Below are 113,668 nucleotides of genomic sequence, written 5' to 3'. Positions count from 1 at the left end.
CGGGAGAGCCTGCTGCTGAGCTGCGCGGTGATCCGGGACATGAGCTGCGCCGTACTGTCGAAGTGGTCCGGTCCTGGCGCGCCGTGCGGCGCGGGCTGCTCGGCCGTCATGGACCGAGTGTCGCGAGCCGGGGTTGCCGGCCCGTTGCACCCGCGTCACGACTGGTTTCCGCCGCTTCACACGTCGCGCGCACCGGTGTGAGGGCGTACCGGGGTCAGCGGTGCTTCCAGTCGCCGCCGGCGATGGGGCGGCCCTTGTCGCGCAGTTCCCGCTCGTGGTCGGCGGCCGCCAGGTACACCCAGGCGGGCAGCGTCTGCCCGGCGTAGGTGCGCACGTCGCGGACGACCCGCTCGTACAGGTTCCCTGGCGCCCCCGGGCTGTACTCCTCCAGGCGGTCGAGGTCCGAGAGCACCTCCTGGTACAGGTCCTCCGCCGGATGGATCACGTCTCCGTGGACGCGGCCGCGCTCGTCGGCCACGGCGTACGGGTAGCCCGGGCCGTCGAAGAGCAGCGCGCCGTGCAGCACCGCGGGCGTCTCGGACGTCGTCCGGCCCCGCAGCAGCCAGGAGTGGTTGATCTCGCCGGGCCGCAGGGTCCCGTACACGAAGAACGGGAGGCGGGAATGGTCGTCACGCATCAACTTCATGGAACCGCACGGACGTGCGGGACGTCGACTCGGACGTGGAACGAAGCCTGAACCGGAAGACCCCGGGATCGCGGGTGGCGGCCGTCGTGCGGCGGGTGCGGCGGCTGCCGCGGCTGCCGAGGTCCAGGCGGGGACGTCGGCACCTGCTGTGGGCCGCCGTTGCGCTGGGCGTGCTGGCGCTGCTGCCGGCGACGTGGCTCCAGGTCACGGCGGACGACCGGGTCCGCACGGTCGCGGACGCCCCCGCGGAGCCCGTCGCCGTCGTCTTCGGCGCGGGTTTGTGGAACGGCGAGCCCTCCCCCTACCTGGCCCACCGCCTCGACGCGGCCGCCGAACTGTGGGCGGCGGGCAAGGTGCGGGCGGTCCTCGTCACGGGCGACAACAGCCGCACCGACTACGACGAGCCCACCGCGATGCGCGACTACCTGGCCGCGCACGGGGTGCCCCGGGACAAGGTCGTCCTCGACTACGCCGGCTTCGACACGTGGGACTCCTGTGCCCGGGCCCGGCGCGTCTTCGGCGTCGACCGGGCGCTGCTGGTGAGCCAGGGCTTCCACATACGGCGGGCGCTGGCGTTGTGCGGGGCCGCCGGGATCGAGGCGTACGGGGTTGGGGTCGACGAGCCGCACGATGCCACCTGGTACTACGGCGGCACCCGCGAGGTCGCGGGAGCGGTGAAGGCGGTGTTCGACGCGGTGTTCACCCCGGATCCGCGGTTCCTGGGGCCGCGGGAGGGCGGGATCGGGCGCGCCCTGGGCTGACCGCGTTCAGCCCGCCGCGACGACCAGGCCGACACCCTGCACCAGGGTGCGCGCCGCGGACCCGGAGTCGCCGAGGTAGCCCGCGACCATCGCTCCGTCACGTAGGGCGACCACCGTGTCGGCGGACTGCCGGGGGTCCGCGACGCCCATGGTCGCGAGGGTGTCCTCCAGCGCCTGGTGGAACCACTCCCGGTGCCTCAGTACGGCCTGGTGGATCGGACACTCCCGATCCGGGTACTCCGCGGCCGCGTTGATGAAGGGGCAGCCCCGGAATCCCGGACCGCAGATCTCCTCGCCGATGCTGTGCGCGATGACATCGAGCAGCGCCGCCCCTCCCCCCGTCTTCTCGGCCGCCACGGCCACCCGGGCCCGGATGTCCTGATCGGTGGCGTCCAGGTAGCCGCGCACCAGGTCGTCCTTGCCCTCGAAGTGCCGGTAGAACGTGCCGCGCGCGACGTCGGCCTCCGCCATCACCCGGTCCACGCCGACAGCGCGAATCCCTTCGGTGTAGAAGAGCCTGCTCGCCGTGGTCAGCAGCCGCTCCCGTGCCTCCGACCTGCGGCTGGTCGTGGCAGGCCCGCTCTTCGTCTCGGTCATGGAGACATCATATAGAACGTTCCTTCCACAATATGGGGCCGGACGGCGGCCGACGCCCCGGCCCCGGCGCCGCTGGGGCGACACGACGGGGCCCGATCGATGCCCCCGGGTGCCGTCCGGCATTCCCGCCGGGCAGGGCAGGAGGATGCGATGACCGGTACGGAGAAGTCGTGAGGCCAATTCGCGGGCCGACCGCACCGGCTATTCCCCGACAGCGGGGCGCGGGAAATTGGCTGGCCCACGGCGAACGGCTCCGGCGAGCCAGGCCGAACGCGGAGGCCAGAACACAGCTGACGCTTGCCCACGACGCCTTCGCCGAGCTCCGCGCCCCCCTGGACGGAACGTGCGGCCAAGCCCATCTCTCCGTGCGGGACCACCTGGACGTCGTCTTCCTGGAGCGTCTGAGCGCGCCGGGCGCCCCGCAGGCGGACAGCCGGGTGGGAGGCCGCTTCGGTGCGTTCGCCACGGGAGCGGGACTCGTTCTGCTCGCCCACGCGCCCGACGAGGTTCGTGAGGAGTATCTGAGCGCCCCGCCGCGTCGCTACACGAGCAACACGGTCACCTCTCCCGCCCGGCTCCGCTCCCTGCTGGCCGACGTACGCAGGGAGGGGTACGCCAGCAGCGACAGAATGGTGGGGCCGGACGTCGCTTGCGTCGGAGCGCCGATCCACGGTGCGGGCGGCTCGGTCGTGGCGGCACTGTCGATCGCCTTCCGGGCGGGCAGCCAATCCCCCCAGACACTCGCTCCCGCCGTCCGCGCGGCGGCCCGGAGAGTCTCCCGCGCCCTGCGCGAGTGAACCCCGACGGCACCTTGAGGCCGGACCGGCGTCCGCACCCGGCGATCTTCGCTCGAGCGCCGGCGGTCGCACCGCCTCACACCCGGCACCGCCCCGCGGGGAGCGCACCGTGCGCCCGCCGTAACCCCCACGCGCGCGACGCGAAACACCGGCGCCGCATCGTGGACGGCATGAGCGCGAGCGCAGGCGGAACCGTCGACACCCACTGTCCCTACTGCGCCCTGCAGTGCGGAATGGGCCTCCGCCCCGCCGCCGGGGAGGGGGGCGTCCCGGACGTCGTGGAGCGCGACTTCCCCGTGAACAAGGGCGCCCTGTGCGGCAAGGGCCGTACCGCGCCCGCTGTGCTCTCCCCTCAGGCGCGCCTGACCGGGCCCCTGGTCAGGAACCGCGCCTCCGGGCTGCTGGAGCCGGCCCCCTGGGAAGACGCCCTGGACCGGGTCGCGGAAGGCCTGCTCCGGGTGCGGGCCGCCCACGGCCCCGACGCCGTCGGCGTCTTCGGCGGCGGGGGGCTGACGAACGAGAAGGCGTACGCCCTGGGCAAGTTCGCCCGCGTCGTACTGCGGACTTCCCAGATCGACTACAACGGCCGCTTCTGCATGTCCTCCGCCGCGGCCGCGCACTCCAGGGCCTTCGGACTGGACCGGGGCCTGCCGTTCCCGCTGGCGGACATCCCGCGGACCGGCTGCGTGATCCTGGTCGGCTCGAACCCCGCCGAGACGATGCCGCCCGCGCTGCGCTACTTCACGCAGCTGAAGGAGAACGGCGGCCGCCTGATCGTCGTGGACCCGCGACGTACGCGCACCGCCGAGCACGCCGACCTGCACCTGCAGCCGCGCCCCGGCACCGACCTCGCCCTCGCGCTGGGCCTGCTGCACCTGGTGGTCGCGGAGGGCCGCGTGGACGAGGAGTTCGTCGCGGAGCGGACGACCGGCTGGCCGGAGGCGCGCGCCGCGGCGATGACGCTCTGGCCCGAGCTGGTCGAGCGGATCACGGGGGTTCCGGTGCCGATGCTCCGAGAGGCGGTGGAGATGTTCTGCGGCGTGCCGGAGGCGATGGTGCTGACCGCGCGGGGCCCGGAGCAGCAGTCGAAGGGCACGGACACGGTGAGCGCGTGGATCAACCTGTGCCTGGCGACGGGCCGCGCGGGGCGGTCGCTGTCGGGGTACGGCTGCCTCACGGGGCAGGGCAACGGCCAGGGCGGCCGGGAGCACGGCCAGAAGGCCGACCAGCTGCCGGGCTACCGCAGGCTCGACGACCCGGCGGCCCGCGCCCACGTGGCCGGGGTGTGGGGGATCGACCCGGACGACCTGCCGGGACCGGGGCGCAGCGCGTACGAGCTGCTGGACGCGCTGGGCCGGGATGTGCGGGGCCTGCTGCTGATGGGCTCCAACCCGGTGGTCTCCGCGCCGCGGGCGGCGCACGTCACGGAGCGCATCGCGGCGCTGGACTTCCTCGCCGTGTGCGACGTGGTGCTGTCGGAGACGGCGGCGATGGCCGACGTGGTGCTGCCGGTGACGCAGTGGGCCGAGGAGACGGGCACCACGACGAACCTGGAGGGCAGGGTGCTGCTGCGGCGCAGGGCCGTGGACCCGCCGGAGGGCGTGCGCAGCGACCTGTACGTGCTGAACGGGCTGGCCTCGCGGCTGGGCCGGGAGAAGGGCTTCCCGGCAGACCCGGAGGAGGTCTTCGACGAGCTGCGCCGCGCGTCGGCGGGCGGGCCCGCGGACTACTCGGGGATCACCTACCGCCGGATCGAGGAGGAGGCCGGCGTGTTCTGGCCGTGCCCGGAGCCGGCGGCCGGGGAGGGCGCCGCGCACCCGGGCACACCCCGGCTGTTCCTCGACCGGTTCGCGACGCCGGACGGCCGGGCCAGGTTCGTGCCGGTGCTGCACCGGCCCGCGGCCGAGGAGCCGGACGGGGAGTTCCCGCTGTACCTGACGACCGGCCGCGTGCTGGCGCAGTACCAGTCGGGCGCCCAGACGCGGCGGGTGGCGGAGCTGAACGCCGCCGCGCCCGGTCCCTTCGTGCAGCTCCACCCGCGTCTGGCCGAGCGCATCGGTGTCGCCGACGGCGACCCGGTCGCCGTCACGTCCCGCCGGGGCCGCGCGGTGGCGCCGGCCCGGGTGGACCGCGCCATCCGCCCGGACACGGTCTTCATGCCGTTCCACTGGGCGGGCGAGGGCCGGGCGAACACCCTCACCAATCCGGCGCTCGACCCGGCGTCTCGCATGCCGGAGTTCAAGGTGTGCGCGGTCCGCGTCGAACGGGCGGATCCGCGGGCCGTCGACGTCCGATATCACCGTTGATATACAGGTATCCCACCTGATATCAGCGGGGAGGCCGTCATGGCACGCACGGTCATCGATCTGGACGACGCGATGCTCGCCTTCGCCCAGCGGCAGCTCGGCACCAGGACGAAGCGCGAGACGATCAACCTGGCCCTGTCGATAGCGGCCGGGACGAGCGCCGACGACCATGCCCGCGGTCTCGCATGGCTCCAGGAGCACGCCGAGGACGTCCTGGACTTCGACTACCTGGCGGAGCAGGAGCGCGGCGGCAGATGAGCTACCTCGCCGACACCTCCGCGGTGTGGCGCCTGTTGCGGCGGCAGATCCCCGAGCCGTGGCCCACGCAGGTGGCCCGGGGGCTGGTCGCCATGTGCTCACCGGTGAAGCCGAGTTGATGACCGGTGTGCGCGCCGATCGGGAATACGAGCCCTTTCTGTCCGTACTGCGCCGGACCTTCCGCTCGTGCCCGGCGCTCGACGATCCCTGGCGCCGGATCCACGCCGTGCAGCGCGATCTGATCGCCATCGGGCACCACAGGGGACCGTCGCCCATGGACATCCTCATCGCGCTGACCGCCGAGGCCCACGGTCTGACCCTGATCCACGCCGACCAGGACTTCGCGTCGATGGCCGAGGTCCGGCCCGGTATCCCCATGATCAGGGTCGACCGGCCGTGACCTGCGGCCGCTGCGGGCTCACAGCGGAGCCGGTCCGGCGCTGAGGGCACTGTTCCCCGGGGGAAACGGCGGGGATCCGGCCGGGTAACAGCGGCACCGCAGGCTCGTGCCATGAGAATCGTGGTGGTCGGCGGCGGAATGGCGGGGGCGCGCCTCGCGCAGCGTCTGGCGCCCTCCGGGGCGGACGTCACGGTGGTCGGCGAGGAGCGGCACGCCCCGTACAACCGGGTACTGCTCGCGGAGGTGCTGGCGGGCCGGTACGCGCCGGAGGCGGTCGCCCTGCCGGGCGTGCCCGGCGCGGTGGTGCGCGGGGGTGTCCGGGTGGTGCGGATCGACCGCGGCGAGCGGGCCGTGGTCTGTGACGACGGCGGCGTGCTGCGGTACGACCGGCTGGTGCTGGCGACCGGCTCCAATCCGGTGCTGCCGCCGCTGCGCGGGCTGTTCACGGAGGACGGCGGCTCCTTCCCGGAGGGGGTGCACGCCTTCCGGACGATGGACGACTGCCTGGCGCTCTCGGCGGCGGTGCGCCCCGGGGCCCGCGCGGTGGTCGTCGGCGGGGGGCTGCTCGGGGTGTCGGCGGCCCGGGCGCTGGCGGCACGCGGGGCGCAGGTGGTGGTCGCCACCCAGGGCGAGCACCTGATGGAACGCCATCTCGACGCTTCCGCGGCCGAGTTGCTGCGTGCGCATCTGGAGGGGCTGGGTGTCGAGGTGCACACCCAGTGCCGGGTGCGCGGTCTGCTGACCGGCGACGCGGACGGCGGCGCGGAGCCCTCGTGGCAGTTGCGCCTGGCCCTGGCGGCGCGCTCGGGAGGCACCCGCGCCGGACCACGTCCGCTGACCCTGCCCCGCGGGGCGGGCGGCGAACGCCGGACGGCGCGTCCCGTGGTCACCGCGGTCGAACTCGCCGACGGCTACCGCCTCGGCACCGACCTGGTCGTGCTGGCCTGCGGCGTCCGGCCGCGCGTCGGACTCGCCCGGGCGGCGGGGCTGGCGGTCGCCGAGGGGGTGGTCGTGGACGACGCGCTGCGCACCTCGGACCCGTCGGTCCACGCCATCGGCGACTGCGCCCAGCACGCCGGCGTCGTCTACGGTCTCGCGGGCCCGGCCACCGAGCAGGCGGACGCGCTGGCGGACGTCCTGACGGCCGGCCCGGCGCCGCGGTACGGCGGCACCCGTTCGCTGACCCGGCTCACCCTCAACGGCCCGGCGGCCCTGGACATCGCCTCCTTCGGCGAGACCACCCCCGCCCCCGGCGACGACGTGCTCCGGCTCGCCGACGCCACGCGCGGCGCGTACCGGAAGGTCGTGCTGCGCGGTGACCGCCTCGTCGGCGGCATCCTCCTCGGCGACCTCGCCACCGTGGGCACCCTCGCCCGCACCTGGGAGGGCGACGAGCCGCTGCCCTCTCCCCCGCTCCACCTGCTCACCGACAACGGAGGGTCCTGACATGACCACGCCCACCATTGTGCTCGTCGGCCACGGGATGGTCGGACAGCGGTTCCTGGAGGCGCTGGCCGACCGGGGCCTGACCTCCCGCGCGCGGGTGGTGGTGCTCTGCGAGGAGCCCCGCCCGGCGTACGACCGCGTCCAGCTCAGCTCGTACTTCGCCGGCACCGGCCCCGAGGCGCTCTCCCTGGTGGAGACCGGCTTCATGGCGGAGCACGGCATCGAACTGCACCTGGGCGACCCGGCGGTGACGATCGACCGGGAGGCCCGGACCGTCACCGCCCGCTCGGGCCTCACCGTCGGCTACGACACCCTGGTGCTGGCCACCGGCTCGTACCCCTTCGTACCGCCGGTCCCCGGCAGGGACGCGGGCGGCTGCTTCGTCTACCGCACCATCGAGGACCTGCTGGCGATCGAGGAGTACGCGATGACCTCCCGCACCGGCGCGGTCGTCGGCGGCGGGCTCCTCGGGCTGGAGGCGGCCGGCGCCCTCAAGGGGCTCGGACTGGACACGCACGTCGTGGAGTTCGCTCCCCGGCTGATGCCGGTGCAGGTCGACGAGGGCGGCGGCGAGGCGCTCCGGCGCACCGTCGAGGACATGGGCGTGGCCGTCCACACGGGGGTGGGCACGCAGGAGATCCTCACGGCCGGCGACGGCTCGGTCCGGGCCATGGCGCTGTCGGACGGCTCGTCGCTCGACATCGACCTGGTGGTCTTCTCCGCGGGCGTACGGCCGCGCGACCAGTTGGCCCGGGAGTGCGGGCTGCCGGTCGGCGAGCGCGGCGGCATCGTCGTCGACGCGGCCTGCCGCACCGGTGACCCGCACGTCTACGCGATCGGCGAGTGCGCCCTGGCCTCCGACGGCCGGGTGTACGGCCTGGTGGCGCCGGGCTACGAGATGGCGGAGACCGCGGCGAAGGCCATCGCCGGCGAGGAGGGCTCCTTCACCGGCGCCGACACCTCCACCAAGCTGAAGCTGCTCGGCGTGGACGTGGCCTCCTTCGGCGACGCGCACGGCGCGACCGCGGGCTGCCTCGACGTGGTCTACTCCGACTCCCGCTCGGGGGTCTACAGGAAGCTGGTCGTCTCGCGGGACGGCGTGCTGCTGGGCGGCATCCTCGTCGGCGACGCGGAGCAGTACGGCATGCTGCGCCCGCTCACCGGCTCGGTGCCGCCGGTCCCGGCGGAGCAGCTGGTGCTGCCGGCGGGCGCGGGTGCCCCGGTGGCGCTGGGCCCGTCCGCGCTGCCGGACGAGGCGGTGATCTGCTCCTGCCACAACGTCACCAAGGGCACGATCCGCGGCGCCGTCACCGAGCACGGCTGCGCGACCGTCCCGGAGGTGAAGAAGTGCACCAGGGCCGGGACCGGCTGCGGCAGTTGCGTGAAGGTACTGGGCCAGCTGGTCACCGCCGAACTGGAGGCCTCCGGCGTCGAGGTCGACAAGGGCCTGTGCGGCTGCTTCGCCCACACCCGCCAGGAGCTCTTCGAGATCGTGCGGGCGCTGCGCATCACCGGTTTCCGCGAGCTGCTCGACCGTCACGGCCGCGAGGGCGCCCGCGGGGGCGACGGCTGCGAGGTCTGCAAGCCGGCCGTCGGCTCGATCATCGCCTCGCTCGCCCCGGCGATCGGCGCCTCCGGTTACGTCCTGGACGGCGAGCAGGCGGCGCTGCAGGACACCAACGACCACTTCCTGGCCAACCTGCAGCGGAACGGCTCGTACTCGATCGTGCCCCGCATCCCCGGCGGCGAGATCACCCCGGAGAAGCTGATCGTGATCGGCGAGGTCGCACGCGACTTCGGCCTCTACACCAAGATCACCGGCGGCCAGCGGATCGACCTGTTCGGCGCCCGGGTCGACCAGCTCCCGCTGATCTGGGCCCGGCTGGTGGACGCCGGCTTCGAGTCCGGGCACGCGTACGGCAAGGCGCTGCGCACCGTGAAGTCCTGCGTCGGGCAGACCTGGTGCCGCTACGGCGTGCAGGACAGCGTCCGCATGGCCATCGACCTGGAGCTGCGCTACCGGGGCCTGCGCTCCCCGCACAAGCTCAAGTCCGCCGTCTCCGGCTGCCAGCGCGAGTGCGCGGAGGCCCGGAGCAAGGACTTCGGCGTCATCGCCACCGTGGGCGGCTGGAACCTCTACGTCGGCGGCAACGGGGGCGCCACCCCGCGCCACGCGGACCTGCTCGCCCAGGACCTGAGCGACGCCGAACTGGTCCGGCTGATCGACCGCTTCCTGATGTTCTACATCCGCACCGCCGACCGCCTGGAGCGCACCTCCGCCTGGCTGGAGCGGATCGAGGGCGGGCTCGGCCACGTACGGGACGTCGTCGTCCACGACTCGCTCGGCATCTGCGAGGAACTGGAGCGGCAGATGGCCGGCCATGTCGCCAACTACCGCGACGAGTGGGCGCAGACGCTGGACGACCCGGAGCGGCTGCGGCGCTTCGTCTCCTTCGTCAACGCGCCCGGCGTGCCCGACCCCTCCGTCCGCTTCGTCCCCGAGCGGGACCAGGTCAAGCCCGACCTCGGCCTGCTCGCCGGCCCCGTGCTCGCCGTCCGCACCCTCGAAGGGACCACCACCGCATGAACGTCGAAGTCCTCCTCCCGGGCACCGCCGACTGGATCGCCGTGTGCGACCACGACACCCTCACCCCCGGCCGCGGCGTCGCCGCCCTCCTCCCCGACGGCCGGCAGGCGGCCCTGTTCACCGACCGCCACGGGCGTCCCTACGCCATCGACAACCGCGACCCCTTCACCGGCGCCTACGTCCTGTCCCGCGGCCTGATCGGCTCCACCGCCGAGGGCCGGGCCTTCGTCGCCTCCCCGCTGCTCAAGCAGCGCTTCGACCTGGAGAACGGCCGCTGCCTCGACGACGAGGCGGTCTCCGTCCCGGCCTTCCCGGTGCGGATGCGGTGACGGGCGCGGCACCTGCTTGAATCGGTCCATGGCCGAAGTCGAGGTGCTGCGGGTGTTCGTCGGTCCCGACGGGCGGGGCGGGAACCTGCTCGGGGTGGTGCGGGACGGCACGTCCGTGCCCGGGGCGCAGGCGCGGCGGCGGCTGGCCGCGGAGCTCGGCTTCAGCGAGACCGTCTTCGTCGACGACACCCGACGCGGCGTCGTCGACATCTGGACGCCGAGCGTGCGGCTGCCCTTCGCGGGCCATCCGGCGGTGGGGACGGCGTGGCTGCTCGGGGCCGAGGTGCTGCGGCCGCCGGCCGGCGAGGTGAAGGCCTGGGCGGAGGGCGGGCTCACCTGGGTGCGCGGGCGCGCCGAGTGGGCGTCGGGACGCCGCACCCAGCGGTTCGGCTCACCCGAGGAGGTGGACGCGCTTCCCGCGCCGCCGCCCGGCGAGGGCTGGCTCTACGCGTGGGCCTGGGCCGACGAGGCGGCCGGGCGCGTGCGCGCGCGGGCCTTCCCGCGCCGCGGCGACGGGATCGTCGAGGACGAGGCGACCGGTGCCGCCGCCCTGGTGCTCACCGCCGAACTGGGGCGTCCGCTGGACGTCCGCCAGGGCGTGGCCTCGCAGATCCTGACCCGCCCCCACCCCGACGGCACCGTCGACATCGGCGGCCGGGTCTCCCCCGCCCCCTGACCCTCCGTCGGCCCTCGCCCGCGACGGCAGGTCGCACCCCCTTCCCCGTGCCGATCGCCGACAGGTCGTGCCGGGTGACGGCACGAACCGGCGGCGGCCGGACCCGGCGGGGCGTGTACGAGCGGAACGCCGCCGCGCGGGGCGCCCCGGGATTCGCGTACACCGTCCGGTGGGCGGCCGCCACGCGGACGGTCCCCTGCGAGCACGGCTCGCACGGGCCTCTGACCTGCGGATTCGGGACACCGCGGGCTCCGGATGCGGATCTTCGTCGGGGCGGTGATGCTGAGAGAAGTGCCACTGACGGCGAGGAGGACAGCGATGTCCATGTTCGACAAGATCAAGGCCAAGCTGAAGGGCCACGAGAGCCAGGCCCAGAAGGGCATCGGCAAGGGCGGCGACATGCTGGACGACAAGACCGGCGGGAAGTACCAGCGCCAGGTCGACACCGCTCAGGACAAGATGGGCGACGAGTTCGGCACCGGCGGCACCGGCGAGGACCGTCCCCCGCACTCCTGACGCCGAAGGGCCGTCGCGCACCCGTGTGAAAGGCGGCGCGGCGGCCCTACGCTGGCCCGCATGGTGTGGACCGCGAAGGACATCCCCGACCAGAGCGGCCGCACGGCCGTCGTCACCGGAGCGAACAGCGGCATCGGCTACTGCGCCGCCCGCGAACTCGCCCGCAGAGGCGCGAGGGTGCTGCTCGCCTGCCGCAGCGAGACGCGCGGCAAGGAGGCCGTCGACCGTCTGAAGGCCGAAGTGCGGGGCGCCCGCGCCGGATACCGCCACCTCGACCTGGGGGACCTGTCCTCGGTGCGCGCCTTCGCCGCCGGGTACGACGGCACCACCCTCGACCTGCTGGTCAACAACGCCGGTGTGATGGCGCTGCCGTACGGCACCACCGCCGACGGCTTCGAGACCCAGATGGGCGTGAACCACCTCGGCCACTTCGCCCTCACCGGGCTGCTGCTGCCGCGCCTGCTGGCCACCCCGGGCGCCCGGATCGTCTCCGTCTCCAGCGGCATGCACGCGGTCGCCAACGTCGACCCGGGCGATCTCAACAGCGAGCGCCGCTACCGCCGTTGGATCGCCTACGCCCGGTCCAAGAGCGCCAACCTGCTCTTCGTCCACGAGTTGTCCCGGCGGCTGGCGGCCGCGGGCGCCGGGACCGTCGCCGCGGCGGCGCACCCCGGCTACGCGAGCACCGCGCTGCAGACCCGCGCCGCGCGCATGGAGAAACGCCGGACCGTCGAGCGCGTGGTGAACCTCGGGAACCGGGTGATCGCCCAGTCCGCGGACGCCGGCGCGCTCCCGCTGCTGTACGCCGCCACGGCGCCCGGTGTGCTCCCCGACTCCTTCACCGGCCCCCGCTTCCAGGGGTGGCGCGGGTCCCCCGTTCCCTCCTGGCGGGCCCCGTGGACCCGCGACGACCGGTCGGGTGAGCTGCTGTGGGCGGCTTCCGAGCAGCTGACGGGCGTCCGCTACGAGCTGCCCGCGGCGGGGTGAGCCGCGCCGTCTGCCAGGACGGTGAATGCGGCAGAACGTGGCGGAGGGGTCACGCCGCGTTGGTGCCCACGTCAGGCGGCGCGCCCTAGCCTTCCGGTGCGCGACCCGCCCGCGGCGTCGGGTCCGGGCGGGCCACCCGTCGTCCCTGGAGTGATCGTGGAACGTCGAACCTTCTTGCGCGGAGCGGTGGTCGGCAGCTCGGCGGCCGCCTTCGGCGGCACCCTGATGCGGGGGGCGGTCTACGCCGCGCCCGCCCAGCCCGGTACCGGCCCCTACGGCGCGCTGCTGGCGCCCGACGCCAACGGCATCGCCCTGCCCGGTGGTTTCACCAGCCGTGTGATCGCACGCTCCGGCCGGACCGTCGCGGGCACCTCGTACACCTGGCACAGCGCGCCCGACGGCGGCGCGTGCTTCGCCGACGGCACCGGCTGGATCTACGTCTCCAACTCGGAGGTCGACCCGGGCGGCGGCGCGAGCGCGGTGCGGTTCGACTCCTCGGGCAACGTCACGGGTGCCTACCGGATCCTCTCCGGCACCCGGCAGAACTGCGCCGGCGGCAGGACGCCCTGGAACAGCTGGCTGTCCTGCGAGGAGGTCAGCCTCGGCCACGTCTACGAGACCGACCCCCGCGGCGTGGCGGCGGCCGTCCGCCGCGCCGCCATGGGCCGGTTCAAGCACGAGGCGGCCGCGGCCGACCCCGTGCGCAAGGTGGTCTACCTGACCGAGGACGAGACCAACGGCTGCTTCTACCGGTTCGTCCCGGCCACCTGGGGCGACCTGTCCGGCGGGACCCTGCAGGTGCTGGTCGCCGGCACCGCCGCCTCGGGCTCCTTCACCTGGGCGAACGTGCCCGACCCCGACGGCTCCCCCACCGCCACCCGCAGCCAGGTCTCCGGCGCGAAGAGGTTCAACGGCGGCGAGGGCTGCCACTACGCCGACGACACCGTCTGGTTCACCACCAAGGGCGACAACCGCGTCTGGCGCCTCGACCTGGCCGCCGGCACCTACGCGCTGGCCTACGACGACTCCCTCGTCTCCGGCAGCGCCCCGCTGACGGGCGTGGACAACATCACCGGAAGCTCCTCGGGCGACCTCTACGTCGCCGAGGACGGCGGCAACATGGAGATCTGCCTGATCACCCCGGCCGACGTCGTCTCGCCGTTCCTGCGCGTCAGCGGCCAGTCCGGCTCCGAGATCACCGGTCCCGCCTTCTCCCCCGACGGCACCCGGCTGTACTTCTCCTCCCAGCGCGGTACGAGCGGCAGTTCGTCCGGCGGCATCACCTACGAGGTGCGCGGCCCGTTCCGCTCGTAACCGGGCGGAACGGAAGCGGGGGCGGCACCTTCGCACAAAGGTGCCGCCCCCGGTGAGGGTTGGAGATGGTCTTCCGGGCCGGGGTTACCGGCTGTCGCCGCCCCTGTCCGACGCCGCGGCCCGGCCCGCCTCGAGGCGCGCGACGGGGATGCGGAACGGGGAGCAGGAGACGTAGTCCAGTCCCACCTCGTGGAAGAAGTGGACGGACTCGGGGTCGCCGCCGTGCTCGCCGCACACACCGAGCTTGAGGTCGGGCCGGGTGGCGCGGCCCGCCTCGGCGGCGGCGCGGACGAGGGAGCCGACGCCGTCCTTGTCGATGGTCTCGAACGGGGAGACGCCGAAGATGCCCTTCTCCAGGTAGGCGGTGAAGAAGCTCGCCTCGACGTCGTCGCGGCTGAAGCCCCAGACCGTCTGGGTCAGGTCGTTGGTGCCGAAGGAGAAGAACTGGGCGGCCTCGGCGATCTGGGCGGCGGTCAGGGCGGCGCGGGGCAGCTCGATCATCGTGCCGAGGGTGAGGCTGAGCTCGGTGCCCGTGGCGGCCTCGACCTCGGCGATGACGGCCTCGGCCTCGTCGCGGACGATCTCCAGCTCCTGGACGGTACCCACCAGCGGGATCATGATCTCCGCCCGCGGGTCGCCCTTGGCGTTCCGGCGCTCGGCCGCGGCCTCGGCGATGGCCCGCACCTGCATGGCGAACAGGCCGGGGATGACGAGCCCCAGGCGCACACCGCGCAGGCCCAGCATCGGGTTCTGCTCATGGAGCTTGTGGACGGCCTGCAGCAGCCGCAGGTCGTTCTCGTTGGAGTCCTTGCGCGCCTCGGCGAGCGCGACGCGCACCGACAGCTCGGTGATGTCGGGCAGGAACTCGTGCAGCGGCGGGTCGAGCAGGCGCACGGTCACCGGCAGCCCGTCCATCGCCTCGAGCAGCTCGACGAAGTCGGACCTCTGCAGCGGCAGCAGCGCGGAGAGCGCCTTGTCGCGCTCGGAGTCGGTGTCGGCGAGGATCAGCCGCTCCACCAGCGCGCGGCGCTCGCCGAGGAACATGTGCTCGGTGCGGCACAGGCCGATGCCCTGGGCGCCGAATCGGCGGGCGCGGGAGGCGTCCTCGGCGTTGTCGGCGTTGGCGCGCACCCGCAGCCGGCGGACCCGGTCCGCGTACGCCATGATCCGGTGCACCGCCCGCACCAGCTCGTCGGCGTCGTCGGCGCCGGCGTGCATGCGGCCCTCGAAGTACTCCACGACCGGGGAGGGCACGACCGGCACCTTGCCGAGGTAGACCTTGCCGGAGGAGCCGTCGATGGAGAGGACGTCGCCCTCCTCGACCACGACCCCGCCGGGGGCCGTCATCCGGCGGCGCTTGGTGTCGACCTCGAGCTCCTCGGCGCCGCACACGCAGGTCTTGCCCATACCGCGGGCGACGACGGCGGCGTGCGAGGTCTTGCCGCCGCGCGAGGTGAGGATGCCCTCGGCGGCGATCATGCCGTTGAGGTCGTCGGGGTTGGTCTCGCGGCGGATGAGGATGACCTTCTCGCCGGAGCGCGACCACTTCACGGCGGTGTACGAGTCGAAGACGGCCTTGCCGACCGCGGCGCCCGGCGAGGCGGCGATGCCCCAGCCGATCCGCTCGGCCTTGGCCTTCTCGTCGAAGCGGGGGAACATCAGCTGCGCCAGCTGCGCCCCGTTGACCCGCTGCAGCGCCTCGGCCTCGTCGATCAGGCCCTGGTCGACCAGCTGGGTCGCGATGCGGAAGGCGGCGGCCGCGGTGCGCTTGCCGACGCGGGTCTGCAGCATCCACAGCTTGCCGCGCTCGATGGTGAACTCGATGTCGCACAGGTCCTTGTAGTGCGTCTCGAGGGTCTCCATGATCTGCATCAGCTGGTCGTAGGAGGTCTTGTCCAGCTGCTCCAGCTCGGCGAGCGGCACGGTGTTGCGGATGCCCGCCACGACGTCCTCGCCCTGCGCGTTGCTCAGGTAGTCGCCGTAGACGCCCTGGTGGCCGGTGGCCGGGTCGCGGGTGAAGGCGACGCCGGTTCCGGAGTCGGAGCCGAGGTTGCCGAAGACCATCGAGCAGATGTTGACGGCCGTGCCCAGGTCGCCGGGGATGCGCTCCTGGCGGCGGTAGAGCTTGGCCCGCTCGCCGTTCCACGAGTCGAAGACGGCGCGCACGGCCAGGTCCATCTGCTCGCGCGGATCCTGCGGGAAGTCCCGTCCGGTCTCCTTGGCGACGACGGCCTTGAACTGCTCCACCAGGCGCTGCAGGTCACCCGCGTCCAGGTCGAGGTCGTCGTGGGTGCCCTTGGCGCGCTTGGCGTCCTCCAGCGCGTCCTCGAAGAGCTCGCCGTCGACGCCCAACACGGTCTTGCCGAACATCTGGATCAGGCGCCGGTAGGAGTCCCAGGCGAAGCGCTCGTTGCCGGCCTGGGCGGCCAGGCCCACGACCGAGGCGTCGGAGAGGCCGATGTTGAGGACCGTGTCCATCATGCCCGGCATGCTGAACTTCGCCCCGGAGCGGACGGAGACCAGCAGCGGGTCGTCCGCCTGCCCGAGCTTCTTGCCCATCTTCCGCTCGAGCGCCTCGAGGTGCGCACTCACCTCGTCGCGCAGCGCCGCGGGTTCGGCGCCCGACTCCAGGTAGACCTTGCAGGCCTCGGTGGTGATCGTGAAGCCCGGGGGGACGGGCAGACCGAGGTTGGTCATCTCGGCGAGGTTCGCGCCCTTGCCGCCGAGCAGGTCCTTGAGTTCCTTGTTGCCCTCAGTGAAGTCGTAGACGAACTTCTGGATTACTTGTTCTTCCGACACGGGACTCGCTCCTCGCGGCCGGGATGCCCTGACGGCGGGGAGCGTACCCATCCCGAAGGCGCCGCAGTACGTCAATCACCAGGTCACACGGTCGTAACCACCCATCCGCCGAGAGATCGAAAGTCGTGGCACCCCTACGGGTGAACGCGGCATGCGTTCAATCGTCGAACACATGCTCTCGCCACGTGATCGGCACACCTGGAGTCGGTCACTCCATGCGACGGATGACTTGAGCATGTGTCCACGACAACGATGGCACCCAGTGCCACTCATTGGAGAGATGTGGTGACACTCGGGCCGCTCATCTGAGCAATACCCCTATCAGGCGTGGCGAGAATCACTCGCCCCCGCGCCCTTCGTCTTACGGTCCGGGCGTCGCCGGGGTCCCCGAAACGTCCTCAGCCGCCCGAAGTGTCCAGCTCGGCCTCGGCGCCGACGACCACCGAGCAGTCGTACGGGTCCTCCAGCCAGCCGTCCGGCAGCACCACGCGCTTGCTCCCGGCCGTCCGGCCGCGCGGCCCCTCGGCGCCATCCGGCCATTCCTGGTCGAGGTCGAGGTCGGCGAGGTGGGCGTCGAGCTCGGCGAGGGAGGAGGTCATGGCCAGCTTGCGGCGCATCTCCGAGCCGACGGAGAAGCCCTTGGTGTACCAGGCGACGTGCTTGCGGAAGTCGATGACACCGCGCTCCTCGTCGCCCAGCCACTCCCCCAGCAGCCCGGCGTGGCGCCGCATGACCCCGGCGACCTCGCGCAGCGTCGGGGCGGCCGGTGCGCCGCCGCCCTCGAAGGCGGCCACGAGGTCGCCGAAGAGCCAGGGGCGGCCGAGGCAGCCGCGGCCCACGACGACGCCGTCGCAGCCGGTCTCCCGCATCATCCGGACCGCGTCCGCGGCGCTCCAGATGTCGCCGTTGCCCAGCACCGGGATCTCGGGGACGTGCTCCTTGAGGCGGGCGATCGCCTCCCAGTCGGCCGTGCCCCCGTAGTGCTCGGCGGCCGTCCTGCCGTGCAGCGCGACGGCGGTGACACCCTCCTCGACGGCGATCCGGCCGGCGTCCAGATAGGTGGTGTGGTCGTCGTCGATGCCCTTGCGCATCTTGATCGTGACGGGCAGGTCGCCCGCGTTGCCGACCGCCTCGCGCAGGATCGAGCGGAGCAGGTTGCGCTTGTAGGGCAGGGCCGAGCCGCCGCCCTTGCGGGTCACCTTGGGGACGGGGCAGCCGAAGTTCAGGTCGATGTGGTCGGCGAGGTCCTCGTCGACGATCATCCGGACCGCCTTGCCGACGGTGACCGGGTCGACCCCGTACAGCTGGATCGAGCGCGGCTTCTCGCTGCCGTCGAAGTGGATCAGCTGCATGGTCTTGTCGTTGCGCTCGACGAGGGCCCGGGTGGTGATCATCTCCGAGACGAAGAGCCCCTTGCCGCCGGAGAACTCGCGGCACAGCGTGCGGAACGGCGCGTTGGTGATCCCGGCCATCGGCGCCAGCACGACCGGGGGCCACACGGTGTGCGGGCCGATACGGAGTGCGGGAGCGGTGGCGTCAGCAGTCATGCGGACCATTCTCCCGTATCACCGGGGCGAGGTTGGGTGTAGCGTGAAATGGTTACACACGTACAATCAATCCAGATCAAGGAGACCGAACAGCCGATGCCCGAGCTGAGCCGGGGCAGGCGCCTTCTGGTGCTGGCCATCTGCTGCATGAGCCTGTTGATCGTCAGCCTCGACAACACGATCCTCAACGTCGCGCTGCCCGCCATGCGCCGGGACCTGCACACCTCCATCTCCGGACTGCAGTGGACCATCGACGCCTACACGCTCGTGCTGGCCTCGCTGCTCATGCTCTCCGGCTCGACCGCCGACCGGATCGGGCGGCGCCGGATCTTCCGCACCGGTCTGGTGATCTTCACGGGGGCGTCCGCCCTGTGCAGCATCGCCCCCAGCCTGGAGTGGCTGGTGGTCTTCCGCATGCTGCAGGCGATCGGCGGTTCGATGCTCAACCCCGTCGCGATGTCGATCATCACCAATGTCTTCACCGACCCGCGCGAGCGCGCGCGGGCGATCGGGGCGTGGGGCGGCGTCGTCGGCATCAGCATGGCCGCCGGGCCGATCATCGGCGGCGCGCTCGTGGAGACCGTCGGCTGGCGCTCGGTGTTCTGGATCAACCTGCCGATCGGGCTGCTCGCCCTGGTGCTCACCGCGCTGTACGTGCCCGAGTCCCGTGCCCCCCGGCCGCGCCGGATCGACCCGGTCGGCCAGCTGCTGGTCGTCGCGCTGCTCGGCTCGCTGACCTACGCCATCATCGAGGCTCCCGCGGCGGGCTGGGGCTCCCCCGTCATCGTCGGCTGCCTCGCGCTCGCCCTGTTCTCCGCGGCGTCCCTGGTCCCCTACGAACGGCGGCGCAGGGAACCGCTGATCGACCCGCGCTTCTTCCGCAGCGCGCCCTTCAGCGGGGCGACGGTGATAGCGGTGAGCGCCTTCGCCGCCCTCGCCGGCTTCCTCTTCCTCAACACCCTGTATCTGCAGGACGTGCGCGGCATGTCGGCCCTGGACGCCGGACTGCACCTGCTGCCGATGGCGGCCATGGCCCTGGTCTGCGCCCCGCTGTCCGGCCGCATGGTCGGCAGCCGCGGCCCGCGGCTGCCGCTGCTTCTGGCGGGTGTGGCCACCACGGCGAGCGGCGTGATGTTCGCCGCGCTGGACGCGACGGCCTCGGACCCTAAGCTGTTCACCGCGTACGTCCTGTTCGGCATCGGCTTCGGCTTCGTCAACGCGCCGATCACCAACACCGCCGTCTCCGGCATGCCGCGGACCCAGGCGGGTGTCGCCGCGGCGGTGGCATCGACCAGCCGGCAGGTCGGACAGTCCCTGGGCGTGGCCGTCATGGGCGCCGCGCTCGCCGCCGGCCTCGACCTCACGGCGTGGTGGATCATCACCGGCTGCGGTGTGGCCATCCTGACGCTGGGGTGGCTGACCTCGGGCCGGTGGGCGGCGGCCACCGCCGAACGCGCCGCCGAGCGTCTCAGCGCCGACGCCGCCCGCGAGCCGGTGGGCGCCCGGTGAACGAGGCCACGGCCGCCCGGGTGTGGCGCGACCTGCGCACACTCGTCCTCGAGCGCAACGAGCGCCGCCGCGAGGTCGCCGACGCCCTCGGCATGAGCTTCTTCCGGGTCAAGGCGCTGCGCCGGATCGCGGCCGACCCCGTCACCCCGGGCGACCTCGCCGCGGACCTCATGACGGACCGCCCGTACGTCACGCTCGTCGTCGACGACCTCGCCCGGCGGGGGCTGGTGGAGCGCACGCCGCACCCGCGGGACCGGCGCCGCAAGCTCCTGAGCGTCACGCCGGCCGGCGCCTCCGCCGCGGAGGAGGCCGACCGCATCCTCGGCACTCCCCCGCCGGGCCTGGTGGCCCTGGACCCGGAGGAACTCGCGGCGCTGGACCGGGTGGTGACCAAGCTGCTGGAGCCCGCGTCGGGGTGAGCGGGGAAAACCGGGGGCCGTTGTCGGTGCCCGGCGGTACCGTCACGAGCATGACGACGCAGATCACCGAGCCCCGCGACGCCCGTTCCCGGGCCGCACTGACGGAGCTGACCGCGCGCGGCGTCCGGCCGAAGTACCTGTTCTTCTGGGGGCACCGGCCGCAGAGCGACGGCAGCGTGGGCGCGGGCTGCCTGAGCCAGTGGTGGCCGTCGGAGTTCACCGTCGACGGCATCGGCTACGCCACGGCGGAGCACTGGATGATGGCCGGCAAGGCCCGGCTCTTCGGCGACGACCGGGCCCTCGCCGCCATCCTCGCGGCCCCGCACCCGCACGCCGCGAAGAATCTGGGCCGCCAGGTGCGCGGCTTCGACAACGCGACCTGGGAGCGGCACCGGGAGGAACTGGTCGTCGAGGGCAACGTCGCCAAGTTCGGTCAGGACCCGGCCCTGCGCGACTACCTGCTGGGCACCGGCTCGCGCGTTCTGGTGGAGGCCAGCCCGTTGGACCGCATATGGGGCATCGGCCTCGCGGCCGACGACGACGGGGCCGCCGACCCCGCACGGTGGCGCGGCCTGAACCTGCTGGGCTTCGCCCTCATGGAGACGCGGCAGCGGCTGCTCACACCGGCACCGGCATGACGCTCGGCGCGGACGCGGCGATCTCGTACAGCCGGTCCAGCCGTTCACGGGTGGCGGCATCCGCCGGGGAGTAGGTCACCAGCCGCGGGCCCTGGCTGGGGCCGAGCCACAGGTGCGTGAAGTGGAAGGTCAGCAGACCGACCCGGGGGTTGAGGAAGCGCTTGGTGCGATTCTCCGGTTCCTGCACCTCATGCCGCTCCCACAGCTCGCAGAACTCCGGGGAGGCCTGCTCCAGCCGCTTGACCAGGGACTTCCACGCGGGCTCCGCGAGGTGCTCGGCCATCGCCGCACGGTACTTGGCGACCAGCTGCCGGCTGGTCTCGTGCCAGTCGGGCAGGCCCTCGCGCCAGGCGGGGTCGGTGAAGGTCAGCCACATGATGTTGCGGTCCTCGAACGGCAGCCTGTCGAGGTCGTCGACCAGCCGCGCGTAGGTGCGGTTGTGGGCGATGACGTCGGTACGACTGTTGAGCACCGCGGCCGGCAGCGGCTCCAGCTTGGCCAGCATCTCCCGGATCTGGTCGGACATCCCCGGGCACTGGGCGCGCGGGTTGGGGTCCGGAACCCCGGCGAGCAGGAAGAGGTGGGTGCGCTCGTTCGGGTCCAGCATCAGGGCCCGGGCGATCGAGTCGGCCACCTGCGCGGAGATCTGGATCTCCCTGGCCTGCTCGAGCCACGTGTACCAGGTCACGCCGACCGCGGCCAGCTGCGCCACCTCCTCACGACGCAGCCCGGGGGTGCGGCGTCGGCGCCCGGGCGGGAGTCCGACCTGCTCGGGGGAGATCCGTTCACGGCGGCTGCGGAGGAAGGAAGCGAGTTCGCTCCGCGCGGCGGCGCTGGGAGACGTCATACCTCCAGGGTGCCTGACGCCCCAGACCATTGCCAGGTGGTCGCGATACCTGGATAAACGCTCTCTGGTACCCCCCTCGGAACAAGGTCATCGTGGCATACGTGACCGATCACAACGAATCCTCCGCCTCCGCTGCCCTCCGTTCCCGGACCCAGGTGCGGCCCCGCGTCATCCGGGTGGGCGCCACCGGACCGGCGCCGGCCGCGAGAACCTCGCCACCGGCCGCCGAGGCGCCGCCCGGCACCGCGGCACCGCTGCTGAGCCCGCTGGGCCTGTTCACCGTGCTGCTGGGCGCGGCACTGCCGCTGATCGACTTCTTCATCGTCAACGTCGCCCTGCCCGCCATCGAGACGGACCTGCACGCCGGGGCGGCCCTGCTGGAGCTGGTCGTGGCCGGCTACGGCGTGGCGTACGCCGTGCTGCTGGTGCTCGGCGGCCGGCTCGGCGACTCCTTCGGCCGCCGCCGGCTCTTCCTCGCCGGCATGGCGGCCTTCGGCCTCACCTCGCTCGCCTGCGGTCTGGCGCCCGACGCGTGGGTGCTGGTGGGCGCCCGCGTCGCACAGGGTGCCGCGGCCGCGCTGATGCTGCCCCAGGTGCTGGCCACCATCCACTCCACGACCGCCGGGCACCGCAGGGCCAAGGCGCTGAGCCTGTACGGCGCGACCGCGGGCCTGTCCATGGTCGCGGGCCAGATCCTGGGCGGCGTCCTGGTCGCCGCGGACATCGCGGGCACCGGCTGGCGCGCGGTGTTCCTGGTCAACGTGCCGGTCGCGGCGGCCGGTCTGCTGCTCGGGGTGCGCTCGGTGCCGGAGACCCGTTCCGACCGGCCCGCGCCGGTCGACCGGCCGGGCACCCTGCTGCTGGCGGTGTCGCTGGTGACCCTGCTGGCGCCGCTCACGGAGGGCCGTGCGGCCGGCTGGCCGGTGTGGACGTGGGTGTCGCTGGCCGTCTTCCCGTTCGCGGCCGTGGCCTTCTTCGTGGTCGAGCGGCGGGCCGACCGGGCCGGGCGGATCCCGCTCGTGCCGCCGAGCCTGTTCGCCCTCACCGGGATGCGGCGGGCGCTGCCCCTGCTGGTGCCGTTCTCCATCGGCTTCGGCGGCTTCATGTTCGTGATCGCGGTCGCCCTGCAGCAGGGCCTGCGGTACGGGCCCGTGGAGGCGGGCACCTCGCTCGTGCCGATGGCCGTGGCGTTCTTCCTGGCCTCGCTGGCCGGGCCGCACCTGGTGGGCCGGTACGGCGGGCGTGTGGTCACCGCGGGCGGTGTCCTGCAGGGCGCCGGCATCGCGGTGCTGGCGCTGACCGTGGCCCGCAGCTGGGAGACCGGGATGACGGCGTGGGCGCTGCTGCCGGGTGTGGCCCTGGCCGGACTCGGCCAGGGGCTGCAACTGCCGGTGCTGTTCCGGCTGGTGCTCGCGGACGTACCGGGCGAGCGGGCCGGGGTGGGCAGCGGGGTCATGGTGACCACCCAGCAGTCGGCGCTGGCCCTGGGCGTGGCCACCCTCGGCACCCTCTTCCTCGCCCTGGTCCCCTCGCACGGGACCCGCGAGGCGCTGGTCACGGTGCTGATCGTGCAGTTGGCGGCGGTGGTCGTGACGGTGCTGGCCAGTCTGCGGCTGCCGCGCCAGGTGGCCTGAGGACCCGCCGGGCCGGGTCCGGGACCCTGGTCCGGCCCCTGGGGACGGAGCCGGGAGTGACACATGCACTGACAGATATTGAAATCTGTCAGTGCATGTGTCACTGTTGTCAGCATCCCCGCCCGACCTCCTGATCCGACCAAGGAGTCCCCCTTGCAGAACCGCACCCTCGGTTCCTCCGGCCCCACCGTCTCCGCCCTCGGCCTCGGCGCCATGGGCATGTCCGCCCTCTACGGCGACGCAGATCGCGGCGAGTCGATCGCCACGGTCCACGCCGCCCTCGACGCCGGCGTCACGCTGATCGACACCGGCGACTTCTACGGCATGGGCCACAACGAGCTGCTCGTCGGCGAGGCCCTGCGCACGGCCTCCCCGGCCGACCGCGAAAAGGCGCTGGTCAGCGTCAAGTTCGGCGCCCTTCGCGGGCCCGGCGGCGACTGGCTGGGCCTCGACGGCCGCCCGGCCGCCGTGAAGAACTTCGCCGCGTACTCCCTGCAGCGCCTGGGCACCGACCACATCGACGTCTACCGCATCGCCCGGGTCGACCCGGACGTCCCGATCGAGGAGACCGTCGGCGCCATCGCCGAGCTCGTCGAGGCCGGCTTCGTACGGCACATCGGCCTGTCCGAGGTCGGCGCCGCCACCCTGCGCCGGGCCGCCGCCGTGGCCCCGATCAGCGACCTGCAGATCGAGTACTCGCTGATCTCCCGCGGCATCGAGGACGAGATCCTGCCCACCGCCCGCGAACTGGGCGTCGGCGTCACGGCGTACGGTGTGCTGTCCCGCGGTCTGATCAGCGGCCACTTCACCCGCGACCGGCAGCTGGCGGGCAACGACTTCCGCGCCATGAGCCCCCGCTTCCAGGGCGAGAACCTGGAGCACAACCTCGGGCTGGTCGAGGCGCTGCGCAAGATCGCGGAGCAGAAGGGCGTCACGGTCGCCCAGACCGCCATCGCCTGGGTGCTGTCCCGGGGCGAGGACATCGTCCCGCTGGTGGGCGCCCGCACCCGCGAGCGGCTGGCCGAGGCGCTGGGCGCGCTGGACGTGACCCTGGACGCGGACGACCTGGCGGCGATCGAGGCCGCCGTCCCGCCCGGCGCGGCCGCAGGCGAGCGCTACCCGCAGTCGCAGATGGCCCACCTGGACAGTGAGCACGGGCACTGACGGGCACCCGCCCGGCCCTGGGAGAATGGCGACCATGCCACCCGAGACGCTGACCGCCGAACGCATCCTCGAGACCACGGAAGAGGTGCTGCGCCGTTACGGCCCGGCCAAGGCCACCGTGGTCGACGTGGCCCGTGCCCTCGGCGTCAGCCACGGCAGCGTCTACCGGCACTTCCGCACCAAGGCCGCGCTGCGCGAGGCGGTCACCCAGCGGTGGCTCGACCAGGCCCACGCGGAGCTGTCGGCGATAGCGGAGGACGGCGGGCGGCCGGCCCAGGCGCGGCTGCGCACCTGGCTGGAGGCCCTGTTCGCGGCCAAGCGGCGCAAGGCGGGCGGCGACCCCGAGCTGTTCGCCACCTACATGGCGCTGACCGAGGAGCACAGCTCCGTGGTCGCCGGCCACGTCGCGGTCATGGTCGGGCTCCTCACCCGGATCATCCGGGACGGCGTGGCCGGCGGGGAGTTCGCCGCCGGCGACCCCGGGGCCGCCGCGCAGGCGGTGTGGGACGCCACCGTCCGCTTCCACGACCCGGCGTACGCCGCCGAGTGGTTCAGCCCGGGCGTCGACGCCGCGTACTCCGCGGTCAACGACCTGATCCTGCGCGGCCTGCGGGCCTGAGCCCCGGCCGCCCGGGCCCCAGGGCCGGCGTGCGCGAAAGGCGCCCGTCCACTCCCTCTCGGGAGCGGCCGGGCGCCTTTCGCGTACGTCCGGGTCCGGACCAAGGCCGAGACGGCCTAGCAGCCGAGCAGCCGGCCGCCGAGGTAGGCCTCGACCTGGTCCAGCGAGACGCGCTCCTGCTTCATGGTGTCGCGCTCGCGCACGGTGACCGCGTTGTCCTCGAGGGTGTCGAAGTCGACGGTCACGCAGAACGGGGTGCCGATCTCGTCCTGGCGGCGGTAGCGGCGGCCGATGGCACCCGCGTCGTCGAACTCGATGTTCCAGTGGCGCCGCAGGTCGGCCGCGAGGCCCTTGGCCTTCGGCGAGAGCTCAGGGTTGCGCGACAGGGGCAGGACGGCGACCTTGACCGGCGCCAGGCGCGGGTCGAGGCGCATGACGGTGCGCTTCTCCATCACGCCCTTGGCGTTCGGGGCCTCGTCCTCGTTGTACGCGTCGAGCATGAAGGCGAGCATGGCGCGGTTGAGACCCGCCGCGGGCTCGATGACGAACGGGAAGTAGCGCTCACCGGCCTCCTGGTCGAAGTACGACAGGTCCTGGCCGCTGGCCTGGCTGTGGGCCTTGAGGTCGTAGTCGGTGCGGTTGGCGATGCCCTCCAGCTCCGAGTACTCCGTGCCGCCGAAGTTGAAGCGGTACTCGATGTCGACGGTGCGCTTCGAGTAGTGGGACAGCTTCTCCTTGGCGTGCTCGTACCAGCGCATGTTCTCCTCGCGCATGCCGAGGCCCCGGTACCAGTCCCAGCGCTGCTGCATCCAGTACTCGTGCCAGGTCTCGTCCTCGCCCGGCTTGACGAAGAACTCCATCTCCATCTGCTCGAACTCGCGGGTCCGGAAGATGAAGTTGCCGGGGGTGATCTCGTTGCGGAAGGACTTGCCGGTCTGGGCGATGCCGAATGGCGGCTTGCGGCGCGAGGTCTGCTGCACCAGGCCGAAGTTGGTGAAGATGCCCTGCGCGGTCTCCGGGCGCAGGTACGCGACCGCGCCGGAGTCCTGGGTCGGGCCCAGGTGCGTGGACAGGAGGCCGGAGAACTGCTTGGGCTCGGTGAAGGTGCCCTTGTTGCCGCAGTTCGGGCAGTTGAGGTCGGAGAGGCCGTTGGCCGGCAGGTGGCCGTGCTTGGCCTCGTACGCCTCCTCCAGGTGGTCCGCGCGGTAACGCTTGTGACAGGAGGTGCACTCGGTGAGCGGGTCGGTGAACGTGGCGACGTGGCCCGAGGCCTCCCAGACCTCGCGGGCCAGGATCACCGAGGAGTCGAGGCCGACCACGTCCTCCCGGGAGGTGACCATCGCACGCCACCACTGGCGCTTGATGTTCTCCTTCAGTTCGACGCCCAGCGGTCCGTAGTCCCAGGCGGCGCGCTGACCGCCGTAGATCTCGCTGCAGGGGAAAACAAAGCCACGGCGCTTGCTCAGGCTGACGATGGTGTCGATCTTGTCGGCGGCCACGGTGCTCTCTTCAGACGACGAAGCGGTCGGTGGAGTCCGCCGGGTCGCGTGCGGTCCGGCGAATACCTCAGATTACCGGCGGGTGCGGGGGCTGTATCAAATCGGTTCCGCACTCCGGGAGCTCCTTGGTCCGACCAGAGGGCCAATTGACAATCGTTTCCAATTTTGTTGAAAATGGGTGTCATGAACATAGGTCGCGCTCTGGTCCCCCTCGCCGCCCTCGCCGGGCTGGCCGCCCTCTCCGCCTGCTCCACCGCGGGCGCGGGCGGCGAGGACGGCAGGCTGAAGGTCACCGCTTCCTTCTACCCGATGCAGTTCCTGGCCGAGCAGATCGGCGGCGGGCACGTCGACGTGACGGAACTGACCAAGCCCGGGACCGAACCGCACGACCTGGAGCTCACCCCCCGGCAGACCGGCGAGCTGGGCGAGTCCGACGTCATCGTCTACCTCAAGGGCCTGCAGCCCGCCGTCGACGACGCGATAGCCCAGTCCGGCGTGGAGAACACCGTCGACGCCGCCGCGCTGACCCCGCTGGAGGACCACGGCACCGAGGTCGACGGCCACGACCACGGCCCCGACGACGACCACACCGGGCACGAGGACGGCGAGGACGCCGGCGCCGACCCGCACATCTGGCTCGACCCGGTCCGCTACTCCGAGGTCGCCGAGGGCGTGGGCAAGGCCCTCGCCAAGGCAGACCCGGGCCACGAGGCGGCCTACGAGAAGAACACCGCGGCGCTGGTGAAGAAGCTGGGCGCGCTGAACACCGACTTCCAGGACGGGCTGAAGAACCGTTCCTCGGACACCTTCATCACCACCCACGCCGCCTTCGGCTACCTCGCCGAGCGCTACGGGCTGGTCGAGCAGGCGATCAGCGGCATCGACCCGGAGTCCGAGCCCAGCGCCGCCCGGATGAGGACGCTGCACACCCTCGCCGAGGACAAGGGCGTCAGCACCGTATTCTTCGAGACGCTGGCCAGCGACAGGACCGCCAGGACCCTCGCCGGCGATCTCGGCCTGAAGACCGCGGTGCTGGACCCGATCGAGGGCATCACCGACAAGTCCGCGGGCCGCGACTACTTCGAGGTCCAGCACAGCAACCTTCAGGCCCTGCGCGCGGCGCTCGGCGCGAAGTGAGGCGATGATGACGGAGCCCGGTACGGAGGCTGGAATGGACACGGTCATATCGATGCGGGGTGCGACCGCCACGCTCGGCTCACGGCCGGTACTGCGCGGCGTCGACCTGGCCGTGCGGCGCGGCGAGGTCGTCGCGCTGCTCGGCGCCAACGGCTCGGGCAAGTCCACCGCGATCCGCGCCGTGGTCGGCCAGGTGCCGCTCACCTCGGGCGGGCTGGAGCTGTTCGGCACCCCACTGAACCGCTTCCGCGACTGGGCCCGGATCGGCTACGTGCCGCAGCGCACCACGGCGGCCTCCGGCGTCCCCGCCACCGTCCGCGAGGTCGTCTCCGCCGGGCGGCTGGCCCGTACGAAGCTGGGCCTGCCCCGCAAGGCGGACCGCCGGGCCGTGGAGCACGCCCTGGAGCTGGTCGGGATGGCCGACCGGGCCGCCGACCCGGTCGAGGCGCTCTCCGGCGGCCAGCACCAGCGGGTGCTGATCGCCCGCGCGCTGTCCGTCGAACCCGAACTGCTGATCATGGACGAGCCGATGGCGGGCGTCGACCTCGCCAGCCAGGAAGTGCTCGCCGGGACGCTGCGCGAACAGGTCTCGCTGGGCACCACCGTCCTGCTGGTGCTGCACGAACTCGGGCCGCTCGAGCCGCTGATCGACCGCGCGGTGGTGCTGCGCGACGGCTGCGTCGTCCACGACGGGCCCCCGCCCAAGGCCCAGGGACAGCACGCGCTGCCCGGCCACGACCATGTCCACCCGCACGCCGGTCACGCGGCCGAACCGATCCGGACGGGGCTGTTCTGATGGAGCTGTTCTCCTACGCCTTCATGCAGCGGGCGCTGGTCGCCGCCGTCCTCGTCGGCATCACCGCCCCCGCGATCGGCATCTACCTCGTCCAGCGCCGCCAGTCCCTCATGGGCGACGGCATCGGCCACGTCGCCCTCACCGGTGTCGGCCTCGGCTTCCTGCTCAGCGCCAACCCGGTGTGGATGGCGACGGCCGTGGCGGTCGCGGGCGCCGTCGTCATGGAACTCATCCGCTGGTACGGCAGGACGCGCGGCGACATCGCGCTCGCGATGCTCTTCTACGGCGGCATGGCGGCCGGTGTGCTGTTCACCTCGCTCGCGCCGAACGGCTCCAACGCCAACCTGCTCACCTATCTGTTCGGCTCCATCACCACCGTCTCCCCGCAGGACATCACCGCGATCTGCCTGCTGGCCGGTTTGGTGGTGCTGGTCACCGTGGGCCTGCGGCGGCAGCTGTTCGCGGTCTCCCAGGACGAGGAGTTCGCCCAGGTGACCGGACTGCCGGTGCGGCTGCTCAACCTGCTGGTCGCCGTCACCGCGGCGGTCACGGTCACGGTCGCCATGCGGGTCGTCGGGCTGCTGCTGGTCAGTGCACTGATGGTGATCCCGGTCGCCGCCTCGCAGCAGGTCGCCCGGAGCTTCGCCACGGCGTTCGCACTGTCGGTCGTGATCGGCGTGGTGGTCGCCTTCTCCGGAACGGTGACCTCGTACTACGCCGACGTGCCCTCCGGGGCGACCATCGTGCTGCTGGCCATCGGCGTCTTCGTCACGCTGACGCTGCTGGCGGCGCCGCTGGCGAAAAAGCGTGCACGCCGTGCCGCAGGGGACGGGACACGGTGCACCCTGGAGGTACCCGCGGCGCGTCCCACCGAGGACGACGTCCGGGTATGAGCTCCAGGCCTGGCAGAATGACCGACCAACCGACCGAGTAGGAGGCCACCGGTGACGACCGCCAAGCCCCCCGTCCGCGGCCGATCGACACGGCAGCGTGCCGCCGTCGCCGCGGCCCTCGCCGAGGCCGACGAGTTCCGCAGCGCCCAGGAGCTGCACGACCTCCTCAAGCACCGGGGCGACTCGGTCGGCCTCACCACGGTCTACCGCACGCTGCAGTCCCTCGCCGACGCCGGCGAGATCGACGTGCTCCGCACCGGCGACGGCGAGTCCGTCTACCGGCGCTGCAGCAGCGGTCACCACCACCACCTGGTCTGCCGGGTCTGCGGCAAGGCCGTCGAGGTCGAGGGTCCGGCGGTCGAGAAGTGGGCCGACACCATCGCCGGGGAGCACGGCTTCGTCGACGTCGCCCACACCGTGGAGATCTTCGGCACCTGCGCCGACTGCGCCGGCTGCGGCGGCGGCCCCGCGCAGGCCTGAGCCCGCGCCGGTCAGCGGTCGTAGCAGAGGTACGAACCGTCGTCGGCCCGGCCGACGCTGTTGTGGGACCAGCAGTGCAGGGCGGGGGCGACGGTGCACATGCGCCACGCGAGGAGCGCGGCCAGGCACAGGGCCGCGCCGCGCGCCGCCCTTGAACGCCGGACCGCCACCGCGACCCCGCCCGCGGCGAGCAGGGCCGCGAGCGCGCACAGGTAGACGACCAGGGGAGCGGTGTTGTCGCGCAGGCCCGGACCCGACTCCATGTCCATCGTGGCGAGGAAGCCGAGCATCACCAGGCAGGCGCCGGCCGCGAAGACCACCGCCGCGGTGCAGCCGCGCGCGGCGGTGTCCCCCCACACCGCGTCGCCGTCGCGCGCGCCCTGCGTACCGGCAGCGCTGTCGACGCCTTCCATGCCCCTCCCCCCGTGACCGCGGTCGCCCGGTGGGCGACCGCGGGGTGACTACTCGCCGTCCGCGTCGCTCTGCGCGCCCGGCGGCTGCTCGTTGGGGATCGCGCCGCCGAAGCGACGGTCGCGGGAGGCGTACTCCAGGCACGCGCGCCACAGGTCGCGGCGGTCGAAGTCCGGCCAGAGGACGTCCTGGAAGACCATCTCGGCGTAGGCGGACTGCCAGATCAGGAAGTTGGAGGTCCGCTGCTCCCCGGAGGGCCGGACGAACAGGTCCACGTCCGGCATGTCCGGGTGGTACATGTACTTGGCGAGGGTCTTCTCGTCGACCTTGGAGGGATCGAGGCGACCCGCCTTTATGTCCTCGCCCAGGCGCGCCGCCGCGTCGGCGATCTCGGCGCGGCCGCCGTAGTTGACGCACATGTACAGCGTCATCGCGTCGTTGTCGCGGGTCATCTCCTCCGCGACCTGGAGCTCCTTGACGACCGACTTCCACAGCCGGGGCATGCGCCCGGCCCAGCGGATGCGGATGCCCATCTCGTGCATCTCGTCGCGGCGGCGGTGGATGACGTCCCGGTTGAAGTTCATCAGGAAGCGGACCTCGTCGGGGGAGCGCTTCCAGTTCTCGGTCGAGAAGGCGTACAGGGAGAGGTTCTTGACCCCCAGCTCCAGGCAGCCCTTGAGGACGTCCAGCACGACCGACTCGCCGATCTTGTGCCCCTCGGTGCGGGGCAGGCCGCGCTCCTTGGCCCAGCGGCCGTTGCCGTCCATCACGATGGCCACGTGCTGGGGGACCAGTTCCCCCGGGATCTTGGGGGGCTGCGCGCCGGACGGATGCGGGTCGGGAGCCCGGTACTCGCGCCGGGGACGGCTCAGAATCCCGCGTACTGCCATGACCTTGCTCTCCACTTCCTGTGCCTCACGACTTGGTGCTGCCGGGCCCGCCGGGTACCGCTACTTCTCGATGAAGCGCAGACTGCGCAAGCCGCGCTCCAGGTGCCACTGCAGATACGCGGCGACCAGTCCGCTGCCCTCCCGGCAGTGGCGCGGTTCGCACGCGTCGGCGGTCTCCCAGTCCCCTCCGAGCAACGCGCCGAGGAGTTCCAGTGACTCCAGTGAGGGTACGACGCTTCCGGCCGGGCGGCACTCGCCGCATACGACTCCTCCCGCGGCGACCGAAAAGAACCGATTGGGGCCGGGCATCCCGCACTTCGCGCAGTCCCCGAAGCTGGGGGCGTAGCCGTTGACCGCCAGTGAGCGCAGCAGGAAGGCGTCGAGCACCAGGCGCGGGTCGTGCTCACCGTCGGCGAGCGTGCGCAGGCCGCCGACCAGCAGCAGGTACTGCTGCACGGCCGGTTCGCCCTCGTGGTCGGTGAAGCGCTCGGCGGTCTCCAGCATCGCCGTGCCCGCGGTGTAGCGGGCGTAGTCGGTGACGATGCGGCTGCCGTAGGGGGCGATCGTCTCGCCCTGGGTGCACAGCGGCAGACCGCGGCCGACCAGTTCTCCCCCGCGCGCGAAGAACTGCACGTCCACGTGGGAGAAGGGCTCCAGCCGGGCCCCGAACTTGGACTTCGTCCGCCGCACGCCGCGGGCCACCGCCCGCACCCGGCCGTGTCGGCGGGTGAGCAGGGTGATGATCCGGTCCGCCTCGCCCAGCTTCTGGGTGCGCAGCACGATGCCGTCGTCGCGGAACAGACTCATGCGCCCATTCTCCCGTACGCAGCGAGCGGTCCGGCCCGGGTCGTACGCTACGGCCCATGTCGATCACTGCGACCGTCGCCGTACTGCTCATAGCGGCCCTCCACGTCTACATCCTGGTCCTGGAGATGTTCCTGTGGACCACCCCCCGCGCCCGGGCGGCCTTCGGCACCACCGAGGAGTTCGCCCAGGAGAGCAAGGCGCTCGCCGCCAACCAGGGGCTCTACAACGGTTTCCTGGCCGCCGGCCTGGTGTGGGGCGCGGTGGCGTCCGACCCGGTGGGCTTCCAGGCGAAGGTGTTCTTCCTGGTCTGCGTGGCGGTCGCCGGGCTGTACGGGGCCGCGACCGCGAGCCGCCGGATCCTCTTCGTGCAGACCGTGCCGGCGCTCGTCGCCCTGGCGCTGGTGCTGGCGGCCCGCTGATGGACTCCGTCACCCACCACATCACGGCCGCCGGCCCCGACGGCACCGAACTGGAGGTGCTGTACGGCTACGCGGACCGGCAGCGGCGGATGCTGGAGTGCCGGCACTGCGCATGGCGCGAGCAGATCACCTGGGGCGGCGCCAGGGACAAGGCGCTGGCCCATCTGTCGCAGGCCCACGGCGCCACGAGGGCGCCGGCGATGGCCGCGGACGGACGGACACTGGGCACGACGGTGTGGACCGTGCTCGCCTGCTTCGCCGTCGCCGCCGCGATCCTCCTCTGGGCGGTCAGCCGCTGAGCCCCGCCGTTCCGCCGGGGGCGACCAGCCCCGACTCGTAGGCCGCGATCACCAGCTGGGCGCGGTCGCGGGCGCCGAGTTTGCCCATGATCCGGCTGACGTGCGTCTTGGCGGTGAGCGGGCTCAGGCCCAGCGCCTCGGCGATCTCGGTGTTGTTCAGGCCCCGCGCGACGAGGGTGAGCACCTGCCGCTCCCGTTCGGAGAGCGCGGCCAGGCGTTCCGGCACCGGGCCGCCCTGCGGCGGCCCCTCGGGCAGGCGCAGCACCCGGGCGATGAGCCGTGCCGTCGGCCCGGGCGAGAGCAGCGCCTCGCCCGCGGCGACCGTACGGATGGCGTCGAGCAGGTCGGCGGGGCGGGTGTCCTTGACCAGGAAGCCGCTGGCGCCGGCGCGCAGCGCGGGCAGGACGTGGTCGTCGCTGTCGTACGTGGTGAGCACCAGCACCCGGACACCGGCCAGGTCCTCGTCGGCGGCGATGAGCCGCGTGGCCTCGATGCCGTCGAGGTCCGGCATGCGGATGTCCATGATCACCACGTCGGCACGGCCGGCGCGGGCCGCCGCCACGGCCTCCCGTCCGGTGGCCGCGTGCCCGACGACCCGCATGTCGGGCGCGGACTCGACGAGCATCGCGAAGGCCTCGCGGACCAGGTTCTGGTCGTCGGCGAGCAGGACCCGGATCACGCGGGGCCTCCCGCGAGCGCGCCGCCCCCGCCGAGCGGGAGGACGGCCGCGACGGCGAAGCCGCCCTCCGCGGAGGGGCCGGCCGTCAGGGTGCCGCCGACGCTGCGGGCCCGCTCGCGCATGCCGACGAGGCCGTAGCCGGCCGGGGCGGGCTCCTCCTGCGGCGGTCCGGACGGCGCCATGGCCCGCCAGGGACGCCATCTGCCGTCCTGTTGCGGCGGGGCCGGCGCCTCCGCCTCCGCGCAGCGGGGGCCGTCGTCGGTGACGGCGATGCGCAGGGCCGCCACCTCGGCGTCCAGGGACACGCCCACCCGGACCCGGGTGCCGCCGCCCGCGTGGCGTACCGCGTTGGTCAGTGCCTCCTGCACGATCCGGTACGCCGCCGCGCCGATGGCCGGGGGGACCCCGTCGGCACCGGGCGCCACCGCCAGTTCGACCCGGGCCCCGGCGGCCTCCGCGGACCGGGCGAGGTCGGTGACCCCGGCCAGGCCCGGCAGCGGACCGCGTTCGTCGTCACCGCGCAGCACCTGCAGGGTGGCCCGCAGTTCCGTGCGGGCGTCGCGGCAGGTCTCAGCGATGTTGTCCAGGGCCCCGGCGACGGCCGTACGGTCCAGCCGGTCCGGGTCGGCGAGCAGCACATGGGCGGCGACCGAGGTCTGCACGCCGATGACGGTGATGCTGTGGGCCAGCAGGTCGTGCAGGTCCCGGGCGATCCGCAGGCGCTCCTCGGCGACCCGGCGGGCCGCCTCCTCCTCGCGGGTGCGCATCGCCCGCTCGGCGCGCTCCACGACAGCTGCCACGTACTTGCGCTGGATCCGCACCGCCTCGCCGACCAGGGCCATCGCCAGCACCCAGCCGCCGCTGCGGAGCATGTCGCCGACGGCGTGCCGGTCCGGGGTCGCGGCCATCACCGACGCCATGATCCCGACGACCGCCGTCACCGTCGGGAAGGTCCGCAGCGGCGGTCCGGCCACGGCCAGCGAGTACACCGCCACCATGCTCGCCGGCACGACGGCCACGTGGAGGTTGTCCAGGGCGTGGTAGGGCCCGACCGTCAGGACCGTCGCGATCATCACGGCCATCGGCACCCGCCGCCGCGCCGTCAGCAGCAGCGCGCTGACGACGAGCAGCGTCCAGCCCACCGCGTCCGGCCGGTGCCCGTTCCGGTCGGGGAAGAACAGGGCGAGCGCGCACTGCGCCGCGAGCACGGCGACGGCGAGCAGGGCGTCGCCGTGGGAGGCGAGGACGATGCGTGGCTGCTTGGGCACGGCTCCATCTTCCGCTACGGGGTCGGGGAGTTCCCAGGGTGCGGTGCCGGCCTGCCGAGCCGGCCCGGCCACCACACCCGGCGTCCCAGCAGCAGACTCGCCGACGTGACGAGGCAGGTCCGCACCAGGAAGGTGTCCAGCAGCACTCCGACGGCGATGACGAAGCCGAGCTCGACCAGCGACACCAGGGGCATGGCGAGCAGCACCGAGAAGGTCGCCGCCAGCACCAGCCCGGCGGAGGCGATGACCCCACCCGTGGTGCGGAGCGCGGTGAGGGCCGCGGCGGCGGGCGCGGCACCGGCGAGCGACTCCTCCCGCATCCGGTGCATCAGGAAGATGCCGTAGTCGACGCCGAGCGCGACCAGGAAGACGAAGGAGAGCAACGGCAGCCCCGGGTCGGTCCCGCCGAAGCCGAAGAGCGGGCCGAACACCAGGCCGCCGATGCCCAGCGAGGCTCCCCACACGGCGATCACCGCCGCGACGAGCAGCAGCGGCGCGACGATGCTGCGCAGCAGCGCGACGAGGACCAGCAGCACCGACAGCAGGACGAGCGGCACCACCAGCAGGCGGTCCCGCGCGCTGGTGTCCGCGAGGTCCAGTTGCTGGGCGCCGGGCCCGCCGACGTACGTCCCGTAGCGGCCGTCCAGTTCGGCGCGCAGCGCCTCGACGGTGGCGGCCTCGCCCGCCGAGTCCGGCACCGCCCGGGCGGTGACGGACAGTTCGGTCCAGCCGCCGCCGCTGCGGCCGCGTTCCACGGCGGTGACGCCCTCGGTCGTCCGGGCGGCCGCCGCGACCTCCGCGGCCCGGCCGGCGGGCGCCATGACGGTGATCGGCTGGGCGCCGCCGTCGCTGTCCGCGCGGGCGAGGGTGCGCATGGCCGCGACCGACTCGGGGGCGCTGGTGAAGGCGTCGTCGTTCCTCAGGCTGCCGGGCAGGCCGACCGCGCCGACGGCCAGCGCTCCCAGCAGCACCGCCCCGCCCGCGAGCACCGCGAGCGGCCGGCGGGCGACCAGGCCGCCCATCGAGGTGAACAGTCCCCGCCGCACGGGCGGTTCCCCGCCGTGCACCGGGACCAGCGGCCAGAAGACCCGGCGGCCGAGCAGCACCAGCAGCGCGGGCAGCAGGGTCGTCATGGCGGCCAGCGCGCAGAGCACCCCGACCGCGGCGATCGGCCCCATGCCGCGGCTGCTGTTGAGGTCGGCGGCGAGCAGGCAGAGCAGGCCCGCGGCCACCGTCGCGGAGGAGGCCAGCACCGCGGGCCCGCAGCCGCGCAGCGCGGCGCGCATGGCGTCGTACGGGCGCGGCACCCGCCGGAGTTCCTCGCGGTAGCGGGAGACGAGCAGCAGGGCGTAGTCCGTCCCGGCGCCGAAGACCAGGATGGTCATCACGCCCTGGCTCTGGCCGGTGACGGTGATGTCGAAGGCGCGGTGGAGGCCGTGGACCGCGGCCATGGCCGTGGCGTCGGCGACACCGGCGACCAGGAGCGGCAGCAGCCAGAGCAGCGGACTGCGGTAGATGAGGACCAGCAGGACGGCGACGACGGCCACCGTGGTGTACAGCAGCGGCCCGTCGAGCGAGGAGTACACCTCCTTCATGTCCGTGCCGACCGCCCCGGGGCCCCCGACCTGGACGGTCAGCCCGTCGCCGCCGGCCGCCACGGCGCGCACGTCCTCGACGAAGGCCTCCACGGCCGCGTCGTCCTGGCCGGGCTCGGTGCTCGCGACCGGGTACATCAGCGTGCTGCCGTCCTGCGACGGGACGCCGCGCGGCTGTCCGGCACCGGTGAGCCGGTGCGCCTTCGCGACGTCGGCCATCTGCCCGGCGGCCCTGGCCCGGTCGGCGGCGGTCAGCCCGCCGTCGCGGTGGTAGACGACCAGCAGTTCGGTCGCCTCACCGCCCGGGAGCGCGTCCTGCAGCACGGCAGCGCGTGTCGAACCGGCGCTTGCCGGGAGGTAGTCGACGGCGCGGTTCTGCTGGTCGCCGGCGAGGCCGCCCGCCATCGGGCCGGCGAGCGCGAGCACCGCGAGCCACAGGAGGAGCACCCCCCAGGGCACCAGGCGCGCCGCGCGCCGTCCGTCCCTTGCGCGCCGCGGCGGCGCCTGCGCCGGCGCGCCCGCCGTGCTCTTCGTGCTGGTGGCCCCCATCGCGGGCCTCCCTCCGGGCCGGTGGTCTGGTCGCTTCCAGACTCCCGGCCGCGGAGCGCCGTTTCGTCGGGCCCGAGGGCGAACCGCGCGTTACTCCCCGGGGTGCGGGACGGGTCCCGTTACTCCCCGGGGAGTACGCCCGCTGGCGGTGGCAACGGCGGTGGAGGGGATCGCGGACGGCGGGGCGGCCGTCAGGACGGCGTGCGGGCCGCGGCCTCCAGGATGCGCTCGGTGTCCGCGCCGACGAGGCCGAGGCAGCGGCCGACGGCGCCGAGGACCTCCCGCTCGGCGGGCAGGTAGGGGCCGTCGGCGAGGGCGATGAGGGCGCCCTGGAGCAGGACGTACTCGCGGCCCTGGGGGGCCAGGTGCCGGGAGAGGGGCTCCAGGGCCTCGTGGAGCTCGATGGACAGCCAACTGCCGCAGCCGTCGAGGGCGTCGGCGAGCCCGTCGGCGTCCAGCGCGTCGGAGGCGCCGGGGAACCGGCCCTCGTCGGCGACGATCGCGGCGAGCAGGCCGAGCAGTTGGTCCTCGGTGCAGTCGGTGAACCCGGCCGAGCGGACCGCGCCGACGGCGGCCTCGCGGGCGCCGCGCCCCATCGCGCCGCCCGCGGTGAGCACGGCGAGGGCGACGGTGTGGACGGCGTCGCGGAGCATGGCGGAGAAGACGGTGGTGGTGGGCTGCTCCAGGACCTCCGGGCCGTGGTGCGCGCGGCACACCACGCACTCCACGACCGTGCCGGCCGAGCCGCGCGGCAGCAGGGGCAGGCCCAGCAGGGTCAGCCGGCGGGTGCCGGTGCGCCGCCGGTAGCCTCGGTCGCCGCCGCAGCCGGAGCAGAAGAACTCCCCGTCACCTTCGGTGTGCCAGACCGTCCGCACGCCCAAGATGCACAAGCCCTTGATCTGGAGCACTTCGCACCCTCCGGCCGCCATCCCGATTACACCGGTTCGTCCCATTACGCGCCGTACGCGTGGGTAACGCTCCGGCAACGGCGCCGTCATGACGTGATGTTAGCCACATGAGCAACGCGCAGTCAGTACCACGAGAGGGGCGAATACAAGAATCGGCCACGGCGCCCGGGCGGGCGCCGTGGCCGGTTCACCGTCCGCGGTGACTACCGGGCCGCGCGGTTGACGGCGGAGACGACCGCCTTCAGCGAGGCGCGGGTGGTGTTGGCGTCGATCCCGATGCCCCACAGGACCTTGCCGTCGATGGCGCACTCGATGTAGGAGGCGGCCTGGGCGCTGGCGCCCTCGCTCATGGTGTGCTCGGTGTAGTCCAGCAGGCGGGCGTCGACCCCGACCGAGGCCAGCGCGTCGAAGAACGCGGAGATCGGGCCGTTGCCGGTGCCGGTCAGGACCGTCGCGGCCCCGTCCACGGCCGCCTCGACGGTCAGGGTGTCGGCGCCGTCGCTGCTGGTCGAGGTCTGCGCCGAGCGCAGGGCGATGCGGCCCCAGGCGTTCTCCGGGGTGGGCAGGTACTCGTCCGCGAAGATCGCCCAGATGTCCTTGGGGGTGACCTCGCCGCCCTCGGCGTCGGTCTTCGCCTGGATGATCTTCGAGAACTCGATCTGCATCCGGCGCGGCAGGTCCAGCTTGTGGTCGTTCTTCAGGACGTACGCCACACCGCCCTTGCCGGACTGCGAGTTGACGCGGATCACGGCCTCGTAGGAGCGGCCGACGTCCTTGGGGTCGATCGGCAGGTACGGGACCGCCCACTCGATCTCGTCGACCGTCTTCCCCCGGGCGGCCGCGTCGGCCTCCATGGCGTCGAAGCCCTTCTTGATGGCGTCCTGGTGGGAGCCGGAGAAGGACGTGTAGACCAGGTCGCCCACGTACGGGTGGCGCGGGTGGACCTCCATCTGGTTGCAGTACTCGGCGGTGCGGCGGATCTCGTCGATCTGCGAGAAGTCGATCATCGGGTCCACGCCCTGGCTGAACAGGTTCATGCCCAGGGTGACCAGGTCGACGTTGCCGGTGCGCTCGCCCTGGCCGAACAGGCAGCCCTCGATCCGGTCCGCCCCCGCCATCAGCGCCAGTTCCGCGGCGGCGACGGCCGTGCCGCGGTCGTTGTGGGGGTGGACCGACAGGCACACGTACTCGCGCCGCGACAGGTTGCGCGACATCCACTCGAAGCGGTCCGCGTGCGTGGAGGGCGTGGAGCGCTCCACGGTGGCCGGCAGGTTCAGGATGATCTCGCGGCCCTCCTCGGGCTGCCAGACGTCCATGACCGACTCGCAGACCTCCAGCGCGAAGTCCAGCTCGGTGTCGGTGAAGATCTCCGGGCTGTACTGGTAGCCGAAGACGGTCTCGTCGCCCAGGATCTTGTCCGCGTACTCCATGACCAGCCGTGTGCCGTCCACGGCGATCTGCCGGATCTGCTCCTTGGAGCCGCGGAAGACCACCCGGCGGAAGGTCGGGGCGGTCGCGTTGTACAGGTGCACCGTCGCGCGCGCCGCGCCGCGCAGCGACTCCACGGTCCGCTCGATCAGCTCCTCGCGGGCCTGGGTCAGTACGGAGATCGTGACGTCATCGGGGATCGCGCCCTCCTCGATGATGGAGCGCACGAAGGCGAAGTCGGTCTCGCCCGAGGCCGGGAAGCCGACCTCGATCTCCTTGTAGCCCATCTTCACCAGCAGGTCGAACATCGCGCGCTTGCGGGCCGGCGACATGGGGTCGATCAGCGCCTGGTTGCCGTCCCTCAGGTCGGTCGACAGCCAGCGCGGGGCCTTGGTGACCCGCCGGTCGGGCCAGGTGCGGTCCGGGATCTCCACGGACTCGTACGGCGTGTACTTGTGGACCGGCATCGCCGTCGGGCGCTGGCGCACGGTCGCGGCGGTGATGGGCGTGGGGCGGCCGACGGCGTTCGGGGTGGACATCTGCGGGGGTGCTCCTCGGTTGCGGCTGTGGAGGCGGCCGACCGGCGCTGGTGCAACGCCAAACCCCGCGGGGAGGGAGTCGACCTGGACTACAGGCCCTCGCCGCGGCAGCTAAGAAGAAGCAGCCCGAAACGCATGATGCTGTCGACCATAGCCGAGCCCCCGGGGACCCTGCAGCCGCTGCGGCATTCTTCTCAGTATGCAAGACCGCCCGTGATGACATGAAAAACGCATATCTTCCCCCCTTTCCGTGGATCATGGTGACAGCTAGTGACAGACAGTGAGCACCGTGCCACATTGCCCTGCATGGAGCAGACACCCGTTTTTTGCACGATCGTGCCGCCGCATGTCCTCGACAAGGTCGCCCGGAACGAGGACCGCGCACTCGCCGAACCCGCCCGCCGCACCCTGGAACGCGACGCCGCGGAGCGCACCCGCCGCCGGCTGACCACCGTCATCGGCGCCCTCCCGGTGACCGGGGCGGAGCCGTCGGACCGGCCGCGCCGCACGATCAGCGATGCCGAGCACCGCACGGACCTGCCGGGGCGGGCGGTGCGCGGGGAGGGCGACACCGCCGTCGCCGACGCCACCGTCAACCGGGCCTACGACGGGCTGGGGGCGACCTTCGAGCTCTACCTGACGGCGTACGGCCGCCACTCCATCGACGACTCCGGGCTGCCGCTGAACGCCACCGTCCACTACGACCGCGACTACAACAACGCCTTCTGGAACGGCGAGCAGATGGTCTTCGGGGACGGCGACGGGGAGATCTTCCTCGACTTCACGCTCCCCCTCGACGTCATCGGTCACGAACTCACCCACGGCGTCACCCAGTACACCGCCAACCTCGACTACTTCGGCCAGTCCGGCGCCCTCAACGAGTCGATGTCCGACGTCTTCGGCTCCCTCATCAAGCAGTACGCGCTCGGCCAGACCGCCGACGAGGCCGACTGGCTGATCGGCGCCGGACTGCTCGCCCCGCGCGTCACGGGAGTGGCGCTGCGCTCCATGAAGGCCCCCGGCACGGCCTACGACGACGACGTCCTCGGCAAGGACCCGCAGCCCGGCCACATGGACTCCTACGTCCGCACCTCGCGGGACAACGGCGGCGTGCACATCAACTCCGGCATCCCCAACCGGGCGTTCCACCTGCTCGCCACCGCGCTGGGCGGCAACGCCTGGGAGCGGGCCGGGCTGGTCTGGTACGACGTGCTGACCGGCGGAGAGCTGTCGCCGAGGGCGACGTTCGCCGAGTTCGCCCAGGCGACGGTCGCCGCGGCCGCGGGGCGGTTCGGCGAGGGCGAGGAGCACGCCGCGGTGGTGAAGGCGTGGTCGGAGGTCGGCATCGCGACCGCCCTCGGCGGCACCGACGTGCCGCGCCAGTCGCCCGCCCCGGAAGGTGCGCGACCGCCCGCCCACGGGTAGGCGTCCGCCATGCGCATAGAGGTGATCCGCTCCGGCGGCTTCGCGGGGATCGAGCGCCGGGCCGTGCTGGACACCGCCGGCCGGCCCGACGCGTTCCGTCTGCACGCCCTGGCCCGCGACATCCTCGCCGCGGACCCGGGCGGGCCCCCGCAGGGCGTTCCGGACGGCTTCCGGTACGAGATCGCGGTCGACGGCCGCACGGTGCACTGCGCCGACCCCTGGCTGACGGAGGAACAGCGCGAACTGGTCCGGCTGGTGCTGAAGGAGGGGGCCTGACGTCCGCGCCGCCGGCCTTCGGGGCCCGGCCTTCGGGCCGGAGGGTCAGAAGCCGAGCTTGCGCAGCTGCTTGGGGTCGCGCTGCCAGTCCTTGGCGACCTTCACGTGCAGGTCGAGGAAGACCGGCGTCCCGAGCAGCGCCTCGATGTGGCGGCGGGACTTGGTGCCGACCTCCTTCAGCCGAGAGCCCTTGGGGCCGATGATGATGCCCTTCTGGCTGGGGCGCTCGATGTAGATGTTGGCGTGCACGTCCAGCAGCGGCTTCTCCGCGGGGCGTCCCTCGCGCGGCAGCATCTCCTCCACCACGACGGCGATGGAGTGCGGCAGTTCGTCCCGTACGCCCTCGAGCGCGGCCTCACGGATGAGCTCGGCGACCATGACCTGCTCGGGCTCGTCGGTCAGGTCGCCCTCCGGGTAGAGCGCGGGGCCCTCCGGCAGCAGCGGGACGATGAGGTCGGCGAGGAGGGAGACCTGCTTGTCGCCGACCGCGGAGACCGGGATGATCTCGGCCCACTCGATGCCCAGCTCGGCGCCGAGCTGGGCGACGGCCACCAGCTGCTCGGCGAGCCGCTTGGAGTCCACCAGGTCGGTCTTGGTGACGATGGCCACCTTCGGGGTCTTGCGGACCTCGCCCAGCTCCTTGGCGATGTAGCGGTCGCCAGGGCCGAGCTTCTGGTCGGCGGGCAGGCAGAAGCCGATCACGTCGACCTCGGCCCAGGTGGTGCGGACGACGTCGTTGAGCCGCTCGCCGAGCAGGGTGCGCGGCTTGTGCAGACCGGGCGTGTCGACGAGGACGAGCTGGGCCTCGGGGCGGTGCACGATGCCCCGCACGGTGTGCCGGGTGGTCTGCGGCCGGTTGGAGGTGATGGCCACCTTCGTGCCGACCAGAGCGTTGGTCAGGGTGGACTTGCCCGCGTTGGGGCGGCCCACGAAGCAGGCGAAGCCGGCTCGGTGGGCGGGGGCGGGGGTCGTCTCGGTGCGCACGCTCATGGCGACCATTGTCCCTGATCCACCGGGCCCGGCCGACGCCCTCAGCCGGCGGCCGCGGCCGCCGGTGCCCGGCGCGGGGCGGCCCGCTGCGGGCAGGGGTGTTGGCCGGTGGCGCGTACTCGCCGCTGACCTGTGCGTTCCGGGCGGGCCTGGACGCTCGGGGTGCGTTTGCCGGGCCGTCGTCCAGCGTTACGCCGGGAGCACGGAACCGTCCAGGAGGCACTGCTATGACCGATGGCTATGGACGTCCATCTGCGTGACCTCCGCTACTTCACCGAGGTCGCGGACGAGCTGCACTTCACCCGGGCCGCCGAGCGGCTGCGCATCTCCCAGCCCGCGCTCTCCAAGCAGATCCGGGCCCTCGAACGCCAGCTCGGCTTCAGCCTCTTCGACCGCGGGCCGCGCAGCGTCGCGCTCACCGCGCAGGGTGAGGCACTGCTGCCCGCGGCCCGCGCCCTGCTCGGCGACTGGGAGCACGCCCTGGGCGCGGCCCGCGCGACGGGGCCCGCCTCGGGCTGACCGCCGGTGCCCGCCGGCGGGCCGGGACCGCGGGCGGGCCGGCGGACTCAGCCGGCGGTGATCGTCGCCCTGACGGCGCCGTCGGGCCCGGCCAGCAGCACGGGGGTGTCCGCACCGCCGAGGTCGCGCACGGCCGCGCGGTCCGCGTCCGGCACCGCCTCCGCCTCGGACACCACGGCCGCCGCCTCCAGTGACGTGGCTCCGCTCGCCACGGCCATGGCCACCGCGGTCTGCAGCGCGCTGAGCGAGAGCGACTCCAGGGCGACGGTGCCCGCCACATAGGTGCGGCCCGTCTCGTCGCGGACCGCCGCGCCCTCGGGGACCCCGTTGCGGGCCCGGGTGGAGCGGGCCAGGGTGATGATCTTGCGGTCTTCCGCGGGCAGCTCGTCGCTCATGGCGGTCAGCGTAGCCGTCCCGGCGCCTCCCCCTCGAGGACAGGGCTCTGCCGTGAGCCCCGCACGGGGGAAGGGCGCGGCACTACCCGCCGTGCATCGCCCCGTCCGGCTCCGGACCCGCGCCGTCCTCGTCCACGACGGCGGCGACCGGCTCGACGAGGACCGCGCCGATCCGGTTGCGGCGGCCCGACGGGGCCTCCGCGGTGAGGCGCAGCGCGGCCGGCGCGTGGGGGGCCGAGGCGGTCTCGGGGAGCGCGACGACGGCGGAGGCACCGGGGATCGGCACGCGGCCCAGAACCTTGGCGAGCAGGCCGCCGACGGTCTCGACGTCCTCGTCGTCCAGGTCCACTCCGTAGAGCTCGCCCAGATCGCCCAGGTCGAGGCGGGAGGTGACGCGGTAGCGGCCCTCGCCGAGCTCCACGACCGGGGGCAGCTCGCGGTCGTACTCGTCGGTGATCTCTCCGACGATCTCCTCCAGGATGTCCTCGATGGTGACGATGCCGGCCGTGCCGCCGTACTCGTCGATGACGACGGCGACGTGGTTGCGCTCGCGCTGCATCTCGCGCAGCAGGTCGCCGGCGTTCTTGGTGTCGGGGACGAAGTAGGCGGGGCGCATCAGCGAGGAGACGGGGTCGGTCTCGGCGTCCCGGTTGATGTGCACCCGGCGGGCGAGGTCCTTGAGGTAGACGATGCCGACGATGTCGTCCTCGCTCTCGCCCGTGACCGGGATGCGCGAGAAACCGCTGCGCAGGGCGAGGGTCATGGCCTGGCGGATCGTCTTGAAGCGTTCGATGGCGACGAGCTCGGTGCGCGGCACCATCACCTCGCGGACCAAGGTGTCGCCGAGCTCGAAGACGGAGTGCACCATGCGGCGCTCCTCGTCCTCGATGAGGGACTCGCTCTCGGCGAGGTCCACCAGCGCGCGCAGCTCCGCCTCGGAGGCGAACGGGCCCTGGCGGAAGCCCTTGCCGGGGGTGAGGGCGTTGCCGAGGAGGATCAGCAGCGCCGGGACCGGGCCCATGACCCGGGCCAGCGGCAGCAGCACGTACGCCGCCGCGGTGGCGGTGTTGAGCGGGTGCTGGCGGCCGATGGTGCGGGGCGAGACGCCCACCGCGACGTAGGAGACCACGATCATGACGGCGACCGCCACCAGGACCGCCTGCCAGGTCCGCTCGAAGTGCCGGACGCACACGACGGTCACCAGCACCGCCGCCGCCATCTCGCAGGCCACCCTGACCAGCAGCGCGACGTTGAGGTAGCGGGTCGGGTCCGAGGAGACCGCCAGCAGCTTGTCCGCCCCGCGCCGGCCGGCACGCACCGCTGCCTCCGCCCGGAAGCGGGAGGTGCGGGCGATACCGGCCTCGGCGCAGGCGGCCAGCCAGGCGACGACGACCAGCAGGACGGCGAAGACCACCATCGCGATCAGTGGGTGGTCGTCGGGGCCGGCGAAGGCCCCTGGATGCCGCGCTCGGCGCGCCAGCCGTCGAGGATGGCCTTCTGCAGGCCGAACATCTCGGCCTTCTCGTCGGCCTCGTCGTGGTCGTAACCGAGCAGGTGCAGCACCCCGTGGACGGTGAGCAGCTGCAGCTCCTCGTCCATGGAGTGCTTGGTCACGGCCGCGTCGCCCTGCTTCTTGGCCACCTCGGGGCAGAGCACGATGTCCCCGAGCAGGCCCTGCGGGGGCTCCTCGTCGTCCTTCCCGGGACGCAGTTCGTCCATCGGGAAGGACATGACGTCGGTGGGGCCCGGTTCGTCCATCCACTGGATGTGCAGCTGCTCCATGGCGTCGGCGTCGATCGCGATGACCGAGAGCTCGGACAGCGGGTGGATACGCATGTGCTGCAGGGCGTAGCGGCTGATGTCGAGCACCGCCGCCTCGTCGAAGTCCCAGCCGGATTCGTTGTTGACGTCGATCGCCATAGTGCTTCGGTGGCTACTTTCGGTTGCCGTTGAGGTCGTCGTAGCGCTCGTAGGCGTCCACGATGCGCCCGACCAGCTTATGGCGTACGACATCCGTGCTCGTCAGACGCGAGAAGTGCACGTCCTCGAGGCCTTCGAGGATGTCCACGACCTGGCGCAGCCCGCTCTTCGTGCCACCGGGGAGGTCGACCTGCGTGACGTCTCCGGTGATGACGATCTTGGAGTCGAAGCCGAGGCGGGTGAGGAACATCTTCATCTGCTCGGCGCTGGTGTTCTGCGCCTCGTCGAGGATGATGAACGCGTCGTTGAGCGTGCGTCCGCGCATGTAGGCCAGAGGAGCGACCTCGATCGTGCCGCTCGCCATGAGGCGGGGGATCGAGTCGGGGTCGATCATGTCGTGCAGCGCGTCGTACAGCGGGCGCAGGTACGGGTCGATCTTCTCGTAGAGCGTGCCCGGCAGGAAGCCGAGCCGCTCGCCCGCCTCGACGGCGGGGCGGGTCAGGATGATCCGGTTGACCTGCTTGGACTGCAGGGCCTGGACGGCCTTGGCCATGGCCAGGTACGTCTTGCCGGTGCCGGCCGGCCCGATGCCGAAGACGATCGTGTGCTTGTCGATCGCGTCGACGTAGCGCTTCTGGTTGAGGGTCTTGGGGCGGATCGTGCGGCCCCGGCTGGACAGGATGTTCTGGGTGAGCACCTGGGAGGGGGTCTCCTCCAGGCCGTCGGTTCCGCTGTCCTGCCGGAGCATGGCGATCGACCGCTCCACTGCGTCCTCCGTCATCGGCTGGCCTGTGCGCAGTACCAGCATCATCTCGTCGAAGAGGCGCTGGACCAGTGCGACGTCCGCGGGTTCCCCGCTCGCGCTGATCTCATTGCCTCGTACATGGATGTCGACCGCCGGGAACGCCTGCTCTATGACGCGCAACAGCGAGTCCCCCGACCCCAGGACGGTCACCATGGGGTGCTTCGCCGGTACGACGAAGTGGGCGCTCGCCTGCCGTTGCTGCGTTGTCCGTGTCTGAGTCATGGGCCAGGCTCGACGGCCTGCTCATCCCGCCTTCTGCTGTTCGGCATGCCACTGGGCTTGGGGTTCAAGGGTACGTCGGTGCGGCTTGGGTTCCGAGAGGTTTTACGCTCCGTCACGCGCCGGGTAGAACAGCAGAATGAAGATCCGCACCGGAGGACCCGGGGACCTGCCCGCCACGCTCGCCCTGCTCGACGGGGCCGTCGAGTGGCTCACCGCTCGCGGCCACGCCGGCCAGTGGGGCACCCGCCCCTGGTCCTCCCGGCCCCCGGCGGTGGAGCGCGTGACCCGGTACGCCGAGGAGTACCTGCTGCGCGTCGCCGAGACCGGCGGCCGGGTGGTGGGCGTCTGCGTGCTGGCCGAGGAGAGGCCCGACTACGCCCCGCCCGTGGACGAGCGCGAGCTGTACGTCCGGCTGCTGGTCACCGACCGGTCGCTCTCCGGCAGCGGCATCGGCGCGGCCCTGGTGGAGGACGCCGTCGCCGAGACCCGGCGGCGCGGCATCCGGCTGCTGCGGGTCGACTGCTACGCGGGCGGCGAGGGCCGGCTCGTACGGCAGTACGAGGCCCTGGGCTTCACCCGTGCCCAGCCCTTCGCCGTCAGCCGGGAGGAGGGCGACCCCTGGCCGGGGCAGATCCTGGAACGCCGGGCGTGACGGCGCATGCGAAACGCGAGGGCGGCAGGCTGCCCCGTCGACGTCATCGGCTGACGCCCTCCCGCCGCCCGGCGCACACCGCGTCAGCGCATCGGTGGCGGACGGAAGCCGACCGTCGGCACCGCCCGGCGCAGGGGCCAGCGGCGGGTGCCGGTGGGCAGCAGGTCGTCCAGGAAGGCGTAGCGGCGCAGTGCGGAGCGGTCCTGGTCGTCGTAGGCCTTGGCGTGCTGCCACCAGGCCGCGATCTCGATCCAGCCGGGCGCCGACAGCGAACCGCCGAACTCCTTCACCGACAGCGCCGCCGTGAGGCACGCGAAGGCCAGCCGGTCGGCGAGGGCCCAGCCGGCCAGGGTGCCGGTCAGGAAGCCCGCGACGAAGACGTCCCCGGCGCCCGTGGGGTCCAGGGCCTCGACGGAGAGCGCCGGGACCTCGGCCGCCTGCCCGGCGGCGGAGTCCACCGCGTACGCGCCCTCGGATCCCAGCGTGACCACCGCCAGGGGGACCAGCTCGGCCAGCTTGCGGGCGGCGGTGCGGGGGCAGTCGGTGCGGGTGTAGCGCATGGCCTCGGCCGCGTTCGGCAGGAAGGCCTCGCAGTGCGCCAGGTCGGCGAGGTCGGCGCGGTCCCAGCGGCCGCTGTCGTCCCAGCCGACGTCGGCGAAGATCCGGCTGCCCCGCCCGGCGGCGGTGCCGATCCACTCCTGCTGCGGGACTCCGGGCACCAGGGAGGCCACGCACGCTCGGCTCGGCGGCGGGCACGGCGGGGCGGGCTCCTCGGGCGGCGGGGCCTCGTGGCCGTGACTGACCATGGTGCGCTCGCCCTCGTACGCCATGGAGACGGTGACCGGGGAGTGCCAGCCGGGGATCTTGCGGGACAGCGCCAGCTCGATGCCCTCGCCCGCGGCGAGAGCGTCCCAGCAGTAGTCCCCGTACACGTCGTCGCCGAAGGCGGCCGCGAGCGAGGTGCGCAGCCCCAGCCGGGCGAGGGCGGTCGCCATGTTGGCCACGCCGCCGGGGCTGGAACCCATGCCGCGCGCCCACGACTCGGTGCCGCGGACTGGCGCGCTGTCCAGACCGGTGAAGATGATGTCCAGGAAGACCGTGCCGGTCAGGTACACATCGGTCTCCGGGTCGTCCGGCCCGCGTACCGCCGCGAGCGGGTCGAGGACGGGCTGGTCTTCCACCCGGGCTCCTCCCGGCCTGGTGTCGTTCCGACCGATCGTACGCGCGCCCGGGGCCTTGACCAGCGTTTGTCCGCGCGGGGACGCGGACGGATGCTGAGGGAAAGCGGATGACCCCAGGGGCTGGAGATGCCCGGACACTCGGCCGCACCGCCGCAACTGATCGTGACCACGGGGCCGGACGCCGGACGGGCCTACGCCGTTCCGGCCGGCTACTGCGAGATCGGCAGGCTCGCCGGCAGCGGGATCCGGCTGGACGCGGAGGGCGTGAGCCGGCGGCACGCCGCGATGAACCGCGCCGGCAGCCACGTCGTGCTCAGCGACCTCGGCTCGACCAACGGCACCTACCTCAACGGGACCCTGCTCGACGCGCCGCGCCCCCTCCGCGACGGGGACCTGCTCCGCATCGGCCACGTCGAACTGCGGCTGTCGGTGGAGGCGGCCCGGCACGGGCGGGCGCGTCCGGGGGATCCCGAGGACGGCGCCGCGGAGGAGCGCGGCGAGGATCCGGGCGCCGCTCCCCCGCCTCCGGCCGTCCTCCACGACCTCGGGGACACCCGGACCCCGTCCGGGCCCGGCGGCACCCACCGCTACGCCTCCGGGCGCGCGCAGTACCTCGCGGGTCGCCGGCGCTACGGGGGCGGCGGCGACGGCCGTGAGGCGGACCCCGGGGCCGACGACGAGGCCTGCACCGGGCTGTTCCGGGTGCGGGGGGCCGGGCGGGTGCTCATGGCGGCCGGGGTGCTGGTGGCGCTCGCCGGGTTCGCCGTCTGGGTGTCCCTGATCCTCAGCCTGCTGGGCGGTGCGGGCAGCGCGCAGGCCCCGCCGGACCCCTTCGCGGAGTCCCTGTGGGGGCTGCCGAAGGCACCGCTGGGCTTCACCGCGTTCGCGGCGGGCGCCGTGCTCTGCGCGGGCGGTGCGGCCCTGTCGAGGCACACCCGTGCAAAGGGCGCGGCACCGGGGCGGCGCGGTCCCGGACGGCACCGCCACTGACCCTCGAACGGGTACCGGCAGGGCGGCGCGGCCGCCCGGCCGCGGCGGCATGCCAAAGCTTTGCCGGTCCTTTCCGCACGTGGCGACCTGGGCTGATCCGGCCTCGGGCGGCGATTCCGGTTCATCGCGCGTAGACAGCCCTTGACCAGCATGATCGGGACCCCTAGCGTCGCCGCGTCAACGAGCCCCGCAGGGCCGGGCATCCGCCTCGAACGCGTGGGCCCGGCCGTGTGCGCCCTCCCGGCCGGATCGAAGGAGCCCCCAGATGCCCGCAGCCAGGCCGTCCGTGTTCACCCGCGGGCGCACCCGCACCGTCGCCGCCGCCGTCGCCGCGGTGGCGGCCGCCGCCACCCTCTACGGGGTCGGCGCGGCGACCGCGGACACCTCCGTGCCGCGCAGCGACAAGCAGATCCCCAACCTGACCGACGTGGTCAACGACATCAAGGCGTACTACGGCGACACCGTCGACGCCTCGGGCGAGCACCAGGCCGCGGCCGACGGCAACTACGCCAAGCAGGTCACCGGCATCGAGAAGAAGGCCCAGGACTACCTGCGGGACGCCCTCGCGAAGCCCGCGCACCACCGCCACGGCAAGCCGGCGATCGTCCTGGACGTCGACGACACGTCCCTGCTGACGTACAACTACGAGCTCGAGGTGGGCTTCGACTACACGCCCGCCTCCAACGACGCGTACATCCAGAACAAGGACATGGCCCCGGTCCCCGGCATGCCCCAACTGGCCGACTGGGCCGCCGACCACGGTGTGACCGTCTTCTGGATCACCGGCCGCCCGGAGACGCAGCGCGCCGCGAGCGTCCGCAACCTCGGGGCCGCCGGCTACACCTCCACCGCCGACCCGGCCCACTTCTTCCTGAAGAACAAGGTCGCGACCGACTACCTGCCCTGCTCCGCCCCGACGTGGACCTGCTCCACCGTCGACTACAAGGCGGGCACCCGGGCCCACATCGAGGCGCAGGGGTACGACATCGTCGCCAACTTCGGCGACCAGTACAGCGACCTGAACGGCGGTCACGCCGACAAGTCGTTCAAGCTCCCCAACCCGATGTACTACGTGCCCTGACCGGCGGCGGGCCGCCAGCCCGCGGTGCCCGTCCCGCCGCGCGGGGGACGGGGGCCGCGGCGGCGGGCGCGGGCCAGCCACAGGCCGCGGCCCAGCGACCACAGCACCAGCCCGGCGACCAGGGGCCCGCCGAGCAGCATCGCCAGCCCGGCGCCGATGTTGGCGCCGATCACCCCGGCCGTCACCGTCCGCCAGATCGCGCCGGTCAGCAGCCCGGCCGCGAGCAGCGGCCCGATGACCTCCCACCACCGGCCGTCGAAGCGGTCCGGCCCGGGACGGGAGGCCCGGCCCAGCAGCACCGCCGCGCCGGTGGCCAGCACGGCGGCGGCCGCGCCGATCGCGGTCTCCGCCCCCGCCGGTATGCCGAAGGGCCGCACCAGGTAGTCCAGTTCGGAGGGGTCGAAGCCCGCGGCGTCCTGCCGGCCCATGAGCCCCCAGGTGGCGACGGGCGTGGTCACGATCAGCGTGACGGCCGCTGCGGGCCGCATCAGGTGCCTTCGCATGACTCCATGCTCCGCCCGCGCGGCACGCCCCGCATGAGTGCGCGTACTCAGACGGCACGCGCGGCGGCACTCAGAACGTGTGGGCGTCCACCTCGGCGAGGTACCGGGCACGCAACTCCTCGTCGTCGTCGAGGAAGGCGGCCAGGAAGGAGTTGCGGGCGAGCCTGCGCAGGTCGTCCTCGCCGAGCGGCAGCGCGCCGGCCACGGCGTCGAAGGTGTCGCCCGCGTAGCCGCCGAAGTAGGCGGGGTCGTCGGAGTTCAGGGTGACCATCAGGCCCGCGTCGAGCATGGCGGGCAGCGGGTGGTCGGCGAGGGTGTCCACGCAGCGCAGCCGTACGTTGGACAGCGGGCAGACGGTCAGCGGCACCTGGTCGCGGACCAGCCGGGCCACCAGGTCCGGGTCCTCCATGCTGCGGATGCCGTGGTCGATCCGGTCGACGCCGAGCACGTCCAGCGCCTCCCGCACATACGCCGGCGGACCCTCCTCGCCCGCGTGCGCGACCCGGCGCAGACCCGCCGCCGCGGCGGCCTCGTACACCGCTCGGAACTTCGACGGCGGGTGGCCGACCTCGGCGGAGTCCAGGCCGACGGCGCTGATCCGGTGCAGGTGGGGCCGGGCGGCCTCGAAGGTCTCCAGCGCGGACTCGGCGGACTCGTCCCGCAGGAAGCACATGATCAGCCGCGTGCTGACGCCGTGCCGCTCCGGGGCGCGGTCCAGGGCCCTCGCCAGGCCCTCCACCACCGTGCCGAGCGGGACGCCGCGCGCGGTGTGCGCCTGCGGGTCGAAGAAGACCTCGGCGTGCCGCACGCCCTGCGCGGCGGCGCGGGCGAGGTAGGCGTCGGCGAGGTCGGCGAAGTCCTGCTCCGTGCGGAGCACGGCCATGAGCGCGTAGTACAGGTCGAGAAAGGACTGCAGGTCGCTGAAGGAGTAGGCCTGCCGCAGCTCCTCGGTCGAGGCGTACGGCAGGTCGACCCCGTTCCGCTCGGCGAGGGCGAAGGCGAGCTCGGGTTCGAGGGTGCCTTCGATGTGCAGATGCAGTTCGGCCTTGGGGATGCTCACCCGGCAACCGTACAGGTCAGAGGCGTTCGGCTAGGTCTGGCGGCGCTTCGGGACGGCGACCCGGCCGAGGTCCTGGGCGACCGTCAGCTCGCCCTCGAAGCCCGCGTCCCGTGCCTGGCGCTCGAAGTCCGCCGGGTCGGTGTAGCGCTGCGAGAAGTGCGTGAGCACCAGGTGCCGGACGCCGGACTCCGCCGCCACGCGGGCGGCCTGACCAGCCGTCAGATGCCCGTGCTCCTCGGCGAGCGCGGCGTCCTCGTCGAGGAAGGTCGACTCGATGACGAGCAGGTCGCAGCCGTCGGCGAGGGCGTACACGGCGTCGCAGAGCCGGGTGTCCATCACGAAGGCGAAGCGCTGCCCCGGGCGCGGCTCGCTCACCTCGGCGAGCGTCACCCCGTCCACCTCGCCCTCGCGCTGCAGCCGGCCCACCGCCGGGCCGGTGATGCCGTGCGCGGCCAGCCGCTCCGGCAGCATGCGACGCCCGTCGGGCTCGACCAGCCGGTAGCCGTACGCCTCCACCGGGTGCGACAGCCGGCGCGCCTCCAGCAGGAAGGCGCCGGACTCGACCAGCACCACCGCCTCGCCCTTCACCGGTTCCTCACGCAGGGCCACCGTCTCGCGGTAGGCGGTGGCGTAGCGCAGCCGGTCGAAGAAGCGGCGGCCGGACTCGGGGTAGTGGGCCGTGACGGGGTGGGGCACCCGGTCGAGGTTGATCCGCTGGATCACCCCGGCGAGGCCCAGGCTGTGGTCCCCGTGGAAGTGGGTCACGCACAGCCTCGTCAGGTCGTGCGCCGCCACACCGGCCCGCAGCATCTGGCGCTGTGTACCCTCCCCCGGGTCGAAGAGGATGCCCTCGGCGTCCCAGCGCAGGAAGTAGCCGTTGTGGTTGCGGTGCCGGGTCGGAACCTGGCTGGCCGTGCCGAGCACGACCAGTTCACGTGCGGACACCGGCGGTTATCCGGGCGGCCACTCGAAGCCACGGCCGCCCAGCACGTGGGCGTGCGCGTGGAAGACGGTCTGGCCGGCCCCCGCGCCGGTGTTGAAGACGATCCGGTAGCCGCTCCCGGCCACCTTGTCCTCGGTCGCCACCTCGCCCGCCTCCCGCAGCACGTCCGCGGCGAGTTGGGGCGCCCGGGCGGCCAGCGAGGCGGCGTCCGGGTAGTGCGCCTTGGGGATGACCAGAACGTGCGTCGGCGCCTGGGGGTTTATGTCGCGGAACGCGACGGTCGTCTCGGTCTCCCGCACGACGGTCGCGGGGACGCTCCCCGCGACGATCTTGCAGAACAGGCAGTCCGCCTGCGGCTCTCCCGCCACCTGACGCCTCCGTCCAGGGGTTGATCAGTACGTCCCGCATGCTACCGGTGCCCCCCGCGGCGGCGCGCCGCCGCGGGGCCCGGGTCGCGCCGGGCCCCGCTCCCGCCGCTACGGCAACGGGGGCGCGGTGCGGGCCGGATCGGCCTCCAGCGCCTCCAGCGCGAGACGGACGGCCTCGTCCAGCTGCGGGTCCCGCCCGGCGGCCGAGTCCTGCGGGGTGTGGACGACCTCGACGTCCGGGTCGACGCCGTGGTTCTCCACGTCCCAGCCCACGCCCTCCAGCCAGGTGGCGTACTTCGGCTGGGTGACCAGCGTCCCGTCGACCAGGTGGTAGCGGGAGTCGATGCCGATGACGCCGCCCCAGGTCCTGGTGCCCACCACGGGCCCGATCCCCAGCGCCCTGATCGCCGCGTTGACGATGTCGCCGTCCGAGCCGGAGAACTCGTTGGCGACGGCCACGACGGGCCCGCGCGGCGCGTCCAGCGGGTAACTGGAGGCCGGCAGCCCGCGGGGCAGGTTCCAGCCCACGATCCGCCGCGCCAGCTTCTCCACGACCAGCTGCGAGGTGTGGCCGCCGCGGTTCTCCCGCACGTCGACGACCAGCCCCTCCCGCACGACCTCCACGCGCAGGTCGCGATGGAGCTGGGCCCAGCCGGAGCCGACCATGTCGGGCACGTGCAGATACCCCAGCCGGCCGCCGGACAGCTCGTGCACGTACGCCCGGCGCCCGGCGACCCAGTCGTGGTAGCGCAGCGGCTCCTCGTCCGCGATGGGCACGACGACCACATGGCGCGCCGCCCCGCCGTCGGCGGGGCCGACGGTGAGCTCGACGGGCTTGCGCACGGTGCCCATCAGCAGCGGGCCGGGGCCGGTCAGCGGATCCACGGGCCGTCCGTCCACCGCGAGGATCGCGTCGCCCGCGCGGACCGCGGCGCCCGGCGCGGCCAGCGGGGAGCCGGCCATCGGGTCGGAGGTCTCCGAGGGCAGCACCCGCTCCACGCGCCACACGCCGTCCGCGTCCCGGGCGAGGTCCGCGCCCAGCAGGCCCTGGCGGTGCAGCCCGTCGCCGCGGCCGCCGTACGGCACGACGTAGGCGTGCGAGGTGCCGAGCTCGCCCGCCACCTCCCAGAGCAGGTCGACGAGGTCGTCGTGGGTGGCGACCCGGTCCAGGACGTGCCGGTAGCGCTCGCGCACCCCGTCCCAGTCGACGCCGCCCATGTCGGCGCGCCAGAAGTTGTCCCGCATCAGGCGGTGCGACTCGTCGTACATCTGCCGCCACTCGGCCTGCGGGTCCACGGTGACGCGGACCCGGGAGAGGTCGACGGTGACGTTGCTGTCGGTCTCGTCCTCGGACGGGGCCGACTTGTGGTCGGCCGCGGCGACCCGCAGCCGGTGACCGGACGTCACCAGCACCTTGTTGCCGTCGCCGCTGACGGCGTAGTCGTCGGCGTCGTCGGCGATGTCCTCCACGCGCAGCTGCTTGAGGTCGTAGCGCTCCAGCGCGGTGGACGGCGGCTCGGCCTCGGGTGAGGCCAGGCTCGCGCCCAGGACCCCGCGCACGGGGTGGCGCAGCCACAGGACGCCGTCCTTGGCCGCGCGCAGGGTGGAGTAGCGGGCCGCCTCCACCGGGAAGGGGACGATGCGGTCGGCCAGGCCCTCGGCGTCCACCCTGGTGACGGGGGTGCGGGGGCGGTCCTCGCCGTCCTCCGTGCGGGAGTCCTTCTTGCCCTCGTCCTGGGCGCGGTCCTCGCCGTCCTTGTCCTCGGCGGAGGAGTCGACCGGGCGGCCGTGGCGCTGCGGGCCGAAGGGGGAGGGCGTGGTGGCGGCGAGCGTGATCAGGTGGGGGCGACAGGCGCGCAGGAAGGCCATGTCGAAGACGTGGTCGTCGTAGACCGGGTCGAAGGAGCGCTCGGACAGGAACGCCAGGTGCTTGCCGTCGGCGGTGAAGGCGGGCGAGAAGTCCTGGAAGCGCAGCGGCGTCGCGTCGACGACGGTGAGGTCGGCGGTCGAGGCCAGCTTGAGCTGGCGCAGCGGGTCGGGTCCGGCGTGCGACCAGGCGAGCCAGGCCGAGTCGGGCGAGAAGGCGAGGCCGGTGGCGTGGCCGTGCTCGCCCTCCACGACGGTGCGGACCTCTCCGGTCTGGGCCTCGACGAGCAGCACCCGGCCGTCGTGCGAGGCGACGGCGATCCGGTGGCCGTCCGGTGAGACGGTCATCCCCAGCACCCGGCCGAGCCGCCCCGAGGCCAGCCGGCGGGGCGCTGCGGTGCCGGTGCCCGCCGCGGGGGCGATCTCCAGCGCGTCCTCGCCCTCGGCGTCGGTGACCCAGACGACCTGCTGGTCGCCCTCGCCGCCGAACACCCGCGGCAGCCTCGTGCGCACCCCGGGCTCGGCCGACAACGCCCGTGCCGGGCCGCCGCGGTGGGTGACCCAGTGCGTGGTGCCGCGGATCTCGACCGCGCTGCCGCGGCCGGTGTGGTCGGGCCGCGCGTCGCCGAGGTGGTAGGCCGCGTGGATCGGGTGCGGCTGCAGGTCGGCGCGCTGGCCGCCGAGGCGCACCTCGACCGGGCGGGCCTCGGCGCCGTCGAGGTCGTCCAGCAGGAACAGCCGGCCGGTGCTGGTGTAGACGACGCGGGAGCCGTCGGTGGCGGCCTGCCGGGCGTAGAAGCCGCCGTCCGCCACGGAGGTGTGGCGGCGCAGGTCCGAGCCGTCGGGGAGGCTGGAGTAGACGGCGCCGACGCCCTCGTGGTCGGAGAGGAAGGCGATCCTGTCCCCCACCCACATCGGGTACTCCAGGTTGCCGTCCAGGCCGGTGTGGATCCGCTCGAACTCCCCCTCGCCCGTGCGGTCGATCCACAACTTGCCCGCGGTGCCGCCCCGGTAGCGCTTCCAGGCCGCCGCCTCACGGCCCATCGTGGCCGACAGCAGCAGCACGGCCCCGTCCGGCCCGTGGGCGACGGCCCCGACCGGCCCGTACGGCAGCGTCGAGGCGGGACCGCCGTCGACCGGGATCGCCCGCGCCCAACTGCGGCGCAGCGACGCCTGCCCGTACGTGCTGATGGCCAGCACGTCGCCGCCGGGCGTCCAGCCCCGTACGGAGGTGCGCACGCTGCCCCAGTGCGTCAGCCGCTTCGACGGCCCGCCGTCGGCGGCCGCGACGTGCACCTCGGGTGCGCCGTCCCGCGTGGAGGTCCACGCGATGAGCGTCCCGTCGGGCGAGAACCGCGGATGGCCGACCGGCATGTTGTCGGCGCTGACCCGCCAGGCCCGTCCGCTGCCGTCCAGCGGGGCGGCCCAGACGTCGTCCTCGGCGGTGAAGGTGATCAAGTCACCGTGCAGGTGCGGGAAGCGGAGGTACGCGGGATGCGAAGGCTGCGGCTGCGTCACGTCGTCACATTAACCACCCGGCGCCCGGCTGGTCAGGGGTTTTCGATCTCATTGCCCGCCGGGGGGACGCCACCTCGGCGGCCGCGTCAGCCCCAGCGTCCGGTACGTCCCAGCAGGAGGGCCGTGGCGGCGACACCCGCGGTGGAGGTGCGCAGCACGCTGGCGCCGAGGCGGTACGGCTTCGCGCCTGCCGCGGCGAAGGCGTCGAGCTCCTCCGGGGAGACCCCGCCCTCGGGACCGACGACGAGCACGATGTCGCCCTCGGGCGGCAACGGGGCCGTGGCGAGGGGCTCCGAGCCCTCCTCGTGGAGGACCGCGGCGAACGCGGCGCCGGACAGCAGCCCGGCGAGCTGACGGGTCGTCAGCAGATCGCCGACCTCCGGGAACCGCAGCCGCCGGGCCTGCTTGGCCGCCTCACGGGCGGTGGACCGCCACTTGGCCAGCGACTTGGCGCCGCGCTCGCCCTTCCACTGGGTGATGCAGCGCGCGGCGGCCCACGGCACGACGGCGTCGACGCCGACCTCGGTCATGGTCTCGACGGCGAGTTCCCCTCGGTCGCCCTTGGGCAGCGCCTGGACGACCGTGATCCGCGGGCGGGGCTCGGACTCCTCGCGGACCTCGGCGACGGCGACCTCGAGCGTGTCCTTGCCGTCGACGGCCGCCACCGTGCCGTACGCGCCGCGCCCCAGGCCGTCGGTGAGCACGATCTCCTCGCCGGCCCGCAGCCGGCGCACGGACACCGCGTGCCGCCCCTCGGGGCCGGAGAGCGTGATGCGGTCCGGGCCCAGCGCGCCGGGTTCGACGACGAAGACGGGTGCGGTCACGGCGCGATCCTCGGGGAGCGGTGGGTCAGGGCGGCCATGCGCCCATCGTTTCACGGCACGCGACGGCCCGCGGTCCAGGGTGTCGTGCACCCCGGCCGCGGGCCCCCGGGTGGCTGGGCCTGTCGCCCTAGCGCCCGTTGAACGCGTCCTTGAGGCGGGAGAACAGCCCCTGCTGGCCCGGCTGGAACTGCCCCAGGGGCCGCTCCTCGCCGCGCAGCTTCGCCAGGCGGCGCAGCAGTTCCTCCTGCTCCGGGTCGAGCTTGCCCGGGGTCTGCACCTCGACGTGCACGATGAGGTCGCCCCGGCCGCCGCCGCGCAGGTGCGTGACGCCGCGCTGGTGGAGCGGGATCGACTGGCCGGACTGCGTCCCGGGCCGGATGTCGATCTCCTCCAGCCCGTCCAGGGTCTCCAGCGGGACCTTGGTGCCCAGCGCCGCCGCCGTCATCGGAATGGTGACGGTGCAGTGCAGGTCGTCACCACGCCGCTGGAACATCTGGTGCGGGAGCTCACGGATCTCGACGTAGAGGTCGCCGGCGGGGCCGCCGCCGGGGCCGACCTCGCCCTCGCCCGCCAGCTGGATGCGGGTGCCGTTGTCGACACCGGCCGGGATCTTGACCGTCAGCGTGCGCCGCGAACGGATCCGGCCGTCGCCCGCGCACTCCGGGCACGGGTTGGGGACGACGGTTCCGAAGCCCTGGCACTGGGGGCACGGGCGGGAGGTCATGACCTGGCCGAGGAAGGACCGCGTGACCTGCGAGACCTCACCGCGGCCGCGACACATGTCACACGTCTGCGCGGTCGTGCCCGGGGCGGCGCCCTCGCCGTGGCAGGTGTTGCAGACGATGGCCGTGTCGACCTGGATGTCCTTGGTCGTGCCGAAGGCCGCCTCGTCCAGCTCGATCTCCAGCCGGATCATCGCGTCCTGGCCGCGCCGGGTGCGCGAGCGCGGGCCGCGCTGGGACGCCGTGCCGAAGAAGGCGTCCATGATGTCGCTGAAGTTGCCGAAGCCCTGGCCGAAGCCCGCGCCCGCGCCCGCACCGCCGCCGTTGGCGGACAGCGGGTCGCCGCCGAGGTCGTAGACCTGCTTCTTCTGCGGGTCCGAGAGCACCTCGTAAGCGGCGTTGATCTCCTTGAACCGCTCCTGGGTCTTCGGGTCCGGATTGACGTCCGGGTGCAGCTCTCGCGCGAGACGGCGGAAGGCCTTCTTGATCTCGTCCGGTCCTGCGTCGCGGCGCACGCCGAGCACGGCGTAATAGTCCGTGGCCACTACGACTCCGCCAGGATCTGTCCGACGTAACGTGCCACTGCGCGTACCGCTCCCATCGTTCCGGGGTAGTCCATGCGGGTCGGTCCGACCACGCCGAGTTTCGCCACCGCCTCGTCGCCCGAACCGTAGCCGACGGAGACGACCGATGTGGAGTTCAGGCCCTCATGGAAGTTCTCGTGACCGATTCTCACCGTCACGCCCGAATCCTTGGCCTCGCCCAGCAGCTTGAGGAGCACCACCTGCTCCTCGAGCGCCTCCAGCACCGGGCGGATCGTCAGCGGGAAGTCGTGCCCGAAGCGGGTCAGGTTGGCCGTGCCGCCGAGCATGATCCGCTCTTCGGTCTCCTCGACCAGGGTCTCCAGGAGTGTGGCGAGCACCACCTGGACGGAGGGCCGGTCGTCGGGCTCGAAGCCCTCGGGGAGCTCCTGCACCAGCGGCGGGACGTCGCTGAACCGGCGCCCCACCACCCGGCTGTTCAGCCGGGCGCGCAGGTCGGCCAGCACGGTCTCGCCGACCGGTGCCGGGGCGTCCACCAGTCGCTGCTCCACCCGTCCGGTGTCCGTGATCAGCACCAGCATGACCCTGGCCGGGGCGAGCGCGAGCAGTTCGACGTGGCGCACCGTCGAGCGGGTGAGCGACGGGTACTGGACGATCGCGACCTGCCGGGTGAGCTGCGCAAGCAGCCGGACCGTCCGGGCCACCACGTCGTCGAGGTCGACGGCGCCGTCCAGGAAGTTCCCGATGGCCCGGCGCTCGGCGCCGGACAGCGGCTTGACACTGGTCAGCCGGTCGACGAAGAGCCGGTAGCCCTTGTCGGTCGGCACGCGGCCGGCGCTGGTGTGGGGCTGCTGGATGTAGCCCTCGTCCTCCAGCACGGCCATGTCGTTGCGGACGGTGGCCGGGGAAACGCCGAGGGCGTGCCGCTCGGTCAGCGCCTTGGAGCCGACCGGCTCCTCGGTGCCCACGTAGTCCTGGACGATGGCACGCAGCACTTCCAGTCGTCGTTCACTGAGCATCGCGCACCTCCAGTCGCTCGGTCACCGTGCGGGTCGTGTCGCCCCCGTGGCCTGGCACTCCTCTGGGCTGAGTGCCAGTTTTCCCCAAGTCAGTGTACGGCGGGGTGGCAAGACCTCGGCAAGGGCCGTCCACGGGTCCGGTCCCGGGACGTCCTTGACCGGCCACCGTAGCGGGCGCGGGGCAGGTCGCGGGGATACCGTCACGTTGTGGAGACCACACCGACCGCGCCGGGCTCCCCCGGCGGCTGGGAACAGCTCGCCCCGGGCGTCGCACGGCGGCGGCTGCCCTTCCTCGACGTGACCGTCGGGGTGGTCGTCGGCGACGACGGCGTGCTGCTGATCGACACGGGCTCCTCCGTCCCCGAGGGCGCCGGACTCCGCCGTGAGGTCCGCGAACTGACCGGGCGGGACGTGACGCACATCGCACTCACCCACGGCCACTTCGACCACGTCTTCGGCACCGCCGCGTTCGAGGGCGTCCAGGTCTTCGGCGAGATGACGCTCGACACCTACCTCGGCCGCGAGCGCTTCTCGCTGGGCCGGGACGCGGTCCGGCACGGCGCCGGCGAGGCCGAGTCCGCGCGGGCGGCGGAGGCCCTCGTGCACCCCGGTCACCTCGTGGACGGCTCCTGCGAACTCGACCTCGGCGGCGACCGGCAGGTCCTGCTGGTCCACCCGGGTGAGGGGCACACCACGCACGACCTGGCGGTGGTCGTGCCGGGCACGCCGGCCGTGGTCTTCTGCGGCGACCTCGTCGAGGAGTCCGGCGAGCCCCAGGCCGGGCCCGACGCCGCCCCGCACGCCTGGCCCGCCGCCCTGGACCGGCTGCTCGTGCTGGGCGGCGAGACCGCGCTGTACGTGCCGGGCCACGGCGCGGTCGTCGACGCCCGCTTCGTCCGCGCCCAACGGGACGCGCTCGCCGCCCGGTTCGGATCCGCCTGAGCGGCGTGCCGCGCGGATACGATCGCAGGCATGCGCAGCCGCAGCTACGACCCCGACCTCACCCCGCCGTGGAAACGGCCCGCCACGCCCGCGCCCGAGGTCGCCGCCGAGCGGGACCTGGTGGTGGAGGAGGTCTCCACCGGCTTCTGCGGCGCCGTCGTCCGCTGCGAGAAGACCGCCGAGGGCCCCACGGTCACCCTCGAGGACCGCTTCGGCAAGCACCGCGTCTTCCCCATGGCACCCCGCGGCTTCCTCCTGGAGGGCCGCGTGGTCACCCTCGTGCGCCCCTCCGCCGCCCCCGCGGGCGGCCCGCGGCTTACCGCCTCCGGCTCCCTCGCCGTCCCCGGCGCCCGGGCCCGGGTCGCCCGCGCCGGCCGTATCTACGTCGAGGGCCGCCACGACGCGGAACTGGTCGAGCGCGTCTGGGGCGACGACCTGCGGCTCGAGGGCGTCGTCGTCGAGTACCTGGAAGGCGTCGACGACCTCCCCGCCATCGTCGCCTCCTTCGCCCCCGGCCCGGACGCGCGCCTCGGCGTGCTCGTCGACCACCTGGTGCCCGGCAGCAAGGAGTCCCGGATCGCCGCGGAGGTCACCGGCGAGCACGTCCTGGTCGCCGGCCACCCCTACATCGACGTCTGGGAGGCCGTGAAGCCCTCCTCCGTCGGCATCCCCGCCTGGCCGGCCGTCCCCCGCGGCCAGGACTGGAAGACCGGCGTGTGCCGCGCCCTGGGCTGGCCGGAGAACACCGGCGCCGCCTGGCAGCGCATCCTGGGCGCCGTCCACTCCTACAAGGACCTCCAGCCGGAACTGCTGGGGCGCGTGGAGGAGCTGATCGACTTCGTCACGGCCCCGGCGTGAGTCAGTCGACCAGGTCCCTGACGACGGCGTCGGCCAGCAGGCGGCCGCGCAGCGTGAGGACGGCACGGCCCTCACGGTAAGGACCGGTCTCCAGGAGCCCGTCCCTTACGGCGCGCTCCGCGGCCCCGGCGCCCGCCGGGGCGAGCACGTCCAGCGGGCAGCCGTCGGACAGCCTCAGCTCCAGCAGGATCCGCTCCACCCGGCGGTCCTCCGCCGCCAGCACCTCACGGCCCGCCCCGGGACTGCGGCCCTCGGCGAGCGCCGCGGCGTACGCCGCGGGGTGCTTCACGTTCCACCACCGCACCCCGCCCACGTGGCTGTGCGCGCCGGGCCCGGCTCCCCACCAGTCCGCGCCGGTCCAGTACAGCTCGTTGTGGCGGCACCGGGCCGCCTGCGAGGTCGCCCAGTTCGACACCTCGTACCAGCCGTAGCCGGCCGCCGCCAGGCGCTCCTCCGCGATCAGGTAGCGGTCCGCGTGCACGTCGTCGTCCGTCATCGGCACCTCGCCGCGCCGTATCCTGCGCGCCAGCTGCGTACCCTCCTCCACGATCAGCGCGTACGCCGACACATGGTCGGGCCCCGCGCCGATCGCGGCGTCCAGCGACGCCCGCCAGTCGTCGTCCGACTCCCCGGGTGTGCCGTAGATCAGGTCCAGGTTGACGTGCTCGAACCCCGCCGCCCGGGCCTCCGCCACACACTGCTCCGGGCGGCCCGGCGTGTGCCGCCGGTCCAGTACCTGCAGCACGTGCGGGCGGGCGCTCTGCATCCCGAACGAGAGCCGCGTGTACCCCCCGGCCCGAAGCTCCTCCAGATACGCCGGGTCCACGGACTCCGGGTTCGCCTCCGTGGTGACCTCCGCACCCTCCGCCAGGCCGAACTCGTCCCGGATGGCCCCCAGCATCCGGGCCAGGTCCGCGGCCGGCAGCAGGGTCGGCGTCCCGCCTCCGACGAACACGGTCTCGACGCGGCGGGGGTCGTCGCCCAGCACCTTGCGGGCCAGCCGGATCTCGTCGACCAGGGTGTCCGCGTAGTTCTCCCGGGAGGCGAGCACGCCCCCGGTGCCGCGCAGCTCGGCGGCAGTGTAGGTGTTGAAGTCGCAGTACCCGCAGCGGGTGGCGCAGTACGGGACGTGCAGGTAGAACCCCAGGGGGCGGGAGTCCGCGCCGTGCAGCGCGGTCGGGGGGAGCGCGCCGTCCTCCGGCATGGGCTCCCCGTCGGGCAGTACGGATGGCATGCGTCCCATTGTCCGCCATCCCTTCCGAGGGCGGTTCCGGTCCCCTCGTGCGGGGCCTGGTTGTCGTATGCGGCTCCGCTGCGCCTGCGGGCGGCTGCGCCCCTCACTGGGCCTGAAGCACGAGCACCGCGAGATCATCATCCGGCGGCGCCACGTCGTACTCGTGCACCGCCCTCCGGATCCGCTCCGCCACCCCCGCCGCCCCCAGCCCGGCGCAAGCCGCCAGCACGGCCGCCAGCCCGTCGTCGTCGTCGAACTGGCGGCTCCCGTTGCGCCGCTCCGTCACCCCGTCCGTGACGCACAGCAGCGTGTCCCCGGGGGCCAGCCGGAACGATTCGCTGCGGTAGCGCGCGTCGTCCGTGATCCCCAGCAGTATCTGCGGCACCGCGGCGGGCCGTACCGCGCCGTCCCCTGTCAGCAGGAGCGGAAGGGGGTGCCCGGCGCTGGCCAGGGTGCACAGGGCGCCGCCGCCCGGCGCACCGGCGCCCTCCCCCACCCCCTCCGGCACGATCTCCCCGTACAGCAGGGACAGGAACCGCGGCCCCGTGTCCCACCCCGGCCCGAGCGCGTCGCCGAGCGTGGCCGCGGCGGCCTCGTCCGCGAGCGCGCGGTTGAGCCGGTCGAGGACCTCCGTGACGCCGTACCCCTCGCGCGCGAGAAGCCGCATGACGGGCCGGGCGAGGCCGGTGACCGCGGCCGCCTCGGGGCCGTTGCCCTGGACGTCGCCGAGGGCGAAGCACCAGCGGCCGCCGCCCGCGGGGAAGAGGTCGTAGAAGTCGCCGCCGACGACGTCGGCACGCGTGGGCTCGTAGACGACGGCCGTGTCGAGGCCCGGCACCGCGCCGAGCCCCGCGGGCAGCAGGCCGCGCTGCAGGACCCGGCTGATCATGGCCTGGCGCGTGTACTGCCGGGCGGTGCCCACCGCCAGTGCGACGCGGCGCGCGAAGTCCTCGATGAGGCCGATGACCTCGTCGGGGAAGCGCATCAGTCCGGTACGCCCGAGCAGCAGCGTGCCGTGGCAGCGGCCGCCGGTGACCAGGGGGCAGGCGAGGGCCGCGCCGAACGCGTCCGCGCCCTGGGCCGTGGCGGGCCACGGCCAGGGCACGGCGCCGGCGCGGGAGGAGGGCGGCGGCGGTTCCTTCTCCAGCACCATGCGCAGCTCGTCGATGCGGCCCTCCGTGGCGTGCCAGACGCGCGCCAGGCGCGGCTCGGCACCCTCGGGCCCGTCCCCGGAGAGCCAGACCGCGCACCAGTCGGCGAGGCGGGGCACGAGCAGCTGCCCGGCGAGCGAGGCGACCATGTCCTCGTCGAGCTGCCCGGCGAGCAGGTCGGATGCCTCGGCGAGGAAGGAGAGCGAGCCGCGGTTGATCCACTCGCTGTCGTACCGCCGCGGCAGCCGGTACGCCGTCGGCGCGAGGATCTCGGTGGCGCGCAGTCCGCGCAGCAGGGCGCGGTCGGCCTCGGGGGCCGGCGGCAGCGTCCCCACGGGCTCGCGGTCGGCGGCCAGCCGGCACCAGATGGTCTTGAGCTCGCGCCGGTAGGTGATGCCCCACTCCTCGGAGAGCGCGGAGACGAGCTGCAGTCCGCGCCCTCCGTCGCGGCCCTCGCGGGCGAGTTCGGCCCGGTCGCGGACGACCCGGGCCGGGTGGTGGTCGGAGACCTCGACGACGAGTCCGCCCTCCTCGCGTCCGCCGGGCGCCGGACTCTCCAGCCGGCAGAGCAGCTCGACGGTGGTGCCGGCGTGGATGACGGCGTTCGTGACGAGTTCGCTCACGAGCAGCACCGCGTCGTCCACGAGGTGGTCACCGATGCTCTCGGCCGGCCAGGGTTCCTCGGTGGTCCACTCGGCCAGCGCGGCACGGACGAACTTCCTTGCCGCGGAGGCTGCCAGCTGGTTGCCGGGCAGGCTGGTACGGGAAACGAACTCCCGTGGCATGGAATCTGGCCCCACTGTGCGGCTCCCGAGCAGATCCGGCATTGCGCCCTTAACGGCACGCCCAGCGTGACAGACTGAGCGCGCTCATAAGCGCCGAGTCACCGAAGAAGGCCGTCATGGCTCTTAAATCGGCTGTTCCCGCCCCGAAAACCGCGACTCCTGCGCGTCCGCGTGTCGCCGACCCACCCACGGACGGTGAGTGGATACGCGCGGCGGAACTGCGGCCGCTGCTGACGGCGATGCGCTCCTTGCGCGACGGCGACTTCCGGGTGCGACTGGGCGAAGGGACGGAGGGGGTGCCGGCCGCAATCGCCGGAACGTTCCACCGGATCGTCGCCCGGGAGCGGCACTTCTCCGCCGAACTGGGCCGTGTCAAGCGGGAGGTCGTACGCCGGGGCGGGCTGGACGAACGGCTCGCGGAGAGCCCGGGCCAGGGCTCCTGGGCGATGAGCGCGCAGGCGGCGAACGCCACCCGTGTGCTGGACGCCGTGGCGGACGGGGAACTGGCCCAGCGGGTGGACCTGCACGACGGCAGCCGGCCGCTCCGCGGCTACCTGCGCAGGCTCGGCCGGGCGGTCAACCGCATGGTGGGCCAGATGTCGCGGTTCACCGGCGAGGTGACCCGGGTAACCCGCGAGGTCGGCACCGAAGGCCGGCTCGGAGGCCGTGCCAAGGCGCGCGGGCTGTCCGGCAGTTGGCGGGACGTGACCGAGGCGGTCAACACGGTGGCGGCCCGGCTGACCGCCCAGGTCAGCGACTTCGCGCTGGTGACGACGGCGGTGGCGCGGGGCGACCTGACCCGCGAGGTGACGGTCGAGGCGACCGGTGAGCTGCTGGAGTTCAGGCTCACCGTCAACACGATGGCGGACCAGCTCTCCGCCTTCGCGGACGAGGCGGCCCGGGTCGCCCGCGAGGTCGGCACCGAGGGCCAACTGGCCGGCCGCACACAGGTCCGCGGCGTCTCCGGCGTCTGGAAGGACCCCACCGACAACGTCGACTTCATGGCGTCCGACCTCACCTCCCAGGTCCGCAACATCGCCCAGGTGACGACGGCCGTCGCCAACGGCGACCTCTCGCGGAAGATCACGGTCGACGCGCAGGGCGAGATCCTGCAGCTGAAGTCGACGATCAACACGGTGGTCGGCCGACACTCCGACCCCGAGGCGGGACGGGACGACGGACGGGCCCGTCCCGGTCCCGGCGGCCCGGGCGCCGGCTCAGACGACCCCGCGAGGCCCGCGTCGTGACCACGGGCGCCACCGGCACGGTCGCGGGGAAGGCGGGCATCCTCCTCGTCGACGACATGGAGGACAACCTCGTCGCCCTCGAGGCCATCCTCGGCCCCCTCGACCAGCCGCTGGTCCGCGCCCGTTCCGGGGAGGAGGCGATGAAGGCGCTGCTGCGCCAGGAGTTCGCGGTGGTGCTCCTCGACGTCCTGATGCCCGGCATGGACGGCTTCGAGACGGCCGCGAACATCAAGCGCCTCGACCAGACCAAGGACATCCCGATCATCTTCCTGACCGGGAACGACCTGGACACCACTTTCGCCTTCCGCGGCTACGCCACCGGCGCGGCGGACTACCTCACCAAGCCCTTCGACCCCTGGGTGCTGCGCGCCAAGGTGACGGTCTTCCTCGAACTGCACCACACGTCACGCCAGTTGCGGGGACTGCTGGAGCGCGACCGGGACCGGCTGGAGGCGGTCGAGCAGCGCCTCGCGGCCGTCGAGCGGCAACTCGCCGCCGACGGCCGCCCGGAGGTCACCGCGCTCGCCCACCGCGTGGCCCGGCTGGAACGCGCCCTGCGCGGGGTGGGCCTGTCGGGCCCCCGGACGGGCGACTGAGGCGCCCGGCCCGCTCAGCCCTCCCGCGTACCGGCGTACATGTCGTCGATCAGGTCCTTGAACTCCCGCTCCACGACCGGCCGCTTGAGCTTCAGGCTCGGCGTGAGGTCGCCGTGCTCGACGTCCAGGTCGCGCGGCAGTACGCGGAAGGTCTTGATCTGCTGCCAGCGCTGCAGGTCCTGGTTGACCCGCTGCACATAGCCGTCCATCAGGGCCCGTACCTGCTCGGAGCCGACGACCTCCGCGTAGGGCCTGCCCTCCAGGCCGTTCTCCTTCGCCCAGCCGAGGATCGTGGGCTCGTCGAGGGCGAACAGGGCGGTGCAGAAGTTGCGGTCGGCGCCGATCACCAGGACGTTGCTGATGAAGGGGCAGGCCGCCTTGAACTGGCCCTCGACCGCGGCCGGCGCGATGTACTTGCCGTTGGAGTTCTTGATGATGTCCTTCTTGCGGTCGGTGATGGTGAGGTAGCCGTCCGCGGACAGCTCCCCGATGTCACCGGTGTGGAACCAGCCGTCCGACTCCAGCACTTCGGCCGTCTTCTCGGGCAGCCCGTGGTAGCCCTGCATGATGCCGGGGCCGCGCAACAGGATCTCGCCGTCCTCGGCGATGCGGACCTCGGTGCCGGGCAGCGGCTTGCCGACCGTGCCGGTCCGGTAGGCCTCGCCGGGGTTGACGAAGCTGGCCGCGCTGGACTCGGTCAGCCCGTAGCCCTCCAGGATGTGGATGCCGGCGCCGGAGAAGAAGTAGCCGATCTCCGGGGAGAGGGCGGCGGAGCCGGAGACGCAGGCACGCAGCCTGCCGCCGAAGGCGTCGCGGAGCTTGGCGTACACCAGGCGGTCGGCGACGGCGTGCTGGGCGGTGAGGCCGAAGGGGGCGCTCGCTTTGCCGGTGCGGCGGCGGTTGTCCTGGGTGACCTTGGCGTACTCGCGGGCGACCTCGGCGGCCCACTTGAAGATCCGGTACTTGGCCCCGCCGCCGGCGCGGGCCTTGGCGGCGACGCCGTTGTAGACCTTCTCGAAGATGCGCGGGACGGCGGCCATGTAGGTGGGCTGCACGACGGGCAGATTCTCGATGATCTTGTCGACGCGGCCGTCGACGGCGGTCACGTGGCCGATGGTGATGTGCCCGGCGGTGAGCACCTTGCCGAAGACGTGCGCCAGCGGCAGCCAGAGGTACTGGACGTCCTCCGCCTCCAGCAGGCCGTTCGCCTGGATCGCCCTGGCCATGTACGCCCAGCAGTCGTGCGGCAGCCGTACGCCCTTGGGACGGCCGGTCGTGCCGGAGGTGTAGATGAGGGTGGCCAGCTGGTCCTTGGTGATCTCGCCCACGGCCTTGCGGACGGCCTCGGGGTTCTTCTCCAGGTAGACCTTGCCGCGCTGCTCCAACTCGGCCAGCGACAGCGCCCACCCGTCGTCCCCGAGGTCGGCGCCCCCGGGGTCGACGACCACGACGTGGACCAGCTCGGGAAGCTCGGCACGGCGCTCGACGGCCTTGGCGAGCTGCACCGCGTTCTCGGCGATCAGCACCCGGCTGCCGGAGTCGGCCAGGATGAAGGCCGTCTCGTCGGCGTTGGTGCTGGGGTAGACGGTGGTGGTCGCCGCACCGGCGCAGAGCACGCCGAGGTCGGCCAGGATCCACTCGACCCGGGTGGCCGAGGCGATCGCCACCCGCTCCTCGGGGCGCACGCCCAGGTCCATCAGTCCCGCCGCGACGGCGTGGACCCGTTCCGCGGCCTGCTTCCAGGTGAGCGACTTCCAGGAGTCCGGGCCGCCGTCCGCCGACGCCACCGGGAAGCGGTACGCCTCGGCATCGGGCGTCGCCTCGACGCGCTCCAGGAACAGGCTCGCCACGGAGGGCGGCCGGTTCTCGATCAAAGTCTGCGTGTCGGTCACGACAACCTCCGGGGGCCCGCCTCGTAGCTGGGTGACTCGTGAGTAACCACCGAGTGGTGATCAGAGTAGGGAATCGGCGCCCGCTTGGTAAGGGGCCGCGGACACCGCGATGCAACCGTGACGACCGGATAGGTGGTGCATACACGTAACGGCGGGCCCTCCCGGAATCCGGGGAGCCCGCCTTCCGGCCACCGCTCCGGCCACCCACCGGCGGCACCGCGGGGAGCGCGGCGCTCAGCCGCCGATGGGCAGCCCGCCGATCATGCCCTTGGTGCCCCCGGTCTTGCCCGCTCCGCCGAGCAGCTCGCCCGTCTTGCCGGTGACCGCCTTCAGACCGGTCTTGGCGACCTCGTCCTTGGCGTCCAGGATCTTCATCGGCCCGTTGCCGAGCGGGAGGGCCTCCCCGGCGAAGGCGGGGGACGCGGCGGCACCGGCGGCGCCCAGCGCGATCACGGAACCAGCGACGACGGCCGCGGCCTTCGAGTACTTCACTTCACATTCCCCTTCCACAGCGACGACTTTCGCCGCTGTCACGATGAGTAACGTCGTGGACTCCCGGCAGAAACCGCACGGACCGGGGTTTTTGCCAATCACCCGAATGCCGGACCTCTCATACGAAAGGGCGCCTGCCCGGTAATCGGACAAGCGCCCTTCCTGCGCGGGGCCTCGGACCGCGTCGGCCGACCCGCCTCGGCTACTTCTTCTTGGCGGCGTTCTCGTCGCTGGAGAGCACCGCGATGAAGGCCTCCTGCGGCACCTCCACGGAGCCGACCATCTTCATCCGCTTCTTGCCCTCCTTCTGCTTCTCCAGCAGCTTCCGCTTGCGGGAGATGTCACCGCCGTAGCACTTGGCGAGGACGTCCTTGCGGATGGCGCGGATGGTCTCGCGGGCGATCACGCGCGAACCGATGGCGGCCTGGACGGGCACCTCGAAGCTCTGCCGCGGGATGAGCTCGCGCAGCTTGGCCACCAGGCGCACGCCGTACGCGTAGGCGTTGTCCTTGTGCGTGATGGCGGAGAAGGCGTCGACCTTGTCGCCGTGCAGCAGGATGTCCACCTTGACCAGGCTGGAGGACTGCTCGCCTGTGGGCTCGTAGTCCAGCGACGCGTAGCCGCGGGTCTTGGACTTCAGCTGGTCGAAGAAGTCGAACACGATCTCGGCGAGGGGGAGGGTGTAGCGGATCTCCACCCGGTCCTCGGAGAGGTAGTCCATGCCGAGCAGCGAGCCGCGCCGGGTCTGGCAGAGTTCCATGATGGCGCCGATGAACTCCGTGGGCGCCAGGATCGTGGCCCGCACCACCGGCTCGTACACCTCGGCGATCTTGCCCTCGGGGAACTCGCTGGGGTTGGTGACGACGTGCTCGGCGCCGTCCTCCATCACCACGCGGTAGACCACGTTGGGGGCCGTGGCGATCAGGTCGAGCCCGAACTCGCGCTCCAGCCGCTCGCGGATCACGTCCAGGTGCAGCAGACCCAGGAAGCCCACGCGGAAACCGAAGCCGAGAGCCGCGGAGGTCTCCGGCTCGTAGACCAGCGCGGCGTCGTTGAGCTGCAGCTTGTCCAGGGCGTCGCGCAGCTCCGGGTAGTCGGAGCCGTCCAGCGGGTACAGGCCGGAGAACACCATGGGCTTGGGGTCCTTGTAGCCGCCCAGGGCCTCGGTGGCGCCCTTGGACTGCTGGGTGATCGTGTCACCGACCTTGGACTGGCGGACGTCCTTCACACCCGTGATCAGGTAGCCCACCTCGCCGACGCCGAGGCCGTCGGCCGGCAGCATCTCGGGCGAGTTGGTGCCGATCTCCAGCAGCTCGTGGGTCGCGCCGGTGGACATCATCCTGATCCGCTCGCGCTTGCTGAGCTGACCGTCGACGACCCGGACATAGGTGACGACACCGCGGTAGGAGTCGTAGACCGAGTCGAAGATCATCGCACGGGCGGGCGCGTCGGCGACGCCGACCGGGGCCGGGACGGTCTCGACGACGCGGTCCAGCAGCGCCTCGACGCCGAGGCCGGTCTTGGCCGAGACCTTCAGCACGTCGGAGGGGTCGCAGCCGATGAGGTTGGCCAGCTCCTCGGAGAACTTCTCGGGCTGCGCGGCCGGCAGGTCGATCTTGTTCAGCACGGGGACGATGGTGAGGTCGTTCTCCATCGCCAGGTAGAGGTTGGCCAGCGTCTGCGCCTCGATGCCCTGCGCGGCGTCGACCAGCAGGACCGTACCCTCACAGGCCGCCAGCGACCGGGAGACCTCATAGGTGAAGTCCACGTGCCCCGGGGTGTCGATCATGTTCAGGATGTGGGTCTTCCCCTGTCCTGCGCCCTCGGTGGGCGCCCAGGGCAGCCGGACCGCCTGGGACTTGATCGTGATACCGCGCTCGCGCTCGATGTCCATCCGGTCGAGGTATTGGGCGCGCATCTGCCGCTGGTCCACCACGCCGGTGAGCTGGAGCATGCGGTCGGCGAGCGTCGACTTGCCGTGGTCGATGTGCGCGATGATGCAGAAATTGCGGATCAGCGCCGGGTCGGTACGGCTCGGCTCCGGCACGTTCGAAGGGGTCGCGGGCACGCAGGGTCCTGTCTCTTGAGGCGCCTGTCGCCTCTGGTCGGATCGATACGTATGGCTCCCATAGTCCCATGGCCCGGGCCCACGACCGTGCCGGGCGGTGCGGGACGGGCCGGGAGACCCGCCACCGGCCACCGGTTTGGGCGGCGCGGCGGCCGACTGCTAGCCTGGGCAGTCGCGTCTCGTGACCCTCTACCCGAGGCGCGGACCCCATCAGATCAAACCTGAAAAGGCTCTTTCGTGGCGAACATCAAGTCCCAGATCAAGCGCAACAAGACCAACGAGAAGGCGCGCCTGCGCAACAAGGCCGTCAAGTCCGAGCTCAAGACCGCCATCCGTCGCACCCGTGAGGCCGTGGCCACCGGCGACGTCGAGAAGGCCACCGAGGCCGCGCGCCTCGCGTCCAAGAAGCTCGACAAGGCCGTGAGCAAGGGCGTCATCCACAAGAACCAGGCCGCCAACAAGAAGTCGGCGCTGGCGCTGAAGGTGGCCGGCCTCCAGGGCTGAGCCTTCCCGTAGCAGTACCCGTCGGTGACGGACACAGCGGTCCCTCTCACCCGCTCCTCCACCGGCACCCCTGATGTTCCGGCCGCACGCGGCCTGCGTTCGCCACGCGGGTGCGGCCTCCGAAGGGCTCCTACCTTTCCGGTACGGGGCCCTTCGGCATGACCGGGGCCATCCGCCGCGGGATCAGCGGGCCCGCGCGGCCCGCGCTACGGCGACGACCGCCTTCTCCAGGGCGTAGGCCGGGTCCGCGCCACCGCCCTTGACCGCGGCGTCGGCATCGGCGACGGCGCGCAGGGCGGCGGAGACGCCGTCGGCGGACCAGCCGCGCATCTGCTGGCGTACGCGGTCGATCTTCCACGGCGGCATGCCCAGCTCGCGGGCCAGGTCGCCGGAGCGCGCCCCGCGCGGGGCGGAGGCGAGCTTGCCGATGGCCCGGACGCCCGAGGCGAGCGCGAAGGTGATGCCGGGCAGCGGCTGGCCGACCGCGATCGCCCAGCGCAGCCGCTCCAGTGCCTCGGCGGCGCGGCCGGTCACCGCCAGGTCGGCGACCTCGAAGCCGGTGGCCTCGGCCCGGCCGGTGTAGTAACGGGCCACCACCGCCGCGTCGATCGCACCCTCCACGTCGGCGGCGAGCTGGGCGCAGGCGCTCGCCAGCTCCCTCAGGTCGCTGCCGATGGCGTCGACCAGGGCCTGGCAGGCCTCGGGGGTGGCGGACCGGCCCAGGGTGCGGAACTCCTGCCGGACGAAGGCCAGCCGGTCGGCGGGCTTGGTCATCTTCGGGCAGGCCACCTCGCGCGCACCGGCCTTGCGCGCGGCGTCCAGCAGACCCTTGCCCTTGGCACCGCCCGCGTGCAGCAGGACGAGCGTGATCTCCTCGGCGGGGGCCTCCAGATAGGCCTTGACGTCCTTGACGGTGTCCGCGGACAGATCCTGAGCGTTCCGTACCACCACGACCTTGCGCTCGGCGAACAGCGACGGGCTGGTGAGTTCCGCCAGCGTGCCCGGCTGGAGGGCGTCCGGAGTGAGGTCGCGCACATCGGTGTCGGCGTCGGCGGCGCGCGCCGCCTCCACGACCTCCCGTACCGCACGGTCGAGGAGCAGGTCCTCCTGCCCCACCGCGATCGTCAGGGGGGCGAGCGGACTGTCTGTCGTACTGTTCCTGGCCATCGCGGTCCAGCATCCCACGCGGGTCCGACACAATGTCCCGGTGACCGACGTCAGACATGTGCTCGTCCTCCCCGACCGCGACGCCGCCGAGGACGCCGCCGACGAAGCCGCCGAGCGCTTCGACCTACCCGCCCGCCCCCAGCTCGTCCGTGACGCCCTCGCGGGCGAGAACGACGCCGAGGACGCCCAATGGCTCGTCGTCATCAACGACGACGACGAGGAACTGGACCCGACCGCTCTGAACGAGCTGGCGGAGGAGTTCGAGGGCTGGCTGGAGGAGGAGGACTAGACCGTGCCGCTGCGCCTCCCCGCACAGCGCCGTCGCTCGCGGGAGCCGGGGGCCGAAGGCCCCGGGACGGCCGGGACGCTCCCGGCCGTCCCGTTCAACCAGCGCGTACGTCTCCTGGTCGAGGCCGTCGACCAGGCGGACGAGCTCGCCCTCGCCCAGGGGCTGATGGAGGCACGCGGCTGGGCGGTGCGCCGCGCCGGCCGTGAGGACGCCCCGGCCACCGCGGACGGCGGCCGCGTCGCGCTCGTCGTCGAGGTTCGGCTGAGCGGCTCCCGCCGGCGGGCCGAGAAGGCGGCGTGCGGGGCCGTGGAGCGGCTGGCGAGGACCCATCAGCTCGCCCTGTGGGTCCGTGACGCCGCGCTGGTGATGCGGCCGGACGACCCGCGGACCGAGTACCGCGTGATCCGCCGTCCCGGCGCGGGCACCGGCCGGCGCGACCGGCTCGCCCGGTGGTGGGCCGCGTGCGGCGGGCGGGGCGCGCACCGGCTGCTGCGGCTGCCGGCCGGGCTCACCCGGGAGGCCGTCGAGCGGGAGCTCGCGGAACGCCCCCTGGGCGGCCGTACGTTCACCTCCGAGGCCTACGAACTGCGGCCCGCGCCGCCGGAGACGGAGGCCGCCGCGACGGCCGCCGCGACGGCCGCCGCAGGGCGCCGTACCGCGGCCCGGGTACGGGTGCGGCCCGCTGTGGCCGTCGTCGCGGCGGCGCTGCTGGGTTGGGCGGCCCTCGACGGCGCGGGACTCCTGTGGTGGCCGCTGACCGCGGCGGCCCTCTTCTGCGCGCCCGGGGTGTACTTCGCCCTGCGCGACTCGTGGTTCTCGCGCAACGCGGTCTGGCTGGTGCCGCTCGCCCTGCCGGTGGGGTGGTCGCTGGTGACCTGGCTCGGCCGGCTGATGCAGGCGTTCTACCTCGACCGCTTCGGCATCCCGTCCGGCTCCGTCCGCTCCGCCGGGGACCTGTGGCGGTACGCGGCCGCCGCCGAACCGCTGGGCCTCGCGCTGGGGTTCGTCCTGTTCTTCACGGCGGTCGCGGGGTGGCTGCGGCACGTGCACATCGCCAAGGGCGACAACCGCCTCGCCCTGGTCGCCCTCACCGTGCTGCTCTCGGCGGCCTTCGCGGCCACCGCGCTCCTCACCGGAGTCCACGACGCGGACCGCGCCGCCCGAAAGGCGGCCGCCGCCGCCCGCAAGGGTCACGCCCCGGCGGCGTACTTCGGCGTGCGCGGCACCCTGATGTGCGTGGTGCCCGTCGGCGAGGGCCCCGTCCCCGTGGAGAACGGGCCGGTGCCGGCCGGCCGCGCCGTCCTGTCCTTCGGTGCCTCCGGGGACTGGATCTGGCTGTGGGACCCGGACCGTTCGCAGGCGCTGTCCGTGCGCCGGGAGGACGTGCAGCTGCTGCCCGCCCCCGGGGTCAGCGGCGGGAGTCCCCGAACAGGATGCGGTAGATGATCAGGAGGACGAGCGCTCCGCCTATGGCCGCGCCCCATGTGGGCAGGTCGTAGAAGTCCTTGGTGATGGGATGGTCGAGGAACTTCGCCGAGATCCAGCCGCCCACCACGGCGCCCGCGATGCCGATCAGCGTCGTCCCGACCACTCCGCCCGGGTCCTTCCCGGGGAGCAGTATCTTCGCGACGGCGCCCGTGATCAGGCCCAGAACGATCCAGCCGATGATGGTCATGCCGTCAACCTGCCACGGCCCCCGCCCTTCATGCGTGCCGAGACGAAGCCATGGGCAAGCCGTGACACGGCGGTTGCACTTCCCGGGCCGACCACCGGCCTCGCGGCGGCGAGCGGCGTGCTGTCTTGGGGTGCTGTCCGATGTGCCGCCCGGGGTGCTGTCCGGGGTGCGAAAACCGGGTGACGTCCGCGGCGGCGGCTCTGCAGGATCTCCGGGTCAGCCGATTCGAGCCAGGAGGCCCCGTGGTGCGTCGCACGATCGTCCCGACCCTGTTCCCTCCGCCCGGTTACGCGCACGCCGCGGTCGTCGAGGCCGGGGAGCGGCTGGCCTTCATGGCCGGTTCCGTACCTCTCGACGCGCGGGGCGCCCTGGTGGGACCCGGCGATCCGGTCGCCCAGGCGCACCAGGTCGTCGCCAACCTCGACGAGGCGCTGCGCGCCGTGGGCAGCGGCCTGGAGCACGTCGTCGCCAGCACCGTCTACGTCGTGGGGGCCGACCCCGCCGACCTGTCGCGGGTCTGGGAGGTCGTACGGGCCTCGGGGCTGGGCGAGGGGCCGCACACGTCGACGCTGCTCGGGGTCGCATGCCTCGGGTACACCGGCCAGTTGGTGGAGGTCACCGCGACGGCGGTGGTGCCCCGTCCAGGGGAACCCGCGACGATCACGCGGGAGCCGGATAGCTTCGCCGTATGACTCGAACACTGCGCGAGCGGCACGCCGGGGCGATGGTCCGGCTCAGGGACGACGAGGACGTCTGGGTGGCGACGGCGGACGGGGAGGGTACGCCGTGTCTGGTCCCGCTGTCGTTCTGGTGGGACGGGCACGAGCTGTGGCTCGCCACCCGGAGGACGAATCCCACCGGGCGGAACCTGGAGGCGTCGGGACGGGTGCGGCTGAGCCTGGGGCACACCCGGGACCTGGTGCTCATCGACGGCACCGCACGGGTCGTGGAGTTCGCGCGGCTGCCGCACGGCGTCGGAGACGCCTTCGCGGCGAAGGCCGTCTGGGATCCCCGCGGTGACGGACCTTCTTACGCGTTCTACGCGGTCCGGCCCCAATGGGTGCAGGCCTGGGGGACGGTGACCGAGATGCGAGACCGGGACCTGATGAAGGAAGGGGTGTGGCTATTCTGATCTCCGAGCACTGATATGCACAGCGAGCGGGCTTAAGTGACCGGTTTTACGTCGGACATGAGGCAATGGATCTTCGGATTTCGTTGTCCGGAGACTCTTGACGGGGGCTTGACGGGCACGGTTTCATCCTCGGAAGCGGAAGTGAATATTCCGTTTCGTGTTTCCCTGCACCGGAGGCGGTAGCCCCCTCAAGCCCGACCCGATCGGATGCGCGCATGACCGACACGCTCCACCCGCCGACGGCCCCGCACTCGCCGCTCGCCCCGCCCATCGAGGCGCCGAAGTCGCTCAAGAGGTCGATCGGCGTGGTCGGCGGAACGCTTCTGACGCTGTCGTGCCTGACCCCGGCCTCCTCGCTGTTCGTCATCGTGCCCCCGCTCTTCGCCGACCTGGGGACCGGGACGGCGCTGACGATCGTGGTCGCCGCGCTCCTCTGCATCGCGGTGGCGTTCTGCTATTCGGAACTCGGCACGCTGATACCGAGCGCGGGCGGCGAGTACGCCATGGTCGGCACGCTCATCGGGCGGCTGGCCGGATGGATCGTGTTCGTGCTGTCCCTGATCGTGGTGATGATCGTGCCGCCGATCATCGCGCTCGGCACGGGTGAGTACCTGGCGCCGATCATGCAGATCGACCCGAAGATCGCGGGCGCCGCCGTCATGCTGCTCGCCACCGTCATGGGTCTGCTGGACCTGCGGGCCAACGCCTGGATCACCGGCATCTTCCTCGTCCTGGAGGTCGTCGCGGCGGCGGTGGTGGCCTTCCTCGGCTTCTCCCACACCTCCCGGTCGGCCTCGGTGCTGATCCACCCGGTGACCGAGGCCGGGCACGGGGTGAGCACGGCCGTCACGGCGGGGACGATCATCGCGGGCCTGGCGATCGCGCTCTTCGTGCTGCAGGGCTTCAGCACCGCCGTGTACCTGTCCGAGGAGATGGAGAACCCGCGGCGCACGGTCTCGCGGACCGTGCTGTGGACGCTCGGCATCGGCGCCGTCGTGGTGATCGTGCCGACGATCGCGATCACGCTGGGCGCGCCCGACATGAACTCCCTGATGGCCGGCGACCTCTCCGCGCTCGTACAGGGCTGGAGCAACTCGGCGGTCGGCACCTTCATCAGCCTCTGCATCGCGCTGGCCATCATCAACGCGGGCATCGTGATGGTCATCCAGAACTCCCGGGTGCTGTACGCCTCCGCGCGGGACCGCGCCTGGCCCGCCCCGGTCAACAGGGCCTTCGGCACGCTGAGCAAGCGGTTCGGCGCCCCGTGGATCGCGACGCTCGCGGTGGGCGTGCCCGGCGCCGTGCTCTGCTTCGTCCCGGTGGAGACGCTGAGCGGCGTCACCGGTGTCGCCGTCGCGGCGATGTACGTCGTCGTGGCGCTCGCGGCCCTCGGCTCGCGCCGCGGCGGGCACAGGGAGCGCGCGGCCTGGCGCATGCCGCTGTGGCCCGCGGTACCGCTGCTGCTGGTCGTCGTGCTGGCGTACGTGCTGACCCAGCAGACCGCGCGGGATCTGGTGATCACCGGGGTGATCGTCGCCGCCTCGCTCGCCTACTGGCTCTTCTACCTCCGGCCGCGGCAGAGCACCCGCTGGGTGATCTCCGTGCCCGAGGAGGAGATGGGCCTCGAGAACGTCTGAGCCGCCGCCCGTCCCCCGTGGGGCCCGTACCGGTCGCGCACCGGTGCGGGCCCTTCGCCGTACCCGGCCGGCCCGCTCCGCGGCGGGCGGCGGACCGGCCGCGGCCGCCCGCAACTCCTCCCGGTCGCCGAGGACGGCGACCGGACCGTCCCGGTCGGTGCGCAGGACGGTGGTGCCCTGGGCGCGCAGCGCGGCGAGGGTGCGGGGGGACGGGTGTCCGTACGGGTTGCCCGCACCGCAGCTCACGAGCGCCAGACGGGGCCGCACCCGGGCCAGGAGCGCCGGGTCCTGGTACGCGGAACCGTGGTGGGCGACCTTGAGCACGTCGACGCGGGGGAGGTCCGGGACGGCGGTCAGGAGCGCACGCTGGGCCGCGGGCTCCAGGTCGCCGAGGAGGAGCACGGTCAGCCCTGCCGTGCGGACCAGCAGCGTCACACTGGCGTCGTTCGGGTTGGCGTCGTCAGAGCCCGCGAGGAGGGAGGGCGCGGCGGGCCACAGCACGCTCCAGTCCAGGGAGCCCAGCCGGCGGCGCTCCCCGGGCGCCGCGCGGAGCAGGGGAACCCGGGCGCCGGCCGCCTGACGGCGTACGAAGGCGGCCTGGTCGGAGGGTTCGTCGAGGGTGGTGATCTCGATGGCGCCCACGGAGCGGCCGCGCAGGACCCCGGGGAGGCCCGCGACGTGGTCGGCGTGGAAATGGGTGAGGACGAGCAGCGGGACCTTGGTGACGCCGAGGGAGCGCAGACAGCGGTCGACGAGGCGGGGCTCCGGGCCGGTGTCCACCACGACGGCGGCTCCGTCGCCCGCGGAGAGCACCAGCGCGTCGCCCTGGCCGACGTCGCAGGCCACCAGCCGCCAGGCCGGCGGCGGCCAGCCCGTCACCGCGCGGGGCAGCGGCACAGGACGCACGACGGCCAGCACGAGCAGCAGCGCCGCGGCGGCGCACATCCAGGGGCGGCGCAGAAGGCGGCGACCGGCCGCGGCCACCACGACGGTGACGGCGGCCAGCAGCAGGGCGCCTGCCCAGGTGCCGGGCCAGTCGAGGGTCGCCCCGGGCAGGGCGGCGCCACGACGGGCCACCGCCGCGATCCACCCGGCCGGCCAGGCCGCGACCCAGGCGAGGGCCTTGGCGACGGGCATGGCGAACGGCGCCGCGGCCAGGGCGGCGAACCCGAGGACGGTGGCGGGGCCGACCGCGAGTTCCGCCAGCAGGTTGCAGGGGACGGCGACCAGGCTGACGTGGGCGGCCAGCACCGCCACCACGGGGGCGCACACCGCCTGCGCGGCCGCCGCCGCGGCCAGGACCTCCGCGAGGCGGGGCGGCACCCGCCGGCGGCGCAGGGCGGCGCTCCAGCGCGGCGCGAGAAGAAGAAGCGCGGCGGTGGCCAGCACGGAGAGCGCGAAGCCGTACGAGCGGGCGAGCCAGGGGTCGTAGAGGAGCAACAGGAGAGCGGCTCCGCACAGTGCGGGCAGCAGGCTGCGGCGGCGGCCCGTGCCGATGGCCAGCAGGGTGATCAGCCCGCAGGCCGCCGCGCGCAGCACGCTCGGGTCCGGCCGGCACACGACGACGAACGCCGCGGTGAGCGCTCCCCCGAGCACGGCCGTCACGCGGAGCGGGAGAGCCAGCCGCGGCGCCAGGCCGCCGCGTTCGGCGCGCAGGGCGAGCCCGGGGGGACCGATCAGCAGGATGAGCACCAGGGAGAGATTGGAACCGCTGACCGCGGTCAGATGGGTCAGGTCGGTGGCCTCGAAGGCGTCGTGCAGTTCCACCGGAACACGGGACGTGTCCCCGACGACGAGACCGGGGAGGAGGGCCCGCGCGTCGGGCGGAAGGCCTTCGGTGGCCTCGCGCAGTCCCGCCCGGAGCCCGCCGGCCACCCGTTGCGCACGGCCCGGCGGCTCGACGACGCGGGGCGGCCCGCGGACCGACAGCACCGCGGCGATCCGGTCGCCCGGGCCCGTCGCCGGGGCGAGCCGTGCCTCCGCGTCGATGTGTGTCCCCGGCAGCAACGTCAGCCACCTGCGTGCCGGTTGCCGGGCGATGAGCAGGACCGGCGTGCGGACGGCGGTCGTCGCGCCCCGCGCCGCCACGCGCACCGCCTCGGCCTCCACCAGCACCGCGTCCGGGGCCCGCACCGCCCCGCTCACCTGTGGGCGGATCAGCCGGGGATCCGCGGTCAGCCGCAACTCGACCCTCGCATGCGCGTGTTCGGCCGCGAGGGCGGGCACGGGACCGCGGTGCAGATCCGCGGCGTGCAGCCCCGCGACGGCCGCGGACGCCGCCGCGCACAGCGCCACGGTGGCCGCCGTCGCCCACCGGCGTACGAGCGAGGCCAGCGCCGCCAGGACGGCCACCGCGCACGCCCACACCACGGCTCGCCCCGGCACGGCGAGGGCGACGCCCGCGGCGAGCCAGGCCGCGATGGCCGGCGCCACCAGACGCAGGTCCGGCGGGCCTTCCCGGCGCGGGTTCGACGCGCCCCGGGGGGAGACCGCCGCCGCGTGCACCGCCGGGCGGGACGCGCTCACGGGGTGACCAGCGGTTCGAGATCGGAGAACCGGCGGTCCCCGATGCCGTTGACGTCTCGCAGTTGCTCCACGGACGTGAAACCGCCGTGCCGTCCGCGGTAGTCGATGATGTGCCGGGCGAGCACGGGACCCACACCGGGCAGGGCGTCCAACTGCTCGGCGGTGGCGGCGTTGAGGCTGACCGGACCGCTCGCGCCGGCGGCCCCCGGGGGCCCGCCGACGGGCGGCGGGGCCGGGCGGCCGACGACGATCTGCTCCCCGTCGGCCAGCAGACGGGCCAGGTTCAGGGCGCTGGTGTCCGTGCCGGGCAGCGCTCCCCCGGCGGCGGCCACGGCGTCCGCCACGCGGGATCCCGCGGGCAGCCGGCGCAGCCCCGGCGTCCTCACCTTGCCCGCGACGTCCACGACCAGCACCGGTTTCGCGCCCGGCACGGGGCTCGGCGCCCGCGCCCCGGCCGCGGCCGGAGTCCGGTCGGCGGCGGGGGCCTCGGCGGCGGGCAGCGCCGCGGCGACCGGGGGTACCGCGACGGTGCGCGGCCGGCCGGTCCGGAAGTGGTGCACCGCGAAGGCCAGGGCGACGACCAGCACGACGGCGAGGGCGGCCGCGGTCTTCGCCTCGATGCCGCAGCGGACGGAGAACCAGGTGGGGAGGCGTTCGGTCAGGGCCAGACGCCAGGCACTCCCGACGCGGCGGCGCGCCGGCGGATCCGGTCGCGTCGGCGGATCCGGTCGTGCCCCGGGCCCCGGTCGCTCCGGTCGCTCCGGTCGCTCCGGTCGTTCCGGCGGCTGCGGCACACCCCGTTGCGGGGGACGCGCCGGTGGACGGTCGAAGAGCGCGGCGGCCCGCTCCCGGACCGCGGCAGGCGCCGGTGCGCCGGGGGCCGCGGACGGATGCCTGCGGTGGCGAGGAGTTGCGGTGGTCGATCCCATGTCAGCGACGGTAGGCGGACCGCCACCAACAAGATGATCTTGCTCAAGTCCTGTGGAAGGTCCGCAGGTTGTGGATAACTCCGTCACCCGGAAGACGTCACAGCGGGGAGACGACAGCCCCCAGCAGCCCGGGACCGGTGTGGGCGCCGATCACCGCGCCGACCTCGCTGAGGACGAGCGTGTTGAGTCCGGGGACCCGCGCCCGCAGCCGCTCCGCCAGGGCGGAGGCGCGGTCCGCGGCGGCCAGATGGTGGACGGCGATGTCCACCTGCCGGGTGCCCGCCCGCTCGACGACGATCTCCTCGAGCCGAGCCAGCGCCTTGGAGGCCGTACGGACCTTCTCCAGCAACTGGATGCGGCCCTCGTCGAGCTGCAGCAGCGGCTTCACCGCGAGCGCCGACCCCAGCAGTGCCTGCGCCGCGCCGATGCGGCCGCCCCGGCGCAGGTAGTCCAGGGTGTCCACGTAGAAGTACGCCGAGGTGTCCGAGGCGCGCTTCTCCGCCGCCGCCACGATCTCGTCCGGGGAACCGCCCGCCTCCGCCGCCTCGGCGGCGCTCAGCACCGGGAACCCGAGGGCCATGGCGACCATGGCGGTGTCCACCACGCGCACCGGCACCGGCGCCTGCGCCCCCGCGAGCAGCGCGGCGTCATGGGTGCCGGAGAACTCCGCCGACAGGTGCAGCGAGACGATCTCGGTCGCCCCCGCCTCCGCCACCGCGCGGTAGGCGGCGGCGAATTCCTCGGGGCTCGGCCGCGACGTGGTGACGGGCTTGCGGCGCTGCAGAGCGCGGGCGACCGCGGGCGCCGACACCTCGGTGCCCTCCTCCAGCGCTTCGTCGCCGATCACCACCGCCAGGGGCACCACCGTGATCCGGTGCCGGGTCAGGGCCTCCTGCGGCAGGTAGGCCGTGGAATCGGTGACGATAGCGACATGGGACGACATGTGCGGGAGGTTACCCGCGCCGAAGGCCGGGCGACAGTACGGCTCCGCCGAGGTGAACCCGGGTGAACGTCCCCGGGACGCGTCGCGGCCGCGTGGGGCCTGTCACAGCGCCTTGGGCGGCTGACCGGCGCCGGGCTCGGACGTCCGCTCGCGCCGCGCCCCCGGCTGAATGTGCGGTTCCGCTGCCGGCCCCGGTCCCGGCTCCGGGAGCGCCGCGGGAGCCCAGTGCCGCAACGCCCCGGCCTCCAGGTCGATGTCGCGGCCCAGCGCGGCGAGGTCGTCGTCGGCAAAGCGGCGGGCGCGGTCCTGGGCGGCCCAGCGCAGCGAGTCGGCGGAGTGGGTGATGCGCCGCGTGCGCTCCTCGAGTTCGCCGATCCGGGCGGCGATGCGGGCGCGGTCGGGTTCGCGCTCCAGAAGCCTCAGCTCCGCGTCGAGCTCCTGGGCGTGCGAGCGAAGCCGGCTGAGCAGGGCGACGGCCTCGCTCAGCGACGGGTCGACGGCGGCCTGCCCCTCCAGTGCCTCGCCCGTGCTCGCGACGGACGTACGCAGCGCCAGGCGCAGCTCGGCGAGCTTCCCGGCGGGCCCGGGCCGGCTGTAGCGGCGGGCCTTGAGGCCGGTGTCCTCGACCATTCGGCGGGCCTCGATGCTGGTGCGCTCCACCCCGCGCTTGACCGCCCGCGCCGTCTTGACCGCGGCGACGACTCCGAGCGCCAGGAAGGAGGCGAAGAGCAGCAGGATCACGGCGACGGCGACATCCACGGCGGCTCCTCTGCCTGGTCCGCCCGGTCCGTCCGACCGGCCGGTCTGCTGGATCGGTTGTACGTCCACGGTAAACGGACGGGGGCGGGCAAGGGTTCCGGGAGAACCCTTGCCCGCCCCCTACACCGATTCGCGTCGACCGCGCGATCAGCCGGGCATCAGGCCGTCAGCCCGGGTACGCCGCCACGCCGTCAGCCCGGGCACGCCCTCACGCCCTCACGCCCTCAGGCGGGAACGATGTTCACCAGCTTCGGAGCCCGCACGATCACCTTGCGGACCCCCGCGCCGTCCAGCGCGGCGACGACCGCCGGGTCGGCCAGGGCCTGGGCCTCCAGGTCCGCGTCCGAGATCGTCGGCGGCACCTCCAGGCGGGCCTTGATCTTGCCCTTGATCTGCACGACGCAGGTGACGGTCTCGTCCACCACGTACGCCGGGTCGGCCACCGGCAGGTCCTCGTGCGCCAGGGACCCGTCGTGCCCCAGCCGCCGCCACAGCTCCTCGGCGATGTGCGGGGCCAGCGGCGCGATCAGCAGCACCAGGGGCTCGGCCACCGAGCGCGGCACGGGGCCGCCCGCCTTGGTCAGGTGGTTGTTCAGCTCGGTGATCTTGGCGATGGCGGTGTTGAAGCGCAGGCCCTCCAGGTCCTGGCGGACGCCGTCGATCGCCTTGTGCAGGGCGCGCAGGGTGTCCTCGTCCGGCTCGGCGCCGGTCACCGTGACCTCGCCGGTCGTCTCGTCCACGACGTTGCGCCACAGCCGCTGCAGCAGCCGGTACTGGCCGACGACGGCGCGGGTGTCCCAGGGACGGGAGACGTCCAGCGGGCCCATCGCCATCTCGTACAGGCGCAGGGTGTCGGCGCCGTACTCGGCGGCGATCTCGTCCGGGGTGACGGCGTTCTTCAGGGACTTGCCCATCTTGCCCAGCTCGCGCTTGACCTGCTCGCCGCCGTACCAGTAGCCGCCGTCGCGCTCCTCGACCTCGGCCGCCGGGACGGGGAAGCCGCGGCCGTCGCGGTAGACGTAGGCCTGGATCATGCCCTGGTTGAACAGCTTGTGGAACGGCTCCACGGACGAGACGTGCCCCAGGTCGAACAGCACCTTGGACCAGAAACGCGCGTACAGCAGGTGCAGCACCGCGTGCTCGGCGCCGCCGACGTACAGGTCGACGCCGCCGTGCGGCTGCCCCTCGCGCGGGCCCATCCAGTACCGCTCGATCTCGGGGTCGACCAGCTTGCGGTCGTTGTGCGGGTCCAGGTAGCGCAGCTCGTACCAGCAGGAACCGGCCCAGTTGGGCATGGTGTTGGTCTCACGGCGGTACGGGCGCACGCCCCGGCCGTCGCCCAGGTCCAGTTCGACGTGAACCCACTCCGCGTTGCGGGACAGCGGGGTCTCGGGCTCGGTGTCCGCGTCGTCCGGCTCGAAGGTGCGCGGGGAGTAGTCCTCGACCTCGGGCAGCTCCAGCGGCAGCATCGACTCGGGCAGGGCGTGGGCCACGCCGTCCTCGTCGTAGACGATCGGGAAGGGCTCGCCCCAGTACCGCTGGCGGCTGAACAGCCAGTCGCGCAGGCGGTAGTTGATGGTGCCCTCGCCGATACCGCGCTGCTCCAGGTACGCGATGACCTTGCGCTTGGCGTCGGCGACCTCCAGGCCGTTCAGGTCGATCTCGTCGTTGGCGGAGTTGATCGCCGGGCCCTGGCCGGTGTAGGCCTCGCCCTCCCAGCCCTCCGGCGGCCGGACGGTGCGGACGACGGGCAGGTCGAAGACGGTGGCGAACTCCCAGTCGCGCTCGTCCTGGCCGGGGACGGCCATGATGGCGCCGGTGCCGTAGCCCATCAGGACGTAGTCGGCGACGAAGACCGGGATGCGGGTGCCGGTCAGCGGGTTCACGGCGTACGCGCCGCTGAAGACGCCGGTCTTGTTCTTGCCCTCGGTCTGCCGCTCGACGTCGGACTTTGCCTGCGCCTGCCTGCGGTACTCCGCGACGGCCTCGGCGGGGGTGGCCGCGCCGCCGGTCCAGGCGTCCTTGGTGCCCTCCGGCCAGGCGGCCGGCACCACGGCGTCGACCAGCGGGTGCTCGGGGGCCAGCACCATGTAGGTGGCGCCGAACAGGGTGTCCGGGCGGGTGGTGAAGACGCTGATCGGCTCCCCCGGGTGGCCCTCGACGGCGAAGCCGACCTTGGCGCCCTCGGAGCGGCCGATCCAGTTGCGCTGCTGCAGCTTGATCGCCTCGGGCCAGTCCAGCGCGTCCAGGTCGGACAGCAGGCGGTCCGCGTAGGCGGTGATGCGCATCATCCACTGGCGCAGCTTGGCCTTGAAGACGGGGAAGTTGCCGCGCTCGGAGCGGCCGTCGGCGGTGACCTCCTCGTTGGCCAGCACGGTGCCCAGGCCGGGGCACCAGTTGACCGGGGACTCCGAGGCGTACGCCAGGCGGTACTCGCCCAGCACGGCGTCGCGGTCGGCGGGGGTCAGCTCGGCCCAGGGGCGCCGGTCCGGGGTGTCCCGCTCACCCTTCTCGAACTGCTCGACCAGCTCGGCGATCGGGCGGGCCCGGTCGGCCTGCTCGTCGTACCAGGAGTTGAAGATCTGCAGGAAGATCCACTGGGTCCACTTGTAGTAGTCCGGGTCGATCGTGGCGAACGAGCGGCGCGTGTCGTGACCCAGGCCCAGGCGGCGCAGCTGCCGCTTCATGTTCTCCATGTTGGCCTCGGTGGACACCCGGGGGTGGGTGCCGGTCTGCACCGCGTACTGCTCGGCGGGCAGGCCGAAGGCGTCGAAGCCCAGGGTGTGCAGCACGTTGTGCCCGGTCATCCGCTGGAAGCGGGCGAAGACGTCGGTGGCGATGTAGCCCAGCGGGTGGCCGACGTGCAGTCCCGCGCCCGAGGGGTACGGGAACATGTCCATGATGAACTTCTTGGGCCTGGCCAGCTCGCCGTCCCCGGCCAGGTCGCCGGTGGGGTTCGGGGCGGCGAAGGTCTGGTTCGCGTCCCAGAAGTCCTGCCAGCGGCTCTCGATGTCGGCGGCCAGGGCGGCCGTGTAGCGGTGGGGCGCAGCCGCCTCCGCGGCGGGGGTGGTCTCGCTCATCGTCCTTCGTACTCCATCGCTGTCATGACGGCCTGCGGCCCGGCCGCCGTACGGGCATCTGCCTGCGGAACCGCGGAGCCGCGGAAACGAAAAAGCCCCTCGCACAGGAGGGGCGCCGCGCTGACATCGATCCTGGTCAGCACGGCTCACTAAGCAGAAGGCGTACGGCACGCATGCGGTCAGGGTACCCCAGAGCGGGAAGGGCCCGCACCGAGGTTCCCCCCGGTGCGGGCCCTTCCGTGCCGTTTCCGGCCGTGCTCAGCGGTGGTGCGGCTTGTACGTGTCGAGGTAGCCGCGCGCCGGGGTGCCGACGCCGGTCACGTCGTCGTAGCCGACGACCGCGGACAGCGAGCTGTCCTTGCCGAGGCTGCGGAGCGAGGTGATGGTGCCGTCCGCCGCGTCGAAGCCGTTGGCGTAGTCCACGCGGACCACCGCGAGGTCCTTGCCGCGGCCCAGCGGGTGGTCGGTCACGTCGTGGTAGGCACCGGTGCCGTAGCGGTCGTAGATCAGCGGGTTGGCGAAGCCGATCGGCACACCGTGCCGGGCCTGCTGCGCCAGCGCCTGCACGGCCGCGATGACCGGCGCGGCCAGCGAGGTGCCGCCGATCCGGTACTCGCTGTACTGGAGGGACCCGTCCGGGAAGGCCTGCGTCTGGCCGACCAGGAAGCCGGTGTTCGGGTCGGCGACGGCCGAGATGTCGGGCTCGACGCGCTGCCTGACCTTGCCGCCGCCTGCCAGGGCGAGCGAGTCGGGGACGACGCCGCGCTGGTAGAAGGGCTGCGCGTACAGCTTGCTGGTGCCGCCGCCCGCGCCGGAGGTGAAGCCGCCGGGGAAGGCCGTCCAGCTCGAGCCGTCCTCGGCCAGCGTCGCCTTCAGGGTGCCCCAGCCGGTCTCCCACTGGTACGTGTCGCCCTTGCCGACGGCGAGCGAGGTGCCGCCGACGGAGGTGACCCAGGGGGAGTTCGCCGGGGTGTCGACCTGCTTCGCCCCGGTCCCCAGCGGGTTCGCGACGTTGTCGCCCGCGTCGCCGGAGGAGAAGTAGAAGCCGATGCCCTCGACCGCGCCGATCTGGAAGATCTGGTCGTAGGCGGCGGCGATGTCCGGCGTCTCGTTGGACTCGAGGTCGCCCCACGAGTTGGAGACGATGTCGGCGAGCCGGTGGTCGACGATCTTGCCGAGCGCGTCGAGCAGGTCGTCGTCGGTGCAGGAGGAGGCGCCGACGTAGGTGATGTCGGCGGCCGGGGCCACCGCGTGCACCGCCTCGACGTCCAGGGTCTCCTCGCCGTACCAGCCGGAGGCGTCGCACTCGTCGGGGCTGGTGTAGCGGTAGTCGGCCGGCAGCACCTGGGAGAGCTGGCCGCGCTTGTACGGGGCGTCGCCGTTGCGGGCCGCGTACTTCTTGGCGTCGGCGACGATCGTCGGAGAGGCGAACGCGTCGGTGATGGCGACGGTGACGCCCTTGCCGTTGTACGAGCCGGCTCCGTAGGCGGCGCGCAACTGCTTGCCCGTGTAGCCCTTGACGGCGTACGGGGCGCGCGTGCCGTAGGCGACCGGCAGCTTCTTGTCGGTGTTCGACCCGTAGTACGTCGAGAAGGGGCCGGCGTTCTTGAAGACGGCGCCGGGCGGCGGCAGGGTGTCCTGGTGCCGTGCGCGCCGCGGGGAGTTGTCCAGGCCGGTGACCGTGAGCACCGCGCCGCCCAGGGATGCGGGCACCGAGGCCGTTCCGGTCGGGGCGTGGTAGGTCTTGGCGCCCTTCGCGTAGTTGTGGAGCTGGGTGCCGAACGCCTTCTCCGCGTCGGCGACGTCGCCGGTGACGGTCAGGTAGTGGTCGTTGACACCGGTGACCCGCAGCCCGGAGGACTCCAGCCACTGCCGGGTCTGGGCGACCTGCTGCGCGGTGGCGCCGAAGCGGGCCTTGGCCTGCTTGGCGGAGAGGAACGCGCCGTACGAGGCGGAACCGGGGTCGGACACCGCCTTGGCGTAGGCCGCCAGGCCCTGGGCGTCGCGGCCGGCGAGGTAGACCCGGAGGGTGACGTCGGCCGTGTCGGCCGTGGCGCCCCTGTCGGCCTTGGCGGTGGCCCAGCCCGGCTTGCTGCCGGCCAGGCCGTGCCGTCCGTGCGGCGCGTCGGCCTGTGCGGTGGGTATGCCCATCGCCAGAGCGCCGGCGACCAGCGGCAGTGTCGCCGCCAGGGCCAGGCCTGCCCGCCTTCTCGAGCGGGTTGAACTCATGTGACCCCCTGCTGTGTGAAGTTCTCGCGGAGTGGCGGCGCGCCGGAACCGGCGGCGCGCGAAGACCGCCACGCCACTCTCGCCACGAACAGCTCATGCCAGGTACATGTGTTCGCCAAGAAGCACTCAAGGAAGGCCCACGAAAGGGCAATTGGGAGGGCGATCCGATCCGGAATGCGGACATATGGTGACGGAGATCGGACGCTGCAAGGAGGAGCCGATCATCATTGCCGAACGGAGCCCGAACAAACCAACGTTAGCAGTTCGTAATGATCCTCATCCCGGGTTGTCGAAAGACGATCGTTCTGACCACCCGTAGGGGTTAGCGTCTGCCCCATGCGCACCAACCGACAGTCCCCGGACGGTCGCCGGACCCCCCCGATACCGGCGAGCGACATCCTGTCCGGGGCCCTTCGCGCCGCACGGTCGCCCCGCGCCTGGGCGATCGCCGGCACCGCCGCCGCCTTGCTCGTCCTCGCCGTCACCGCGGGGCCGTACCTGCGGGCGTTCCTGGACTTCGGCGCCGGCGTCCTCACCCTCGTCTCCCTGAGCTGCACCGTCATCTGGGGCCTGGTGTCCACCGACACCGTCTTCCTCGGGCCCCGCGAACGTCTGCTCACCCAGGGCATCCACCGCGGTCTGGGTGTCGCCGCGATCGGGTTTTTGATCCTGCACGTGACCACGAAGGTCGTCGAGGTTCGGGTCACCACCGCCGGCGCCTTCCTCCCCCTCGGCGTGACCGGCCGGGACGGGCTCATCGCCCTCGGCGTGCTCGCCGCCTACCTGATGATCCTCGCCGCCGCCACGGGCGCCATGCGCAGCGTCTTCGCCGCCAACCGCCACCCCGTGCGGTGGCGCATCCTGCACAGCACCGCCTACGCCTCCTGGTGCATGGCGCTGATCCACGGCCTGCAGTCCGGGCGTTCGGCCAAGTCGTGGATCGTCGTGGCCTACGGGATCTGCCTGGTGGGTGTCGCCATCGGCCTGATCTACCGCCTCCGCAGGACCCGCGGCGAGGCGCTCTTCCCCGAGACCCGGGAACGCTCCGCCTCCTTCCGCAAGCTCGGCGGCGAACGGGCCGCGTCCCGCGGCGGCTCGGGCGGCCGCCGGCGCGCCGTACCGCGCGAGGAGACGGGGCCCAGCCTGGCCAGCGCCTACAGCCAGCCGCTGCCGCCGCTGCCCAACTTCCCCACCGCCCAGCAGTACACGGCTGTCCCTCCCCCGCCCCCGGACCGTACCCTCGGCCTGGATCCCGCGGCCGCCACGATGCAGATGCCGCAGGTACCCGCCGGACCCCAGGCGACGTACCCGCAGCAACCGCAGGTGCCGTACCAGCAGCCCCAGCAGACCGGCTGGGAGGGCACCCCCGCCTGGGGCACGCCGATGCAGGGCGGCGCACAGGACGTGGATCCCCTGGGGGCCGACCGGCTCCAGCCGATCGCCTGGCAGCAGTCCACGCCCGGCCCCTATGAAGGACAGCGATGAGCGTTCCCGCCATACCGGACCGGTCACCCGCCCCTCGTTCGGGGGCGGGTGATGTGCTCCCCGACGTGCGTACCGTCGGGCTGCCCCGGATCACCGCGGGTTTCGACGAGGTGGAGCGCCTGGACCGGGTGACCCATCTGAACGTGCACGGCTCCATGCCCAGCCTGACCGAGGGCGAACTGCTCGACCTCGCCGAGCTGATGGGGCTGCGCGGCCGCGGCGGCGCGGGTTTCCCCTTCTACAGGAAGCTCAAGGCCGTCGGTGAGGCCGCGCGCCGGCGCGGCACCCCGACCGCCGTGATGGTCAACGGCTGCGAGGGCGAACCGGCCTGCCGCAAGGACGCGGTCATCCTGCGCCGCGCCCCGCACCTGATGCTGGACGGCGCCCTGCTGTGCGCCGAGATCCTCGGCGCGCGCGAACTGGTCATCAGCGTCACACGCGACACCAACGAGCAGTCCGTGCGCGACGCCCTGGCCGAACGCGGCCTCGGCACCAAGCGCGGCCGCCAGTTGAGGGCCCGGATCGTGCGCATGCCGGAGCGCTTCGTGTCGGGCGAGTCCTCGGGCATCATCTCGGCGGCCAACGGCGGCCTCCCCCTGCCGCCCGGCAAGAAGGTGAGCGCGAGCGAGTCCGGTCTCGGCGGGATGCCGACGCTCTTCTCCAACACCGAGACCTTCACCCAACTGGCCGTCGGCGCCCGGATGGGAGCGATCCGCTTCGGCTCCGCGGGCGCTCCCGGCGAGCCCGGCACCGCCATGCTGACCGTCTCCGGCTCGGTGCCGCGGCAGACGGTCGTGGAGACCCCCACCGGTGTCCCCATGTCGTACATCCTGCAGATGTGCGGTGGGAACCCGGGGCAGGGCGTGCTCGTCGGCGGCTACCACGGCGCCTGGATCGACCCCAGCGTGGCCTCGATGGTGACGATAGCCCGGGAGAGCCTGGAGGCCCACAAGGCCACTCTGGGCGCCGGCGCCCTGCTGCCGCTGGACCCGGGACTGTGCCCGCTCGGCGAGTCGCTGCTGGTCGCCCAGTGGCTGGCCGCCGAGACGGCCGGCCAGTGCGGGCCGTGCCGCCTCGGACTGCCCCGTATGGCGGGGCTGCTCCAGGACGTGCTCAACGGCGGTGGACAGGCGGCGCTGGAGCAGCTGCGGCAGACCGCGGTGGCGGTCAAGGGGCGCGGCGTGTGCAAGCACCCCGACGGCTCGATGCGCTTTGTGATGTCCAGCATCAACACCTTCACCGACGATCTCGCCGCCCACGTCCTCGGCGGCGGCTGCGGCCGTCCCACGGTGGGCGTGCTGCCGCTGCTGAAGTCCGACCCCCCGGCGCCGCGCGGCGGCTCCTCGGGCGCCGCGGCCGCGGCACCCAGCAACAAGCGGCTGAACGTCGACTGGACGCTGTGCAAGGGCCACGGCCTGTGCGCCGGTGTGCTGCCGGAGATCGTACGGCTGGACCGGGACGGCTACCCCGACATCGCCGGCACGCCCGTACCGCCGCACCTGGACGCCGCCGCGCAGCGCGCGGTGGCCCGCTGCCCGGCGCTGGCGCTGCGCATGGAGGAGGGCGGCCGCCGCTGACCGCGGACGCACCAGGGGCCCGGCACCACACGGTGCCGGGCCCCTCGTGCGCCTGCCCCAGGCTTCGCCGCCTTCGAGGCCGTACCGGAGAACCCCTCCGGCCTCGGGGTCGTCGTCCTGCCCGATGTGCGCGGGCTCTACCGCTTCTCCATCGAGCTGGCCCGGCGCTTCGCCGAGCACGGCCATCACGCCGTGGTCGTGGACTACTACGGCCGCACCGCCGGGGCCGGCGAGCGGGGCCCGGCCTTCCCGGTGGACGAGCACATGGCGCGGCTCACCCCGCGCGGCCTGTACGACGACCTCTCCGCGGCGGTGGCGCACCTGCGCTCCCCCGAGGGCGGCGCACTGCACCGGATCGTCACCGCGGGCTTCTGCATCGGGGGCCGTCTGGCCGTCCTCGCGGGCACGAAGAGGGCGGGCCACGGCCTCGCCGGGACCGTGGGCTTCTACTGCTGGCCCGCCCCCGGACCGGACGGCTCCCCCGGGCCCACCCAGCGGGCGGGCGAGCTGACCGCCCCGGTACTCGCGCTGATGGCGGGGGACGACCCCGGCATCCCGCCGGAGCGCGTCCACGCCTTCGAGCACGCCCTCGCCGAGGCGGGGGTCGAGCACGAGGTGGTCACCTACCCGGGCGCCCCGCACAGCTTCTTCGACGTGAAGCAGGACGACCACGCCGAGGCCTCGGCCGACGCCTGGCGCAGGGTGCTGGCCTTCGCCGGGCGCGCGGCGGCCGGCTGAGGGGGCCGCCGCGGAACGCCAAGAGCCCGTCCGATCGAGGCGATCGGACGGGCTCCCGTCACACTGTGGAAGTGGAGCTACGGGGATTCGAACCCCGGACCTCTTGCATGCCATGCAAGCGCTCTACCAACTGAGCTATAGCCCCGCGATGTCGTTCTCCCGGGTTCCCCCGGCGACCTGGCATACATTACACGGCCATGGGGGCGGTTCGCCAAATCCATTCCTGGCCGCCCCGACAGGGCGCCCGGTACTGTCGGCTGGCCCCCTCCCCGACCGAGACTGGAGCAGCCCTCAGTGACCGCGACACAGCCCAGGGCCGCCGCCGGGAACGCGCCCCGGGGCCTGCCGGTACGGCGGGCCACCCTCGTCGCGGCACTCGTCTGCCTGGTCTCCTTCGCGGCCTTCTGGGCCGCCCAACGGGCCGCGCACGTCTCGATGATCGACCTCACCGTCTACCGGGCCGAGGGCTGGACGGTGCGCAACGGCGGGGACCTCTACGCGATGCGCGTCACCCACGCCCAGCTGCCCAACACCTACCCGCCGTTCGCCGCCCTGCTCTTCACGCCGCTGACGCTGCTGGGCACCGGCGCCTGCCGGGTCGCGGCGACCCTGCTCAACCTGGGCCTGCTGGTGGCGCTCGCCCATCTGTCGCTCCGGCTGGCGGGACCGCCGCGGCGGCTCCCGCCGGCGGCGGCCGCGCTCGCCGTGGCGGCGGCGGCCGTGTGGTGCGAACCGGTGTGGACGACGCTGCGGTACGGGCAGATCAACCTGCTGCTCGCGGTGCTGGTGCTGTGGGACCTCACCCGCCGCGGGAGCCGAACGGCGGGGATCGGCGTCGGCATCGCCGCGGGGATCAAGCTGACCCCGCTGCTGTTCGTGCTCTTCCTGGCGATCGGCGGGGCGGTGGCCGCCTGGCGCCGGCGCGAGAAGTGGAACGCGTGGCTACGGCAGGCGGCCGTGGCCTTCGTCACCTTCGCCGCGACCGCGGGCCTTTCCGCGCTCGTGCTGCCGCGTGACTCGAGGCGGTTCTGGACCGGGGCCGTCTTCGCCGCCGACCGCGCCGGCAACGGGGAGGACACCGCCAACCAGTCGCTGCGGGGCGTCCTCGCCCGCGCCCTGCACACCGGCGACCCGGGCGGCGTGTGGCTCCTCGCGGCCGTCCTCGTGGCCGCCGCGGGCCTGGCCGTCGCCGCGGCACACCTGGCCTCCGGGGAGCACGCCTGGGCGGTGCTGTCCTGTGCGGTGACGGGGCTCCTCGTCAGCCCGGTCTCGTGGTCGCACCACTGGGTCTGGGCCGTCCCCCTGCTCGTGTTCCTCGCCGGACGTGCCCCGCGCGGCCGCCGGCCCGCGCTGCGCTGGGGCGGCGCCGCGCTGTTCGGCCTGCTCTTCTGCTCGTACGCGCTGTGGCTCACGCCGCACGGGGACGGGGTCGCGCGTCCCGAACTCCACCAGTCGGCGGCCCAGATGGCCTTGTCCGCGGTCTACCCGGCTGCCGGGGCGGCGTTCCTGTGCCTCGCGGCGGCCGCCGCGTGGCGCGGGCGGGGGGACCGCGCCACGGAACCCGCCTGAACGGCGCCCGGGCCGCCGGCTCCGGGCCACCCCAACAGGGCCGTGGGCGGGGCCGGTTCGTCCTGCCCCCGCTGCCGGAGCCCGCGGCAAAAGGGACCGGTCTCGGAAACGGCCGGGCGAAACGCGAGGATCCCGCCTCCCCTGAGGAGAGACGGGATCCGGTGCATTTGTGGAGCTACGGGGATTCGAACCCCGGACCTCTTGCATGCCATGCAAGCGCTCTACCAACTGAGCTATAGCCCCGCTGTCCTCGGGCTTTTCCGCCCGGCGAACGAGAAGAAGCTTAGCCGGTCGGGGCCGGATTCCTGAAATCGGCCGCGGACCGGCCGCGGACCGGCCCCGCCCGGGCCCGCGCGGCCGTCAGTCGTCGTCGCCGAGCACCGGCTCGGGCAGGGTCCCGGCATTGTGCTCCAGCAGCCGCCAGCCGCGGGCGCCCTCGCCGAGGACCGACCAGCAGGTGTTGGACAACCCGCCGAGCGCCTCCCAGCTGCGCGGGTCCAGCCCGAGCAGCCGGCCGATGGTGGTGCGGATGGCGCCACCGTGGCTGACGACCACCAGCACACCGCCGTCGGGCAGCTTGTCGGCCGCCGCGAGCACCACCGGGGCGGCCCGTTCGGCGACCTCGGTCTCCAGTTCGCCGCCGCCGCGCCGCACGGGCTCGCCGCGCTTCCAGGCCGCGTACTCCTCGCCGAACCGCTGGGTGATCTCCTCGTGGGTCAGACCCTGCCAGACACCCGCGTAGGTCTCCCGCAGCCCCTCGTCGTAGGAGATGTCCAGGCCCGTGACGGCGGCCAGCTCGGCGGCGGTGTCGGCGGCGCGCTGCAGGTCGGAGGAGACGATCGCGTCCGGTTCCAGCGCGGCCAGCAGACGTGCGGCCCGCTTGGCCTGGGCGACGCCGGTGGAGGTCAGCGGGATGTCCGTGGAGCCCTGGAAGCGGCCCTCGACGTTCCAGGAGGTCTGGCCGTGCCGCCAGAAGACGACGCGGCGACCGCGACCGCGGTGGTGCCCGTTCAGATCAGCTCTCCGTCCTCGTCGGCGGCCGCGGTGGCGCGGGCGTGCTCGTCGGCCTTGCCGCGGGTGGCGACTGCGTCCTTGGGCAGCTCGAGCTCGGGGCAGTCCTTCCACAGCCGCTCCAGCGCGTAGAAGACCCGCTCCTCCGCGTGCTGGACGTGCACCACGATGTCGATGTAGTCGAGCAGCACCCAACGGCCGTCGCGCTCGCCCTCACGACGCACCGGCTTGACGCCGAGCTCGTTCTGCAGCCGCTCCTCGACCTCGTCGACGATGGCCTTCACCTGGCGGTCGTTGGGCGCCGAGGCCAGCAGGAACGCGTCGGTGATGGAGAGGACGTCGCTGACGTCGTAGGCGATGATGTCGTGCGCGAGCTTGTCGGCTGCCGCCTGCGCGGCGGTCTGGATGAGCTCGATGGAGCGGTCCGTGGCGGTCACTGGTGCGGCTTTCCGGTCGGGGACGTTCGTACGTCCAGGGTCTCACGGACCGTCCTCGGTCCCCGACCGGTTATGCGCCGCCCAGGTCAGACTCTCTTCGGCGGGCTGTAGTCCTGACCCAGGACGACCGTGATGTCCGCGTTGGAGGCGACGTCGCCCTTCTTGGCGGCCTTGGCGGACAGGCCCAGCGTCTTGGCCAGTTCCTCCGCGTTCGCCTTCTGGTCGGCTTCGGCGTACAGCACCTGCGAGGTCGCCTGGGTGTCCGCGGCGGCGCCGGAGACGAAGGTGTAGCCGCCGCCGACGATCTGCACCTGGGCCTCGCCGGTGTTGGCGGCGACGCCGGTGGCGTTGCGCAGGGTGACCCGGGGGATGCCCTCGGAGTCGGTGTTGGTGACGGTGCCGCCGAGCACCTTCTTCACCACGTCCTCGGTGGCCTTCTCGCTCAGCGTTCCGTCGGGCTCCACCGGCAGCGTCTCGGTGGTGTAGTCGCCGCCCTTGGCCTCCTCGGACAGCGCCGCGAGGCTGCTGCCGAGGTCCTTCTCGGTCAGCGGCGGCTCGATGACCTGGTTGAGCCCCTCGACGGTCTTGGTCGCCAGGTCGGGGTCGCTGTACATCTTCTTGAGCACGGCCTGGACGACCTGCCCGAAACGGGCGAGCTGCTTGTCGGGCCCCTCGCCCGGCCCCCGGTGGATGGCGTACGCGACGGCGGCCTGGCCGCCGAGCTCCTGCTGCTTGCCGGGCTTGACGAGGGTCTTGTCGCCCTTCTTCTTTCCGGCCTTCACCGTGGCGTCGGTGTCGACGAGGACGCCGCCGAGGGACTCCACGAGGTTGTCCAGGTAGGGGGTGTCCAGCCGCCAGGTGCCGCTGATCTTGGTGCCGAGCAGGCCTTCCAGCGCCTCACGCGTGGGGGCGGAACCGTTCTCCACGACGGACTTCCCGAGCGTGGTGCTGCCGTCGTCGCCGCTCACGGCGAGCGAGTTCGGCAGCAGGACGGTGGTGCCCTTCTTGGTGGTCGAGTTGCTGACCAGCAGCGCGGTCGAGGTCTCCTCGCTGCCGACCGGGCGCAGGTGCAGCACGATGACGTCGCGCTTCTGGCCGCCCGCGGCCTGCTGGGCGGTCCCGGAGTCCCCGCCGAGGCCAGGGATCTTGCCGGCCTTCCACAGGTAGCCGACGCCGCCGACGGCGGCCAGCGCCAGGACGACGACCGCGGCGACCACGCGGTTGCGGCCGCGGCGCCTGGCCTCCTCGCGGCGCTCGGTGCGCGACTCGGTGAACTTCAGCCAGTCGATGACCTCTTCCGACTCCTCCGTGTCCTCGTCGACGAAGGAGAACTGGCCGGTGTGGAAACCGTCCTCGCCCGAAGGCGCGCGGCCGGGGGCGGCGGGGGCGGCGGGCCGGGCCGGCGGCTCCTCGTACGCGGGCCGCCGCTGGGCCGGAGGGGCCTGCTGCGGTGCCCGCGGCGGCGCCGGGGGCTGCTGCCCGTACTGCTGCTCCTCGTAGTACGGCTCCTGGTACTGCGGCTGCTGCGGGATCCACCCCTGGTACTGCTGTGTCTGCTGGGGCTGTTGCGCCTGCTGCGACTGCTGGGGGTGCTGCTGCGGCTGCTGGTACTGCTGCTGCTCCTGCGGGTAGTACGGCTGGCCGGTGTAGCCCTGCTGACCCTGCTGCTGGGCCTGCTGCCCCTGGTAGGCCTGCTGTTGGCCGGTCTGCTGGGCGTACGGGTCGTACTGCCCGTGCTCGCGGCCGTAACCGTTTGCGTAGTCGCCCTGCTGCTGTGTGTAGGGGTCCTCTCCGTAGGGGTCCTGACCGCCCTGCTCGGGTGTTCCCTCGGCGTATTGCCATCGGGGGTAGTCGTTCACTGGGGACCCCTCCAGTTGCCGATCAGCCGCTGATCACTTACCGGTACAGCCTGCGTTTGTCGATGTAGCGCACGACGCCGTCGGGCACGAGATACCAGACCGGCTCCCCCTTGGCCACCCGCTGACGGCAGTCGGTCGAGGAGATGGCCAGGGCGGGCACCTCCACCAGGGAGACCCCGCCGGCCGGGAAGCCGGGGTCGGAAAGGGTGTGCCCGGGGCGGGTGACGCCGATGAAGTGCGCCAGGGAGAACAGCTCCTCGGCCTTGCGCCAGGAGAAGATCTGGGCCAGCGCGTCCGCCCCGGTGATGAAGAACAGCTCCGCCTCGGGGTGCTCGGCCCGCAGGTCGCGGAGCGTGTCGATGGTGTACGTGCGGCCGCCGCGCTCGATGTCACTGCGGCTGACCGAGAACTGCGGGTTCGACGCGGTGGCGATCACCGTCATCAGGTAGCGGTCCTCGGCCGCCGACACCTTCTGGGTGCTCTTCTGCCAGGGCTGGCCGGTGGGCACGAAGACCACCTCGTCCAGCCGGAAAAGGTGCGCCACCTCGCTGGCCGCCACGAGGTGGCCATGATGGACGGGATCGAACGTCCCACCCATCACACCGATTCGCTTCTTCATGCGGATAGACCCTACCCGCATCACCTGATCGAGCTCAGCGGTCGCGGTTGAAGCGCGTGGTGATGAAGAGCAGGAGCAGCAGCGCGAACAGCGCGCCGCCGCCGGTGAGGTACGGGCTCAGGCTCTCGTGGTTGCCGCCGCCCTCGCCCTCGGCGAGCGTGGTCAGAACGGCGGCGGTCGCGTAGGAGGTCATTCGGCGTCCCTTGGTGGCTTCGGGTCTGTCGACGGGCGGAGGACTCGGGCAACATCGTACGGGCGGTCCGGGCGGAACTTCGCGGTGGCTCCGCGCGTCCTCACTACGTACCCAACGGGCGAGCAGGGGGGCGGGGACATATGTCCGGTCCGAACGATTCGAGCGGTGCGAACGGCGGCGGAAAGGGAGGGCAGCGGCTGCCCGGACGCAACCGCCGGCGTTTCGAGGGGATCTCCTCGCGCGCGTACGAACACCCTGCGGACCGCTCCGCGCTGGTGGCGCTGCGCAAGCTGAGCGGCTTCGACACCGTCTTCAAGGCGCTCAGCGGCCTGCTGCCGGAGCGCTCGCTGCGGCTGCTGTTCCTCTCGGACTCGGTGCGCGTGAGCGACCAGCAGTTCGCCCACCTCAACGACATGCTGCGGGACGCCTGCTACATCCTCGACCTGCCCAAGGTCCCGCCGATGTACGTCACGCAGGACCCGCGGCCCAACGCGATGTGCATCGGCCTGGACGAGCCGATCATCGTCGTCACCACCGGGCTCGTGGAGCTGCTGGACGAGGAGGAGATGCGGGCCGTCGTGGGCCACGAGGTCGGCCACGCGCTGTCCGGCCACGCCGTCTACCGCACGATCCTGCTCTTCCTGACCAACCTGGCGCTGCGGGTCGCGTGGATACCGCTCGGCAACCTCGCGATCATGGCGATCGTCACCGCGCTGCGCGAGTGGTTCCGCAAGTCGGAGCTCTCCGCGGACCGGGCCGGGCTCCTGGTCGGCCAGGACCTGCAGGCGTCCATGCGCGGTCTGATGAAGATCGCCGGCGGCAACCACCTGCACGAGATGAACGTGGACGCCTTCCTGAAGCAGGCCGAGGAGTACGAGGAGTCCGGCGACCTGCGCGACTCCGTGCTGAAGATCCTCAACGTCCTACCGCGCAGCCACCCCTTCACCACCGTGCGCGCCGCGGAGCTGAAGAAGTGGGCCGCGAGCCGCGACCACCAGCGCATCATGGACGGCCACTACCCGCGGCGCGGCGAGGACAAGGACACCTCGGTCTACGACTCGTTCAAGGAATCCGCGAGCCACTACGCCGAAACGGTGAAGACGAGCAAGGACCCGCTCATGAAGCTGCTCTCCGACATCGGGTCGGGGGCCGGCGACATCGGCGGCCGGCTGCGCGACCGCTTCACCGGGACGCCGGGCTCGGGCCCGGATTCCCCGGGGCGCCCGCCGAAGGACTCGCAGGACCCGCCGCCGGAGAGCTGATCCCCGGACCGGCCGCCGGGGCCGGGGCGAGCACCCCGCACACCGAGCTGATCTCGTGGCGGTGGTCGTGGGGGTCGACCCCGGGCTGCACCGGCGGCCGCTGCCCGGCCAGCAGCGGCAGGAAGTGCGCCACGGGCGCGCCCACGCAGGACAGGGGGCCGGCCTCGACGGCGGCCTGCAGCAGCTCCACGTGCTTGTCGCGCAGGTCCGCACGGTCGAAGCGCAGCCGCAGCTCGCGCCGCACGGTGAACAGCGAGGCCTGGCCGCTGTCCCCGGCCGCGGCCTGCACGGCGTAGACCAGGGTGTGGTCGGTGACGACCTCCAGGGCCTCCTCCCGCACCTCGGCCACGGTCATGGTGCCGCGCACCCTCACCTCGTCGTCGGCGAGGGCGACCCGGCCGGGGTCGAAGCGCACCAACCAGCCGGTCGCCGCGTGGCGCCCGTCGTCGGCGGGGCGCTCCAGGCTGTGGTCGAACTGGTCGAGCTGGCCGGGGTCGAGCATGGTGCGCACCGTACGGACGTCCCCGCCGGTCAGGGCACCGGGATCGACGGAGGAGGCGACCAGGTACTCCTTGGCGGAGACCAGCGCCTGCATGACCTGGCTCTCGCTGAAGTGCGCGGTGCGCCGGGCCGGTGGCAGCGCGTAGCCGTCCCCGCCGGCCCGGTAGTGCTCGGCGCGCTGCCCGGCGAAGGGCCGGGCGCGGTCCACAGCGGCTACGGCGGCCGTGGGGGCGAGCGGCAGCAGGGTGATCCGCAGCGGCTCCGCCACGGGAGGGGCGGGCGGGTCGTAGGGGTTGCGTATACCCAGGTAGACGGCGGTGCCGAAGGCGACGGCGATCAGGAGGACGAGGACCAGCGCCTGCCGCGGGGCGCCGCCGCGGGCCCAGAGGCGGCGGGTGCGCACCGAGCGTGCCGATCCGTCCAGCCGCTCCCGCGCGGAGAACTCCTGTATCCGGGCAGCGCGCACGAACGACTCGTCGAAGACGACGGATCGGTACTCGTCCTCACCACCTCCCGGGGAGCCCTCGGGGTTCCCCTCCGGTGGGTCTCCAGGCCCGGCCATACAACAAGCGTAGGTCTGTCAGGGCCCTTTAAAACGTCCTGGTACGAGACAAGTTCGGGCGGCACTCAGGGGCTGTGGCTGACCGCCACCGGGGGGAGCGACGGGGCCCCGATCCGGCCCGTGGGGGAGGGCGGGACGGAGGGCTGGCGGCCCCCACCGGCACCCCGGTAGACCGCCGCGAACGTCAGTGCGACGACGCCGATGCCCATCACCACGGCGAGCACCCAGGCCACCGTCCGGTGCCAGCGCCCGTTGCTCCGGTAGGGGCTGCGCTGGGAGTAGAGGTCCTCGTACTCCTCGTCCTCCGTCGAGCGCCCGGAGTCCTCCTGGTCGTACGGGGCGGCGCCGTCCTCCGCGCCCAGGACACGGGGGCGGGACGCCTCGGCCTCGGCCTGTGCCGTGGCGGCGGCGAGCATGCGCTCGTGGGCGCTGGGTTCGTGGAAGGCCGCCGCCCGTATGAAGGCCTCGTCGAGCACCACGGACGCGAATTCGTCATCCGCGCCACCGTGGTCCTCGCCGTCCGGGAACGGCTTGCCCCCCAGTTCGTCCGGCACCCGTCCAGAATAGGGCCGATGACGCGGATTGGGCAGGCCGCCGGGAAACTCTCTCCGTCCGCCGCCGCCGGTCAGCCGCGTACGTGACCGTCCCCGGTGAACACGTACTTGGTCGAGGTCAGCTCCGGCAGACCCATGGGGCCGCGGGCGTGCAGCTTCTGGGTGGAGATGCCGATCTCCGCGCCGAAGCCGAACTGGCCGCCGTCGGTGAACCGGGTCGACGCGTTGACGGCGACGGCCGCGGAATCCACCAACTGGGTGAATCGGCGGGCGGCCGGCTGCGAGGTGGTGACGATGGCCTCGGTGTGCCCGGACGACCACAGCCGGATGTGCTGCACGGCGGCGTCCAGCGAGTCCACCACGGCGGCGGCGATGTCGCTGCTCAGGTACTCGGTCTCCCAGTCCTCCGCGGTGGCCGGGACGACGGTGGCCCTGGTGCCGCACTCGCCGGCCAGTTCCCGCACCCGGTCGTCGGCGTGCACGGTGACCCCGGCCTCGGCCAGCGCGTCCAGGGCGCGCGGCAGGAAGTCGGCGGCGATGTCCCGGTGCACCAGCAGCGTCTCCGCCGCGTTGCACACGCTCGGGCGCTGGGCCTTGGAGTTGAGCAGGACCGAGACGGCCATGTCGAGGTCGGCCTGCGCGTCCACGTACACATGGCAGTTGCCGGTGCCGGTCTCGATCACCGGGACGATGGACTCCTCGACCACCGTCTTGATGAGGGAGGCGCCCCCGCGCGGGATGAGGACGTCGACCATGCCGCGGGCACGCATCAGCTCGCGCACCGACTCCCGGCTCTCCCCCGGCACCAACTGCACGGCGTCGGCGGGCAGTCCGGCGCCGCCGACCGCGTCGCGCACCACCGTCACCAGCGCGGAGTTGGAGTGCAGGGCGGAGGAGGAGCCGCGCAGCAGCACCGCGTTGCCGGACTTCAGGCACAGCGAGGCCGCGTCCACGGTGACGTTGGGCCGGGCCTCGTAGATGATGCCGACCACGCCCAGCGGCACCCGGATCTGGCGCAGGTCCAGCCCGTTGGGCAGCGTCGAGCCGCGTACCACCTCGCCGACCGGGTCGGGCAGGCCGGCCACGTCCCGCACGTCGGAGGCGATGGCCCGGACCCGCTCGGGGGTCAGCGTCAGCCGGTCCACGATCGACTCGCCGGTCCCCGCCTCGCGGGCGCGGGCGACGTCCTCGGCGTTGGCCTCGACGATCTCCCGCGTGCGGACGACCAGCGCGTCGGCGATGGCCAGCAGCGCGTCGTCCTTCACCGAGCGCGGCAGCGGCGCGAGGTCGGCGGCGGCCGAGCGGGCGCGGTAGGCGGCCTGCAGCACCGGGCTCTTCGGCCACGGCGAGGGCAGGGAGGCGGCGAGGTCGTCGTTGCTGTGGCTGCGGCTGCTCATAGCCGCCAGGGTACGGCGTGGGCGCCGTGCGACGGGGCGGCTTTCCGGGGGGTGAGACCCGTGCGGCGCACGGCGCGCAGGCCCCTCGGTTCAGTAGGGGTGCACTCCGACGGGTGCCGCCGGGGGCGGCCCGTAGCCCTCCGCGAGGCGCTGGTGGTAGGTCTCGCGGTCGATGACCTCCAGGCCGACCGTCTCCCAGGGCGGCAGATTGGCGGAGGAGCGGTGCTCGCCCCACAGCCGCAGCGCGATGGCGGCGGCGTCGTGCAGGTCGCGGGCCTCCTCCCAGTACCGGATCTCGGCGTGGTCGGCCGCGTACCGGCTGGTGAGCAGGAAGGGATGGTCGTTGGCGAGTTGTTCCAGAGCGCGCCGGACCTCGGCGAGCGGGGCCTCGGGCCCGGAGACGCTGAGCGTCACGTGCCAGAGCCGGGACACGGGGCGCTCCCGCGCCGGCCGGGCGGTGTCGTCGCTCGTCACACTCACCAGTGTCCGCTCCGCCGTCCCTCGGGACGACGATGCCCCCGGGCGCCCTCGTCTCACCGGCGGCCTCCCTGTCGTCCCTGTCGTCACGTCCTTGGCCGGATTCCGTGCTCCGCCCTCAAAGTCCAGCAGCCCTGGAGCGGCCGCGGGGCGGTTTTCACGAAGTAACCACGAAGGAGTCCGCCTCAGTGGTGCAGCAGTACGAGGTCGTCCCGGTGCACGACCTCGCGCTCGTAGGCGGGGCCGAGCTCCCGTGCCAGCTCGCGGGTGGAGCGTCCGAGCAGCCGCGGCAGTTCCTTGGCGTCGAAGTTCACCAGCCCGCGCGCGACGGCGTGGCCGGAGGTGTCGCGCAGTTCCACCGGGTCGCCGGCGGCGAAGTGGCCCTCGACGGCCGCGATGCCCGCCGGCAGCAGCGAGGTGCGGCGCTTGACGACCGCCTGCACGGCGCCGTCGTCCAGGATGAGCGCGCCGAGCGGGGCGGAGGCGTGGGCCAGCCACAGCAGCCGGTCGGCGGAGCGCTTGCCCGTGGCGTGGAAGAGGGTGCCCGTACGCCGGCCGGCCAGGGCGTCCGCGGCCCGCGAGGCGGAGGTGAGCACGACGGGGATGCCGGCGCCGGCGGCGATCCGGGCGGCCTCGACCTTGGTCACCATGCCCCCGGTGCCGACGCCGGCCTTGCCCGCGCTGCCGATGGAGACGCCCTCCAGGTCCTGCGGCCCGCGGACCTCCTCGATGCGCGAGGTGCCCGGGAGGGCGGGGGCGCCGTCGTAGAGGCCGTCGACGTCGGAGAGCAGGACGAGCAGATCGGCGCGGACCAGGTGGGCGACGAGGGCGGCGAGGCGGTCGTTGTCGCCGAACCGGATCTCGTCGGTGGCCACCGTGTCGTTCTCGTTGACGATCGGCATGGCGCCCATGGCGAGCAGCTTGTCCAGCGTGCGGTAGGCATTGCGGTAGTGCGCCCGGCGGCTCATGTCGTCGGAGGTGAGGAGCACCTGGCCGACCCGTACGCCGTACCGGGCGAAGGAGGCCGTGTAGCGGGCGACGAGCAGGCCCTGGCCGACGCTGGCGGCGGCCTGCTGCCTGGCCAGGTCCCGCGGCCGCCGGGCCAGCCCGAGCGGCGCCAGGCCCGCGGCGATCGCACCGGAGGAGACCAGGACGACCTCCTTGACGGCCGCGCCCTCCTGCGCCGCGCCCTCCTGGGTTCCGCACGCCTTGGCCAGGACGTCCACGAGGGCGTCCACCCGGTCGGCGTCCAGGCCGCCGGCCGCCGTCGTCAGCGAACTCGACCCGACCTTGACCACGACCCGCCGGGCCTCCGCCACGTCCTGCCTCGCGCTCGCCACGTCCGTCCCTTTCCTCTCCCGGGTTCGCAATCTACGGCAGAGGAGCGGCCCGGTGCCGCCTGCATCCACCCAGCGGACGGACCCGAAGTACCGGCTTTACGGGACCAAGGACCCAAAGGGCGGGGCGGGAAATTCGCATAGCATGAGCCTTTGCCGCCTAAGCACTCAAACCGCATGCGGGCGGTCCATGCGGTCAAGAGGAGCCATTCGCTTGTGATATCTCACACGGGACGGTGCCGGAACGGCTTCCGTCACCCGGCCATCAGACCTCCTGTGCAGGGCAGTTGCACGGCCGTTCGAGCCAAAAGACCTCATCCTTTTGAATGGTAGGTTGCCCGCTGTGAAACGCACCATGGAGACCAGGACGGAGACCATCCATTTCGCGCTGCTGCTGCTGCAGGCCTGCGCGTTGATCGCCCAGATCGTGGGTGTGGCACTCCCCGGCACAGCGCTACTGGTCGGCGCCGCGGCGATCGGCTATGCCGCCGACCTCCGCCTGCACGCCGTCAAGGGCACCCCGCCGAAGATCTTCGGCCAGTTGCAGGCCGAAGCGGTCACGCGGCAGGCGCTGCGCGACCTGCTCCTCGTGATCGGGCTGCTGCGGCTGCACGACGGGCCGTCGACGACGTTCCTCCTGCTCTGCCTCGGCGGGCTCCTCGCAGTGCACGGCGCGCACGTCGCGATTCAGGCGGGCGCCGTCCTGGTCCAGAGGGGCCGGAGACTCCCGGTCATCACACGGAACATCGACACCTCCGCCCTCACCCTGCCGTCCGCTCCACCGTCCGCGATCACCCGCCGGCCCGGACTGCGGCTGCTGCTGATCGAGCTCACCGCCGTCGCGGGGCTGTCGGTCACGGCGGCCACCGGGGACACGGTGTGGGCCCTCGCGGGCATCGCCCTCTCCGCGGTCCTGGCGGCCGTGGCCCTGGCGGTGCTCGCCGCCGCCGTCCTGCGCGGGCGGCGAGCCCCGCAGCAGGAGGAGGTCATGGAGTGGTTCGATGCGTGGCTGCGGGACTACCGGCCCACGGTCGGCATGTACTTCTCCGGCGGCAGCAGCTCCGCGTACCAGGCGAACATGTGGCTGCCCGCGCTGGCCAAGCTCGACGGCCGGCCCGTGATCGTGCTGCGTGAGCGGGGCATGGTGTCGCGGATCGGCCCCACCGACCTCCCCATCGTGTGCCTGCCGAAGGTCGCCGACCTCATGCGGCTCGACGACTCCAGCCTCAAGGTGCTGCTCCACCCGGCCAACGCGCCCAAGACCTCCCAGGTGCTGCGCATCCCGTCGATCATGCACGCCTTCGTCAACCACGGCGAGAGCGACAAGCTGTCCAGCTGCAACCCCTACGCGAAGGCCTACGACGAGGTCTGGGTGGCGGGGCCCGCCGCCCGCGAGCGCTACGCCCTCGCCGCGGTCGGTGTGGCGGACGACGACATCGTGGAGGTCGGCCGCCCCCAGCTGGCCGGCGTCGAGCGCGCCTCCGGTCCGGTGCGGGCCGGGGAGCCGGTCACGGTCCTGTACGCGCCGACCTGGGAGGGGTGGACCGACGACCCGGGCAACACCTCGATCGTCCTGGCGGGCGAGAAGCTCGTCAGCACGCTGCTCGCCGACCCCGGGGTCCGGCTCCTCTACCGCCCGCACCCCCTGACCGGGTCCGTGGACCCGCGGGCCGGCGTCGCCAACCAGCGCATCATCGAGCTCATCCAGGAAGCCAACAAGTCGCGTCGGCAGGCCGACCCGTCGCCCGAGCAGCTCGCCCTCCTGGAGCGTGCCGAGCACGAGCTCGACCGGCTCACCGCCGCCTGGTCGCTGAGCAACGCGGACGACCTGGAGCGCATGGCCGACAAGGGCCTGGCCGGGGAGATCAGCGTCACCGAGGCCATGAGGCGCGCGACTGAGGAATGGGAGGCCGTCTACTGGACGGCTCGCCCCGCGACAGAGCACCAGGTGCTCACCGCCGAGCGGCCCGGCCTCTACTCCTGCTTCAACCACTCCGACGTCCTGATCACCGACGTGTCCAGCGTGATCTCCGAGTTCATGGTGAGCGGCAAGCCCTACGCGGTCACCAACACCACGGACCTGTCGGAGGACGGCTTCCGCGAGACCTTCCCGACCGTCCGCGCCGGCGTCGTGCTGACCCCGCAGGGCAAGGGCCTCGACAGCCTGCTGCAGGTGGCACGGGGCACCGCCGAGGACACGCTCACCGCGGCACGTGAGGAGCTGCGGGAGTATCTGCTGGGCCCGGCCGCGCCGACCTCCGCGGAACGCTTCCAGGAGGCCGTGCACGCCCTCGCGGCCCGCGTGGACGAGCGGCGCGCCAAGGCCGCCCGCGGCACCGCACAGGTGGTCCCGCGGCAGCGGGCCGGCGCCCTGTGACCGGGGCGCGCTGACCCACCGAGGAGGCCTCCGGCCGGAACGACCACGTTCCGCCGGGGGCCTCCTTCTTTGTGCCTTCTGCGCGCCTTCCGCGCCTTCTTCGTGCCTGGCAGCGGCGTCGCCGTCGAGGGGGGCGACGCCGCGCCAAGGGTGTCCTCCGCCACGGCCGCCACCCGGCCCCCCGGGGGACCCGCCTCAGCGGGCCGAGCGAGAACTTCCCAGGTCCGCGCGCCCCGCCGCTTCCCGGGCGGCTCCGCGACCCCGCCCCAGACGAATGGGTCGCGGGATACCATTCGACAACTTTTTGTTTACTCTCCATTCACCCGTGCAACCATTGGGCGTCGCCGGGTGTCGTACCTGCGGTGGATGCAAGAGCCGTCCTTGACGGGCGCGCCGCCACTCCCGCCGCCATCCCCACCGCAAATCCGTTCGACATCCCCGTCTCGCCTCGAAAGGTTCCTGGTCCATGGAAATACCGCCGCTCGCGGAAGTAAGGCGCCTCACGGAGAAGAAGCGAGACGCCTGGTGGACCGTGTTCCTGGTCGATCCGGTCGCCACCCCGCTGGTGCGCTGGACGGCCAGGTGGACCCGCGTCACGCCGAACCAGATCACCTGGGGCGCCCTCGTCCTCGGCCTCGGCGCAGCGGCGTGCTTCGCGATGGCCGACTGGAAGTGGCTGATCCTCGGCGCCGTGCTCTACCACGTCAGCTTCATCCTCGACTGCATGGACGGGAAGCTCGCGCGCCTGACCGGCAACGGCTCCGAGTTCGGCGCCTGGCTCGACTACATCTTCGACCGCATCCGCGTCGTCTGCTGTGCCGCGGCCCTGATGGGCGGGCAGTTCTACCGCACCGACAAGCCCGTCTACATGTGGCTCGCCCTCGCGGTGATCTTCCTGGACGCGCTGCGCTACCTCGACGCCCTGCAGATCTTCAAGGTGCGGGCCGGGATGCGCAAGAAGATCCAGAAGCGGCTGCAGCGGGTCGAGGCGGCCAAGCCGACCGCCTTCATGGAGGACCTGCTGCGCGAGCGGGCCGAGGACGACGAGACGCAGGCCGACGCGGACGCCCAGGCCGCGGCCGAGGTGCTCGACGCCGTCGGGCCCGGCCCGCGGAACGTGCCCGCGCAGTGGACCGGCCCCGACACCGCCACGGCGAACACGGCGGCCACAACGGACGGCTCCACCGACACGGCCGAGGCGACCGAGACGGCCGACGCGGCCGACGCGGACACCCCGTCGCCCGGGCAGGCCCAGAAGCGCGTCATCGACCTCCAGCAGACCTTCAAGAAGCGCTTCGGCCCCTACGAGAAGTTCCGCGACTTCCTGATCAAGCACCGTGTGCGGCCGCACCTGATCAGCGGCATCGAGTTCCAGATGGCGGTCTTCATCATCGCCCCGCTCACCGGTGCCATCGTCGGCGTCACGATCGGCGCGGCCGTGCTGCTGCTGACCTTCGAACTCGCCATCATCTACAAGCTGTTGCTCTCCACCCGCGACTTCGAGGGCGTCATGGCGCAGCTCGAGGCGGAGATCCGGGAGCAGGAAGGCGCCGAGGAGGCCGAAGAGGAGGGCGCGACCCCGCTCCAGGCGTCCGTGAGCTGAACCGCACGGCATGAGGACGAGGGCCGGTCCCCCCGCAGATCGCGGGGGGACCGGCCCTCGTCACATGTGGCCGCGGCTCAGGACTCGAAGGGGTCGAAGCCCTCGAACTGCTGCTGGACGTCGTCCCGCTCGGCGTCGCGGTCCTTGCGGCGCTGCGCGGCGGGACGGGGCGTGTCGAAGCGGTGGTCCTCGCCACGGCGTCCGAGCATCTCGGCGCCGGCCGCCACCGACGGCTCCCAGTCGAAGACCACGGCGTCGTCCTCGGCGCCGATGACGACCTCGTCGCCCTCGCGGGCGCCGGCCTTGACCAGTTCCTCCTCGACACCGAGGCGGGCGAGCCGGTCGGCGAGGTAGCCGACGGCCTCGTCGTTGGCGAAGTCGGTCTGGCGCACCCAGCGTTCGGGCTTCTCGCCGCGGACGCGGTAGAAGCCCTCCTCCGCGGTGACGGTGAAGCCGGAGTCGTCCACGGCCTTGGGCCGGATGACGATGCGGGTGGCCTCCTGGACCGGCTGGGCGGCCCGTGCCTCGGCCACGATGCCGCCGAGGGCGTAGGACAGCTCGTTGAGGCCCTTGTGGGCCACCGCGGACACCTCGAAGACCCGGTAGCCGCGCGCCTCCAGGTCGGGGCGGACCATGTCGGCGAGGTCCTGGCCGTCGGGGATGTCCACCTTGTTGAGGACGACGATGCGCGGACGGTCCTCGAGACCGCCGTACGCGCGCAGCTCCGCCTCGATGACGTCGAGGTCGCTCAGCGGGTCGCGATCGGACTCCAGGGTGGCGGTGTCCAGGACGTGCACCAGGACGCTGCAGCGCTCGACGTGCCGCAGGAACTCCAGGCCCAGGCCCCGCCCCTCGCTGGCGCCCGGGATGAGTCCGGGGACGTCGGCGACGGTGAAGACCGTCGAACCGGCCGTGACCACGCCCAGGTTGGGGACGAGCGTGGTGAAGGGGTAGTCCGCGATCTTCGGCTTGGCGGCCGAGAGCACGGAGATGAGCGAGGACTTGCCCGCGCTCGGGTAGCCGACCAGCGCCACGTCGGCGACCGTCTTCAGCTCCAGGACGAGGTCCCGGCTCTGGCCCGGCACACCCAGCAGCGCGAAGCCCGGCGCCTTGCGGCGCGCGGAGGCCAGCGCCGCGTTGCCGAGGCCACCGCGGCCGCCCTGGCCGGCGATGAAGGTGGTGCCGTGGCCGACGAGGTCCGCGAGCACGTTGCCGCGGCTGTCCATGACGACGGTGCCGTCCGGGACGGGCAGGACCAGGTCCGTGCCGTCCTTGCCCGAACGGTTGCCGCCCTCGCCGGGCTTGCCGTTGGTGGCCTTGCGGTGCGGGTGGTGGTGGTAGTCGATGAGCGTGGTGACCGACTGGTCGACGACCAGCATCACATCACCGCCACGGCCGCCGTTGCCGCCGTCCGGGCCGCCCAGCGGCTTGAACTTCTCCCGGTGCACGGAGGCGCAGCCATGGCCTCCGCTACCCGCGGCGACGTGCAGCTCGACGCGGTCCACGAAGGTGGTCATGCGGATGTTCCTCCAGATACGTACGGGATGTCTTGGGCTTCAACGCATCGAGGGCGGACCTGCTTCCCGTCCGGGAAACAGGATCCGCCCTCGGTGAAGTCGTATCGCGGCCGATCAGGCGACCGGGACGATGTTCACGACCTTGCGACCACGGCTGGTGCCGAACTCGACCGCACCGGCGGCGAGGGCGAACAGCGTGTCGTCCTTGCCACGGCCGACGCTCGCGCCGGGGTGGAAGTGGGTGCCGCGCTGGCGGACGATGATCTCACCGGCGTTCACGACCTGGCCGCCGAAGCGCTTGACGCCGAGCCGCTGGGCATTGGAGTCGCGACCGTTCCGGGTGGACGATGCGCCCTTCTTGTGTGCCATCTCTCTTCAGTCCCTTACTTCGCAGCGGCGGGGATGCCGGTGATCTTCAGCGCCGTGTACTGCTGGCGGTGACCCTGACGACGGCGGTAGCCGGTCTTGTTCTTGTACCGCAGGATGTCGATCTTCTGGCCCTTGTGGTGGTCCACGATCTCGGCCTGGACCTTGATCCCGGCCAGCACCCACGGGTCGCTGGTGACAGCGTCGCCGTCGACGACGAGCAGCGTAGAGAGCTCGACCGCGTCACCAACCTTGCCAGTGGAAATCTTGTCAACCTCGACGATGTCGCCGACGGCCACCTTGTGCTGGCGGCCGCCGCTGCGCACGATTGCGTACACGCGGAACTCACTCTCTCGCTCGGATCGTCACTCCTGACGCCAGCCGTCCCTGCGATGCGTGGGGGGCCTCTGCCGGCCGGGGCCGGTAGGAAGGTGCTCAGGAATGGGCGCCAAAACGCCGAAGGTCAAGGTTACGGGGCGTCCCCGACCGGGTCAAACCGGCGCCTGCCCGACCCCGGACGCACCGCGGGCCGTCCCCCGGTGGGGAACGGCCCGCGGACGGTGACCCCGGGTCAGGACGCCTCGGTGGGCGCCTCGGCCGTGGCCTTGGCGGCGGCCTTCTTCGCCGGCGCCTTCTTGGCCGCGGTCTTCTTGACAGCGGTCTTCTTGGCGGCCGTCTTCTTCGCGGCGGCCTTCTTCGCCGGCGCCTTCTTCGCGGCCGTCTTGCGTGCGGCCCGCTTCTTCGGCTCCGCCTCGGCGGTCTCCGTCCCCACCGTCGCCGCCTCGGCAGCCGGGGTCTGATCCGGCTGCGCCTCGGCACCGGGGACGACCACGACCGCGGCCTCCTCGCCGGAGGACGGCGCGCCGGCGGGCGCGGACACCCGGCGCGTGGCACGGCGGCGGACCGGCGCGGCCGGCTCCTGGACCTCCGCCACGGACTCCGGCTCCGGGGCCGGTGCCGGGACGGCCGTCTCCGCCGCGGAGACCACCACGGTGGCGGCCTCACCGGCGGGCGCGCTCGGCGCGGTGGCCTTGCGGGTCGCGCGGCGCCGGCCGCGGACCGGTGCCACGGGCTCCTCCGCCGGCTCGGCCGCGCCCACGGGGACGGGCGGCTCGACGGCGGTAGCCGTCGCGGCCTCCGCCGCCTGGGGCTCGGTGACCGGCGCGGCCACCGGGACGACGGTGACGATCTCGGCCGTGGCGTCCGGCGAGCTCACCGGAGCGGTGACCCGTCGCGAGGCCCGCCGCCGGGAACGCCGGCCGACCGCCGCCTCGGCCTCCGCCGGGCTGCTGTACCACTCCTCGTCCCCGCCGACCGCGGGCACCAGCTCGGCCTCGGTGACCGCGACCGGCTCCAGCTCGGGAGCCTCCTCCGCGGCCTCCTCGGCCTCGATGACGGCGGCGGTCTCCGCGACCGCGTGCTCCTCCGCCGCGCCGCCGCGACGCCGCTTGCGCTTGCCGCCGCCCCCGGCCGCCGTGGCCTGGTCCATGTGGACGATGACACCGCGGCCGTTGCAGTGCACGCAGGTCTCGGAGAAGGACTCCAGCAGGCCCTGGCCCACCCGCTTGCGGGTCATCTGCACCAGGCCCAGCGAGGTGACCTCGGCCACCTGGTGCTTGGTGCGGTCCCGGCCCAGGCATTCCAGCAGCCTGCGCATGACGAGGTCGCGGTTGGACTCCAGCACCATGTCGATGAAGTCGATCACGATGATGCCGCCCAGGTCGCGCAGCCGCAGCTGGCGCACGATCTCCTCGGCCGCCTCCAGGTTGTTCCTGGTGACCGTCTCCTCCAGGTTGCCGCCCTGGCCGGTGAACTTGCCGGTGTTGACGTCGATGACGACCATCGCCTCGGTCCGGTCGATCACCAGCGAACCGCCGCTCGGCAGCCAGACCTTGCGGTCCAGCGCCTTCAGCAGCTGCTCGTCGATCCGGTACGTGGCGAAGACGTCGACCTCGGAGGTCCAGCGGCTCAGCCGCTCCGCCAGGTCCGGCGCGACGTGCGAGACATAGCCGTGAATGGTCTCCCAGGCGGTGTCGCCGCTGACGATGACCTTGCCGAAGTCCTCGTTGAAGATGTCGCGGACCACCCGGACGGTCATGTCCGGCTCGCCGTAGAGCAGCGACGGGGCGTTGCCGGTCTTGGCCTTCTTCTGGATGTCCTCCCACTGCGACTGCAGCCGCTCGACGTCGCGGCGCAGCTCGTCCTCGCTCGCGCCCTCGGCGGCGGTGCGCACGATGACGCCCGCGTCCTCGGGAACGATCTTCTTGAGGATCTGCTTCAGCCGGGCGCGCTCGGTGTCGGGCAGCTTGCGGCTGATGCCGGTCATCGAGCCCTCGGGCACGTAGACCAGGTAGCGGCCGGGCAGCGAGACCTGGCTGGTCAGACGCGCACCCTTGTGGCCGATCGGGTCCTTGGTGACCTGGACGAGCACCGACTGGCCGGACTTGAGGGCCGCCTCGATGCGCCGCGGGCCGTTGCCCATGCCCAGCGCCTCGAAGTTGACCTCACCGGCGTACAGGACGGCGTTGCGGCCCTTGCCGATGTCGACGAACGCGGCCTCCATGGACGGCAGCACGTTCTGGACCTTGCCCAGGTAGACGTTGCCGACGTACGAGGTGGCCTGCTCCTTGTTGACGTAGTGCTCGACGAGGACGCCGTCCTCCAGCACACCGATCTGCGTCCGGTCGCCGTTCTCGCGGACGACCATCACCCGGTCGACCGCCTCACGGCGCGCCAGGAACTCGGCCTCGGTGATGATCGGCACCCGGCGGCGGCCCTGCTCGCGGCCCTCGCGGCGCCGCTGCTTCTTGGCCTCCAGACGGGTGGAGCCCTTGATGGACTGCACCTCGTCGACCGGCTCGGACGGCTTGCGCGGCTCACGGATCTTGACGACCGTGCGCTCCGGCGCGTCCTCGCCCAGGCTCTCCTCGGCCGGACCGTCACCCCCGCGGCGGCGACGGCGGCGACGGCGGCGGCTGGTGCTGCTGCTCTCGGCGTCCTGGTCCTCGTCGTCCTCGGACTCGTCCGAGGCATCCTCGTCCTCGGACTCCTCGTCCTCGCCGGCGGTCTCGTCGCCATCGGCGGCCTCACCGCGACGACGACGACGGCCACCGCGACGGCGCCGGCGGGAGATCCGCTCGCCGCCCTCGTCCTCGTGCTCGTCGGCCTCGTGCTCCTCGGCCTCCGCCTCTTCCTCGTGGGCGGCCTCGGGCTCCTCGCCGGCCCGCTCCGCGACGGCGGTCTGCGCGACCTCCACGGCCTCCGCGGGCTCGCCACGACGACGGCGGCGGCGGCGGCGTCCGCCGGCGTACTCCTCGGCCTCGGCCTCGGGCTCCTCCGGCTCCTCCTGCTCCGCGGGCTGCACGGCGGCCTGCGCCGCCTGCGCCGCGGTGGGGGCCTGGAACACCGGCGCCTGGAACACGGCCACGGGCGGGCGCACGACACGGCGCCGGCCACGCGCGGGAGCGGCCTCGGGCTCGGGCTCGGGCTCGGGCTCGGGCGCGATCTCGGGCTGGACCTCGGCGCCCTGTGCTTCCTGCACCTCGATGACGATCGTGTCGGCGGGGACGCCGAACGCCTCCGCGACGGCCGCGACCGCGGCGACACGGGCCTGGTCGACGGTGTCGCCGTAACCGCGGATCTCGTAGGCGTCCTCGACCTCGACGGCCCAGCCGGAACCGTCGGGGACGGCCTTGGCGGTGTAGGTGCGCTGCTCCGGGGCGGCGGTCGCGGCGGCCTCGCCGCCGCCCTCGCCCCCCGCCTCCTCACGCGGCGCGAGCGCGCCCGGCTTCAGACGGCGCGAGCCGTCGTCGGCGGCGAGGAAGGAGGCGGCCGGAGCCGTGCGCCGGCGCGAACGGGTGGCCCTGGACTTCTCGGCCTGGGGCTTCTCGGACTTCCCGCGCCTCGGACGCTCGGCGGGCTCCTCCTGGAGGGCCTTCGCCGGAGCGTCGGCGGCGGCCACGGCCACGGCCGCGTCCTCCGCCGGGGCGGGCTCGGGGCTGGTCACCTTGCGCGTGGCACGGCGCCGGCCACGGGCCGGGGCAGCCGCCTGCTCGGCCTGCTCCGCCACGGGGGCGGCCTCGGCGTGCAGCGGCAGATCGGACTGGAGCTCCTTGGCCTGCGTGTCGGCGGCGGCCGCGGGGCCACCCGTCTCCTCGGCGGCCGGGGCGGGCTCGGGGCTGGTCACCTTGCGCGTGGCACGGCGCCGGCCACGGGCCGGGGCAGCCGCCTGCTCGCCCTGCTCCGCCACGGGCGTGTCGGTGGCAGGCGTCTCGGCGGCAGCCGTCTCCGCGGCGGGGGCCTCGGGGGCGGGGGCCTCGGGGGCGGTCGCCGGGGCGGCGGTCTTCCGCGTCGCCCGACGGCGGGCCGGGGCGGGGGCGGCTGGACGCTGATGGTGGCGTACGAGAACGCGGCGGAGCCGCTGCGGCACCTGGCGATGTGGGACGGGTTCGACACGCTCGCGCCGAACGGGGAGCAGCGCATCGGGTCCACCGCGATGGCGCTGCCCGAACGCGCGCGCGGGGTCGTCGGCCTGGTCGCCTACGACGGGGACCGGGGGAGCCGGGGCGATTCGCTCACCGTTTCGACCGGACGCGGTCCGGCCGTCGCGCTCGGCGACGCGGCCAACCCACGTGACGACGTACTGAATTCAACGATCAGCGAACCGGGGGCACGCATTTCGGGGCGCACACCGGCGTACTCGAACACCCTCGGATACGACTCGGATGTTCTCGAACTGGGCGATGAAATCCGGCGTGGCGGTGACCAGTTGGCCTTCCGGATCGTTTCGCAGCGGGACGCGGCTTGGGTCGGGGCGCTCTTCGTCGCCGTCGACGCCAAGCCGTGACGCGCGCCGCCCGGCGCCGCCCCTGCGCACGG

The 113,668-nt window shown here is 73.0% G+C and carries 100 protein-coding genes, 2 tRNA genes and 5 pseudogenes (1 of these 107 cut by a window edge); 49 read left to right on the top strand and 58 right to left on the bottom strand.

Annotation, left to right across the window (positions count from 1 at the left end):
• Together PV342_RS07665 and PV342_RS07660 are read right to left on the bottom strand one after the other, a co-directional pair.
• A protein-coding gene (locus PV342_RS07665) for a sirohydrochlorin chelatase (RefSeq protein WP_386993692.1) crosses the window boundary here: on the bottom strand, nt 1-110 show its 5' end (the start). 769 nt of this gene lie to the left of the window's left edge; 110 of the gene's 879 nt are visible here — the first part of the coding sequence; its start codon is at nt 108-110; its stop codon lies off the left edge, out of view.
• Between the two features lie 104 nt (nt 111-214).
• Entirely contained in the window at nt 215-637 is a 423-nt protein-coding gene (locus PV342_RS07660; RefSeq protein ID WP_018556682.1) for a gamma-glutamylcyclotransferase family protein, read from the bottom strand.
• 95 nt (nt 638-732) lie between these two features.
• Here PV342_RS07660 and PV342_RS07655 point away from each other — a divergent pair, with 95 nt between their 5' ends.
• On the top strand, nt 733-1,407 hold the full coding sequence (locus PV342_RS07655; RefSeq protein WP_500316439.1) for a SanA/YdcF family protein: 675 nt from the start codon (nt 733-735) through the stop codon (nt 1,405-1,407).
• Between the two features lie 6 nt (nt 1,408-1,413).
• Here PV342_RS07655 and PV342_RS07650 read toward each other — a convergent pair whose 3' ends face one another.
• The gene (locus PV342_RS07650) at nt 1,414-2,004 is read right to left on the bottom strand and encodes a TetR/AcrR family transcriptional regulator (RefSeq protein ID WP_400801631.1); all 591 of its coding nucleotides are present in this window, start codon (nt 2,002-2,004) and stop codon (nt 1,414-1,416) included.
• 32 nt (nt 2,005-2,036) lie between these two features.
• Here PV342_RS07650 and PV342_RS07645 point away from each other — a divergent pair, with 32 nt between their 5' ends.
• The 12 genes from PV342_RS07645 to PV342_RS07590 all read left to right on the top strand — a co-directional run bounded on the left by PV342_RS07645 (nt 2,037) and on the right by PV342_RS07590 (nt 13,620).
• On the top strand, nt 2,037-2,801 hold the full coding sequence (locus PV342_RS07645) for an IclR family transcriptional regulator (RefSeq protein WP_472975007.1): 765 nt from the start codon (nt 2,037-2,039) through the stop codon (nt 2,799-2,801).
• Nucleotides 2,802-2,971: 170 nt separating this feature from the next.
• On the top strand, nt 2,972-5,107 hold the full coding sequence (locus tag PV342_RS07640; protein WP_500316266.1) for a molybdopterin oxidoreductase family protein: 2,136 nt from the start codon (nt 2,972-2,974) through the stop codon (nt 5,105-5,107).
• Between the two features lie 39 nt (nt 5,108-5,146).
• Nucleotides 5,147-5,365, top strand: a complete 219-nt coding sequence (locus tag PV342_RS07635; protein WP_400801625.1) for a type II toxin-antitoxin system VapB family antitoxin — start codon at nt 5,147-5,149, stop codon at nt 5,363-5,365.
• On the top strand, nt 5,362-5,484 hold the full coding sequence (locus PV342_RS07630) for a PIN domain-containing protein (RefSeq protein WP_400801623.1): 123 nt from the start codon (nt 5,362-5,364) through the stop codon (nt 5,482-5,484). Before PV342_RS07635 ends, PV342_RS07630 begins: the two co-directional genes overlap by 4 nt.
• Complete coding sequence (locus tag PV342_RS07625) at nt 5,484-5,765, top strand: PIN domain-containing protein (protein WP_500316265.1); 282 nt, start codon at nt 5,484-5,486, stop codon at nt 5,763-5,765. Before PV342_RS07630 ends, PV342_RS07625 begins: the two co-directional genes overlap by 1 nt.
• A gap of 111 nt (nt 5,766-5,876) precedes the next feature.
• Nucleotides 5,877-7,211, top strand: a complete 1,335-nt coding sequence (locus PV342_RS07620; protein ID WP_500316263.1) for an NAD(P)/FAD-dependent oxidoreductase — start codon at nt 5,877-5,879, stop codon at nt 7,209-7,211.
• Nucleotide 7,212: 1 nt separating this feature from the next.
• The gene (nirB, locus tag PV342_RS07615) at nt 7,213-9,798 is read left to right on the top strand and encodes a nitrite reductase large subunit NirB (RefSeq protein WP_500316261.1); all 2,586 of its coding nucleotides are present in this window, start codon (nt 7,213-7,215) and stop codon (nt 9,796-9,798) included.
• Nucleotides 9,795-10,127: a nitrite reductase small subunit NirD gene (gene nirD / locus PV342_RS07610; protein ID WP_386993708.1), complete on the top strand. Its 333-nt coding sequence runs from the start codon at nt 9,795-9,797 to the stop codon at nt 10,125-10,127. Before nirB ends, nirD begins: the two co-directional genes overlap by 4 nt.
• Before the next feature lie 28 nt (nt 10,128-10,155).
• A complete protein-coding gene (locus PV342_RS07605) occupies nt 10,156-10,803 on the top strand; it encodes a PhzF family phenazine biosynthesis protein (RefSeq protein ID WP_386993709.1) in 648 nt (215 codons plus the stop codon).
• Between the two features lie 318 nt (nt 10,804-11,121).
• Complete coding sequence (locus tag PV342_RS07600) at nt 11,122-11,319, top strand: antitoxin (protein ID WP_386993710.1); 198 nt, start codon at nt 11,122-11,124, stop codon at nt 11,317-11,319.
• A gap of 60 nt (nt 11,320-11,379) precedes the next feature.
• The gene (locus PV342_RS07595) at nt 11,380-12,306 is read left to right on the top strand and encodes an oxidoreductase (protein ID WP_392604718.1); all 927 of its coding nucleotides are present in this window, start codon (nt 11,380-11,382) and stop codon (nt 12,304-12,306) included.
• A gap of 156 nt (nt 12,307-12,462) precedes the next feature.
• Nucleotides 12,463-13,620, top strand: coding sequence for an alkaline phosphatase PhoX (locus PV342_RS07590; RefSeq protein ID WP_500316258.1), 1,158 nt, complete (start codon nt 12,463-12,465; stop codon nt 13,618-13,620).
• 84 nt (nt 13,621-13,704) lie between these two features.
• Here the strand turns inward: PV342_RS07590 and ppdK are convergent, their stop codons facing one another.
• Entirely contained in the window at nt 13,705-16,401 is a 2,697-nt protein-coding gene (gene ppdK / locus PV342_RS07585; protein ID WP_500316437.1) for a pyruvate, phosphate dikinase, read from the bottom strand.
• Nucleotides 16,402-16,817: 416 nt separating this feature from the next.
• Nucleotides 16,818-17,966 (bottom strand): tRNA dihydrouridine synthase DusB, encoded by a 1,149-nt coding sequence (gene dusB / locus PV342_RS07580; RefSeq protein WP_391578026.1) that lies wholly within the window; start codon nt 17,964-17,966, stop codon nt 16,818-16,820.
• A 96-nt stretch (nt 17,967-18,062) separates the two neighbouring features.
• On the opposite strand from dusB, the gene PV342_RS07575 reads away from it, so the two are divergent.
• Genes PV342_RS07575 through ybiA form a run of 3 tightly spaced genes read left to right on the top strand, consistent with a single transcriptional unit; the run spans nt 18,063 to nt 20,532 of the window.
• Nucleotides 18,063-19,475 carry an MFS transporter gene (locus PV342_RS07575; RefSeq protein ID WP_386993716.1) on the top strand — a complete coding sequence of 471 codons (1,413 nt, stop codon included), beginning with the start codon at nt 18,063-18,065 and terminating at the stop codon, nt 19,473-19,475.
• Nucleotides 19,472-19,894 (top strand): MarR family winged helix-turn-helix transcriptional regulator, encoded by a 423-nt coding sequence (locus PV342_RS07570; RefSeq protein WP_500316256.1) that lies wholly within the window; start codon nt 19,472-19,474, stop codon nt 19,892-19,894. The genes PV342_RS07575 and PV342_RS07570 overlap by 4 nt, the downstream gene beginning before the upstream one ends.
• 50 nt (nt 19,895-19,944) lie before the next feature.
• Nucleotides 19,945-20,532, top strand: coding sequence for a riboflavin biosynthesis intermediates N-glycosidase (gene ybiA, locus PV342_RS07565; protein WP_400801607.1), 588 nt, complete (start codon nt 19,945-19,947; stop codon nt 20,530-20,532).
• Here the strand turns inward: ybiA and PV342_RS07560 are convergent.
• Nucleotides 20,513-21,379 carry a helix-turn-helix transcriptional regulator gene (locus tag PV342_RS07560; RefSeq protein ID WP_386993718.1) on the bottom strand — a complete coding sequence of 289 codons (867 nt, stop codon included), beginning with the start codon at nt 21,377-21,379 and terminating at the stop codon, nt 20,513-20,515. The two genes, ybiA and PV342_RS07560, sit on opposite strands and share 20 nt — an antisense overlap.
• A gap of 101 nt (nt 21,380-21,480) precedes the next feature.
• Here PV342_RS07560 and PV342_RS07555 point away from each other — a divergent pair, with 101 nt between their 5' ends.
• The 3 genes from PV342_RS07555 (at nt 21,481) to PV342_RS07545 (ending at nt 24,796) form a co-directional block, all read left to right on the top strand.
• Complete coding sequence (locus PV342_RS07555) at nt 21,481-23,013, top strand: MFS transporter (RefSeq protein ID WP_400801604.1); 1,533 nt, start codon at nt 21,481-21,483, stop codon at nt 23,011-23,013.
• 153 nt (nt 23,014-23,166) lie between these two features.
• Entirely contained in the window at nt 23,167-24,177 is a 1,011-nt protein-coding gene (locus PV342_RS07550; protein WP_400801602.1) for an aldo/keto reductase, read from the top strand.
• Between the two features lie 34 nt (nt 24,178-24,211).
• Nucleotides 24,212-24,796: a TetR/AcrR family transcriptional regulator gene (locus tag PV342_RS07545; protein WP_391578021.1), complete on the top strand. Its 585-nt coding sequence runs from the start codon at nt 24,212-24,214 to the stop codon at nt 24,794-24,796.
• Between the two features lie 116 nt (nt 24,797-24,912).
• Here PV342_RS07545 and PV342_RS07540 read toward each other — a convergent pair whose 3' ends face one another.
• Nucleotides 24,913-26,295, bottom strand: coding sequence for a glycine--tRNA ligase (locus tag PV342_RS07540; RefSeq protein WP_361011170.1), 1,383 nt, complete (start codon nt 26,293-26,295; stop codon nt 24,913-24,915).
• A gap of 183 nt (nt 26,296-26,478) precedes the next feature.
• On the opposite strand from PV342_RS07540, the gene PV342_RS07535 reads away from it, so the two are divergent.
• The 4 genes from PV342_RS07535 to PV342_RS07520 are packed head-to-tail and all read left to right on the top strand — an operon-like array spanning nt 26,479 to nt 29,601.
• Nucleotides 26,479-27,432, top strand: a complete 954-nt coding sequence (locus PV342_RS07535; protein WP_500316253.1) for a metal ABC transporter solute-binding protein, Zn/Mn family — start codon at nt 26,479-26,481, stop codon at nt 27,430-27,432.
• Nucleotides 27,433-27,466: 34 nt separating this feature from the next.
• Complete coding sequence (locus tag PV342_RS07530; RefSeq protein WP_018556660.1) at nt 27,467-28,228, top strand: metal ABC transporter ATP-binding protein; 762 nt, start codon at nt 27,467-27,469, stop codon at nt 28,226-28,228.
• Complete coding sequence (locus PV342_RS07525; RefSeq protein WP_500316251.1) at nt 28,228-29,121, top strand: metal ABC transporter permease; 894 nt, start codon at nt 28,228-28,230, stop codon at nt 29,119-29,121. The genes PV342_RS07530 and PV342_RS07525 overlap by 1 nt, the downstream gene beginning before the upstream one ends.
• Nucleotides 29,122-29,172: 51 nt before the next feature.
• Nucleotides 29,173-29,601 carry a Fur family transcriptional regulator gene (locus PV342_RS07520; RefSeq protein ID WP_400801592.1) on the top strand — a complete coding sequence of 143 codons (429 nt, stop codon included), beginning with the start codon at nt 29,173-29,175 and terminating at the stop codon, nt 29,599-29,601.
• Nucleotides 29,602-29,612: 11 nt separating this feature from the next.
• Here PV342_RS07520 and PV342_RS07515 read toward each other — a convergent pair whose 3' ends face one another.
• From PV342_RS07515 to recO, 3 genes are read right to left on the bottom strand one after another with little or no spacing between them, the layout of a single operon-like run.
• Nucleotides 29,613-30,014 carry a hypothetical protein gene (locus tag PV342_RS07515; protein ID WP_400801590.1) on the bottom strand — a complete coding sequence of 134 codons (402 nt, stop codon included), beginning with the start codon at nt 30,012-30,014 and terminating at the stop codon, nt 29,613-29,615.
• Nucleotides 30,015-30,062: 48 nt separating this feature from the next.
• Nucleotides 30,063-30,902, bottom strand: coding sequence for an isoprenyl transferase (locus PV342_RS07510; RefSeq protein ID WP_500316248.1), 840 nt, complete (start codon nt 30,900-30,902; stop codon nt 30,063-30,065).
• Between the two features lie 60 nt (nt 30,903-30,962).
• The gene (recO, locus tag PV342_RS07505) at nt 30,963-31,709 is read right to left on the bottom strand and encodes a DNA repair protein RecO (protein ID WP_018556655.1); all 747 of its coding nucleotides are present in this window, start codon (nt 31,707-31,709) and stop codon (nt 30,963-30,965) included.
• Between the two features lie 56 nt (nt 31,710-31,765).
• On the opposite strand from recO, the gene PV342_RS07500 reads away from it, so the two are divergent.
• Complete coding sequence (locus PV342_RS07500; RefSeq protein ID WP_386993729.1) at nt 31,766-32,128, top strand: DUF1304 domain-containing protein; 363 nt, start codon at nt 31,766-31,768, stop codon at nt 32,126-32,128.
• A complete protein-coding gene (locus tag PV342_RS07495) occupies nt 32,128-32,427 on the top strand; it encodes a hypothetical protein (RefSeq protein WP_361011152.1) in 300 nt (99 codons plus the stop codon). The genes PV342_RS07500 and PV342_RS07495 overlap by 1 nt, the downstream gene beginning before the upstream one ends.
• Here PV342_RS07495 and PV342_RS07490 read toward each other — a convergent pair.
• From PV342_RS07490 to leuA, 5 genes are all read right to left on the bottom strand, one after another.
• Complete coding sequence (locus PV342_RS07490) at nt 32,417-33,106, bottom strand: response regulator (RefSeq protein WP_500316245.1); 690 nt, start codon at nt 33,104-33,106, stop codon at nt 32,417-32,419. The genes PV342_RS07495 and PV342_RS07490 overlap by 11 nt on opposite strands.
• A complete protein-coding gene (locus PV342_RS07485) occupies nt 33,103-34,449 on the bottom strand; it encodes a sensor histidine kinase (protein WP_500316243.1) in 1,347 nt (448 codons plus the stop codon). Before PV342_RS07485 ends, PV342_RS07490 begins: the two co-directional genes overlap by 4 nt.
• Nucleotides 34,389-36,518, bottom strand: a complete 2,130-nt coding sequence (locus PV342_RS07480) for an MMPL family transporter (protein WP_500316241.1) — start codon at nt 36,516-36,518, stop codon at nt 34,389-34,391. The genes PV342_RS07485 and PV342_RS07480 overlap by 61 nt, the downstream gene beginning before the upstream one ends.
• 191 nt (nt 36,519-36,709) lie before the next feature.
• A complete protein-coding gene (locus tag PV342_RS07475) occupies nt 36,710-37,447 on the bottom strand; it encodes a TerB family tellurite resistance protein (RefSeq protein WP_400801579.1) in 738 nt (245 codons plus the stop codon).
• A gap of 182 nt (nt 37,448-37,629) precedes the next feature.
• Nucleotides 37,630-39,393: a 2-isopropylmalate synthase gene (gene leuA / locus PV342_RS07470; protein ID WP_400801577.1), complete on the bottom strand. Its 1,764-nt coding sequence runs from the start codon at nt 39,391-39,393 to the stop codon at nt 37,630-37,632.
• Nucleotides 39,394-39,699: 306 nt separating this feature from the next.
• Between leuA and PV342_RS07465 the strand changes: the two genes are divergently transcribed.
• Both PV342_RS07465 and PV342_RS07460 read left to right on the top strand, forming a co-directional pair.
• Nucleotides 39,700-40,818 (top strand): M4 family metallopeptidase, encoded by a 1,119-nt coding sequence (locus PV342_RS07465; protein ID WP_500316239.1) that lies wholly within the window; start codon nt 39,700-39,702, stop codon nt 40,816-40,818.
• Nucleotides 40,819-40,827: 9 nt separating this feature from the next.
• Nucleotides 40,828-41,094, top strand: coding sequence for a protealysin inhibitor emfourin (locus tag PV342_RS07460; protein WP_386993738.1), 267 nt, complete (start codon nt 40,828-40,830; stop codon nt 41,092-41,094).
• A gap of 45 nt (nt 41,095-41,139) precedes the next feature.
• Here the strand turns inward: PV342_RS07460 and era are convergent, their stop codons facing one another.
• Nucleotides 41,140-42,093, bottom strand: a complete 954-nt coding sequence (gene era / locus PV342_RS07455; RefSeq protein ID WP_018556645.1) for a GTPase Era — start codon at nt 42,091-42,093, stop codon at nt 41,140-41,142.
• A gap of 225 nt (nt 42,094-42,318) precedes the next feature.
• Here era and PV342_RS07450 point away from each other — a divergent pair.
• Nucleotides 42,319-42,594, top strand: a pseudogene (locus PV342_RS07450) (helix-turn-helix domain-containing protein); the annotation flags it as partial.
• A 56-nt stretch (nt 42,595-42,650) separates the two neighbouring features.
• Here PV342_RS07450 and PV342_RS07445 read toward each other — a convergent pair.
• The 4 genes from PV342_RS07445 to PV342_RS07430 all read right to left on the bottom strand — a co-directional run bounded on the left by PV342_RS07445 (nt 42,651) and on the right by PV342_RS07430 (nt 45,945).
• On the bottom strand, nt 42,651-42,998 hold the full coding sequence (locus tag PV342_RS07445; RefSeq protein ID WP_400801573.1) for a cytidine deaminase-like protein: 348 nt from the start codon (nt 42,996-42,998) through the stop codon (nt 42,651-42,653).
• 82 nt (nt 42,999-43,080) lie between these two features.
• A complete protein-coding gene (locus PV342_RS07440) occupies nt 43,081-44,415 on the bottom strand; it encodes a hemolysin family protein (RefSeq protein ID WP_018556642.1) in 1,335 nt (444 codons plus the stop codon).
• A gap of 5 nt (nt 44,416-44,420) precedes the next feature.
• Nucleotides 44,421-44,918 (bottom strand): rRNA maturation RNase YbeY, encoded by a 498-nt coding sequence (gene ybeY / locus PV342_RS07435; protein WP_018556641.1) that lies wholly within the window; start codon nt 44,916-44,918, stop codon nt 44,421-44,423.
• A gap of 13 nt (nt 44,919-44,931) precedes the next feature.
• Complete coding sequence (locus PV342_RS07430; protein ID WP_089221495.1) at nt 44,932-45,945, bottom strand: PhoH family protein; 1,014 nt, start codon at nt 45,943-45,945, stop codon at nt 44,932-44,934.
• 136 nt (nt 45,946-46,081) lie between these two features.
• Here PV342_RS07430 and PV342_RS07425 point away from each other — a divergent pair, with 136 nt between their 5' ends.
• A complete protein-coding gene (locus PV342_RS07425) occupies nt 46,082-46,597 on the top strand; it encodes a GNAT family N-acetyltransferase (protein WP_400801570.1) in 516 nt (171 codons plus the stop codon).
• Between the two features lie 83 nt (nt 46,598-46,680).
• On the opposite strand, the gene PV342_RS07420 is transcribed toward PV342_RS07425, so the two are convergent.
• On the bottom strand, nt 46,681-47,778 hold the full coding sequence (locus tag PV342_RS07420) for a carbohydrate kinase family protein (protein WP_018556636.1): 1,098 nt from the start codon (nt 47,776-47,778) through the stop codon (nt 46,681-46,683).
• A 126-nt stretch (nt 47,779-47,904) separates the two neighbouring features.
• On the opposite strand from PV342_RS07420, the gene PV342_RS07415 reads away from it, so the two are divergent.
• Complete coding sequence (locus PV342_RS07415; RefSeq protein ID WP_500316235.1) at nt 47,905-48,768, top strand: FHA domain-containing protein; 864 nt, start codon at nt 47,905-47,907, stop codon at nt 48,766-48,768.
• 265 nt (nt 48,769-49,033) lie between these two features.
• Entirely contained in the window at nt 49,034-49,849 is an 816-nt protein-coding gene (locus PV342_RS07410; RefSeq protein ID WP_500316233.1) for an HAD family acid phosphatase, read from the top strand.
• Here PV342_RS07410 and PV342_RS07405 read toward each other — a convergent pair.
• The 8 genes from PV342_RS07405 to hrcA all read right to left on the bottom strand — a co-directional run bounded on the left by PV342_RS07405 (nt 49,837) and on the right by hrcA (nt 59,214).
• Complete coding sequence (locus PV342_RS07405) at nt 49,837-50,352, bottom strand: hypothetical protein (protein ID WP_396346034.1); 516 nt, start codon at nt 50,350-50,352, stop codon at nt 49,837-49,839. The genes PV342_RS07410 and PV342_RS07405 overlap by 13 nt on opposite strands.
• Before the next feature lie 70 nt (nt 50,353-50,422).
• Nucleotides 50,423-51,412: an adenosine deaminase gene (locus tag PV342_RS07400; protein WP_400801561.1), complete on the bottom strand. Its 990-nt coding sequence runs from the start codon at nt 51,410-51,412 to the stop codon at nt 50,423-50,425.
• Between the two features lie 30 nt (nt 51,413-51,442).
• Nucleotides 51,443-52,357 (bottom strand): ribonuclease Z, encoded by a 915-nt coding sequence (locus tag PV342_RS07395; RefSeq protein ID WP_400801558.1) that lies wholly within the window; start codon nt 52,355-52,357, stop codon nt 51,443-51,445.
• 6 nt (nt 52,358-52,363) lie between these two features.
• Complete coding sequence (locus PV342_RS07390; protein WP_386993747.1) at nt 52,364-52,723, bottom strand: histidine triad nucleotide-binding protein; 360 nt, start codon at nt 52,721-52,723, stop codon at nt 52,364-52,366.
• Nucleotides 52,724-52,831: 108 nt separating this feature from the next.
• The gene (locus tag PV342_RS07385; protein ID WP_400801556.1) at nt 52,832-56,107 is read right to left on the bottom strand and encodes a S41 family peptidase; all 3,276 of its coding nucleotides are present in this window, start codon (nt 56,105-56,107) and stop codon (nt 52,832-52,834) included.
• Nucleotides 56,108-56,193: 86 nt separating this feature from the next.
• Nucleotides 56,194-56,931: a 16S rRNA (uracil(1498)-N(3))-methyltransferase gene (locus tag PV342_RS07380; RefSeq protein WP_386993749.1), complete on the bottom strand. Its 738-nt coding sequence runs from the start codon at nt 56,929-56,931 to the stop codon at nt 56,194-56,196.
• Between the two features lie 127 nt (nt 56,932-57,058).
• Entirely contained in the window at nt 57,059-58,198 is a 1,140-nt protein-coding gene (dnaJ, locus tag PV342_RS07375; RefSeq protein ID WP_089221484.1) for a molecular chaperone DnaJ, read from the bottom strand.
• Nucleotides 58,198-59,214 carry a heat-inducible transcriptional repressor HrcA gene (gene hrcA / locus PV342_RS07370; RefSeq protein WP_026250542.1) on the bottom strand — a complete coding sequence of 339 codons (1,017 nt, stop codon included), beginning with the start codon at nt 59,212-59,214 and terminating at the stop codon, nt 58,198-58,200. The genes dnaJ and hrcA overlap by 1 nt, the downstream gene beginning before the upstream one ends.
• 207 nt (nt 59,215-59,421) lie before the next feature.
• Here hrcA and PV342_RS07365 point away from each other — a divergent pair, with 207 nt between their 5' ends.
• Together PV342_RS07365 and PV342_RS07360 are read left to right on the top strand one after the other, a co-directional pair.
• The gene (locus PV342_RS07365) at nt 59,422-60,156 is read left to right on the top strand and encodes an MBL fold metallo-hydrolase (RefSeq protein WP_500316229.1); all 735 of its coding nucleotides are present in this window, start codon (nt 59,422-59,424) and stop codon (nt 60,154-60,156) included.
• 30 nt (nt 60,157-60,186) lie between these two features.
• Nucleotides 60,187-61,014 (top strand): DUF3097 domain-containing protein, encoded by an 828-nt coding sequence (locus tag PV342_RS07360; protein WP_500316227.1) that lies wholly within the window; start codon nt 60,187-60,189, stop codon nt 61,012-61,014.
• Between the two features lies 1 nt (nt 61,015).
• On the opposite strand, the gene hemW is transcribed toward PV342_RS07360, so the two are convergent.
• Nucleotides 61,016-62,248 carry a radical SAM family heme chaperone HemW gene (gene hemW / locus PV342_RS07355; protein ID WP_361006713.1) on the bottom strand — a complete coding sequence of 411 codons (1,233 nt, stop codon included), beginning with the start codon at nt 62,246-62,248 and terminating at the stop codon, nt 61,016-61,018.
• A gap of 103 nt (nt 62,249-62,351) precedes the next feature.
• Nucleotides 62,352-64,184, bottom strand: a complete 1,833-nt coding sequence (locus PV342_RS07350; RefSeq protein ID WP_500316225.1) for a SpoIIE family protein phosphatase — start codon at nt 64,182-64,184, stop codon at nt 62,352-62,354.
• A 239-nt stretch (nt 64,185-64,423) separates the two neighbouring features.
• Here PV342_RS07350 and PV342_RS07345 point away from each other — a divergent pair.
• Nucleotides 64,424-65,338: pseudogene (locus PV342_RS07345) on the top strand (HAMP domain-containing protein); the annotation flags it as partial.
• A 149-nt stretch (nt 65,339-65,487) separates the two neighbouring features.
• Complete coding sequence (locus PV342_RS07340) at nt 65,488-66,027, top strand: response regulator (protein WP_500316436.1); 540 nt, start codon at nt 65,488-65,490, stop codon at nt 66,025-66,027.
• 14 nt (nt 66,028-66,041) lie between these two features.
• Here the strand turns inward: PV342_RS07340 and PV342_RS07335 are convergent, their stop codons facing one another.
• From PV342_RS07335 to lepA, 3 genes are all read right to left on the bottom strand, one after another.
• Nucleotides 66,042-67,919, bottom strand: a complete 1,878-nt coding sequence (locus tag PV342_RS07335) for an AMP-dependent synthetase/ligase (protein ID WP_400801544.1) — start codon at nt 67,917-67,919, stop codon at nt 66,042-66,044.
• Nucleotides 67,920-68,153: 234 nt separating this feature from the next.
• The gene (locus tag PV342_RS07330) at nt 68,154-68,411 is read right to left on the bottom strand and encodes a hypothetical protein (protein WP_018556619.1); all 258 of its coding nucleotides are present in this window, start codon (nt 68,409-68,411) and stop codon (nt 68,154-68,156) included.
• Between the two features lie 202 nt (nt 68,412-68,613).
• The gene (gene lepA / locus PV342_RS07325) at nt 68,614-70,479 is read right to left on the bottom strand and encodes a translation elongation factor 4 (RefSeq protein WP_018556618.1); all 1,866 of its coding nucleotides are present in this window, start codon (nt 70,477-70,479) and stop codon (nt 68,614-68,616) included.
• Between the two features lie 237 nt (nt 70,480-70,716).
• On the opposite strand from lepA, the gene rpsT reads away from it, so the two are divergent.
• A complete protein-coding gene (rpsT, locus tag PV342_RS07320; RefSeq protein ID WP_018556617.1) occupies nt 70,717-70,983 on the top strand; it encodes a 30S ribosomal protein S20 in 267 nt (88 codons plus the stop codon).
• Between the two features lie 183 nt (nt 70,984-71,166).
• Here rpsT and holA read toward each other — a convergent pair whose 3' ends face one another.
• Nucleotides 71,167-72,150: a DNA polymerase III subunit delta gene (gene holA, locus PV342_RS07315; protein WP_400801541.1), complete on the bottom strand. Its 984-nt coding sequence runs from the start codon at nt 72,148-72,150 to the stop codon at nt 71,167-71,169.
• 40 nt (nt 72,151-72,190) lie between these two features.
• Here holA and PV342_RS07310 point away from each other — a divergent pair, with 40 nt between their 5' ends.
• Both PV342_RS07310 and PV342_RS07305 read left to right on the top strand, forming a co-directional pair.
• Nucleotides 72,191-72,439, top strand: a complete 249-nt coding sequence (locus tag PV342_RS07310; protein ID WP_500316222.1) for a hypothetical protein — start codon at nt 72,191-72,193, stop codon at nt 72,437-72,439.
• A 3-nt stretch (nt 72,440-72,442) separates the two neighbouring features.
• Nucleotides 72,443-73,885, top strand: a complete 1,443-nt coding sequence (locus PV342_RS07305; protein WP_500316220.1) for a hypothetical protein — start codon at nt 72,443-72,445, stop codon at nt 73,883-73,885.
• Here the strand turns inward: PV342_RS07305 and PV342_RS07300 are convergent.
• Nucleotides 73,848-74,114 (bottom strand): GlsB/YeaQ/YmgE family stress response membrane protein, encoded by a 267-nt coding sequence (locus PV342_RS07300; protein WP_500316218.1) that lies wholly within the window; start codon nt 74,112-74,114, stop codon nt 73,848-73,850. The genes PV342_RS07305 and PV342_RS07300 overlap by 38 nt on opposite strands.
• Nucleotides 74,115-74,356: 242 nt before the next feature.
• Here PV342_RS07300 and PV342_RS07295 point away from each other — a divergent pair, with 242 nt between their 5' ends.
• The 3 genes from PV342_RS07295 (at nt 74,357) to PV342_RS07285 (ending at nt 76,883) form a co-directional block, all read left to right on the top strand.
• Complete coding sequence (locus PV342_RS07295; RefSeq protein ID WP_500316216.1) at nt 74,357-74,806, top strand: RidA family protein; 450 nt, start codon at nt 74,357-74,359, stop codon at nt 74,804-74,806.
• The gene (locus PV342_RS07290; protein WP_018556611.1) at nt 74,803-75,246 is read left to right on the top strand and encodes a pyridoxamine 5'-phosphate oxidase family protein; all 444 of its coding nucleotides are present in this window, start codon (nt 74,803-74,805) and stop codon (nt 75,244-75,246) included. The genes PV342_RS07295 and PV342_RS07290 overlap by 4 nt, the downstream gene beginning before the upstream one ends.
• A gap of 215 nt (nt 75,247-75,461) precedes the next feature.
• Entirely contained in the window at nt 75,462-76,883 is a 1,422-nt protein-coding gene (locus PV342_RS07285; RefSeq protein WP_392604770.1) for an APC family permease, read from the top strand.
• Nucleotides 76,884-76,979: 96 nt separating this feature from the next.
• Here PV342_RS07285 and PV342_RS07280 read toward each other — a convergent pair.
• The 6 genes and pseudogenes from PV342_RS07280 to PV342_RS07255 form a co-directional block, all read right to left on the bottom strand.
• Nucleotides 76,980-79,388: pseudogene (locus tag PV342_RS07280) on the bottom strand (ComEC/Rec2 family competence protein); the annotation flags it as partial.
• 17 nt (nt 79,389-79,405) lie between these two features.
• Complete coding sequence (locus tag PV342_RS07275; protein ID WP_500316213.1) at nt 79,406-80,338, bottom strand: ComEA family DNA-binding protein; 933 nt, start codon at nt 80,336-80,338, stop codon at nt 79,406-79,408.
• A 97-nt stretch (nt 80,339-80,435) separates the two neighbouring features.
• Nucleotides 80,436-81,281 carry a DegV family protein gene (locus tag PV342_RS07270; RefSeq protein WP_386991149.1) on the bottom strand — a complete coding sequence of 282 codons (846 nt, stop codon included), beginning with the start codon at nt 81,279-81,281 and terminating at the stop codon, nt 80,436-80,438.
• 102 nt (nt 81,282-81,383) lie between these two features.
• Nucleotides 81,384-82,040, bottom strand: a complete 657-nt coding sequence (locus PV342_RS07265) for a hypothetical protein (protein ID WP_386991147.1) — start codon at nt 82,038-82,040, stop codon at nt 81,384-81,386.
• 224 nt (nt 82,041-82,264) lie between these two features.
• Nucleotides 82,265-85,120: a leucine--tRNA ligase gene (gene leuS / locus PV342_RS07260; protein WP_400801530.1), complete on the bottom strand. Its 2,856-nt coding sequence runs from the start codon at nt 85,118-85,120 to the stop codon at nt 82,265-82,267.
• Nucleotides 85,121-85,378: 258 nt separating this feature from the next.
• Nucleotides 85,379-87,349 carry a S53 family peptidase gene (locus tag PV342_RS07255; RefSeq protein ID WP_400801528.1) on the bottom strand — a complete coding sequence of 657 codons (1,971 nt, stop codon included), beginning with the start codon at nt 87,347-87,349 and terminating at the stop codon, nt 85,379-85,381.
• A 336-nt stretch (nt 87,350-87,685) separates the two neighbouring features.
• On the opposite strand from PV342_RS07255, the gene PV342_RS07250 reads away from it, so the two are divergent.
• The 3 genes and pseudogenes from PV342_RS07250 to PV342_RS07240 all read left to right on the top strand — a co-directional run.
• A complete protein-coding gene (locus PV342_RS07250) occupies nt 87,686-88,834 on the top strand; it encodes a ferric reductase-like transmembrane domain-containing protein (protein WP_400801526.1) in 1,149 nt (382 codons plus the stop codon).
• The gene (locus PV342_RS07245; protein ID WP_400801524.1) at nt 88,831-90,411 is read left to right on the top strand and encodes an NADH-ubiquinone oxidoreductase-F iron-sulfur binding region domain-containing protein; all 1,581 of its coding nucleotides are present in this window, start codon (nt 88,831-88,833) and stop codon (nt 90,409-90,411) included. The genes PV342_RS07250 and PV342_RS07245 overlap by 4 nt, the downstream gene beginning before the upstream one ends.
• A 75-nt stretch (nt 90,412-90,486) precedes the next feature.
• Nucleotides 90,487-91,149: pseudogene (locus PV342_RS07240) on the top strand (dienelactone hydrolase family protein); the annotation flags it as partial.
• 72 nt (nt 91,150-91,221) lie between these two features.
• On the opposite strand, the gene PV342_RS07235 reads toward PV342_RS07240, so the two are convergent.
• A tRNA-Ala gene (locus PV342_RS07235) sits at nt 91,222-91,294 on the bottom strand.
• A 149-nt stretch (nt 91,295-91,443) separates the two neighbouring features.
• Between PV342_RS07235 and PV342_RS07230 the strand changes: the two genes are divergently transcribed.
• Nucleotides 91,444-92,718 (top strand): glycosyltransferase 87 family protein, encoded by a 1,275-nt coding sequence (locus PV342_RS07230; protein WP_400801522.1) that lies wholly within the window; start codon nt 91,444-91,446, stop codon nt 92,716-92,718.
• Between the two features lie 170 nt (nt 92,719-92,888).
• On the opposite strand, the gene PV342_RS07225 is transcribed toward PV342_RS07230, so the two are convergent.
• The 6 genes from PV342_RS07225 to PV342_RS07200 all read right to left on the bottom strand — a co-directional run bounded on the left by PV342_RS07225 (nt 92,889) and on the right by PV342_RS07200 (nt 96,837).
• Nucleotides 92,889-92,961: transfer RNA gene (locus PV342_RS07225), tRNA-Ala, on the bottom strand.
• 117 nt (nt 92,962-93,078) lie between these two features.
• Entirely contained in the window at nt 93,079-93,732 is a 654-nt protein-coding gene (locus tag PV342_RS07220; RefSeq protein ID WP_026250536.1) for a histidine phosphatase family protein, read from the bottom strand.
• On the bottom strand, nt 93,729-94,166 hold the full coding sequence (rsfS, locus tag PV342_RS07215; protein WP_386991136.1) for a ribosome silencing factor: 438 nt from the start codon (nt 94,164-94,166) through the stop codon (nt 93,729-93,731). The genes PV342_RS07220 and rsfS overlap by 4 nt, the downstream gene beginning before the upstream one ends.
• An 86-nt stretch (nt 94,167-94,252) precedes the next feature.
• Entirely contained in the window at nt 94,253-96,025 is a 1,773-nt protein-coding gene (locus PV342_RS07210; protein ID WP_500316211.1) for an LCP family protein, read from the bottom strand.
• A gap of 37 nt (nt 96,026-96,062) precedes the next feature.
• Nucleotides 96,063-96,644 carry a nicotinate-nucleotide adenylyltransferase gene (nadD, locus tag PV342_RS07205; protein ID WP_018556596.1) on the bottom strand — a complete coding sequence of 194 codons (582 nt, stop codon included), beginning with the start codon at nt 96,642-96,644 and terminating at the stop codon, nt 96,063-96,065.
• Nucleotides 96,645-96,678: 34 nt separating this feature from the next.
• Nucleotides 96,679-96,837: a hypothetical protein gene (locus PV342_RS07200; protein ID WP_018556595.1), complete on the bottom strand. Its 159-nt coding sequence runs from the start codon at nt 96,835-96,837 to the stop codon at nt 96,679-96,681.
• Nucleotides 96,838-96,977: 140 nt separating this feature from the next.
• On the opposite strand from PV342_RS07200, the gene PV342_RS07195 reads away from it, so the two are divergent.
• A complete protein-coding gene (locus tag PV342_RS07195; RefSeq protein WP_361006679.1) occupies nt 96,978-98,099 on the top strand; it encodes a M48 family metallopeptidase in 1,122 nt (373 codons plus the stop codon).
• Here PV342_RS07195 and PV342_RS07190 read toward each other — a convergent pair.
• The 5 genes from PV342_RS07190 to proB form a co-directional block, all read right to left on the bottom strand.
• Nucleotides 98,020-99,162, bottom strand: a complete 1,143-nt coding sequence (locus PV342_RS07190) for an SCO2583 family membrane protein (protein WP_500316208.1) — start codon at nt 99,160-99,162, stop codon at nt 98,020-98,022. The genes PV342_RS07195 and PV342_RS07190 overlap by 80 nt on opposite strands.
• 65 nt (nt 99,163-99,227) lie before the next feature.
• A complete protein-coding gene (locus PV342_RS07185) occupies nt 99,228-99,716 on the bottom strand; it encodes an SCO2584 family spore wall biosynthesis protein (protein ID WP_329187914.1) in 489 nt (162 codons plus the stop codon).
• A gap of 71 nt (nt 99,717-99,787) precedes the next feature.
• Complete coding sequence (locus PV342_RS07180; RefSeq protein ID WP_500316207.1) at nt 99,788-101,113, bottom strand: glutamate-5-semialdehyde dehydrogenase; 1,326 nt, start codon at nt 101,111-101,113, stop codon at nt 99,788-99,790.
• Between the two features lie 90 nt (nt 101,114-101,203).
• Entirely contained in the window at nt 101,204-101,650 is a 447-nt protein-coding gene (locus PV342_RS07175) for a DUF8830 family protein (protein WP_026250532.1), read from the bottom strand.
• Between the two features lie 125 nt (nt 101,651-101,775).
• Complete coding sequence (gene proB / locus PV342_RS07170; RefSeq protein WP_500316205.1) at nt 101,776-102,930, bottom strand: glutamate 5-kinase; 1,155 nt, start codon at nt 102,928-102,930, stop codon at nt 101,776-101,778.
• 340 nt (nt 102,931-103,270) lie between these two features.
• On the opposite strand from proB, the gene PV342_RS07165 reads away from it, so the two are divergent.
• Entirely contained in the window at nt 103,271-105,304 is a 2,034-nt protein-coding gene (locus tag PV342_RS07165; RefSeq protein ID WP_500316203.1) for a hypothetical protein, read from the top strand.
• Between the two features lie 466 nt (nt 105,305-105,770).
• Nucleotides 105,771-106,907: a CDP-alcohol phosphatidyltransferase family protein gene (locus PV342_RS07160; protein WP_400801507.1), complete on the top strand. Its 1,137-nt coding sequence runs from the start codon at nt 105,771-105,773 to the stop codon at nt 106,905-106,907.
• Nucleotides 106,908-106,984: 77 nt separating this feature from the next.
• On the opposite strand, the gene obgE is transcribed toward PV342_RS07160, so the two are convergent.
• From obgE to PV342_RS07140, 4 genes are all read right to left on the bottom strand, one after another.
• Complete coding sequence (gene obgE / locus PV342_RS07155) at nt 106,985-108,424, bottom strand: GTPase ObgE (protein WP_018556586.1); 1,440 nt, start codon at nt 108,422-108,424, stop codon at nt 106,985-106,987.
• A 114-nt stretch (nt 108,425-108,538) separates the two neighbouring features.
• A complete protein-coding gene (gene rpmA, locus PV342_RS07150) occupies nt 108,539-108,793 on the bottom strand; it encodes a 50S ribosomal protein L27 (RefSeq protein WP_018556585.1) in 255 nt (84 codons plus the stop codon).
• A gap of 14 nt (nt 108,794-108,807) precedes the next feature.
• Nucleotides 108,808-109,128: a 50S ribosomal protein L21 gene (rplU, locus tag PV342_RS07145; protein WP_018556584.1), complete on the bottom strand. Its 321-nt coding sequence runs from the start codon at nt 109,126-109,128 to the stop codon at nt 108,808-108,810.
• 233 nt (nt 109,129-109,361) lie between these two features.
• Nucleotides 109,362-113,039 (bottom strand): Rne/Rng family ribonuclease, encoded by a 3,678-nt coding sequence (locus PV342_RS07140; RefSeq protein ID WP_500316199.1) that lies wholly within the window; start codon nt 113,037-113,039, stop codon nt 109,362-109,364.
• A 120-nt stretch (nt 113,040-113,159) separates the two neighbouring features.
• Between PV342_RS07140 and PV342_RS07135 the strand changes: the two are divergent.
• Nucleotides 113,160-113,636: pseudogene (locus PV342_RS07135) on the top strand (DUF3344 domain-containing protein); the annotation flags it as partial.
• Nucleotides 113,637-113,668 lie beyond the last annotated feature (32 nt).

Origin of the sequence: Streptomyces sp. PA03-3a, assembly GCF_033792735.1 — a bacterium.
Classification (GTDB): Bacteria; Actinomycetota; Actinomycetes; order Streptomycetales; family Streptomycetaceae; genus Actinacidiphila.
Note: the sequence above shows the minus strand (reverse complement) of the source record. Positions and strands in the feature narration are given on the sequence as shown.

What these genes read in the sequence shown, in the direction of transcription:
- ybeY (WP_018556641.1), bottom strand. Translation starts at nt 44,918, where the DNA reads ATGGCGATCGACGTCAACAACGAATCCGGCTGGGACTTCGACGAGGCG.
- PV342_RS07530 (WP_018556660.1), top strand. Translation starts at nt 27,467, where the DNA reads ATGGACACGGTCATATCGATGCGGGGTGCGACCGCCACGCTCGGCTCA.
- PV342_RS07645 (WP_472975007.1), top strand. Translation starts at nt 2,037, where the DNA reads ATGGGGCCGGACGGCGGCCGACGCCCCGGCCCCGGCGCCGCTGGGGCG.
- PV342_RS07545 (WP_391578021.1), top strand. Translation starts at nt 24,212, where the DNA reads ATGCCACCCGAGACGCTGACCGCCGAACGCATCCTCGAGACCACGGAA.
- hrcA (WP_026250542.1), bottom strand. Translation starts at nt 59,214, where the DNA reads ATGCTCAGTGAACGACGACTGGAAGTGCTGCGTGCCATCGTCCAGGAC.
- hemW (WP_361006713.1), bottom strand. Translation starts at nt 62,248, where the DNA reads ATGCCATCCGTACTGCCCGACGGGGAGCCCATGCCGGAGGACGGCGCG.
- PV342_RS07640 (WP_500316266.1), top strand. Translation starts at nt 2,972, where the DNA reads ATGAGCGCGAGCGCAGGCGGAACCGTCGACACCCACTGTCCCTACTGC.
- PV342_RS07495 (WP_361011152.1), top strand. Translation starts at nt 32,128, where the DNA reads ATGGACTCCGTCACCCACCACATCACGGCCGCCGGCCCCGACGGCACC.
- dusB (WP_391578026.1), bottom strand. Translation starts at nt 17,966, where the DNA reads ATGACTGCTGACGCCACCGCTCCCGCACTCCGTATCGGCCCGCACACC.
- PV342_RS07255 (WP_400801528.1), bottom strand. Translation starts at nt 87,349, where the DNA reads ATGAGTTCAACCCGCTCGAGAAGGCGGGCAGGCCTGGCCCTGGCGGCG.
- PV342_RS07445 (WP_400801573.1), bottom strand. Translation starts at nt 42,998, where the DNA reads ATGAGCGACGAGCTGCCCGCGGAAGACCGCAAGATCATCACCCTGGCC.
- leuS (WP_400801530.1), bottom strand. Translation starts at nt 85,120, where the DNA reads ATGAGCGAGACCACCCCCGCCGCGGAGGCGGCTGCGCCCCACCGCTAC.
- nadD (WP_018556596.1), bottom strand. Translation starts at nt 96,644, where the DNA reads ATGAAGAAGCGAATCGGTGTGATGGGTGGGACGTTCGATCCCGTCCAT.
- PV342_RS07415 (WP_500316235.1), top strand. Translation starts at nt 47,905, where the DNA reads ATGCCCGGACACTCGGCCGCACCGCCGCAACTGATCGTGACCACGGGG.
- PV342_RS07410 (WP_500316233.1), top strand. Translation starts at nt 49,034, where the DNA reads ATGCCCGCAGCCAGGCCGTCCGTGTTCACCCGCGGGCGCACCCGCACC.
- PV342_RS07605 (WP_386993709.1), top strand. Translation starts at nt 10,156, where the DNA reads ATGGCCGAAGTCGAGGTGCTGCGGGTGTTCGTCGGTCCCGACGGGCGG.
- PV342_RS07405 (WP_396346034.1), bottom strand. Translation starts at nt 50,352, where the DNA reads ATGCGAAGGCACCTGATGCGGCCCGCAGCGGCCGTCACGCTGATCGTG.
- PV342_RS07200 (WP_018556595.1), bottom strand. Translation starts at nt 96,837, where the DNA reads ATGACCTCCTACGCGACCGCCGCCGTTCTGACCACGCTCGCCGAGGGC.
- PV342_RS07510 (WP_500316248.1), bottom strand. Translation starts at nt 30,902, where the DNA reads ATGGCAGTACGCGGGATTCTGAGCCGTCCCCGGCGCGAGTACCGGGCT.
- PV342_RS07620 (WP_500316263.1), top strand. Translation starts at nt 5,877, where the DNA reads ATGAGAATCGTGGTGGTCGGCGGCGGAATGGCGGGGGCGCGCCTCGCG.
- PV342_RS07465 (WP_500316239.1), top strand. Translation starts at nt 39,700, where the DNA reads ATGGAGCAGACACCCGTTTTTTGCACGATCGTGCCGCCGCATGTCCTC.
- PV342_RS07275 (WP_500316213.1), bottom strand. Translation starts at nt 80,338, where the DNA reads ATGGGATCGACCACCGCAACTCCTCGCCACCGCAGGCATCCGTCCGCG.
- PV342_RS07245 (WP_400801524.1), top strand. Translation starts at nt 88,831, where the DNA reads ATGAGCGTTCCCGCCATACCGGACCGGTCACCCGCCCCTCGTTCGGGG.
- PV342_RS07460 (WP_386993738.1), top strand. Translation starts at nt 40,828, where the DNA reads ATGCGCATAGAGGTGATCCGCTCCGGCGGCTTCGCGGGGATCGAGCGC.
- ybiA (WP_400801607.1), top strand. Translation starts at nt 19,945, where the DNA reads ATGACGACGCAGATCACCGAGCCCCGCGACGCCCGTTCCCGGGCCGCA.
- PV342_RS07440 (WP_018556642.1), bottom strand. Translation starts at nt 44,415, where the DNA reads ATGGTGGTCTTCGCCGTCCTGCTGGTCGTCGTCGCCTGGCTGGCCGCC.
- PV342_RS07190 (WP_500316208.1), bottom strand. Translation starts at nt 99,162, where the DNA reads ATGGCCGGGCCTGGAGACCCACCGGAGGGGAACCCCGAGGGCTCCCCG.
- PV342_RS07525 (WP_500316251.1), top strand. Translation starts at nt 28,228, where the DNA reads ATGGAGCTGTTCTCCTACGCCTTCATGCAGCGGGCGCTGGTCGCCGCC.
- PV342_RS07535 (WP_500316253.1), top strand. Translation starts at nt 26,479, where the DNA reads ATGAACATAGGTCGCGCTCTGGTCCCCCTCGCCGCCCTCGCCGGGCTG.
- PV342_RS07300 (WP_500316218.1), bottom strand. Translation starts at nt 74,114, where the DNA reads ATGACCATCATCGGCTGGATCGTTCTGGGCCTGATCACGGGCGCCGTC.
- PV342_RS07650 (WP_400801631.1), bottom strand. Translation starts at nt 2,004, where the DNA reads ATGACCGAGACGAAGAGCGGGCCTGCCACGACCAGCCGCAGGTCGGAG.
- PV342_RS07180 (WP_500316207.1), bottom strand. Translation starts at nt 101,113, where the DNA reads ATGAGCAGCCGCAGCCACAGCAACGACGACCTCGCCGCCTCCCTGCCC.
- PV342_RS07560 (WP_386993718.1), bottom strand. Translation starts at nt 21,379, where the DNA reads ATGACGTCTCCCAGCGCCGCCGCGCGGAGCGAACTCGCTTCCTTCCTC.
- PV342_RS07340 (WP_500316436.1), top strand. Translation starts at nt 65,488, where the DNA reads ATGGAGGACAACCTCGTCGCCCTCGAGGCCATCCTCGGCCCCCTCGAC.
- nirD (WP_386993708.1), top strand. Translation starts at nt 9,795, where the DNA reads ATGAACGTCGAAGTCCTCCTCCCGGGCACCGCCGACTGGATCGCCGTG.
- PV342_RS07480 (WP_500316241.1), bottom strand. Translation starts at nt 36,518, where the DNA reads ATGGGGGCCACCAGCACGAAGAGCACGGCGGGCGCGCCGGCGCAGGCG.
- PV342_RS07475 (WP_400801579.1), bottom strand. Translation starts at nt 37,447, where the DNA reads ATGGCGGCCGGAGGGTGCGAAGTGCTCCAGATCAAGGGCTTGTGCATC.
- holA (WP_400801541.1), bottom strand. Translation starts at nt 72,150, where the DNA reads ATGGCCAGGAACAGTACGACAGACAGTCCGCTCGCCCCCCTGACGATC.
- PV342_RS07290 (WP_018556611.1), top strand. Translation starts at nt 74,803, where the DNA reads ATGACTCGAACACTGCGCGAGCGGCACGCCGGGGCGATGGTCCGGCTC.
- PV342_RS07425 (WP_400801570.1), top strand. Translation starts at nt 46,082, where the DNA reads ATGAAGATCCGCACCGGAGGACCCGGGGACCTGCCCGCCACGCTCGCC.
- PV342_RS07285 (WP_392604770.1), top strand. Translation starts at nt 75,462, where the DNA reads ATGACCGACACGCTCCACCCGCCGACGGCCCCGCACTCGCCGCTCGCC.
- PV342_RS07625 (WP_500316265.1), top strand. Translation starts at nt 5,484, where the DNA reads ATGACCGGTGTGCGCGCCGATCGGGAATACGAGCCCTTTCTGTCCGTA.
- era (WP_018556645.1), bottom strand. Translation starts at nt 42,093, where the DNA reads ATGGTCGCCATGAGCGTGCGCACCGAGACGACCCCCGCCCCCGCCCAC.
- PV342_RS07195 (WP_361006679.1), top strand. Translation starts at nt 96,978, where the DNA reads ATGTCCGGTCCGAACGATTCGAGCGGTGCGAACGGCGGCGGAAAGGGA.
- nirB (WP_500316261.1), top strand. Translation starts at nt 7,213, where the DNA reads ATGACCACGCCCACCATTGTGCTCGTCGGCCACGGGATGGTCGGACAG.
- rpmA (WP_018556585.1), bottom strand. Translation starts at nt 108,793, where the DNA reads ATGGCACACAAGAAGGGCGCATCGTCCACCCGGAACGGTCGCGACTCC.
- PV342_RS07600 (WP_386993710.1), top strand. Translation starts at nt 11,122, where the DNA reads ATGTCCATGTTCGACAAGATCAAGGCCAAGCTGAAGGGCCACGAGAGC.
- PV342_RS07630 (WP_400801623.1), top strand. Translation starts at nt 5,362, where the DNA reads ATGAGCTACCTCGCCGACACCTCCGCGGTGTGGCGCCTGTTGCGGCGG.
- PV342_RS07430 (WP_089221495.1), bottom strand. Translation starts at nt 45,945, where the DNA reads ATGACTCAGACACGGACAACGCAGCAACGGCAGGCGAGCGCCCACTTC.
- PV342_RS07515 (WP_400801590.1), bottom strand. Translation starts at nt 30,014, where the DNA reads ATGGAAGGCGTCGACAGCGCTGCCGGTACGCAGGGCGCGCGCGACGGC.
- PV342_RS07250 (WP_400801526.1), top strand. Translation starts at nt 87,686, where the DNA reads ATGCGCACCAACCGACAGTCCCCGGACGGTCGCCGGACCCCCCCGATA.
- obgE (WP_018556586.1), bottom strand. Translation starts at nt 108,424, where the DNA reads ATGACCACCTTCGTGGACCGCGTCGAGCTGCACGTCGCCGCGGGTAGC.
- PV342_RS07270 (WP_386991149.1), bottom strand. Translation starts at nt 81,281, where the DNA reads ATGTCGTCCCATGTCGCTATCGTCACCGATTCCACGGCCTACCTGCCG.
- PV342_RS07635 (WP_400801625.1), top strand. Translation starts at nt 5,147, where the DNA reads ATGGCACGCACGGTCATCGATCTGGACGACGCGATGCTCGCCTTCGCC.
- PV342_RS07500 (WP_386993729.1), top strand. Translation starts at nt 31,766, where the DNA reads ATGTCGATCACTGCGACCGTCGCCGTACTGCTCATAGCGGCCCTCCAC.
- PV342_RS07595 (WP_392604718.1), top strand. Translation starts at nt 11,380, where the DNA reads ATGGTGTGGACCGCGAAGGACATCCCCGACCAGAGCGGCCGCACGGCC.
- recO (WP_018556655.1), bottom strand. Translation starts at nt 31,709, where the DNA reads ATGAGTCTGTTCCGCGACGACGGCATCGTGCTGCGCACCCAGAAGCTG.
- PV342_RS07360 (WP_500316227.1), top strand. Translation starts at nt 60,187, where the DNA reads ATGCGCAGCCGCAGCTACGACCCCGACCTCACCCCGCCGTGGAAACGG.
- leuA (WP_400801577.1), bottom strand. Translation starts at nt 39,393, where the DNA reads ATGTCCACCCCGAACGCCGTCGGCCGCCCCACGCCCATCACCGCCGCG.
- PV342_RS07160 (WP_400801507.1), top strand. Translation starts at nt 105,771, where the DNA reads ATGGAAATACCGCCGCTCGCGGAAGTAAGGCGCCTCACGGAGAAGAAG.
- PV342_RS07350 (WP_500316225.1), bottom strand. Translation starts at nt 64,184, where the DNA reads ATGCCACGGGAGTTCGTTTCCCGTACCAGCCTGCCCGGCAACCAGCTG.
- PV342_RS07575 (WP_386993716.1), top strand. Translation starts at nt 18,063, where the DNA reads ATGCCCGAGCTGAGCCGGGGCAGGCGCCTTCTGGTGCTGGCCATCTGC.
- PV342_RS07660 (WP_018556682.1), bottom strand. Translation starts at nt 637, where the DNA reads ATGCGTGACGACCATTCCCGCCTCCCGTTCTTCGTGTACGGGACCCTG.